General features: G+C 35.8%; 98 protein-coding genes and 1 pseudogene (2 of these 99 running past the window's edge). 87 read left to right on the forward strand and 12 right to left on the reverse strand.

The features are described 5' to 3' along the window. From DW721_RS06160 to DW721_RS06255, 20 genes are all read left to right on the forward strand, one after another. Window positions 1–1,023: the 3' portion of a DNA gyrase subunit B gene (locus DW721_RS06160; RefSeq protein ID WP_118745181.1), read on the forward strand. It extends 909 nt beyond the left edge of the window; 1,023 of the gene's 1,932 nt are visible here — the last part of the coding sequence; the start codon falls outside the window, past its left edge; its stop codon occupies window positions 1,021–1,023. A gap of 225 nt (window positions 1,024–1,248) precedes the next feature. Continuing rightward, window positions 1,249–3,501: a DNA topoisomerase (ATP-hydrolyzing) gene (locus tag DW721_RS06165; RefSeq protein WP_118745182.1), complete on the forward strand. Its 2,253-nt coding sequence runs from the start codon at window positions 1,249–1,251 to the stop codon at window positions 3,499–3,501. Window positions 3,502–3,608: 107 nt separating this feature from the next. Beyond that, window positions 3,609–4,877 (forward strand): diaminopimelate decarboxylase, encoded by a 1,269-nt coding sequence (locus DW721_RS06170; RefSeq protein ID WP_118499411.1) that lies wholly within the window; start codon window positions 3,609–3,611, stop codon window positions 4,875–4,877. Between the two features lie 275 nt (window positions 4,878–5,152). Further along, entirely contained in the window at window positions 5,153–5,431 is a 279-nt protein-coding gene (flgM, locus tag DW721_RS06175; protein WP_022015194.1) for a flagellar biosynthesis anti-sigma factor FlgM, read from the forward strand. A gap of 50 nt (window positions 5,432–5,481) precedes the next feature. Then, entirely contained in the window at window positions 5,482–5,994 is a 513-nt protein-coding gene (locus DW721_RS06180) for a flagellar protein FlgN (RefSeq protein ID WP_172794185.1), read from the forward strand. Window positions 5,995–6,192: 198 nt separating this feature from the next. Continuing rightward, a complete protein-coding gene (gene flgK / locus DW721_RS06185; protein WP_118745183.1) occupies window positions 6,193–8,178 on the forward strand; it encodes a flagellar hook-associated protein FlgK in 1,986 nt (661 codons plus the stop codon). A 103-nt stretch (window positions 8,179–8,281) separates the two neighbouring features. Further along, window positions 8,282–10,456: a flagellar hook-associated protein FlgK gene (gene flgK, locus DW721_RS06190; protein ID WP_055945837.1), complete on the forward strand. Its 2,175-nt coding sequence runs from the start codon at window positions 8,282–8,284 to the stop codon at window positions 10,454–10,456. Window positions 10,457–10,571: 115 nt separating this feature from the next. Further along, entirely contained in the window at window positions 10,572–12,128 is a 1,557-nt protein-coding gene (locus tag DW721_RS06195) for a flagellin (protein WP_022015198.1), read from the forward strand. A gap of 419 nt (window positions 12,129–12,547) precedes the next feature. After that, window positions 12,548–12,994 (forward strand): flagellar assembly protein FliW, encoded by a 447-nt coding sequence (locus DW721_RS06200; protein ID WP_055945840.1) that lies wholly within the window; start codon window positions 12,548–12,550, stop codon window positions 12,992–12,994. Window positions 12,995–13,008: 14 nt separating this feature from the next. After that, a complete protein-coding gene (csrA, locus tag DW721_RS06205) occupies window positions 13,009–13,239 on the forward strand; it encodes a carbon storage regulator CsrA (protein WP_022015200.1) in 231 nt (76 codons plus the stop codon). A 341-nt stretch (window positions 13,240–13,580) separates the two neighbouring features. Beyond that, window positions 13,581–14,009: a flagellar protein FlaG gene (locus DW721_RS06210; RefSeq protein ID WP_055945843.1), complete on the forward strand. Its 429-nt coding sequence runs from the start codon at window positions 13,581–13,583 to the stop codon at window positions 14,007–14,009. Between the two features lie 55 nt (window positions 14,010–14,064). After that, complete coding sequence (gene fliD / locus DW721_RS06215; RefSeq protein WP_055945846.1) at window positions 14,065–16,167, forward strand: flagellar filament capping protein FliD; 2,103 nt, start codon at window positions 14,065–14,067, stop codon at window positions 16,165–16,167. Window positions 16,168–16,361: 194 nt separating this feature from the next. Continuing rightward, entirely contained in the window at window positions 16,362–16,757 is a 396-nt protein-coding gene (gene fliS / locus DW721_RS06220) for a flagellar export chaperone FliS (protein WP_022015203.1), read from the forward strand. 137 nt (window positions 16,758–16,894) lie between these two features. After that, window positions 16,895–17,389 (forward strand): flagellar export chaperone FlgN, encoded by a 495-nt coding sequence (flgN, locus tag DW721_RS06225; RefSeq protein WP_022015204.1) that lies wholly within the window; start codon window positions 16,895–16,897, stop codon window positions 17,387–17,389. 221 nt (window positions 17,390–17,610) lie between these two features. After that, a complete protein-coding gene (locus DW721_RS06230) occupies window positions 17,611–18,435 on the forward strand; it encodes a flagellin (RefSeq protein ID WP_022015205.1) in 825 nt (274 codons plus the stop codon). Between the two features lie 155 nt (window positions 18,436–18,590). After that, window positions 18,591–18,905, forward strand: a complete 315-nt coding sequence (locus DW721_RS06235) for a hypothetical protein (protein WP_022015206.1) — start codon at window positions 18,591–18,593, stop codon at window positions 18,903–18,905. A gap of 29 nt (window positions 18,906–18,934) precedes the next feature. Then, the gene (locus DW721_RS06240) at window positions 18,935–20,776 is read left to right on the forward strand and encodes a 6-hydroxymethylpterin diphosphokinase MptE-like protein (protein WP_118745184.1); all 1,842 of its coding nucleotides are present in this window, start codon (window positions 18,935–18,937) and stop codon (window positions 20,774–20,776) included. A gap of 20 nt (window positions 20,777–20,796) precedes the next feature. Then, window positions 20,797–23,127 carry a 6-hydroxymethylpterin diphosphokinase MptE-like protein gene (locus DW721_RS06245; RefSeq protein ID WP_118745185.1) on the forward strand — a complete coding sequence of 777 codons (2,331 nt, stop codon included), beginning with the start codon at window positions 20,797–20,799 and terminating at the stop codon, window positions 23,125–23,127. Between the two features lie 2 nt (window positions 23,128–23,129). Beyond that, a complete protein-coding gene (locus DW721_RS06250) occupies window positions 23,130–24,965 on the forward strand; it encodes a 6-hydroxymethylpterin diphosphokinase MptE-like protein (RefSeq protein ID WP_022015209.1) in 1,836 nt (611 codons plus the stop codon). Between the two features lie 20 nt (window positions 24,966–24,985). Then, entirely contained in the window at window positions 24,986–26,479 is a 1,494-nt protein-coding gene (locus DW721_RS06255; RefSeq protein WP_172794186.1) for an N-acetylneuraminate synthase family protein, read from the forward strand. A 194-nt stretch (window positions 26,480–26,673) separates the two neighbouring features. On the opposite strand, the gene DW721_RS06260 is transcribed toward DW721_RS06255, so the two are convergent. After that, window positions 26,674–27,585, reverse strand: coding sequence for a class I SAM-dependent methyltransferase (locus tag DW721_RS06260; RefSeq protein WP_022015211.1), 912 nt, complete (start codon window positions 27,583–27,585; stop codon window positions 26,674–26,676). Between the two features lie 268 nt (window positions 27,586–27,853). Here DW721_RS06260 and DW721_RS06265 point away from each other — a divergent pair, with 268 nt between their 5' ends. From DW721_RS06265 to DW721_RS06315, 11 genes are read left to right on the forward strand one after another with little or no spacing between them, the layout of a single operon-like run. After that, window positions 27,854–29,104: a CDP-glycerol glycerophosphotransferase family protein gene (locus tag DW721_RS06265; RefSeq protein ID WP_055945858.1), complete on the forward strand. Its 1,251-nt coding sequence runs from the start codon at window positions 27,854–27,856 to the stop codon at window positions 29,102–29,104. 18 nt (window positions 29,105–29,122) lie between these two features. Next, window positions 29,123–30,190 (forward strand): histidinol-phosphate transaminase, encoded by a 1,068-nt coding sequence (locus DW721_RS06270; RefSeq protein ID WP_055945861.1) that lies wholly within the window; start codon window positions 29,123–29,125, stop codon window positions 30,188–30,190. Between the two features lie 21 nt (window positions 30,191–30,211). After that, window positions 30,212–32,014, forward strand: a complete 1,803-nt coding sequence (locus DW721_RS06275; protein WP_055945864.1) for a hypothetical protein — start codon at window positions 30,212–30,214, stop codon at window positions 32,012–32,014. A gap of 52 nt (window positions 32,015–32,066) precedes the next feature. Then, window positions 32,067–33,413 (forward strand): adenylyltransferase/cytidyltransferase family protein, encoded by a 1,347-nt coding sequence (locus tag DW721_RS06280; RefSeq protein ID WP_055945868.1) that lies wholly within the window; start codon window positions 32,067–32,069, stop codon window positions 33,411–33,413. Window position 33,414: 1 nt separating this feature from the next. Continuing rightward, on the forward strand, window positions 33,415–34,455 hold the full coding sequence (locus tag DW721_RS06285; protein WP_055945871.1) for a GNAT family N-acetyltransferase: 1,041 nt from the start codon (window positions 33,415–33,417) through the stop codon (window positions 34,453–34,455). 13 nt (window positions 34,456–34,468) lie between these two features. Then, complete coding sequence (locus DW721_RS06290; RefSeq protein ID WP_055945874.1) at window positions 34,469–35,647, forward strand: LicD family protein; 1,179 nt, start codon at window positions 34,469–34,471, stop codon at window positions 35,645–35,647. A gap of 15 nt (window positions 35,648–35,662) precedes the next feature. After that, window positions 35,663–38,074, forward strand: a complete 2,412-nt coding sequence (locus DW721_RS06295) for an NTP transferase domain-containing protein (protein ID WP_055945877.1) — start codon at window positions 35,663–35,665, stop codon at window positions 38,072–38,074. 3 nt (window positions 38,075–38,077) lie between these two features. Continuing rightward, a complete protein-coding gene (locus DW721_RS16345; RefSeq protein ID WP_243035963.1) occupies window positions 38,078–40,351 on the forward strand; it encodes an adenylyl-sulfate kinase in 2,274 nt (757 codons plus the stop codon). A gap of 35 nt (window positions 40,352–40,386) precedes the next feature. Next, entirely contained in the window at window positions 40,387–41,988 is a 1,602-nt protein-coding gene (locus DW721_RS06305; protein WP_055945881.1) for an NTP transferase domain-containing protein, read from the forward strand. 1 nt (window position 41,989) lies between these two features. Next, window positions 41,990–42,694 (forward strand): IspD/TarI family cytidylyltransferase, encoded by a 705-nt coding sequence (locus DW721_RS06310; protein WP_055945885.1) that lies wholly within the window; start codon window positions 41,990–41,992, stop codon window positions 42,692–42,694. 6 nt (window positions 42,695–42,700) lie between these two features. Continuing rightward, window positions 42,701–43,354: a hypothetical protein gene (locus DW721_RS06315; RefSeq protein ID WP_055945888.1), complete on the forward strand. Its 654-nt coding sequence runs from the start codon at window positions 42,701–42,703 to the stop codon at window positions 43,352–43,354. A 120-nt stretch (window positions 43,355–43,474) separates the two neighbouring features. On the opposite strand, the pseudogene DW721_RS06320 reads toward DW721_RS06315, so the two are convergent. Further along, window positions 43,475–43,832, reverse strand: a pseudogene (locus tag DW721_RS06320) (hypothetical protein); the annotation flags it as partial. Between the two features lie 275 nt (window positions 43,833–44,107). Here DW721_RS06320 and DW721_RS06325 point away from each other — a divergent pair. Next, window positions 44,108–45,292: a DUF3880 domain-containing protein gene (locus DW721_RS06325; RefSeq protein ID WP_118745186.1), complete on the forward strand. Its 1,185-nt coding sequence runs from the start codon at window positions 44,108–44,110 to the stop codon at window positions 45,290–45,292. Between the two features lie 151 nt (window positions 45,293–45,443). Here DW721_RS06325 and DW721_RS06330 read toward each other — a convergent pair whose 3' ends face one another. Continuing rightward, entirely contained in the window at window positions 45,444–45,920 is a 477-nt protein-coding gene (locus DW721_RS06330; RefSeq protein WP_147355385.1) for a transposase, read from the reverse strand. A gap of 272 nt (window positions 45,921–46,192) precedes the next feature. Here DW721_RS06330 and DW721_RS06340 point away from each other — a divergent pair, with 272 nt between their 5' ends. After that, complete coding sequence (locus tag DW721_RS06340) at window positions 46,193–47,185, forward strand: hypothetical protein (RefSeq protein WP_118745189.1); 993 nt, start codon at window positions 46,193–46,195, stop codon at window positions 47,183–47,185. Between the two features lie 82 nt (window positions 47,186–47,267). Here the strand turns inward: DW721_RS06340 and DW721_RS06345 are convergent, their stop codons facing one another. Next, complete coding sequence (locus DW721_RS06345) at window positions 47,268–47,990, reverse strand: LytTR family DNA-binding domain-containing protein (RefSeq protein WP_182436235.1); 723 nt, start codon at window positions 47,988–47,990, stop codon at window positions 47,268–47,270. A 980-nt stretch (window positions 47,991–48,970) separates the two neighbouring features. Here DW721_RS06345 and DW721_RS06350 point away from each other — a divergent pair. The 4 genes from DW721_RS06350 to DW721_RS06365 all read left to right on the forward strand — a co-directional run bounded on the left by DW721_RS06350 (window position 48,971) and on the right by DW721_RS06365 (window position 53,338). Then, window positions 48,971–49,936, forward strand: a complete 966-nt coding sequence (locus DW721_RS06350) for a phytochelatin synthase family protein (RefSeq protein ID WP_118745191.1) — start codon at window positions 48,971–48,973, stop codon at window positions 49,934–49,936. Between the two features lie 176 nt (window positions 49,937–50,112). After that, window positions 50,113–51,006, forward strand: coding sequence for an AraC family transcriptional regulator (locus DW721_RS06355; RefSeq protein WP_022015250.1), 894 nt, complete (start codon window positions 50,113–50,115; stop codon window positions 51,004–51,006). A gap of 117 nt (window positions 51,007–51,123) precedes the next feature. Beyond that, window positions 51,124–51,789: an HAD family phosphatase gene (locus DW721_RS06360; RefSeq protein ID WP_147353211.1), complete on the forward strand. Its 666-nt coding sequence runs from the start codon at window positions 51,124–51,126 to the stop codon at window positions 51,787–51,789. Between the two features lie 88 nt (window positions 51,790–51,877). Beyond that, window positions 51,878–53,338: a glycosyltransferase gene (locus tag DW721_RS06365; RefSeq protein ID WP_118745192.1), complete on the forward strand. Its 1,461-nt coding sequence runs from the start codon at window positions 51,878–51,880 to the stop codon at window positions 53,336–53,338. Window positions 53,339–53,412: 74 nt separating this feature from the next. On the opposite strand, the gene DW721_RS06370 is transcribed toward DW721_RS06365, so the two are convergent. Beyond that, the gene (locus DW721_RS06370) at window positions 53,413–53,670 is read right to left on the reverse strand and encodes a hypothetical protein (RefSeq protein ID WP_118745193.1); all 258 of its coding nucleotides are present in this window, start codon (window positions 53,668–53,670) and stop codon (window positions 53,413–53,415) included. Next, the gene (locus DW721_RS06375; RefSeq protein WP_055945914.1) at window positions 53,663–54,148 is read right to left on the reverse strand and encodes a hypothetical protein; all 486 of its coding nucleotides are present in this window, start codon (window positions 54,146–54,148) and stop codon (window positions 53,663–53,665) included. Before DW721_RS06375 ends, DW721_RS06370 begins: the two co-directional genes overlap by 8 nt. Window positions 54,149–54,357: 209 nt before the next feature. Here DW721_RS06375 and DW721_RS06380 point away from each other — a divergent pair, with 209 nt between their 5' ends. The 6 genes from DW721_RS06380 to DW721_RS06400 all read left to right on the forward strand — a co-directional run bounded on the left by DW721_RS06380 (window position 54,358) and on the right by DW721_RS06400 (window position 59,970). Further along, window positions 54,358–55,428 carry an ABC transporter ATP-binding protein gene (locus tag DW721_RS06380; protein ID WP_055945916.1) on the forward strand — a complete coding sequence of 357 codons (1,071 nt, stop codon included), beginning with the start codon at window positions 54,358–54,360 and terminating at the stop codon, window positions 55,426–55,428. A 15-nt stretch (window positions 55,429–55,443) separates the two neighbouring features. Next, window positions 55,444–56,280, forward strand: a complete 837-nt coding sequence (locus DW721_RS06385) for an ABC transporter permease (RefSeq protein ID WP_022015255.1) — start codon at window positions 55,444–55,446, stop codon at window positions 56,278–56,280. Further along, window positions 56,274–57,071, forward strand: coding sequence for an ABC transporter permease (locus DW721_RS16350; protein ID WP_055945919.1), 798 nt, complete (start codon window positions 56,274–56,276; stop codon window positions 57,069–57,071). Before DW721_RS06385 ends, DW721_RS16350 begins: the two co-directional genes overlap by 7 nt. Next, window positions 57,068–58,150, forward strand: coding sequence for an ABC transporter substrate-binding protein (locus DW721_RS16355; protein WP_243035964.1), 1,083 nt, complete (start codon window positions 57,068–57,070; stop codon window positions 58,148–58,150). The genes DW721_RS16350 and DW721_RS16355 overlap by 4 nt, the downstream gene beginning before the upstream one ends. Window positions 58,151–58,458: 308 nt before the next feature. Then, on the forward strand, window positions 58,459–59,565 hold the full coding sequence (gene aroC, locus DW721_RS06395; RefSeq protein ID WP_118745194.1) for a chorismate synthase: 1,107 nt from the start codon (window positions 58,459–58,461) through the stop codon (window positions 59,563–59,565). Between the two features lie 195 nt (window positions 59,566–59,760). Next, on the forward strand, window positions 59,761–59,970 hold the full coding sequence (locus DW721_RS06400) for a hypothetical protein (RefSeq protein ID WP_118745195.1): 210 nt from the start codon (window positions 59,761–59,763) through the stop codon (window positions 59,968–59,970). Window positions 59,971–60,162: 192 nt separating this feature from the next. On the opposite strand, the gene DW721_RS06405 is transcribed toward DW721_RS06400, so the two are convergent. After that, complete coding sequence (locus tag DW721_RS06405) at window positions 60,163–60,375, reverse strand: hypothetical protein (protein ID WP_022014038.1); 213 nt, start codon at window positions 60,373–60,375, stop codon at window positions 60,163–60,165. A gap of 386 nt (window positions 60,376–60,761) precedes the next feature. On the opposite strand from DW721_RS06405, the gene DW721_RS06410 reads away from it, so the two are divergent. The 6 genes from DW721_RS06410 to DW721_RS06435 all read left to right on the forward strand — a co-directional run bounded on the left by DW721_RS06410 (window position 60,762) and on the right by DW721_RS06435 (window position 70,616). Then, entirely contained in the window at window positions 60,762–62,060 is a 1,299-nt protein-coding gene (locus DW721_RS06410; RefSeq protein WP_118745196.1) for a glycoside hydrolase family 3 protein, read from the forward strand. A gap of 149 nt (window positions 62,061–62,209) precedes the next feature. Next, window positions 62,210–63,703, forward strand: a complete 1,494-nt coding sequence (purF, locus tag DW721_RS06415) for an amidophosphoribosyltransferase (RefSeq protein ID WP_022014040.1) — start codon at window positions 62,210–62,212, stop codon at window positions 63,701–63,703. Window positions 63,704–63,820: 117 nt separating this feature from the next. Next, window positions 63,821–65,275, forward strand: coding sequence for an adenylosuccinate lyase (gene purB, locus DW721_RS06420; RefSeq protein ID WP_118745197.1), 1,455 nt, complete (start codon window positions 63,821–63,823; stop codon window positions 65,273–65,275). A gap of 69 nt (window positions 65,276–65,344) precedes the next feature. Further along, the gene (locus tag DW721_RS06425; RefSeq protein WP_022014042.1) at window positions 65,345–66,514 is read left to right on the forward strand and encodes an HD-GYP domain-containing protein; all 1,170 of its coding nucleotides are present in this window, start codon (window positions 65,345–65,347) and stop codon (window positions 66,512–66,514) included. Between the two features lie 183 nt (window positions 66,515–66,697). After that, on the forward strand, window positions 66,698–67,981 hold the full coding sequence (locus tag DW721_RS06430; RefSeq protein WP_022014043.1) for an adenylosuccinate synthase: 1,284 nt from the start codon (window positions 66,698–66,700) through the stop codon (window positions 67,979–67,981). A gap of 103 nt (window positions 67,982–68,084) precedes the next feature. Beyond that, window positions 68,085–70,616, forward strand: coding sequence for a PBP1A family penicillin-binding protein (locus DW721_RS06435; RefSeq protein WP_118745198.1), 2,532 nt, complete (start codon window positions 68,085–68,087; stop codon window positions 70,614–70,616). Here the strand turns inward: DW721_RS06435 and DW721_RS06440 are convergent. Continuing rightward, window positions 70,594–71,484 (reverse strand): DUF3881 family protein, encoded by an 891-nt coding sequence (locus DW721_RS06440; protein WP_118745199.1) that lies wholly within the window; start codon window positions 71,482–71,484, stop codon window positions 70,594–70,596. The genes DW721_RS06435 and DW721_RS06440 overlap by 23 nt on opposite strands. A 227-nt stretch (window positions 71,485–71,711) precedes the next feature. On the opposite strand from DW721_RS06440, the gene DW721_RS06445 reads away from it, so the two are divergent. The 22 genes from DW721_RS06445 to DW721_RS06545 all read left to right on the forward strand — a co-directional run bounded on the left by DW721_RS06445 (window position 71,712) and on the right by DW721_RS06545 (window position 93,754). Next, complete coding sequence (locus tag DW721_RS06445) at window positions 71,712–72,578, forward strand: DegV family protein (protein ID WP_022014046.1); 867 nt, start codon at window positions 71,712–71,714, stop codon at window positions 72,576–72,578. A 164-nt stretch (window positions 72,579–72,742) separates the two neighbouring features. Continuing rightward, the gene (locus DW721_RS06450) at window positions 72,743–73,993 is read left to right on the forward strand and encodes a glutamate-5-semialdehyde dehydrogenase (protein ID WP_022014047.1); all 1,251 of its coding nucleotides are present in this window, start codon (window positions 72,743–72,745) and stop codon (window positions 73,991–73,993) included. Window positions 73,994–74,009: 16 nt separating this feature from the next. Further along, entirely contained in the window at window positions 74,010–74,885 is an 876-nt protein-coding gene (locus tag DW721_RS06455) for an ABC transporter ATP-binding protein (protein ID WP_118745200.1), read from the forward strand. A 130-nt stretch (window positions 74,886–75,015) separates the two neighbouring features. After that, entirely contained in the window at window positions 75,016–76,716 is a 1,701-nt protein-coding gene (locus DW721_RS06460; RefSeq protein WP_118745201.1) for a hypothetical protein, read from the forward strand. Window positions 76,717–76,868: 152 nt separating this feature from the next. Beyond that, the gene (locus DW721_RS06465) at window positions 76,869–77,909 is read left to right on the forward strand and encodes a lysylphosphatidylglycerol synthase transmembrane domain-containing protein (protein ID WP_055945957.1); all 1,041 of its coding nucleotides are present in this window, start codon (window positions 76,869–76,871) and stop codon (window positions 77,907–77,909) included. Continuing rightward, entirely contained in the window at window positions 77,891–78,538 is a 648-nt protein-coding gene (locus tag DW721_RS06470) for a YigZ family protein (RefSeq protein ID WP_118745202.1), read from the forward strand. Before DW721_RS06465 ends, DW721_RS06470 begins: the two co-directional genes overlap by 19 nt. A gap of 14 nt (window positions 78,539–78,552) precedes the next feature. Beyond that, window positions 78,553–79,887 (forward strand): AAA family ATPase, encoded by a 1,335-nt coding sequence (locus DW721_RS06475; protein ID WP_118745203.1) that lies wholly within the window; start codon window positions 78,553–78,555, stop codon window positions 79,885–79,887. Between the two features lie 139 nt (window positions 79,888–80,026). Then, complete coding sequence (locus tag DW721_RS06480) at window positions 80,027–80,365, forward strand: hypothetical protein (protein WP_118745204.1); 339 nt, start codon at window positions 80,027–80,029, stop codon at window positions 80,363–80,365. Further along, the gene (locus DW721_RS06485) at window positions 80,283–81,098 is read left to right on the forward strand and encodes a phosphatase PAP2 family protein (protein ID WP_243035965.1); all 816 of its coding nucleotides are present in this window, start codon (window positions 80,283–80,285) and stop codon (window positions 81,096–81,098) included. The genes DW721_RS06480 and DW721_RS06485 overlap by 83 nt, the downstream gene beginning before the upstream one ends. Next, window positions 81,099–82,160 carry a lysylphosphatidylglycerol synthase transmembrane domain-containing protein gene (locus DW721_RS06490; RefSeq protein ID WP_118745205.1) on the forward strand — a complete coding sequence of 354 codons (1,062 nt, stop codon included), beginning with the start codon at window positions 81,099–81,101 and terminating at the stop codon, window positions 82,158–82,160. It abuts the gene before it with no gap. An 8-nt stretch (window positions 82,161–82,168) separates the two neighbouring features. After that, window positions 82,169–82,888 carry a CDP-alcohol phosphatidyltransferase family protein gene (locus DW721_RS06495; RefSeq protein ID WP_118745206.1) on the forward strand — a complete coding sequence of 240 codons (720 nt, stop codon included), beginning with the start codon at window positions 82,169–82,171 and terminating at the stop codon, window positions 82,886–82,888. Between the two features lie 112 nt (window positions 82,889–83,000). Further along, window positions 83,001–83,159 carry a hypothetical protein gene (locus tag DW721_RS16045; RefSeq protein ID WP_182436236.1) on the forward strand — a complete coding sequence of 53 codons (159 nt, stop codon included), beginning with the start codon at window positions 83,001–83,003 and terminating at the stop codon, window positions 83,157–83,159. Between the two features lie 158 nt (window positions 83,160–83,317). After that, window positions 83,318–84,178: a phosphatidylserine decarboxylase gene (locus DW721_RS06500; RefSeq protein ID WP_118745207.1), complete on the forward strand. Its 861-nt coding sequence runs from the start codon at window positions 83,318–83,320 to the stop codon at window positions 84,176–84,178. Window positions 84,179–84,279: 101 nt separating this feature from the next. Next, complete coding sequence (locus DW721_RS16050) at window positions 84,280–85,908, forward strand: hypothetical protein (RefSeq protein ID WP_182436237.1); 1,629 nt, start codon at window positions 84,280–84,282, stop codon at window positions 85,906–85,908. A 28-nt stretch (window positions 85,909–85,936) separates the two neighbouring features. Beyond that, window positions 85,937–87,133 (forward strand): DUF3880 domain-containing protein, encoded by a 1,197-nt coding sequence (locus tag DW721_RS06510; protein WP_118745208.1) that lies wholly within the window; start codon window positions 85,937–85,939, stop codon window positions 87,131–87,133. 217 nt (window positions 87,134–87,350) lie between these two features. Continuing rightward, complete coding sequence (locus DW721_RS06515) at window positions 87,351–87,929, forward strand: accessory gene regulator B family protein (RefSeq protein ID WP_055945982.1); 579 nt, start codon at window positions 87,351–87,353, stop codon at window positions 87,927–87,929. Between the two features lie 232 nt (window positions 87,930–88,161). Further along, the gene (locus DW721_RS06520) at window positions 88,162–89,280 is read left to right on the forward strand and encodes a hypothetical protein (RefSeq protein WP_118745209.1); all 1,119 of its coding nucleotides are present in this window, start codon (window positions 88,162–88,164) and stop codon (window positions 89,278–89,280) included. 10 nt (window positions 89,281–89,290) lie between these two features. Further along, window positions 89,291–90,088 carry a hypothetical protein gene (locus tag DW721_RS06525; protein ID WP_118745210.1) on the forward strand — a complete coding sequence of 266 codons (798 nt, stop codon included), beginning with the start codon at window positions 89,291–89,293 and terminating at the stop codon, window positions 90,086–90,088. Then, window positions 90,078–90,917: a hypothetical protein gene (locus tag DW721_RS06530; RefSeq protein WP_118745211.1), complete on the forward strand. Its 840-nt coding sequence runs from the start codon at window positions 90,078–90,080 to the stop codon at window positions 90,915–90,917. The genes DW721_RS06525 and DW721_RS06530 overlap by 11 nt, the downstream gene beginning before the upstream one ends. Window positions 90,918–90,959: 42 nt before the next feature. Next, window positions 90,960–91,607, forward strand: coding sequence for an ABC transporter ATP-binding protein (locus DW721_RS06535; protein WP_118745212.1), 648 nt, complete (start codon window positions 90,960–90,962; stop codon window positions 91,605–91,607). Window positions 91,608–91,712: 105 nt separating this feature from the next. Beyond that, on the forward strand, window positions 91,713–92,456 hold the full coding sequence (locus DW721_RS06540; RefSeq protein ID WP_118745213.1) for a LytTR family DNA-binding domain-containing protein: 744 nt from the start codon (window positions 91,713–91,715) through the stop codon (window positions 92,454–92,456). Continuing rightward, complete coding sequence (locus DW721_RS06545) at window positions 92,456–93,754, forward strand: sensor histidine kinase (RefSeq protein ID WP_118745214.1); 1,299 nt, start codon at window positions 92,456–92,458, stop codon at window positions 93,752–93,754. The genes DW721_RS06540 and DW721_RS06545 overlap by 1 nt, the downstream gene beginning before the upstream one ends. Window positions 93,755–93,796: 42 nt before the next feature. On the opposite strand, the gene DW721_RS06550 is transcribed toward DW721_RS06545, so the two are convergent. From DW721_RS06550 to DW721_RS06560, 3 genes are read right to left on the reverse strand one after another with little or no spacing between them, the layout of a single operon-like run. Further along, window positions 93,797–94,318 (reverse strand): DUF4364 family protein, encoded by a 522-nt coding sequence (locus tag DW721_RS06550; protein ID WP_022014069.1) that lies wholly within the window; start codon window positions 94,316–94,318, stop codon window positions 93,797–93,799. After that, window positions 94,318–95,280, reverse strand: a complete 963-nt coding sequence (locus DW721_RS06555) for a TIGR01212 family radical SAM protein (RefSeq protein ID WP_243035966.1) — start codon at window positions 95,278–95,280, stop codon at window positions 94,318–94,320. The genes DW721_RS06550 and DW721_RS06555 overlap by 1 nt, the downstream gene beginning before the upstream one ends. 8 nt (window positions 95,281–95,288) lie before the next feature. Further along, the gene (locus DW721_RS06560; RefSeq protein ID WP_118745215.1) at window positions 95,289–96,440 is read right to left on the reverse strand and encodes an NADP-dependent malic enzyme; all 1,152 of its coding nucleotides are present in this window, start codon (window positions 96,438–96,440) and stop codon (window positions 95,289–95,291) included. Between the two features lie 432 nt (window positions 96,441–96,872). On the opposite strand from DW721_RS06560, the gene rho reads away from it, so the two are divergent. From rho to nadA, 14 genes are all read left to right on the forward strand, one after another. Further along, the gene (rho, locus tag DW721_RS06565) at window positions 96,873–98,879 is read left to right on the forward strand and encodes a transcription termination factor Rho (protein WP_118745216.1); all 2,007 of its coding nucleotides are present in this window, start codon (window positions 96,873–96,875) and stop codon (window positions 98,877–98,879) included. Between the two features lie 344 nt (window positions 98,880–99,223). Continuing rightward, window positions 99,224–99,430 carry a 50S ribosomal protein L31 gene (gene rpmE / locus DW721_RS06570; RefSeq protein ID WP_022014073.1) on the forward strand — a complete coding sequence of 69 codons (207 nt, stop codon included), beginning with the start codon at window positions 99,224–99,226 and terminating at the stop codon, window positions 99,428–99,430. Between the two features lie 180 nt (window positions 99,431–99,610). Next, window positions 99,611–100,546 carry a DUF1385 domain-containing protein gene (locus DW721_RS06575; RefSeq protein WP_118745217.1) on the forward strand — a complete coding sequence of 312 codons (936 nt, stop codon included), beginning with the start codon at window positions 99,611–99,613 and terminating at the stop codon, window positions 100,544–100,546. 115 nt (window positions 100,547–100,661) lie between these two features. Then, on the forward strand, window positions 100,662–101,489 hold the full coding sequence (gene prmC, locus DW721_RS06580) for a peptide chain release factor N(5)-glutamine methyltransferase (RefSeq protein WP_118745218.1): 828 nt from the start codon (window positions 100,662–100,664) through the stop codon (window positions 101,487–101,489). Between the two features lie 111 nt (window positions 101,490–101,600). Next, window positions 101,601–102,674: a peptide chain release factor 1 gene (gene prfA, locus DW721_RS06585; protein ID WP_022014076.1), complete on the forward strand. Its 1,074-nt coding sequence runs from the start codon at window positions 101,601–101,603 to the stop codon at window positions 102,672–102,674. Window positions 102,675–102,991: 317 nt separating this feature from the next. Beyond that, the gene (locus DW721_RS06590; protein WP_022014077.1) at window positions 102,992–103,795 is read left to right on the forward strand and encodes an RNA methyltransferase; all 804 of its coding nucleotides are present in this window, start codon (window positions 102,992–102,994) and stop codon (window positions 103,793–103,795) included. A gap of 205 nt (window positions 103,796–104,000) precedes the next feature. Further along, on the forward strand, window positions 104,001–104,435 hold the full coding sequence (locus tag DW721_RS06595; RefSeq protein WP_118745219.1) for an NfeD family protein: 435 nt from the start codon (window positions 104,001–104,003) through the stop codon (window positions 104,433–104,435). Between the two features lie 15 nt (window positions 104,436–104,450). Then, window positions 104,451–105,368, forward strand: a complete 918-nt coding sequence (locus DW721_RS06600) for an SPFH domain-containing protein (protein WP_022014079.1) — start codon at window positions 104,451–104,453, stop codon at window positions 105,366–105,368. 138 nt (window positions 105,369–105,506) lie between these two features. Next, on the forward strand, window positions 105,507–106,508 hold the full coding sequence (argF, locus tag DW721_RS06605) for an ornithine carbamoyltransferase (RefSeq protein ID WP_022014080.1): 1,002 nt from the start codon (window positions 105,507–105,509) through the stop codon (window positions 106,506–106,508). Window positions 106,509–106,625: 117 nt separating this feature from the next. Beyond that, entirely contained in the window at window positions 106,626–107,627 is a 1,002-nt protein-coding gene (locus DW721_RS06610; RefSeq protein ID WP_118745220.1) for a biotin--[acetyl-CoA-carboxylase] ligase, read from the forward strand. Next, window positions 107,614–107,988: a DUF6145 family protein gene (locus tag DW721_RS06615; protein ID WP_243020541.1), complete on the forward strand. Its 375-nt coding sequence runs from the start codon at window positions 107,614–107,616 to the stop codon at window positions 107,986–107,988. The genes DW721_RS06610 and DW721_RS06615 overlap by 14 nt, the downstream gene beginning before the upstream one ends. Before the next feature lie 55 nt (window positions 107,989–108,043). Then, on the forward strand, window positions 108,044–108,814 hold the full coding sequence (locus tag DW721_RS06620; protein ID WP_022014083.1) for a type III pantothenate kinase: 771 nt from the start codon (window positions 108,044–108,046) through the stop codon (window positions 108,812–108,814). A 6-nt stretch (window positions 108,815–108,820) separates the two neighbouring features. Then, window positions 108,821–109,789, forward strand: coding sequence for a tRNA dihydrouridine synthase DusB (dusB, locus tag DW721_RS06625; RefSeq protein WP_118745221.1), 969 nt, complete (start codon window positions 108,821–108,823; stop codon window positions 109,787–109,789). A gap of 131 nt (window positions 109,790–109,920) precedes the next feature. Next, a complete protein-coding gene (nadA, locus tag DW721_RS06630; RefSeq protein ID WP_118745222.1) occupies window positions 109,921–110,829 on the forward strand; it encodes a quinolinate synthase NadA in 909 nt (302 codons plus the stop codon). A 482-nt stretch (window positions 110,830–111,311) separates the two neighbouring features. Here nadA and DW721_RS06635 read toward each other — a convergent pair whose 3' ends face one another. Continuing rightward, on the reverse strand, window positions 111,312–113,159 hold the full coding sequence (locus DW721_RS06635) for an O-antigen ligase family protein (RefSeq protein WP_182436239.1): 1,848 nt from the start codon (window positions 113,157–113,159) through the stop codon (window positions 111,312–111,314). Between the two features lie 375 nt (window positions 113,160–113,534). Here DW721_RS06635 and DW721_RS06640 point away from each other — a divergent pair, with 375 nt between their 5' ends. Continuing rightward, complete coding sequence (locus tag DW721_RS06640) at window positions 113,535–114,956, forward strand: sugar transferase (RefSeq protein WP_118745224.1); 1,422 nt, start codon at window positions 113,535–113,537, stop codon at window positions 114,954–114,956. Between the two features lie 239 nt (window positions 114,957–115,195). Beyond that, window positions 115,196–115,343, forward strand: the beginning of a protein-coding gene (locus DW721_RS06645; protein WP_118745225.1) for a glycosyltransferase. The gene runs 1,091 nt beyond the window's last position; 148 of the gene's 1,239 nt are visible here — the first part of the coding sequence; its start codon is at window positions 115,196–115,198; its stop codon lies off the right edge, out of view.

Raw genomic sequence — 115,343 nt, forward strand, 5'->3', positions numbered from 1 at the left:
GAGCTTGGAGTGCTCAAGGATAAAGATGAAAATTTCGATGGAAAAGACATAAGAAACGGACTTGTGGCAATCATTTCAATAAAGCATCCTGACCCGCAGTTTGAGGGGCAGACAAAGACAAAACTTGGAAATACTGACGCAAAAACGGCGGTGGACGAGGTCGTGACGACAGAGATACAGCGTTATCTCGATAAAAACATAAATGTACTTCAGGCGATACTCGACAACTCCGTAAAAAGTTACAATGCGAGAAAAGCGAGCGACAAGGCAAGAAATACCGTATTAAAGCAGTTAAACGATGTGGACACAAAGAGTAAACTTGCTGCGTGTACTTCCAAAAATCCGGAGGAATGTGAGGTTTACATAGTCGAGGGAGATTCAGCCGGCGGTACGGTGAAAACGGCGAGAAATAGAAAAACACAGGCGGTTCTTCCGCTCAGAGGAAAAATATTAAATGTAGAAAAAGCATCACTTGAAAAAATATTGTTAAATAATGAGATAAAATCAATGATAGCAGCATTCGGTTGTGGTATAGGTGATGAATTTGATATAAATAAACTCAGATATGACAAGATAATAATACTCACTGATGCCGATGTTGACGGAGCACATATAAGCACATTGCTGCTCACATTTTTCTACCGTTTTATGCCTGAACTTATCTATTCAGGAAAAATATACAGAGGTCTTCCACCACTTTACAAGGTTGATTATGAGGCACTTGACAAAAAGACAAAGAAGAAAAATTCTGAATATGTATTTAATGACTTTGAACTTGAAAAGTTTAGAAAAAATAAAAATAATAAGATAGTAAGCATACAGCGTTACAAAGGACTTGGTGAGATGGACGCGTCACAGCTCTGGGAAACGACACTTGATCCTGAGAGCAGACTGCTCGCACAGATAACGATAAGTGACAGCGTGGATGCGGACGATGCGACGACGACGCTTATGAGCAGTAATGTGCCGCCGAGACGGCAGTTTATAATGGAAGAAGCACAGTATGCAAATCTGGATATATAGGTATTTGCAAAATTATATGCAGATTGTGCGATGATAACAAATAATAACGCCGGCACGCTTTCGCTATGATGTCGCTCGCAGCAGTACATAACTCAGCATAAAACGCTGACTAAGTACTGGCGGCGACAAAATGCCGGCTAACATTATTTGTTATATCTGCACAATTTATTTACAAATTCTGATAGTTTTGCAAAGGTATATAAATTTAAAAGGACGGAGAATAAAATGAAAACAAAGGAACAACCAATTATTCAGCTTGATTTCTCTGAGGAGATGAGAAATTCATATAGAGATTATGCGATGAGTGTTATCATAGCGAGAGCACTTCCTGATGTCAGGGACGGTTTGAAACCTGTTCAGAGAAGGATTCTTTATGCTATGGATGAGCTAGGCCTTGCACCTGACAAGCCCCACAGAAAGAGTGCACGTATTGTCGGTGATACGATGGGTAAGTATCATCCTCACGGTGACAGCTCCATCTATGATGCACTTGTGCATATGACGGAGGAGTATTCGCTTTCACTGCCGCTTGTTGACGGACACGGAAATTTCGGTTCGATAGACGGTGACGGTGCGGCAGCTATGCGATACACTGAGGCAAGACTGTCAAAGACTGCGATGACGATGCTTGAAAATCTCGATAAAGGTCTTGTGCCGTTTGGACCAAACTTTGATGAGAGTGAAAAAGAGCCTCTCGTTCTTCCGGCAACCCTGCCAAATCTCCTCATAAACGGAACAACGGGAATTGCAGTCGGAATGGCAACCAATATGCCGCCGCACAATCCGGGCGAAGTTATAGACGGAGTTATCGCATATATGGATAATCCGGAGATTTCAACAAAAGGACTTATGAAATACATAAAAGGACCTGATTTTCCGACAGGTGCGGCGATAACAAACACGGATGATTTGTTTGATATATATGACACGGGCGAGGGAAAGATAAAACTTCGTGCAAAAGCCGAGATAGAAAACGGTACAAATGGAAGAAAAAATATAGTTGTAACCGAGATACCGTACACCGTCGCAGGAAACAAGACAAAACTTCTTGAAAATCTTGTGTCACTTTCAAAAGATAAGGTGTTTGATGAGATATACGATGTGCGTGACGAGTCATCAAAAGAGGGAATAAGGATAGTAGTAGAAGTTAAAAAAGACAGAAATGCAGAAAACCTCTTAAACGGACTTTACCAGAAAACAGCACTTGAAGACACATACGGCGTAAATATGCTTGCCGTAAAAGATAAGCAGCCTATAACATTTACATTAAAAGGACTTGTACAGGAATTTGTGGAATTTCAGGAAGAACTTTACACAAAAGAGTACGAGCATCTTTTAGAAAAAGCAAAAGCAAGACTTGAGATAGTGGCAGGTCTTATAAAAGCAACAGATGTGATAGACCTTATCATAGAGATACTTCGTGGAAGCAATTCCGTAAAACAGGCGAAAAACTGTCTTATAAACGGAGTTACGACCGATATAAAATTCAAGTCTCAGAAATCAGAAAAGGCAGCAGCAAAACTTGATTTTACAAAAAATCAGGCAGATGCGATACTTGCGATGCCTTTAAGTAAACTTATCGGACTTGAACTTTTAAAGCTTCATCAGGAAAACGATCAGCTTCTTTCAAATATAGAAGAATACAACAACATACTTGGAAATATAGCTGAATTGCACAAAGTAATAAAGAAAAGGCTTAAAAATTATAAAAAGCAGTTTGGCAGAGGAAGACGCACAATACTCACAAATATGGACGCAGGAAAATATGTTGAGGAAGTAAAAGAAGAAGACCTCTATGTACTTATCGACAGATTTGGTTATTGCAAATCGGTGGACGAGTCAAGTTATTCGAGAATATCGGCTGAATCATTAAACGAATATACGCACAAGCTACAGATAAGAAACACTGACAAACTCTGTGTATTCACGAAAAACGGATTTATGCACCAGATAAAAATGTCAGCGGTACCAAAAGGAAGAAACAGGGATAAGGGTGTGCTTATCCAGTCTTTATGCAAACTTGGAAATGATGAAGTGCTTATATATATAGCATTTGAAGACCTGTTTAACTCACAGCTTTTATTTGCTACAAAAAACGGACTTGTAAAACTTGTATCTGGAATAGAGTTTGAAACGATACGCTCAACTATAAATGCAACAAAGCTCGATGATGGAGACGAACTTATAGCAGTCAGACCGCTAAGTGATGAAGAATCCATCTCAGAAGACAGCAGTGTAGTCATAATAACCCACAAAGAAGCATCGCTGAGATTTCCGCTCTCACAGGTAAATGAACTGAAGAAAGCCAGCAAGGGAGTAAAGGGAATAACGATGGCAGCAGATGATTATGCGTGGTATGCGGAGGTTATCTCAAAAGAAACTGAGACGATTGAGCATGACGGAAAGAAATTTTCGGCAAAGAAGATAAAAGTACGAAAAAGGAATGACAAGGCATTGAGGTCGAAGATAAGGGAATAAAATTTCTCCGGTTAGGGTATTGAAACCTAAATTGATTTTTGATACCATAAGAAGTGGTATATTTACTAACAAAGCAAAAGACCGGCTTTAAGAAAGGACGACACAACATGAAAAAGACACCATTTGTAACAAAAGAACAGATTGAAGAAATAGCAAAAACATACCCTACACCTTTTCACATCTACGATGAAAAGGGCATCAGAGAAAATGCACGCAGACTTAAAAAGGCATTCTCATGGAACAAAGGTTATCGTGAGTATTTTGCGGTAAAGGCAACTCCAAACCCATTTATCTTAAAACTTCTCCAGGAAGAGGGATGCGGTGTTGATTGTTCATCACTCACGGAGCTTATGATGTCAGAGGCTTGCGGCTTTAAGAATGACGATATAATGTTTTCATCAAATGTTACACCGGCAGCTGAGTACAAAAAAGCAAAAGAACTCGGTGCATATATAAACCTTGATGATATTACACATATAGATTTTCTTGACGAAGTTGCAGGAATCCCTGAGACTATCTGCTGTCGTTACAATCCAGGCGGAGTGTTTAAGATGGGAACAGACATAATGGACAACCCTGGAGATGCCAAGTATGGCATGACAAAAGAGCAGATGATAGAAGCTTTCAAGAGACTTAAATCAATGGGAGCAAAATATTTCGGAATACATTCATTCCTTGCCAGCAACACAGTAAGCAATGATTACTATCCTACACTTGCAGGAATCCTCTTTGAACTCGCTGTAGAGCTTAAAGAAAAGACAGGAGTTGAGATTAAGTTCATCAACCTCTCAGGTGGTGTTGGAATCCCTTATACAGAGGATAAAGAGCCAAACGATATAGCAATTATCGGTGAGGGTGTACACAAGAAATTTGATGAGATAATGGTACCGGCAGGCATGGGAGATGTGGCAATATTTACAGAGCTTGGGCGTTTCATGCTCGCACCATATGGCGGACTCGTAACAAAAGCAATTCATGAAAAACATATATACAAAGAGTATATTGGAGTTGATGCCTGTGCGGTAAACCTTATGCGTCCTGCAATGTACGGTGCATATCACCACATCACGGTACTCGGCAAAGAAAATGAGCCATGCGACCACAAATACGATGTAACAGGTTCACTCTGTGAAAACAATGATAAATTTGCCATTGACCGTATGCTTCCAAAGATTGACATGGGAGATTATCTCTTTATACATGATGCAGGAGCACACGGATTTGCGATGGGCTACAACTACAACGGTAAATTAAAATCAGCAGAACTTCTCCTTAAAGAGGACGGAAGTGTTCAGATGATAAGACGTGCTGAGACACCAAAGGATTACTTTGCGACATTTGATTTCTGCGACATACTCAAAGATGTTAAATATTAAAAAATAAGAAAATGTTATGCGATACAATATGCGGACTTAAGTATTGACAATTATTAAACTGTTGCGGATTTGTTCAAATTGCATAAAAAGAAAAAAAGACACCGGTAAAATTTGGCGGTGTCTTTTTGAATTATATCTGAATACAGGTAAAGTTTTTTTTACTTAAGGTCGATAAATAGTATGAAAATGAAATTTACGCATATTATCTGTGTTGAAAATACAGATAATATGTTGTGGAATCTTAAAATCACAAGTTTTGATTAGGTGGTGATAATATGAGGATAGATGCATTAAATCAGGTAAGTCAGTTATACCAGACGAGCAAACCTAAAAAAGTATTAAAGAACAAAGAAAACGATACATCAGACAAATTTGAAATATCGCAGTCAGCAAAGGATTACCAGACAGCAAAGGCAGCAGTAAAAACTTCTTCCGATATCAGGGAGGACAAAGTTGCTGAACTTAAAGAAGCTGTTACGAGTGGTGTTTACAATGTATCAGCGGCAGAAATTGCAGACAAGATGATAGGTAAATACTTCGATTCGATTTTTTAGAGTAAGCCGTTGGCAATGGATGCCCCGGTATGAAAAAAGAGGAAAAAGATTTGGCTAGTTTAATGGATGAACTCCTTGAGGTTTTATCAGAGGAGAGAGATATTTATGAAGAGCTTGCACCAATATCGGAGAAAAAAACGCAGGTGCTTATAAAAGAGGATTTAAAAGAGCTCAAAAAGATTACTGACAAAGAACAGTTACTTGTTGACAAAGTAAGTATTGTTGACAGGAAAAGGGAAAAAGTCATTCAGAATATAAGCGTTGTTTTAAATAAGGATTCAAAGGAATTGGATCTTGCCACACTTGGCAATATATTATGTAAGCAGCCGGATGAGCGTAAAAAGCTCAATATGCTTCATGACTCGCTGAGACAGGTTATGAACAGGCTGGTGATTGCCAATCAGAAAAATAAAGAACTTATAGAAAATTCCCTAGAAATGATAGAGTTCAATATGAACTATATTAAAAGCACAAGGATGTCGCCGGGAAATAACAATTATAATCGCAATGCCGCTACAAGCTACACAGATTCAAGCAGAGGCGGATTTGATGCAAAACAGTAGTTCTTACGGAGTATATTTTTAAAGATGCATGGTTTTAAAAACTATGCATTAGGAGTGTACAGCGTATAGCTATAAGCATCTGATAAGATTATGATTATACGGTGTACATTCTTTTTTTAATTTAAACTATAAAAGGTGCTCTCAAAATTCTTCGTTCAGAAGATACCGGGAGTGGATTAAAGAGTATGGAGGAAAAAGATGAGCTTATTCGCAAGTTTACAAAACGGGGTTTCCGGATTAAATGCTGCATCATCGGGTCTTAACACGACAGCACACAATCTTGCCAATACAAAGACAGCAGGATATACGAGGCAGCAGACAATCCAGAAGGATATGTATTATCAGACTTTCAAAGTATCAAATAATGGTGCTATGAAGATAGGAATGGGAACATATGTCGCAGATGTGCGTCAGATAAGAGATATGTTTCTTGATAAAGAGTACAGATTGCAGGTCAGCAGACAGACATTCTATGAAAAACAGGTTGAATGTGAGCAGGAAGTAGAGGACATCTTCGGTGAAAATGAGGGTGTAGAGTTTAGAAACTCTATGGAAAGTATGTGGGAAGCTATTCAGAACCTGTCAACAAAACCTGAAAGTGTAGTAAACAGACAGCTTTTTATAGCACAGTGCGAATCATTTATAGAAACAGCAAAAAATGCTTATACAGCCATTACAAAGTATCAAAGCGGATTGAATACGGAAGTGGCGAAACAGGTAAAAGAAGTAAATGATATAGCAGACAAGATAGCAGCATTAAATAAGACGATAGCTGAAAAGGAGGCATCCGGTGTTGAAAATGCCAATGATTACCGTGATCAGCGAAATCTTCTCATGGATGAACTTGCAAAATATACATACTATACCTACAACGAAGATATAGATGGCAAAGTTCAGATATATATAAACAATGCACCACTGGTTATAGAGACAAAGGCATTTCATATGAAAACGGAAAGTGCCACACAGACAGGTCTTTATAATGTTGTATGGGAAAGTAATGGTTTCGGAGATGTCTACAAGCAGGATGAAGCGTATTCGACAGCTAAAAAGACAGATACAGGTACACTTTACGGAATACTTACGGCAAGAGGAAATAAAAATGCAGTTTACAGTGATGTTCCACAGCAGCCCAATCCAAATGATAAAAAGTATCTGAATGCGGATGGTTCGTTCAATCAGACATTATATGATACAGATTATGGCAAATATAAAGACAAGGTTGAGCTTTACAACAACACTATAGGAAATTCAATACTTACACAGGCAGAAGCACAGTTTGACCTTCTTATAAATGGAGTTGTAACAATGTTAAATGATGTGTTCTGCCCAAATCTAAAGGATAAAAATGATGATGACAGGATTACGATAAAAAGTGCAGTTGAGGGTACAACAAAAGATGCAAACGGCAATGATATAACATTTAAGCTCGATACATCCAAAAAATATAAGCTGCTTGATGTCACGAACAGTCCGGTAGGAGCAGATGATGATGAAACTATCGGAACAGAGCTGTTTGTCAGAACAGGTATGTCAAGATATACAAAGATAACTCTTGACCATCAGGTTTATTCCGACAGCTGTGTAGATTCAGACGGAAATCCGCTGGGACTTGCAAAAGACAATGGCGATGGAACATATACATTATATGTTTACAATGAAGAAAATGTATCAATAGAACAAGACAAGACAGACGGCAAATATACATATAATTATCATGATGATAAAGACGGTTACACTGACAAGACAACAATGTACACTATCACAAATCTTCAGATAAATCCTGACATACTTGCTGATTATTCGCTTTTGCCGGTAAAGGAAAATTCAACAGGAGGAGATTCAGGTGCATATGCACAGGATATATATCAGAAAATTCTCACGGCATGGAAGTCAGATTTTGCAGTGCTTGACCCCAATACCAAAACTTCATATACATTTGATGAATATTACAATGAAATGATAGGAAACTTTGGTACAAGAGGAAGTGTATGGCAGACGATAGTAGATAATCAGGAAAAAGAAGTACAACAGGATGAGGAAAAGCGTCAGCAGATAGCCGGTGTATCAACGGACGAAGAACTTGCAAGCCTTTTGACATACCAGCACGCATACAACGCAGCGTCGAGATATATAAATGTAGTAAATCAGATGCTTGAACATCTGCTTGAAAGACTCGGATAAAACATATAAATGTACTGTCAGTATCTTCTAAGAACGAATCCATCTCAGGATTTTTCCTTTAGAAGTTGCCGGGAGTACATATAAATTCAGGGGAGGAAAATATATGGCATCAACATTTTTTGGATTAAACATAGCTGTATCCGGAATGAACACATACAATGCCGTGTTAAATACAACAGCACACAACATATCCAATACTAAGACAAAAGGATATTCAAAGCAGGTGGTAAACCAGCAGGCAAAAAATGCATTGTCGCTCAGAACATCATTTGGAATGCAGGGTACCGGTGTTGAGGTTACTGAGATAGCAAATACAAGAGATTCTTATTATGACTATAAGTACAGAAAAAGTACAACAACATTTGGATATTATGATGCGGCAAAATATTATATGAGCAGCATAGAAGATTATTTATATGTAAAGGATGACAAGAGTGGGGGACTTTCAACATCGCTTGATTCATTCTTTAAATCACTTATAAATATGACGACTGATTCCACGGATACAACAAAGAGGGCAGAGGCAGCAGGTTATGCCGATTCACTTGGAGAGTATGCAAGGAAAATGTCAATGAATCTTCAGACACTTCAGAATGACATAAATACTGAGATAAGTTCTACGGTTAAGCAGATAAACGCATATGCAGAGCAGTTAGCTTCACTTACAAAGCAGATAAATTCGCTTGAAGTGTACGGAGGACAGGCAAACGATCTGCGCGACCAGAGAGCGAGGATACTTGATGAACTTTCGGCACTTGCCGATGTAGAAGTCACGGAAAAAGTTCCTGAGACAGGAAGCGGACTTCATCAGTACATAGTAGCACTCGGAGGTAATATCCTTGTAGACACATATTCATATAAAACAATATCTGTTGAAACATCTGCGACAAAAGACAATCAGTGTGATATTCAGGGACTCTACGGACTTAAATGGAGTGACGGTCAGACATTTAATATAAGAAGTACGATACTTGGAGGAAAACTTCAGGCATTATTTGAGATAAGAGATGGAAACAATGGTGAAAACTTTAATGCAAAGCTTACTGACAATGGCAACGGAACTTGCGTAGGCAAGGATGCAAAAGGAAAATCGACCATCACATTATCAGCAGAGTCGATAACGGGAGCTAACAACTGCGATCTTGCAAAACTCAGCATACCGGAGTCCAATGCCTGCCTTACGATAGGAGGCATAGATTATAAATATGATTCATTTGAAGTATCAGTGGCATTGGATGGAACATACACATACACATTTACATTGTCAGAAAATCTTGATGCAACATCAACTACTAACATAGAAAAAGCTTATAAAAAAGGTGATTCGGCATCAATAGGCGATTCGGTAGATTTCAGAGGAATACCTTATTATATGTCACAGCTCAATGAGTTTATAAGAACATTTTCGGCGAATGTAAATCAGCTTCAAAATGCAGGATATGATATGAACAATGACCATGGTGTAGATTTGTTTGTAGGACTTGACAGCAAGACAAACAAGCAGATGGATATGATTGAACTTATCAGAAACACAAAAGATGGTTATTACTATCTCAATGGAAGCAAAGTATTTTCGTTCTCAGGAAATATAGATGACTCTGCAGACCCGACGAAAATAACAGCAGGGGCAGATAAAAATGATGCAACACTTATAGATTACCTTAAAAATAATGAATATACGATAAAAAAGGATTCAGAAGAAGTTGTAAGCAAAAACGGCATAAAAGGAAAAATATACACACTTGTCAATAAAGACGGTGATGATACAGAGACAATATTTATACCGGATGATGCAAAAAACATATTCTCATTCAGCTCGTCTTCAACAGAGGATGCAAACGGAGATGTTCATTCATCATATTATGGAATTACGGCGGCACGCTTTCAGGCAAACAAGAATGTTGTAAAAGACGGAAGACTTATGGCAGCAGCTAAATATCCGCAGGAAAAAACCGGTTTATCAGAATCAGGAAACCTTGACAGACTTGTTGCATTGCAAAACGATCAGAATATATTTAAGCAGGGAACACCGACGGCATTCCTTCAGATAATGACTGCAACGATAGGTGTAGATTCTAGTAAAGTTGTCGCAGCAGCAACGAACTCAGAAAATATACAGAAATCCATTGAAAACAGAAGACTTTCTGTGATGGGTGTAGACGAAGATGAAGAAGCACAAAACCTTGTTATCACGCAGAACCTGTTAAATGCACAGTACAGGGTTATTTCAGTTATGAATGAGGTGCTCGACAAGCTGATAAATCAGACTGGAGTATAAAACACCAAACCTGACGGTTTGGTGTCAAATCGAGAAATGTTTAAAAGTATAAATTTAGCAGTTCAGTGTAAAAATGTCAGCCGATATTATAGGTGATAAAACAAGGGGGAATAACATGAGAGTTACAAATTCTATGATTTCAAATAGTGCTTCGGCACATATTACAAATGCGAAGAATAGTCTTTTAAAATATTCAGATCAGTACACAACACAGAAAAAGATACAGAGACCTTCTGATGATCCGACAGTTGCCGTTCGTTCTCTGAAACTTCGTACAACATATTCACAGCTTACACAGTATGCTGAGAAGAATGTTCAGGATTCCATGAGCTGGATGGACACAACAGAGACTGCGCTGGAAAATATATCAAAGAAGTTTGACAGTATGAAATCATATTTCAACCAGGGTGCAAATGATTATCTCAAGGCAGATGACAGAAAATCAGTATTGAAAACTTTACAGCAGTATGTAAAGTCAATCTTTGAGGATGAAGCAAACACGGACTATTCAGGAAGATATGTATTTACCGGGTACCGTACTGACACATCACTTTTATTTGAGGAAAATACTGACAAGCTTTCATATCAGATAAAAGAAGATTTTTCATATGCTTCATTTGACAGCATCACGGTAGTAACAGGTGGTGCAAATTACAGTGATACAGTAACGGACGGTCAGACATATACAGATGCGACAGCAAAGACAAATAATGTATATCAGTTAAGACTTTCTTACGATAATTGCTCAAAAGATGCATTTAATCAAACAGGTTCAAACGGTACAGGCATAGCAATTTCATTTACATATAAAGATGCGGCGGGAAAGACACAGACAGAGGTTTATGCAGCAGCAGGATATAAAGGAACACCGGCAGCATCCGGAAATATTATAACTCGTGCATCAACAGATACAAACGCATATGATGTAGGCGATGATGAGATGGTTTATCTCTACGATACAGGAGAGGTGCTCGTAGGCAAGACAAAATATGCGGATATACAGACAAAGCAGGCTGATTTCAGTGTAACATATGTAAAAAATGATTTTGAAAAAGGTGACATCAGACCGGAAATGTATTTTGAATGTACAGCATATGATTCAGTCAACAATAAGACAACAAAATATGCAGATCCAAGTAATCAGGAAATCCAGTATGAGATAAACTATAGTCAGAACATAACAGTAAATACGCAGGCAAAGGATGCGATAAGCACGGATATTTACAGAATGGTAGACTATATAGCCAAGACGGTAAAATATGTCGATGAAGTAGAAACAAAACTTGATGAAGTGGAAAAGATGATATCAAACACTACAGACAAAGACAAACTTGCAACATTAGAAAGTCTTAAGACATCACTCGAAACAGAAAAAGACCTCCGTGGAAAAGTAATGACGGAAGCTTTTGGTATGGGTCTTACGATGGTAGATGAAGCAGGTCAGAAAGTAAGTGTTGCAACATCTGAACTCGGTGCAAAATACAATAGAGCACAGCTCACATACAATAAGCTTCTCGATGAACAGACAGATGCAGAAGATAAGCTTTCAGAAAATGAAGATGTAAGTCTTACGGATGTGTATATAAATCTTACACAGGCGGACAATCTTTATCAGGCATCACTCTCAGCAACGGCTAAGATACTTGGAAATTCACTTCTTAATTATATTTAGAATTTTAGGATGATATGTAAATGGCAATGTTAATTATATTTAAAATTTTATGATGCCATATAGATATACCTGATGATTATATTTAAAAATTCAGAATAATCTGGATTGAAAATAAATAATAAATAAACGAAAATTATTTTATTAGAACAGATGGAAAGGATGCCGGAGGTGATGAATAGAGGTTCATTACTTCCGGTATTCTAAATAGGTATTCTAAATATGTGCTTTTGGCATCTTCTCAAAACGAGTCATTTCGGCTGGATTTCCGATATACTGTTTCCATTTTCTCGTCGTACACACCGTGTACGCATACATACTTTGTATGTATTGCGAAAATGTTATTGTACATCAAAAATCCATCTCGAAATTCTTCGTTCGGGAGATTCCGAGAGCACATTAAATTCAGAACGGAGGTTTGTATGAAAATAGATACAAAATATTTCGGTGAGATAGAAATAGATAATGATAAGATAATTCACTTTGAAAATGGAATTATGGGATTTGAGGAATATAAGGACTTCACTCTTTTATACGACAGTGAAGCAGAGAAAAAGCCGTTTTTCTCATGGCTTCAGTGTGTGACGGAAAAGTCGCTCGCTTTTCCGGTTGTAAATCCGCTAAATGTCATAAAAGACTATAATCCTGTAGTTGAAGATGCACTTCTTGAACCACTGGGTGAACTTAAAGATGAAGATATAGTTCTTCTTGTGTTTGCCACTATACCAAAGAATGTAAAAGATGCATCAGTAAACATGAAAGCACCGGTCATAGTAAATGCAGCAAATGGAAAAGCTATCCAGGTAATACTTGAAAAAGGTGGCTATAAGATAAAGCATAAGATTATAGAAGATATTAGTAAAGAATAGGAATGGAGGGTAGTATGTTAGCATTAGCAAGAAAAATAAACCAGTCGATAATGATAGGCAGCGACATAGAGATAACATTGCTTGAAATAAAAGGCGACCAGGTGAAGATAGGAATAAATGCACCAAAATCCGTACCTATATATAGGAAAGAAATTTATATGCAGATACAGGATGAAAATAAAAAAGCATCAGAGGGTGAAATAGATGTAGAAGTATTAAATAAGTTATTTTCCGGCAAAGCCTAAAATAAGGCGTGGAATTGCCGATATAAAGGATAAAGAAGTTTATGACATTTTTGATTTGGGTTTAATAAGCAGAGCAAAAAACTCATATTTGCTGTAAGTTTTTTTGCATTTATGGCAAATCAGATTAGATCAGATTGAAAAGACAAAAAGAAACAAAAAATGTTACAGTATATGTCAATGGTATCGGTACAAAAAAATTAGTAATCAGTAATTATATTAAAGATTTAATTTTTATTGTACGGGGATAATCATAAAAATTCGGGAATGTAATATAAATGGATTTTTTGCAATTTCGGATAAGCAGCACACAAACATGAAAATCACACGGAGGTGACAATATTATGGAAATAGAATCAATAAAGTCAGTAGGAGCAGCAAACTCAGGAGCAGCATCATCTTATGTACCGCCTGTATCAGATACTTCAGGAAATTCTGTTAAAGTTGTCAATGATACACAGAAAGCAGCAGCGACACCAAGTGAAAGCAATAGCGATTCAAACAATCAGAGCGAAGTGCAAAATCAGGCAAATGAAAATCGAAAGGTAGCTAAGAGTACAATAGACAGCACTATATCTGAGACTAACTCAAAGATAAAAATGTCTAATACTCAGTTGAAATATCATATAGATGAAGAAACTCAGCGTATATCTATCAAGATCATTGACAAGGATACAGACAAAGTTATCCGTGAAGTTCCACCTGAGGAAACACTTGAAGCAATCAAAAAGATATGGGAGATTGCAGGTATCATAGTAGATGAAAAGAGATAACAGGTACATTATCAGGTAATTGTTTGGTGTACCTGCTTAGAATAGGAGGGTTATTATGCCAATAAGAATGACAGGACTTACATCAGGACTTGATACAGAGTCTATAGTAAATCAGCTAATGTCAGCACAGCGTACAAAACAGACAAAAGTTGAAAATAAAAAGCAGAAGCTTGAGTGGAAGCAGGAGATTTGGAAAGGTCTTAATACCAAAATCTATGGATTTTATAAAGACTCGCTTTCAAAGATGAAATATAGCTCAAATTATTCAACAAAAAAAGCGTCAGTGAGTGACTCTACAAAGCTTACGGCAACGGCATCAACAAAAGCGGCAGCAGGGTCATATAAGGTCGCAATAAATAAAATAGCATCTGCACAGTATGTGACAAGTGGAAAACTGGATTATAAAGATACAGATGGAAAAACAGCCAAAACAGCAACATCATCTACAAAGTTAAGTGAACTTGGAATGTCATCAGGTACTGTACTTAAATTAGAAGTGGGAGACAAATCATCAGCTTTAGAAGTAAATGACAGCACAACTATAAAAGATTTTGTAGATTTTTGCAGCAACGCAGGATTAAATGCTACATTTGATGAGAAACAGCAGAGATTTTTCCTTAGTTCAAAAGACAGTGGAGAAGAAAATTCATTTAAGTTGTCTGCAAATGGTTATTCAAGTGATGGACAGACGATTGTAAATAATCTTAACGATGCTGTAGGTTTAACAAATCTTACATCAGATCAGAAAAAGACATATAATTCTATTGTGTATGGAGCGATAGCATCAAATAAAGAAATATCAAGTGATGATATAACTACATTGCAGACATTAGCAAAAAGTTCAGCAGATGCGGAAGCAAACAGTAAGGCAACAGCTTTTTACAGATCGAAGCTCGAAAAGAATTATACATTGTCCGATGAAGATGCAAAGGCAATAGAAGATAAGTATAATGCTAATGGTACACTTACAGATGAGGATAAAGCAACTGCCATTCAAAAAGAAAAAGATGAAAAGAAAAAAGCAGACATTGATAAACAGATGGCAACAGATGAGAGCAAAGCCGCAATAACAACGCTTGTAGAAAGTGGAATCACAGCTCAGAATGTGTCAGATGCTGGCTTAGATGATGCATCACAGTACACATTTGAGTCAAAAACAGAAAGAGATAATGTTGCAAAAGAGGCAGTAAACAATGCGGTGACAGCATACAATAAGGTTGCATCTAAGGGAATCACATCAACAAATAGCGCATTAGCAGCTTTAGGACTTCAAAATGTTGATGGCTCGGCTGTATCTGAATCATCAAATTCTCTTGGAATGGTTGTAACCGAAGCATCCGATACAGAGATCGTTTACAATGGAGCAACACTTAAAAGCAATAATACAAGCATTGAAGTAGCAGGAGTAACACTCGATCTTCTTGGAACGACAGCAGCAGGTGAAACAGTCAATGTAACCGTGAGCAATGATACATCAGCCGTTTATGATACTATCAAAGAGTTCATTACAGAATACAACAGTATTCTTAAGACAATGAATACATATTATGGTGCAGCATCAGCAAGCAGTTATGAGGTACTTACTGATGACCAGAAAAAAGCTATGTCTGACGACGAAGTAGATAAGTGGAATACAAAGATTAAAGATTCACTTCTCCGCAGAGATAGTACCCTTAATAGCCTTATTTCGACATTGAAGACAGATATGATGGGGACAGTGACTGCATCAAACGGTAAGACATATTCGCTTGCTAACCTTGGTATTACGACTTCTTCAAAGAATTATAATGAGGGCGGACTTCTTCATATAAAAGGCGATGAGGATGATGATGAGTTTGCAGATTCAACAAATACACTTATGCAGATGCTTGAGGAAGATCCGGATACAGTAAAAGAAGTATTATCAGGGCTTGCATCAAATCTTTATGACAGCTTAAATAAAAAGATGGGAACGACGACATTAAGTAGTGCACTTACATTTTATAATGATAAGGAAATGGCTTCACAGCTTTCTGACTATAAAAAAGAAATTTCAGATTGGGAGTCCAAACTTAGTGATATGGAAGAAAAATATTATTCACAGTTTAGTGCAATGGAAACTGCACTTGCAAAGATACAAAGCCAGCAGAATACATTGTCAAGTTATCTGGGAAGCTAAAAATTTTAGTGACTGTATTTAATGCATATATTATATAAAACAATTTTATAGTAATTTGTTGTGAAACTTATATTAGATTATAGCGACGGATATTTTTTATTCGTCGCTATAGTTAGAATTGTAAACATAATAAAAATATGATATTATAAATTAAATAATAAGTGAAAATATTATAAAAGAAATGGAGAAGAAAAATGACACCAAATAAGAGAAATGCAGCACAGGCATATAAGCTTAATGCAATAAAGACAGCGTCGCCGGCAAAACTAACAAGTATGCTTTATGATGCGGCAGTGAGATTTACGGATACGAGTATAGAACTTATGGAAAATGATCCAAACAATTTTGAAGAGATAAATAAAAATCTAAAAAAAGCACAGGATTGCATAATGGAACTTAGAATGGGACTTGACTTTAAATATCCGGTAGCAGGTGAGTTTGAAAAGGTATATGATTATATTTACAGACGACTTGTAGAAGGAAATATGACGAAAGATGTAGAGATTATTAAAGATACACTTACACATATACATACTATGCGTGATACATGGAAAGAAGTGGTTCGTCTTAATAATGAAGGTAAAGCGTAGTATAAGTGATTTTATTATACATTTTGTATGATTATTTTGTGCCACAGATGTTTAAGATTATGATTTATCACAGAGCTTAATCTGAAATGTGGCTTATAGATTTTTAAATCTAAAACATTTGCGGAATGGTGACTAATATGGAAAATAAAAGAGTGTATATAACGATACTGTCTGACTCATTAGAAAAGAAGCTTGATGTACTGAAAAAGCTTCTTTTAGTGACAAAAGAGCAGAATATGATATTAAGCGAGAAAGACATTGACAAATTTGATGTATATGGTTTCGATACAGCAGTAGAAAAAAAAGAGAAGCTTATCGGGCAGATGCAGGAGCTTGACAAAGGCTTTGACACTGTTTATGCAAAAGTGGGCAGGTTCCTTTCAGAAAACAAAGAAGAATATAAATCGGAAATTCTTAAGATGCAGAATCTTATAAGAAGTATCACAGATATAGGAGTACAGCTTGAAAGTCTTGAACAGCAGAACAAGACAAAGTTCAATACATTTATAAGAAATAAACGGCATGCAATAAATGATTTCAAACAGTCAAACAGAGTAGCAACATCATATTATCAGAATATGTCAAATCAGCATAGAGAATGGCAGTCGCATTTTCTTGACCAGAAGAAATGATTTTTTGGGGAAAAACTAAAAAAATTTCAAAAAGTACTAAAGTCATGTATCAATCAACCGATATATATATTGAGTAAGTTAATACTTATAGGTTTATCAGAATTTTAGTTCCGGTAAACATAGGCTTTTAACTATATGTGTACGGACAGATAGAAAAAGCAAACTATTAATTATTATCTCAATGGCATGGAAGCCATTGCAAATTCAAGGAGGAAAACATTATGATAGTACAGCATAATATGACAGCGTTAAATGCTAACAGACAGTTAGGTATCACAAACACAAACCTTGCAAGAAGCACAGAGAAGCTTTCTTCAGGTTATAGAATCAACCGTGCATCAGATGATGCAGCAGGACTTTCTATTTCAGAAAAAATGCGTGGACAGATCAGAGGTCTTAAGCAGGCATCTACAAACGCTCAGGATGGACAGTCACTTATCCAGACAGCAGAAGGTGCTATGAACGAGATTCACTCAGTTCTTCAGAGAATGAGAGAACTTACAGTTCAGGCAAAGAACGATACATATTTATCAGAAGATCGTGCAAAGATTCAGACAGAGATGAAACAGCTTCAGTCAGAAATCACAAGAATTGCTACTCAGACACAGTTCAACAAGATGAACCTTCTTAACGGATCATTCCAGAGCAAACAGCTTCAGGTTGGTGCAAATGATGGACAGGTTATCTCATTCAGCATCAATACAATGTCAGCTAAGGCTCTTGGCGTTTCAGGAATTGCATCTGCTATTAGAAAAGCTAAGGGAGCAGATATCGGTACTCAGCTCACAACAATTGATGATGCTATCACGAAGGTATCAACAGCAAGATCTGATCTTGGTGCTATTTCAAACAGACTTGATCATACAATCGCAAATGCTGATAACATGGCTGAGAATCTCCAGTCTTCAGAGAGCAAGATCCGTGATGTAAACATCGCATCAGAGATGGTATCTTACTCAAGCATGAGTATTCTTCAGCAGGCTGGTCAGTCAATGCTTTCTCATGCAAACCAGGCTACACAGGGTGTTCTTTCATTACTCCAGTAATTAAAGGATGTTTTGTTAAGCATACTTATATGCGTAAGAGAGCAGACAGGGTGTTGTGTTTTCATATTATGATTATAACAGTTACTCTGAAAGGAGCTGGCGTAAAGCCGGCTTCTTTTTTTGAAAAGAAATATTAAATAGAAAAGAGGTTAATTATGAGTAGTGAAAAAGAGCAGATTAAAAATACTATTAATGAAGTACAGAAAGTTGTAGATTTATTTTATCAGCAAAACGATAAAGATGCCTTTGATAAATTTTTGATTGTATTAGAAGATATGACAAATGCTATTGACAATCTTGCAACATATAAAAATACTAATCCGGGATTTGCAATGGATGATAAAAAAATATTTAGTATATTAAGCAATGCTATGGAAGCCCTTGAATCGGATGACAAGGTGCTTTTGGCAGATATATTACAGTATGATTTTATAGAATATATTGAAAGTCTTGTAGAAAAAATGGAATAAAATAAAAGAGCAAAGGAATCGAAATAATTATGAAATTGCTTGATTATAATCTGGAAAAATTAAAAAGTAAAAATGAGTATCTGTATGATTGCATAAACACAATTTTAGCTGATCAAAGAATATATGACGAAATATCAAACAAATTTTTTGTGATTGAAACAAAAAATGGCAGTAAAACAATAGAATGTTTAAGTGGTCATAATAAAATAAGACTGAACAGTATGTATAATCCTGAGAGAGAAGCACAAAAATGGGTAATAAATTTTAATAATATATCAAATTATACATCCGTGGCTATGTTTGGTATCGGAAACGGAGTATTTTATAATGCGTTGAAAGAAAAGTTAAATTTACACGCAGATATATTTTTATATGAACCGGATGTTAAGTTATTTATTTTTTGTTTAGCCAATTTTGATTTGTCGGATATATTATGTAATGACAAAGTTTTTTTGTATATAGATGGTATAAATGGTGACAGATTTTTAGAAGATATGTCAGAAAAAATAAATTGGGCAATGTTGTCAACGCAGCTTGAGTGTTTTCATCCGGCATATGATAAGCTTTACAAAGAGAAGTATTTTAAATTTGAGTATGAACTTGAAGAATTTAGAAACATTATTATTGCCAGAAAAAACACATCACTGCTATATGCAAAAAAATTTACTGTAAATGCATTAAAAAATCTAAGGTTTATAAAAGAAAGCAATTATATTAGTGAATTAAAGGGAAAAATAGATAAAGATGTCCCTGTGATAATTGTGTCAGCAGGACCGTCACTTGATAAAAATATAAACATTTTAAGAAAGGCAGAGGGAAAAGCCTTTATATTGACGGTTGATACAGCAGTTAAATACCTGCTTGCAAATGACATCAAATTTGACGCTATAGTAACTGTAGACGGCAGAAAGAGTCTTAAACACTTTAATGATGACAGATGTAGCCGATATCCGTTATTTACTGTACCGGATGCAAAAAGTGATGTACTTGAAAAAAATCATTCAAGAAAAATATGGATAAATGGAACAGGATATTTACAGGTTTTGTATGAAAAATACAATATGAAATTTCCAAAATATATTTCCGGAGGTTCTGTTGCAACAGCGGCATTTTGGATAGCAGAAATTTTGGAAGTAGAAAAGATAATACTTGTTGGGCAGGATCTTTCATATGACGGTGAAATGACTCATGCAGGAAAAATAAAACAAAATGTAGGGTGGAAAGATTCACAGGAAATATATGTTGAGGGTATAAACGGAGATAAAGTAAAGACAAGAGCTGATTGGTTAAATTTTATCAAATGGTTCGAGAATGCTGTTGAGAGAGTAAAGGGAAAAACAGATGTTATAGATGCTACCGAAGGTGGAGCTAAAATTGCAGGAACATTAATTATGCCGTTGCGTGATGCTATAGAAAGATATTGTAACAAAGAATTTAAATTCTCGAAGATTTTAAAAGAACTGCCTGTTACATTTGATGAAAGAGTATATACAAAATTATGCAATGATATATACAGTATAAAAAATGGACTTGTGGAAATATCTAAGGCAGCAAAAAAAGGAAGTATGTCAGCGATAGATAATATAGATATGCTTAAGAATAAAAAATATTTATCAGATAAGTTAAACCGGAATCAGGAAATAATGGTTCAATCGCAGAAACAGATTCAAAATCAGGATATATATATTCTTCTTGATGAATATATATCAGCAGATATAGAAGAAAGATTAAGTACGGTTGGTGAGCATTATGATAATGTCAGGGATGAATTATTGGAAAAAAGTATGAATTCTAAAGTTTTGTTTGCTGCTTTAGAAAAAGCAGCAAATGAATTGTTACCTGTTTTAGAAGATACAATAAAGCATCTTTAGGCAGCAGAGGAATATAGAATATGAAAAAAAGCATACAATATTTGGACAACATAATAAGAGCAGTATCTGAAAATATATATTATAAAAAAAATAAATTGTATGATAAAACAGACAGAATTTGCGAATATGTTTCTGAAGAATTACAAAAGCTGGTTGTTTTTTTAAAAGAAATAAATGACGAAAAATTACAACAACAGTTTATGGAACTTATGGAAAAAAACGATGTATATGGCGGTGAATTTTTAAAGATTGTATGTAAGATAAAAGAATATATATTGAGTAAGTATAAAACAGATGCATCTTTGTATTGCGGTAAAAATCTGGATTTATTATTAAAAAAAGATAAAAAATTGTATGAATATGTTATTGATAGCAGATTATCATGCGGCAGTGAAGAAAGAAAATACCAAATAGACTGGAATAGAATATTTGATATTTCGATGATAATTGAGAAAGAAAAAAGAGAAAAGATTAATATTTGTTCTTTTGGAAATCCGTGGCAAGAGGCATTGCTTTATGCACATAGTATAAATGATAATGCGGATGTGTGTATAATATTTGGCTTTGGGCTGGGGTATCATATCCAGGAAATGGCGGCAATGTATCCCAATATGGAGATATATGTGCTAGAGAATGATATTGAGCAGATAAGAACAGCAATAAATTATAGAAATATGACAGATATATTGGCAAATAGAAGAATCCATATTATATATTGCAATGAAATATTGGAGTATGCCGGAAATTTGGAAAGTATTATTCAAAAATATGACAGAGATATAATTGATTGTAAAATGTGGATGCCATCAGTTAAGGCAATAGAAAATAATGAATTAAAAGAACTGTTAGAACAGTATAAGATTTCTTTTTTTTCGATGGAGTATTTTGAAAATGATCTTATACGGAATTTTGATAACAATATATCATTAAATGATGATAATATAGATGACATAAGAAAAAATGTTATCGGAAAAAATGTAATATTGATTGCTGCGGGACCATCTCTTGAAAATGAACTTGTGTCTCTAAAGGCTGTTTTAGAGTCAAACGAAAGACAAAACATATGCGTTATCTGTGTTGGAAAGATTAGCAGGAAGTTGTTGGAAAATAAAATTAAGCCTGATTACATAGCTGTTACTGATGCAAAAGATAGTACAAGATGGCAGATATCTGGCATTGAAGATTGCGGAATTCCATTGTTGTATCTTTCCACAGCAGCATCAAATGTTGTAAGTTCATATACAGGAAAGAGATATATTGCTTACCAAAACGGTTTTGAAAAGGCTGAAAAAATGGCAGAAATAAAAAAAAATACATTATTTGATACCGGCGGTTCAGTAGCAACATTTGTCATAGATGTTGCAATAAGGTTTAAGTGTAAAAGTCTTATATGTGTAGGTCTTGATTTGGGGTACGCAGGCGAAAGTTCCCACGCATTAGGTGTCGGAAAGAAAATTGTTGATAAAAACAGGCTGAAGAAAGTTGAGGCTGTTGGGGGAGAGGTTATTTATACAAACAAGAACTTGGATTTATATAGAAAATGGATAGAAAAAAGGGTTTCAAATGAGAAAAATATAAACATGATAAATGCATCACATGGTGCGAGGATAAATGGAATGGAAGAAAAAAGTATAAAAGATATATTTAGAAAAAAATATGAAGTTTTGGCGGTAATACCAGCAAGAAGCGGTTCTAAGAGTGTTAAAGACAAAAATATAAGACTGATTGCCGGAAAACCTATGATAGCCTATTCGATAGAACACGCATTAAAAAGTCCTAGTATAAACAGAGTTATAGTAAGTACGGATAGTGAAGTATATGCAAATATATCAAAAGAATATGGAGCGGAAGTTCCGTTTTTGCGTCCAGATGAATATGCTACGGATACTGCACTTGATATAGATGTATTTAAACATGCATTGTCATACCTTAAAGAAGAAGAAAATTATGTGCCGGATATAGTAGTTCAGCTTAGACCAACTTATCCTATAAGAGATATACAGGATATTGAAAATATGATAAAATATCTAATAGAACATCCGGATGTTGATTCAGTCAGATGTGTGGCACCGGCAAAAGAAATACCGTATAAGATGTGGTTTATGGATCAGGATGGATTATTAGAACCAATTATGAAAGACATTCCTGAGTGTTACAATATGCCGAGACAACAGTTGCCAAAAGTATATTATCAAAATGCCTGTATAGATGTATTTAGAACCACTGTCGTTACGGAGAAAGATTCTATGACGGGAGATGTTATAGCTGGTTATCAGATGAATGAGAACTATGATATAGATACTGAAGAAGATTTCATTAGGGCAAGTGAAAGTATCAAAAGGGGACTTTAATAATGGAATATTTAGAAAAAAATCTTGAAAAATTAAGAAAATACCGTAAATATTTTTATGAAAAACTTATTGATATTATGCAAAAAGGAGATTTGAAGTATGATAGGTTTAATATTCTCACAACAAGAGATGGAGATAAAACAATAGAAATTGCAGTAGGAAATGAAAGGCATAGATTGAATAGCCTCTATAGTCCTAAAAAAGAAGCGGAAAGGTGGGCTGATAAATATAAATTTAACAACATAAATACATCAGTAGTGATGTTCGGCATCGCAAATGGTGTTTTTGCAAGAGCAATACTTGACAAATTGAAAAAGGATGCTGTCTTTTTTCTTGTGGAACCGGATTTATCGTTATTTGTCTATTGTCTTAAAAATTTTGATATGCGTGATATAATATCAGATGCAAGGGTACATTTTTTTGTTGATACCATAAATTATGAAGATATTTATTTTTCTTTTTTAAATACGATTACAGAAGTTATGCTTCCTAATCAATTTGTCTGTACATATCCGGAAATGGATAGGATTTATGGTGATAAAGCTCAGAATTTCATGGAGATTATTAAGAATTGCTATGGTGTGCAGTTATCACTTGGAATAGATTTTTATAATGTCTATGAGAAAACAGTATATAATACTTTCAAAAATCTGCATTTTATTAAAGGAAGTAATTATTTGACGGAATTTATAGGAAAGATACCTGATGAGGTTCCTGTTATTATAGTATCAGCAGGACCATCACTTGATAAAAATGTAGATGATTTAAAAAAAGCAGAGAAAAAAGCTTTTATTGTTGCTACGGATACAGCTGTTAAAACACTGATAGCACATGATGTTCCTTATGATGTTATAATAACAAAAGATGTAAAGAAAAGTGCTATACATCTAAAGGATGAAAGATGTCATGATCATCCTATGATAGCAGATATATGTTCTAAAAATAGTATATTGGAAGAAAACAAAGGGCATAAGATATGGAACAACACATCTAATTTTATGTGCAGGCTGTATGCCAAATATGGATTAAAATACACATCGTGTATGCTTGGAATGTCAGTAGCAACAGATGCATTTACGATGGCTGAGCTCATAAGTGCTAAGAGAATAATTTTGATAGGGCAGGATCTTGCATATGCTGGAGAGTATTCACACGCAGGAAGTGTAGCAAATCATAGTTATGATAATATAAACGGAATTTATGAGATAGAAGGAATTTATGGGGATAAAGTAAAGGCGAGAGGCGATTGGGTAGATATGATTCATTGGTTTGAAGCAGAAATTGCAAAAGTCAGGGATGATATAGATGTTATTGATGCAACGGAAGGTGGTGCTAAGATACAGGGAACGAGAATAATGAAGCTTTCAGAAGCTATAGAACTGTATTGCAAGAAGAAATTTGACTTTCAGGAAGTATTAAATCAGATGCAGCCCACATTTTCGGAAGATATGTATGAAAAATTAAGAGAGGACCTGTACAATATGAAAAAGGAGCTGAGTGATATATATAGTTGTTCAGAGGAGGGTATTAAAGCTGCGGATGATATGCTTTTATTACTTGACGGACAAGAAACTCAGCAGGCAGACATAAAGCTTGGAGAAAAAGCGGAGATTGTCAAGAAAAACATGAAATTTATTGAAGAACAACTGGTATATGAAATAATAAATGATTATATGGAAACAAAAATTAAAAGTGCATTAAAAATAAATATGCTCGGTGATGATAGAGCAGAAAATGCAAAGTTTTCATGTGAGTTATCAAAGGAAGCATTTAATGCAGCAATAGAGACGGTAGATTACGCAATGCCAATCTTACAGGAGGCATTGGAGAGTATATGAGAGAAGTGGAGGATAATAAAATGAGCAGATTATTTAATGATTTATTTATTTTTGAGATGGCAAACAGTCATCAGGGAGATGTGGAACATGGAAAAGACATCATCCATGAAATGGGAAAGATTGCAAGAAAGTACAATATAAATGCAGCAGTAAAACTACAATATAGAAATCTTGATAATTTTATACATCCTGATTATGTAAACAGAACCGATGTACCACATGTGCCAAGATTTATGAGCACAAGACTTACATATGATCAATTTACTGAACTTGTTGATGCTATCAAGGAAGAGGGAATGATAGCCATTAGTACACCATTTGATGAGGGTAGTGTAGATTGGTGTATGGAACAGGGAATAGATATCATAAAGATTGCAAGCTGCAGTTCACTTGACTGGCCACTACTCGAAAAGGCAGCAGCAACGGGTAAACCGCTTATTATATCTACAGGTGGAAAAACATTATCAGACATAGATAAGCTTTATAATTTCTTTTCACACAGAAAATGTGATTTTGCATTTTTGCATTGTATTGCTGAATATCCGGCACCTGCCGACCATCTGCAACTTGATTTTATTGACCGCATGAATAAAAGATATAGAGATGTTACAATAGGATATTCCGGTCATGAAGATCCTGATGATAATACGGTTGCAATGCTTGCTGTTGCAAAGGGGGCAAAGATACTTGAAAGACATGTTGCACTGCCGACAGAAAAATATTCAATAAATGCGTATTCAATGACACCTGCTCAGGCAGATAAATGGGTTGAAGCAGTAATAAAAGCAAGAACTATATGTGCCACAAAGAAAGAAAATGACAAATATGTAAGCCAGGCAGAGATTGATTCTCTTAATTCTCTTATGCGTGGAGTATATCTTAAACATGATGTAAAAGCAGGAGATACAATAGGCATTGATGATGTATTTTTTGCCATGCCATGTCAGGAAAAACAGATGAATAGTGGAGAGTTTAACGATGGTATAGAAGTATCCAGAAATTATGCAGCTAATGAGGCACTTTTTGAGACAAGACATATTACATCGACAAAGCTTGCAAGAAGTGTTATACATGATGCTAAAGGTATGTTGTATGAGGCTGGAATTGTACTTGGAGATGACATAGAGATAGAACTGTCACATCATTATGGGATGAAGAATTTCAGACAGACAGGTGCTATCATAGTAAGTGTTATAAACAGAGAATATTGTAAAAAAATACTTATAGTGCTTCCGGGGCAGAAACATCCTATGCATATGCATAAGATAAAAGAGGAAACATTCCAGCTTTTATATGGAGACCTTGAAATTGTGCTCGATGGAGAAGAAAAGGAGCTTAAGGCTGGTGATGTTCAGACGGTTCTTCGAGGACAGAAACATGCATTTACATCAAGAAATGGTGCAATATTTGAAGAGATTTCAACAACACATATACGCAATGATTCATATTATGATGATCCTAAAATAAGTAAACTTGACCCTATGGATAGAAAGACAATATTGCGTAAGTGGTAATAAAAAGGTGGAGTGAATTGGATTGGATATAAGGAAATTTAAAAGTGAAAATTATAGTAAAATATAGAGGAAAGGGATTATAGATAAATTTTTGAGTGTATTGTCAAGTGACGATGAGATAATAAATGTAATAATATAAAAACGGTAAGCTATATAAAATTTTTTGTATAGCCTACCGTTTTTAATATAGTAAATTATTTTTCTACAACAGCGAATAAAGTATCAGCTTGCTTATTTTTTATTAAAGAATCTATATATTCTTTATTTAAATCATCTGTTATCAAAGCTTTATATACAGAACTTAGGCGACCGCTTGGTCTGCCGTCAGATAACCAGTATAAGTTATTAGAAAGATTGTACCGCTGTATCTGGCTAATCTCGTAATTTGAAAATTTGCAATTATCAAAAATGTATTTAAGCCCTTTTTCATTATAATTAAAAAGATGTGCTTTTTTATAATAATGTTCTATAAATGGACGGCATCGAAAAGTTTTTAACATTACATCGTCAACATTAGGAACCTCTATATAAATCTTTCCGTTTTCATTTAATAATTGTTTTAAATTCTTGAGAAAATCAATTGGTTTTTCAATATGCTCTAATACATGAAACATAAAAATTTTATCAAATTTGGTTTCAAAGTCTTCAGGATTTTTGGCTACATGAATATTATATTTGGTAAGTCTGTCTTTAATATATGCCCTGGCTTTACTATCCCATTCGGTAGCATACACATCTTTTACATAAGCAGATATAGCAGCAGTGAAATATCCAACAGAAGAACCTATTTCAAGAATTTTGTCATTGGCTGATAAGTCATTTTTGACTCGTTCGGTTCTGAGTTTTGCCTCGCCTAAAAAATTATTAAATACTTTATCGAGTTCGGTGTAGTCGTAATAATCTGCAGTATGCACCTCTTCTCTAAAAGTGCCGTCGTAATATTCTGATAAATCTTGAGAGGGAAGTGGATACATAAAATGTGTTTCGCAGTTTTTGCATTTATACATTTTACATGAATCATCAGTAATATTTCGTATTTTATAATCTTGTAGTTCGACTTCAGTACATCCGCAGAGTTTACATTTAATATTTAAATTGTTAAGCATTTCAACCTCCATGTCGAGTATAACACAATAATTTGGTTATATATGTGTATATATACCATTATCTATATCGGCATAAATAAAAAAAGATGTAGGAGAGAGAATAAGAATATTATAAAGTTAAATAGGAAAAGTGTATCTAGAAAAAAATGGAAAACATTTAGTTTGAATATGGGATTAAACAAAATAAAAAAAATGTCGATATATATATCAAGTAAAGCAGCAGGGAAGCTGTGAACAGACAAATGAACATTTCATGGAGGAAATAGTAATGATTATCAAGATAACTGATAGACTACATTATTGGGGGCAGTTATTACTGTTGCCGGTCTATTGGTTATCTTTTTTAGTACCACGAGATAAAAAAATTTGGCTTTTTGGCAGCACTTTTGGAAGAAGATTTGCAGATAATCCCAGATATTTATATCTTTATGTAAGCCAGCATAGAGATGAATTGGGAATCAGACCTATTTGGATATCACATAACGAAGATGTAGTTAAAATGTTGAATGCTGAAGGTTATGAAGCATATATGTATCACAGTTTGAAAGGAATTTGGTTTGCTTTACGCGGAAAGCTTTATTTGTATGATAATTATTCAAAGGATATAAATTTTTGGCAGAGTGGTGGTGCACTTAAGATAAACCTATGGCATGGGATACCTTTAAAGAAAATTCAGCATGATAATGTTTTTGATAAATTCAGACATCCGAAAAATTTTTGGGGAAAAATAAAGAATTTCCCAAGAAATATCTCAGATGAAAAACCGAGTCACTATGTACTCACTACATCCGAAAATTTAAGATATATTTTTTCTTCGGCGTTTAAGACAGAAAATATTTTGATTGCAGGATATCCAAGAAATCAGGTTCTTATATCCGATGATATAAAGAATATATATTTAGATGAAGAGAATAGAGACAGAAAAAAGATTATCAGTTTTTTGAAAAAAAAAATAAATGGTGGAAATAAAAAAATGATTTTTTATATGCCAACATTTAGAGAAAGTGAAACTCTTTTTTTTCAAAATTTTGATAGAGATGATTTTCAAAAATTTTTAGAAGAAAATAATCTTTTGTTTTGCATAAAACTTCATCCAAAGTCAAAGCTTAATGAAGAATTTAGAAATATTCAAAGTGAAAATATTATGGTAATAAATAAGGATGCAGATCCATATGTTTTTTTGAAAATGGCAGATGTGCTTATTACAGATTATTCGTCAATATATTTTGATTATCTGTTGCTTGACAGACCAATAATATTCTTCGCCTATGATTTAGAAGAATATTTGAATGATTCGAGAGAAATGTATTTTGATTATGATGAGTTTACACCAGGGGAGAAGGTAAACGATTATCATGAATTAAAAAAAAGCATATTAAGATGTGTAAATTTGGACAATGAAAATCGAGACGAATATTCTGATTTTAGAAAAAAGATCAGAGAGAAAGTTTTTGAGTATGATAATTTGAAAACTTGCTTGGCGAGTATAGAAATGATAAGTTATGCAAAGAAAAATTAATACAGGGGAGGTGCAGAGGTGTATTATACAGATGAAAATATAAAGAATTTAAAACGAATTTATGATCAAAATAGTAGAAAGCAGTATGTGAGATTGGATTTAAATGAAAACCCAGGTGGATTAGATGAAAATTTTATAGAACAAACTTTAAAAGAGATTACGCCGAGGCTTATATCTGAATATCCGGAAACATTAGAGTTTTCACAAAGTCTGGCAGATTATTTGAAAGTGGATTTGGAAAATATTTGTCTTGTAAATGGATCATCAGAGGGAATAAGATATATTATAGAAATTTTTACTTCTGTTGGTGGAAAGATATTAGGGGTGGTGCCTACATATGCTATGTTTGAAGTGTATTCTAAAATGTATGGTCGTGAATTTGTAACTGTATCTTATACAGATGAGTTAGAAATGCCGATTGAAAATATATTGTCTGCAATGACTCCGGATATACAATTATTGATATTGGTTAATCCAAACAATCCTATGGGAAATGCTTATTCGGAAAAAAACATTAAGAAAATAATAAAGAAAGCAAAAGAAAATGAAATAACAATATTAATAGATGAGGCATATCACTATTTTTATCCAAATACTTTTTTGAAATATGCTTTAAATGAAGAAAATATTTTTGTTACGAGAACATTTTCAAAGTTGTTTTCTCTGGCAGGACTTAGACTTGGATATGTCGTTGGAAAGAAAGATGGAATAAAGCTGGTGCAGAAATTGTGCACACCACATAATGTAAATGCAGTAGCAATGTTATTTGCACAAAGGATTATTGAAAAACCAGAGATTATTGATGAACTTATCGAAAAGCATAAATTTGGCAGAGCGTATTTGATAAGTGAATTAGAGAAGAACTCTTATCAATATAAAGGTGAAAACGGTAATTTTATTTTTATCAGACCCAAAACAGATGCAGATGAAATCGTAGATATAATGAGAAAAAAATATGGAATCTTGATAAAAAGTTATGATGGAATAGGCAGATTTGGAAAATGCTTGAGAGTAACTACGGCAGAAAAGAAGTATATGGAGAAGTTTGTTACGGCATTGCTAGAGATAGAAAAAAGCATTAACTGAATTAAAGGAAAGGCATAAAATATGGGATACTATGATAAAAAGTGCAATGAATTGATTGAGGAATATGGTCTTATTAGAAATGACTTTATAGACAGTGTCCAGATACACAATATTATACTTGGATTATTGCAGCAGAAATGTTTGAAAGGAAGAATTGCTTTATGGGGGGCGGGATATAATAACTCCCTTACAAGTCATGCAGCTGTCCTTCTAACAAAGTATGCAAGTTGTCTTCAGGGAGTCGTATGTTTGATTGATTCATGTAAGGAGATACAGGGAAAAGAATACTTTGGACATCCTATCATAGCTCCAGAGGATATTGAAAAATACAATTTAGATTTAGTAATTATTTCATCACGTTCAAGTGGTGAATCCATAAAGAAGAGCTTGGAAAAATTCGGACTCGGAATAGAAAGTCTGGATATATATCAGGAACTAAGAGATAGAGGAATAGATATACATTATAATTTCTTTGAAGAAAGAAGTTTTTATTCGGAGTTATATGATGTAAGAATTGAATATGAACAGGCGGAGGATGATAAAAAAGCAGATGTTTTGCGGAAACTCATTGCTTCGTATATGCATATAAAAGATTTTTATTATGGAATAAAGTATATAGATGAGTATATAGAAAATGGTTATAAGGAAAGCAGTTTATTAGCGGAGTTTAAAGAAAAACTTTTAAATATAATTGCTGATGTAGCAAGGAAAAATTCGGAAAGAAAAGATGACATTACAATACACTATATTGATGCATTAAGAGCTATTGATGTATTTGATAATGAAAATCCTGGGAGATATAAGGTACTTAAAGATTATTTAAAAGATTCTGCAGTTTTTAAAAATATATATTCCACTGCACCTACAACATATGAGAGTATGTATAGTGTAACCACAGGAAAGATGCCGTTTACTGAGAATGTTTATGAAGATCGTTTTATATTTGCTCCCGAAGAGTTTCCGGTTATGATGGAAGCTATAGACAGAAATTATAAAATAAACCTTTATTCATCAGGAGAGTGGAGAATTATAAGAGAAGATAGCAGGGTGAATTATGTAGATCAGATACATTTTACAGATAAATTATGGAAGATGGCATGTGATACGGCTGAGAGTAGTGAAAAAACATTTAATTATCTTTACTATCCATGGGAACTTCACTTTCCATTGTTATGCGGATTTCATAGAAAAAAACCGGTGCCGATGGGATTTAAAGATGTTGGAATAGTAGATATGTCAGAATTTATAGAGGGACAATTAGCTGATTGTCTTGACTATGTAAATCTTCAACTTGACTATTTTAAAAACATAGTAGCTGATAATGGCTATACAGTTATATTTAGTGACCATTCTCAGATTGTATATGATGAGGAGAAATGTGTACCGTTTTTTGATTATTATAATTATCCAGATCGTTCGACTCATTGTGTAATGGCTATAAAAGGGCCAGGCATAGAACATAAAGAATATGATGAAGTTGCATCACTAGTGGACTTTAATAGGATATTTAAAGATTTTATATGGGAGAGAAATTATAAATTACCAGAGAGAAAAATTGCACAGTTCCAGTATTATAGTACGCATAACAAGGCTTTCAGAGATGTAGCCGAAGAAAAAGGACTTACTGATTACATTGATGGAATAGCAGGTTTTATATCAAAAGATTATTTATATGCAGTTACTAATACAGGAGTTAAAGAAGTGTATCGCATGGGAAATCATCGTGATAATATTATTGATACTCCAGAGGGTATGGCATATGCCGAAGAGATAAATAATAATTATAAAATTGAGTTTCCTAAATTTTTGAAATTAACATATTGATTTGTATTAAATTAATATGAATTGTAATATCAGTGATTGTGAGGTGATGAACTTGAAAAAAGTAATTACATATGGAACATTTGATTTGTTTCATTATGGTCATCAAAATTTGTTAAAAAGAGCAAAAGAACTTGGAGATTACCTTATAGTAGGGGTAACATCAGAAGATTTTGATGTCAACAGGGGAAAGTTGAATGTTCAGCAATCATTGATGGAAAGAATTAAAAATGTAAAAGAATCCGGCTATGCTGATGAAATAATAGTTGAAGAGTATGAGGGGCAGAAGATAGATGATATACAGAAATATGATATAGATATATTTGCTATAGGTTCAGACTGGAAAGGTGATTTTGATTATCTTAAAGAATATTGCGATGTTGTTTATATTGATAGGACAAAAGGAATTTCAAGTTCAGAAATAAGAGAAAAACAGCAGTCTGTAATTATGGGAATTATAGGAAAAGGCACAATGATAGATAAATTTGTGTCTGAGTCTAAATTTGTAAGCGGAGTTACCATAGGTGATATATGTGAACCTGTATTATATGAGGATAGTGCAGATATAAAGTTTGCAAAAGAAAAAGATATAGAAGATATGCTTAAAAAATCTGATGTGGTTTATATATTGACAGGACCGGCAGCAAGAGGGGATTATGTAAAAAAAGCATTAGATAATGCTTGCCATGTTATGTGCGAATCTCCAATATCGTTGAAAAAAGAACAGACAAAAAAATTGTATGATTATGCAAAGAAAAAAGGGATTGTATTGTTTGAAGCACTTAAAACAGCTTATATGAAAGCTTTTAACAGATTGGTTGTTCTTGTGAAAGGTGGGATTATAGGTGATATAAAAGCAATCGATGCTACTTGTACATCAATGCAGCCATCAAATAAATGGTTTTATAATAAGGAAAATGCGGGGGGGAGTTTTACGGACTGGGGACCGTTTGTATTATTACCTGTTTTAAAAATTTTTGGTTTAGATTATAAAAAATGCAGTTTTGTAACAGATATTGATGAAAAAAAGGGAATAGATATTTTTACACAAATAAGTTTATTGTATAAAAACGGTATTGCAAACTTAAAGGTAGGATATGGAGTCAAATCAGAAGGTGATTTGGTTATTTCTGGTACGAAAGGATATATATATGTACCGTCACCGTGGTGGAAAACCGAGTATTTTGAAGTCCGTTTTGAAAATTTTAATGATAATAAAAGATACTTTTATAAGATTGATGGTACAGGAGAACGATATGAGATTGCAGAGTTTATGCGAGAGATAAGAACAAAGGATAGAAATGTATTATTATCATCTGAAGTGTCATGTTTTATAGGATATGTTATGGAAAGATTTGAAAGTAAAGATGAAGACACTGCTATTTTGAAAAAAGGAGAGTAACATGAAAACGAAAATTTTACAATATAGCGAGGTTGATTCGGAAGAATGGGACGATTTTGTATATAAAAATAAGGGTGGATATGCATATCATCTTTATGATGTTATAGCATTGGATCGCTGGGAAAATGATAAAAATAAATCTTTTGCGATTTTTGATGAAGATCGGAAAGAGATAGTTATGATAATGCAATTACATTTGGAGTATAAAAAAATCACAGATAATGGGAATAGCGAGTTAAGGGCTAGACTTCATTCAAGGTGGGGGTTCGTATATAAAGACGGATTACATAGAAAAGAATTTAATAAATTGGTAAAAGGATTTAAAGAATATATAGATGAATTATATAAAAAATATAATGTTTATAATGCTATGGAAATCGCTATTCCACCATTGTGTGAATTGATGCAGCCACAAAAAGGAAATTTGATAAATCAGACAATGTTTTTTGGGTACAGACCATCTGTTAGGTATACTGCAGTGGTTGATTTAAAAAAGAATATAGAAACTATGCTGGCAGATTGTGAGCAGACAACAAGACAGGCAATTCGTAAGATTTCAAATGAAAAGAGATATATAGTGAGAATGGCAGATTCTACAAGAGAAGATTTTGATATATATGTAAAGTTACATAAAATGACCTATACAAGGACAAATTGTGAACATGCTATTATAAGAGATGAGTATAATGAAAATATATTTTTTAATTTAATGCCAAAGGATTTGTGTAAAGTATATTTTTTGGTTGATGAGCATGAAAATAAAGTTGTTGCAGCAACAGTAATTTTGTTATTCAAAAATACAGCATATTATTGGTGGGGGGCATCTGAAAATGACAAAGAAGATGGAGTAAATAAATATTTATTATGGAAAGTAATGTTAGAGGTTAAGAAATTATATAGCGATGAATATGAATATTTTTGGTTTGAAACAGGTGGGATATATTTATGGGCAAGAAATGGGAAAACTAAAGGATTATCTGATTTCAAAAAATGTTTTGGAGTAAAAATTCATCCTATATGGACTGGAACATATTGTTGTTAATTGGAGGAAATATATGGAATTTAAAACATGTGCTGAGTTTGCATTTAGTAATTTGGAAAAAAAAATAAAAGAGTTTAATTTATTTAAGAAAAAAATATATATATATCAGTATAGCTCACCTGCTAAATTGTTTATTACATATTTATTGGAAAAACAGATAAACATAATTGCTATTGTTGATATAAGAAATGATAAATTGGATAAAAAATTTTTAGGAATTCCTGTAATTGATATTAAAGAATTTGAAACAAAGATTGATGATGATAGTGTATTGTTATGCGAAAGAGGACAATATGAAAAATGCATTTTAGATATTAAATATTCCAGCAAAAACAGAATTATTAAGAAAATAATAAGTATAGATGTATATAATTATAAGGCTAAAGAGGATTGTCTGGAATGGAAAGATAGCTATCACAATATTGAATTAAAAGAAGTACATGATGAAATGTTAGATATACTAAAATGGTTTCATGAATTTTGTGAAGATAATAATTTATATTATGTTTTATATAGTGGGAGTTTAATTGGTGCAATAAGACATGGGGGTATTATTCCATGGGATGATGATATTGATGTAATTATGCCGGCGGGAGATTATCTTAAATGTTGTAAAATGTTGAGTGGAATAAAAAAATATGAATTTAAAAGTATATTTAGTGAAAATAATCATCCATTTATAAGTACGATATCAAAGTTGACATCTAAACATTATAGATATGAAGAAAGAAATTTTCCTTTACGTGTAGATATGGGAATAGGAATGGATATATGGCCGTTGGGAGGAGTACCAGAAAATGAGGATAAACAGTTAGAATTTTCACAAGAATTAGAAAATATAGGAAATGAATGGAAACAGAAAGTAGTTATTCCGTATGGAACAATGGAATATAAAAAAGAATTGTACGAATATATGGTAAATAAGATAAAAGATGCTATTAAAAGGTATGATATAAAAAATAGTAGATATGTTTCATGTGTATATTGTGGAACATTTGGATTTAATGGTAATAAATCGAGAGTGATGTTAAAAGAAGATTATTTAGAACGAAAACTAGCGAAATTTGAGCAATATAATTTTTGGATTCCTAAGGGATATGACAAAATTTTAAGAACGGATTATGGTGATTATATGGAGATACCTTCTATTGAGAAAAAATTAGATAAAAAGATTAAAGTTTATTATAGATAAAAGGGGGAATTTTAATTGTTAAGCAAAATAGAATTTGACATAATAAATATGTTATATGAAAATGATAAATTGACTGAAAAAGAATTGGCAATTAAATTATACAAGGATGTAGAGAAAATTAAAGTTGCAAAAAAAAAATTATCAGATAAAGGCTACTTAATTGATAGTAGAGTTTCTATAACAGGGGAAAAAATATTAAAAGAACATGAGATAGAAAATGCAATAATATTGGCAGCAGGTATGTCAACAAGATTTGTGCCTTTAAGTTTTGAAAAACCCAAAGGGTTGTTAAAAGTTAAGGGACAGGTTTTGATTGAAAGACAGATACTTCAACTTAGAGAAAAAGGAATAGATGAAATTATAATAGTAGTTGGATATATGAAAGAACAATTTAAATATTTAATCGATAAATTTGGTGTTATATTAATAGAAACAAAGGAATATGAGAAAAAAAATAATCATTCAAGTATTTATGCAGCTAGAAAGTATTTGAAAAATTCAATAATTACATCTTCAGATTTATATTTTAAAGAAAATATTTTTCAAAAATATGCTTATGATGCATATTATACTGCTGTTTATAAAAGAGGAAAAACCGCGGAGAGAGGTATTATATTAGATGAGGATGATAGAATATTAAATACCATGTATGGTGATAGATGTTATGATATTTGGGTAACATTAGGTTACGCTTTTTTTAATCAGAGATTTTCGAATAATTTGATTAAAATTTTGGATGCAATATATGATTTACCAGAAACATATAATAAATTTTGGGCTGATATACAAGATGAAAATTTGAAAGAGTTGTATATGTATGCGAAATTATGTGATGAAAATGTGATATATGAATTTGATTCATTAGAGGAATTGAGAAAATTCGACAAGAAATATTTAGTGAATTCTGAATCTAATATAATGCGCCAAGTATGCTATATGTTGGGGGCAAGAGAGGATGAAATTATAGATATTGAGTCATTAAGAAAAATAAAGAAAACTTTATTTAGATTTAAATTTAGAGATTGTTTCTATATCTGTGATGTGGCTGAAAATGACAATTATAAAATTTCTTATGAAGGTTATGTATATTATTTATGTAGAGATATTAAAAAGAAGTTCGTAAGATTATACAAAATAGACAAAAGTATTAAAGTAATGGGGAAAAATGACTATAATATAAAAAAAGATTTGAAACAAGTATATGAGTATTCAAAGGAATTCATAGATTATCATAAAAGAGCCTTACCTTTATGTGCAGCAGAAAATGTGATATCGAAATTTGTAAATTTGCCTTTGACATATGGATTTCAAGAACGATATATCATGAATAATACATATTCTTTTAATATGGAAGATAATTTTATCGGTTGTGAAAAATTGTTTCCATTTTATCAAAAGATATCAGAAATATGCAGCATAATGTTTGGGGCAAGATATACAGATGCCAGACCGTTTAGTGGAATGAACTGTATTGATATGATTGTAAAAACAGTATGCAAACCAGGTGATAAAATTATGATATTGGGAAAAGAGCATGGCGGGCATGCATCAGTAAAACCAGTTGTAGAAAGATTAGGATTAAAGACTTTTATTGCACCATTTTCTGTTAAGAATTTAGATTTAAAATATGAAGAATTAAATGATATGGTAAAAAGAGAAAAGATTCAGTATATATTATTAGCACCGTCAGATATAATTAAAGCTTTTGATTTGGAAAAAATAGATACCTCATCATGTGTATTAATGTGGGACTGTAGTCAATTACTAGGATTGATTGCTGCAAAATTATGCAAAAATCCTTTAGACAATATGGATAATGTAATTATGTTTGCAGGAACACATAAGACTTTTCCCGGACCAGCATCAGGACTAATAATGACAAATGAAAAATATTTACATGATAGAATGGAAACACAAATTAATCCTAAATATTTAAGACATTCTCAGATGCATCAAAAGATCTCTTTATTATTTGCTTTGATAGAATTTGAAATGTATGGTGTTGATTATATGGCACATATGGTACATTGTTCTAATTATTTAGGTGAAAAGCTGCAAGAGGCTGGTTATGATATTGCAAGAGTAAATGGGCAAATATCATATACACATCAAATTTTTATAAGATGTGATGAAAATTTGATGAATACTATATATGATAATGCATATAGATGTGAAGTTACATTAAATAAAAAAGTGAAAGAATTATTTAACGGCTATGGAATCCGTATAGGAACGCAGGAAATAGCCAGGTATAATTGGGATGATAATGCATTAGATATTGTTGCAAAAATAGTTAAACTATTATCTCAAAAAAATATAGATATAGATAGAGTTTTAAAACTTAAGAATAAATTACCTGAAAAAAAATTATCATATACATTTTTAGATAAGGAAATAAATGATTTTTGGGAATTAGAAAGGTATTAAAATATGAACATAGAAAATGAATTTAATAAAATAGTTAGTGGTTTAAAAGAGTTTCGAAATCATGATTTTTTAGAAAATGAGATTAAAAAAAGTTTTTTAGAAATGATTTATAAATTAGAAGGAAAAAGAGTGATTATACGAGGTGCTGGCATACATACTGAACATTTTCTGGATAATATAAAAAGAGAAGGGTATTTAAGCAAAATTAATATTTTGGCAATTGTTGATGATATATTGTGTGGAGAAGAAATTGAAGGCATTAAAATAATTAATAAAAATATGCAAGAAAAAATAAAGTATGATTCAGTGGTAATATCATCATTTTCATATAGAAAAGAAATGAAAAAAGATTACGATGGGAATAAAATAAATTTAGTTGATTTATATGATGAATTAGAAAAGAAAAATATAATATTAACGGCGCCTTATTACTTTTATAGGAAAGGGTTCTATGAGACTTCTCTTTATTTGAAAAGCAAATATGAAGCTAATAAGTCAGAAGAAAATTTAGTATTGTTGATAAATAGTCTATTAGTATTAAAAGATTTTGTTTCTGCTTTTAAGTATATTGATATATATATAAATAATAAATATAGTAATTATATGGTATATTCAGACGTTAAAAATAACTTAAAACAATTAATTAATAGTATAAAGCATTATATTAATAATCAAAATTTAAATCATATAATAATGTATTGGATAGATGCAGTTCCATTTGAAAAATTAAAATATATACCATATCTACATAATAAAAAAGATGAGTCTCTTTTTTTTGAAAGAGTTTATTCAAGTTGTCCTAATACTCATCCGACAATGCATACTATATTTCAAGAAACACAAAGAATTGATGATTATTTGTTTTCCAAGAAAAAAATATCAGAAGAAAACAGTAAGCTTTTAAGAGAAATTAGAGATGCAGGATATGAGTTTAAATATATAGGTCATGTTGCGGATAATCATATTGAAAAAGAATATATATATTTAGAAGATGAATCAGTTTTTGATGATGATAAATTTTCTTTTTCGATGTGTGATACATATTGGAAAATGTTACAAAAAATTATAGACACAAAAGTTCCACTCTTTGTAATCGTACATACAATATGTGAGACACATAGACCATTTATATCATTTGGAGTAGGAGAAAATTATTCATACAAATTTAAGGAGGCAATTAATTCTAATCAGATTGAATGTAATTATAAATATATTAATGAGGAACTTAAATTTTATAATGAAATAATACCAAATAATATTGTAAAAATATATATGTCAGATCATGGTATTAATTTTATGCGCAATGAATGGAATTTTTTGGAAAGAAAGATAAGAACTTTTTGCATCATTGATGGTGGAAATATAAAACCTGCGAAAATAGAAGAAATATTGTCTTATAAAAATATGATATATGTAATAAAATTTATATTAACAAATGAAAAAGGATATATTCAAAAGGCTGTTGATAAGTATGCATTATTACAGGATGTTGATTTATATAATAAATCAAGAGTAAATAAAACTATTAAAGAGAATAATCATATTTATGGTATGGCATATAGATGTGTGGTGACTAAATTTGATAAATTTATTAAGATAGCTAATGGAAAAGAAATTTATTATAAATTGGAAAATGAAAATATAAATTTAATTGATTGTGCTGAGTATAAAGATAGAATTGAGCAATTAAGAAGACTAGCTGGTAATTATTTTTTGAATATTAAAGAAATACCGGAATTCGCTAATGCATTAAAATTATACAAAAAAGAAAAAGGCAATGTATATTGGATTACAGGGCTTTCTGGTGCTGGAAAGACAACAATTGGAAAGTTGTTGTACAATAGAATTAAAGACAAAAAAGACAATGTTATTTTTTTGGATGGAGATGTACTCCGTGAAGTATACCAGACAAAAGATTATAGTAATGAAGGGCGGTTAAATCTTGCCTTACAGCATGGACGTTTATGCAAGATGCTTTCAGAACAAGGGATAGATGTTGTAATTTGTGTTATTGCAATGTATGATGAGTGTAGACAGTGGAATCATGATAATATTGAAAATTATCATGAGATTTATTTAAGAGTCTCAATTGATGAATTGATTCGAAGGGATCAGAAACAATTATATTCGAGAGTGTTAAAAAAAGAAATTAGTAATGTTATGGGAATGGACATACCGTTTGAAGAGCCTAAGAATCCAGAGGTTATAATAGATAATAATGGAAATGAGTCTCCAGAACAAATTATTAATAAAATTTCAGAAAAGTTTGATATATAAGATAAAGAGAGTATAGATTATTTGAGGAAAATAGTATGGAAAAAAATGCGATTATTTTGGCAGCTGGAAAATCAAGCAGATTTGCACCATTTACTTATGAAAAGCCAAAAGGCTTGTTTGTCGTAAGGGGAGAAAGATTGATTGAGCGTCAGATAAAACAATTGAAAGAAGCTGGTGTAAATGAAATTTATATTGTTGTAGGTTTTATGAAAGAAAGATATTTTTATCTTGAAGATAAGTATGATGTTTGCCTTATTTCTAACAACAAATTTGAAAATAAGGGAAACTTATATTCACTTTTTGTAGCCCGGAAGCATATGAAGAATACATATATATGTTGTGCGGATCATTATTTTGTAGAAAATCCATTTTTAGCAGAAAAGGATTATTCATATAGGGCATGTGTATGGAAAAAAGGATGTTTTAATGAATTTGCAATTAAAAAGAGCGATTGTGAGGTTATAACTGAAGTATCAATAGGTGGAAAAAACAGCTTTGCAATGGTAGGACATGCTTATTTTACTGAAAAATTTTCTAAAATGTTTTGTGAATTTCTTGAGAATGAAATAAATGAATTTAGGGTTGCGGATTTGTTTTGGGAAGAGTTTTATGCCAAGCACATTAGTGAACTAACACTGTATGCATGTGAATTCAGTGATGAAGATATATTGGAATTTGAGTCATTAGATGATTTGAGAAGGTTTGATTCAGAATTTTTAAATAATATTGATTCTTCTATTGTTAATAATATTTGCAAATACTTAGGTGGCAAGGCAAATGAAATTGATAATATTGAAGTTATTCAGAAAGGGTTGACTAATGTTTCATTCAAGTTTGAGATGAATGATAAAACATATGTATATAGACATCCCGGAAATACTTCGGGAAATTTAGTGGATCGTGAAGCGGAGTGCTATGCTCAAAATAAAGCTAAGGAGATTGGAATAGATAAATCAATTATTTATATAGATAAATCGGGATGGAAAATATCAAAGTTTATAGATAAAACAATAGATTTTGATTTTAAAAGGGACAAAGCAATTTTACAGAATGCTATTGATTATATTAGAAAACTACATTCGGTGGAATGTGATGCTAACATAAAAATGTTTGACACATTTGTTGAGGCGGAGAAACTTATGGGGATAGCTTCTAAGTCTAAAGGTGACTTGTTTGATGAGTTCTCCGATTTATATGAAAAGGTTAAAATAATTAATGGGTATTTGAAAACAGATAATATAGGAAATATGGTTTTATCTCACAATGATACATATGAACCCAATTATTTATTTACAGAAGACAATAAATTATATTTGATTGACTGGGAATATGCTGGAATAAATGATGAAGCAGCAGATATTGCATGTATTTGTTGTAGAGATGATTATACGGAAGAAGAAATAAAAAGTGTGGTAGCAATGTATTTACAGAGGAAACCTGATTTTAAAGAATATTGTCATTATTTAGCTTATGTGGTATTGACAGGCTGGTACTGGTTTTGTTGGGGACTGTATAAAGGTTCTGTAAATGATGATGATGGATTTTTCTTTCTGCCAGCATACAGAAGTTGTAAAAAGTATTCGCCAATAGTGCTTAAGTATATTAAAGAATTGAACGAGGAAAAGAGGAAAAAATAAGATGAATATTGCTATTATATTAGCGGGTGGAATAGGTTCAAGGGTAGGAGCAGAGACACCTAAACAATTTATAGAGGTATTAGGAAAACCAATAATTGCATACACAATAGAAAAATTTCAAAATCATCGAGAAATTGATGCAATAGAGGTAGTATGTTTAGATGCATACAAAGAAAAATGTATAGAATTATGCAGTAAATATACAAAAGTAAAATGGATAGTTAGTGGGGGAAAAGATTTTCAACACTCAGTTTTAAATGGAATCAATGAATTAAACGGGAAATTAGAGGAAGATGATAATGTATTGATTCATTATGCTGCATCACCATTTGTGGAAAATGAAATAATAAGTGATGCAATAAAAGTGTGTGATGAAAAAGGAAATGCAACATCGGCAACACCGTTTTTTTTATTAGCGGGTTCAAACGATGATGGTATAAAGTCAACAAAATGGATTGATAGGGATAAAGTTATGGGACTGAATGTTCCACATGTATATAAATTTGCCTATATAACAGGGTTATATAGGAGAGCAGTAGAGCAGAAATTACTTGATAAAGTTGAGCCGCATACGACTTCATTGATGTATGCGCTAGGAGAGACAATTTATTTTTCAAAAGGAAATCAGACGAATATAAAGATAACAACAAAGGAAGATGTTAAATTATTTGAGGGGTATGTGTTAAGAGAGAGGATGGAGAGATAGAGTAACATGGAAGAATTTTTTACAGTTTTTACAGGTATTTTAAGTGCACTTATTTGTGTAATAAAATTTTATTTTGACTTAAAGAAGAATAGTACCAAGATTAGCTTGAAAGAAAAATATTATAGAAAGATATTAATACCATTTTATGTTAAATATAAAAAAAAGAAAAATAGTGGTGATTTTTGTAAAGAATTTATTAACAAAAAAAGGAAAAAATACATAGAATGTATTCCAACATATGTGATAAAAATATTAGAAAAAGAGCCAGAGAAGTTATATATGATATTAGTATTTGATTATATACATATGAGAGAAAATGATGCAAAATTTAGAAATAAAATAGATAATAATATTTGGAAGTTATTTAATATATTGCTATATTATTCAGCAATGATTGTTGGCTCTTGTGGATTGGTAGAGTTATTATTATATATATTAGAATGGCTATTTGGGTTACAGATGAATAATACAGAGTTTATTCAATATATAATTAGTATTTTGTTGAGTTTATTGATAGGTTTTATATATCCGATTATTTTGAAGTTTATTATGGATAGTAAGGACTTATACAATTTGAATAACAAATATATAGATAAGCAAATAGATACTAGAATGAAGTGGTATGAAAAAAATATGAACAAACAAAGATTTTTTATTTAGATGTTGTGGTCAAGCTTTTTTTGTAACACTATGACCTAATATTTTGCCACAGAGGTTATACAAGCTCGTAGCGAGCCTCGTAAGGCGTTTTGTAATTATTATAAGAATGCGTATGTACATGGTTATATTTTTATCCGTTATGCTTGCGATAACACTTCGAACATGAAGATTAATAATAGTGCAATTATAACGCTTACTGTCATTTGTTAAAAATAGATAAGTAAAAGCCGTATACCATTCTTGATTTATTGCATTTGCAAGAAAACTCTAGTCAGCTTGTTATCATAAACTTTGTGAGCAATAACATATTCATATGCAGGTTTCTTTTTTCTGAATATTGAAAACAGTTGCATTTCGGCATTCATATATTTGTGAACTGTTTTGTCTAGCTCTATATGATTGCTTTTGATATATCATATTCAGTTGCAAGCCTTTTGAGGGAACATCCCTCAACAAGATGAAGTCGGACAATCTTTATCTTGAATTATGGTTCATAATGTTTGTTCATGTGTAACATATCTTGTTTATTACTAATATTATATCTTATTAGGTCGGTGTGTTGCAACTAATGTTTGGCATAACAGAGTTTTTTACACTTATGTTATTTTGGAATTTATGCTTGAGCATTTTATACTTATGAGCAGGCGACAAAGTAAAATTAATGAAAATGAAGATGTTGTTGTGAAAAGGCAGAGATTTACATAAATTTGTAATGAAATTTTAATGCTTGAACAACTATGAAGGAAAGTACATATGAACATATTAATATATCGTTATAACAGTATATGTGAGGATGCAGTTATCCGTGGATTGAAAGAACTTGGACATACTGTATATGAAGTTGTACTGGAAGTAGAAAATAAGTCGCCATCAGGTCAGGAAATTTTAGATGCTGTTGTTATGGGAATGGAGAAGTCAAATGCGGATATTATATTCAGTATAAATTATTATCCGGCACTTTCTGAAATTGCCAGAGTATATAAATTATTGTATTACAGTTGGATAGTAGATGCTCCGGTTCTTGAATTATATTCAAAGACCATTAAAAACAGGTGCAACAGGTTATTTATATTTGACTCGGAGTTATACAGAGAAATATCAGTTTACAATCCATACAATATCTTTTATCTTCCTTTAGCTGCTGATTGTGACTTCTATCAGAATGCAATAAGAAATGCTTCATTATCTGATGTAGAAAAGTACACACACAATATCAGTTTTGTAGGCTCGTTATATACTGAGAAATGTCCGTATGACAAGGTCAAAAACTTATCACCGAAAATATCAGGTTACCTTCATGGGATTATGAAAGCACAGGAGAAGATTTATGGATATTACTTTGTAGAAGAACTTTTGAGTGATGAACTGGTAGATGAATTTGTAAAAAATTATGATGGATATTATCTGGCGGGAGAAGAGGATTTACTTACAAAGAAAAGAACACTCGCACAGTTTTACATTGGCAATAAGATTACAGCTATGGAGCGTGTGGATACATTTAAATATTTATCTGAAAAATTTGAAGTTGACATTTATACAGCGAGTGATACAAAGGAAATACCTAAGCTTAAAAATCACGGAACTATAATGACACACACTCAGATGCCGATAGTCTTTAATAAGAGTACGATAAACTTAAACCCGACATCAAAACCTATACGAAGTGGAATACCGTTAAGAATATTTGACTTGCTTGCATGTGAGGGATTTGTGCTATGCAATTATCAGTCTGATTTATTGAATGAGTTTTTGCAAGGGGAAGAACTGGATATCTATTCCAGCATTGAAGAATTGGAAGAAAAGATAAGATATTATTTATCTCATATGGATGTATGTAGGGAAATTGCTCATAATGGGTATGAGAAGGTTAGTAAGTATCATACATATCCGCTGAGACTTGAGCAGATGTTTAGACTTGGGGAACATAGGAGGAGATAAAGGAGTGAGAGGGTGTGAAAAGAGATTAATATGCATTATTATTTGGAAAATGCTCATACAGAGTAAGTGCAAAAAACTCAGGCGTACATTCTAAAATAACTTAGCATAAATATTATTTTACTCTTTATGCTAAGTTATTTTTTGTCTTTATCTATCTTTCGATTTTACACATTTCAAAAACTTTATCATTCCATGGTAACAGCTTTTCTAATTCACTGTCTGCCATTTCTTCAGTAGGTCGTTTCTCTAATACATATGTTATATATTTATATACATTTAATCCATTCGCTAATGCTGTTTCGGCTATGCTGTATGATATGGCACTTGCCTCTGCACCTTCAGGACTGTCACTGAAAAGCCATCCCTTTCTACCTATAACATATGATTTTGCCGTTGCTTCATGTCCTTCCTCTTTCAAGACTTGTATAGGGCTTTCATATGCCATAGTAAACCCTCTGCTTAACAGCAGTCTGTGGTAAAATTCGTACAATACACGCAGATACTTATTGGTACATTCTATAACCCAGTTCGCCATTGTTGCACGGCTAAGTTCAAAACCATACTGCAGCCAGTCTTTTTCCTGACGGTACAAGGGCATCCCATTAACATATTTGACCTGAACAGTCAACTCCTGAACCTGTAAGTCGTTTATATAATAAAACTATGCCATCTTTTTCACGATATATTGCTTTTATGCGATCTTTTTTTCTACCACAAAATATCACAGTTTTATCATGTTTCCAGCAGCTTTTTGTAAATACTTCATGCGGAAAAGTATGTTGACAAACATTCGTTCGTGTGTTATGATGAAAATACAAAAAACAAACAAATGTTTGCAAAAGTAGGAGAAAACATTGCATTTTTATTATATGGTATGTATAATATAGGAAAGGAGACATTATGGGGAAAGAAAATGATATACAGTGGCATTTGGGATTTTGTGCAGCGATGGAACTGGAGCTTAGAGAGTACGCAGACAGACTGGAATTTCACAGGGAATATCCGCTAAGTAGAAAGCCGCTGCTTATAGATTTGCTTGTAGTGGAAAAAACAGGCGACTTTGAAATAGCGAACGATATAGGTCAGATATTTCAGAAACATAACATAATGGAGTATAAGTCTGAAAATGATACATTAAATGAAGACACATATTTCAAAGTAATGGCATACGCATATTTGTACAAAAGCAGTGAAAAATATGTAGGTGATATAGACATAAACAGCATCACGATTACGCTTGTAAGAGAAAGAAAACCTGAAAAGCTTTTGAGATGGTTTAAAGAAAACAGCTACAAAGTATATGAAAAAACGAGTGGCATATACTACATAGAAAAAGACGGATTTATAAAAACACAGGTAGTAGTCACGGCAGAAGTCGGAGAAAAAGAACATATATTCCTAAAGACACTGAAACGAGGACTGAAGAGAAGTACTGTAGATGATTTTTTAGATAAAGCATTTGAAATGCATGAGCCGTTTGAAAAAGATTGTATAAATTCATTGTTAGGGATAATGGTATCGTCAAACCAAGAATTATTTGACAGTATAAAGAATGGAGGGACAGGTATTATGAATGATGTATTAAGAGAGTTTTTTAAGGAAGAGATAAAAGCTAATGAAGAGCAGGCGATGAACAGAGGCTGGAAAAAAGGAATGGAAAAAGGAATGGTAGAAGGGATGGAAAAAGGGATGGAAAAAGGGATGGAAAAAGGGATGGAAAAAGGGATGGCGAAAGGAATTGAGAAAGGAATTGAGAAAGGCAGAGAAGAAGGCAGGATAGAAACTTTATACACGGATTGCAATATGTCAGTATCTGACATAGCAAAGAAAGTGTCAAAATCAGAGGATTATGTAAAAGAGATTATAAAGAAAATATCAGCAGCGTGTCTCTAAAGTTGCATATACAACAGAGTATCATATGAGAAAACAGACCTATCCCCCGATGGATTCCATCGGGGGATTTGAATAAAAAATTTTAAATCAAATGAAGTCGTTTTTCTATGTCCTTTTTGTGTTTTCTTCCAAGTGGAATGGAGTGTTTTCCAACCTGTATTATGAATGTTGATTTATCATATGAATAAAAATGATGTAGGTTTACGATATATTTTCTGTGGCACTGTATGAAATTGTCGGGAAATATATCAAGCAGTTCATTTATTGTCATATTTGTGAGTTTAATATTTGCGTCATGTGTGTAAACGACAGTTTCTTTGCTGGTTGATTCAATGTAGTCTATGTCATCAAGCAGTAAATGGAGATATACACCATTACTGTCTTTTAAAGTTATCTTTTCTTTTTTGTTTTCTCTATGTTGACCTATTATATAGTCAAGCGTTTCTATGAGTTTATATGAGGTGAATGGTTTTACCAGATATGAGCTGCAATGTATCTCCTGAAGGGCAAAGAATATCCTATCAGGGAGTGCTGTCATATAAACTATCGGTGTGTAAAGGTAATGCTCGATGCTTCGTATATATTTTCCAAAATCAAGTCCGTCACAGTCCAGATCATTTTCGTTTTCATGCTTTAACTCAATATCAAGTAAAAAAAGATCAAAACATTTTGTTGATGTAAGGTTGCAGGCTTCTTTATATGTACCGGCTATAAAAATCTGCCAGTCTTTGTAGTGTTCATTTATTATTTTGCTGACAGCTTTCTGCTGTTCATAGTCATCTTCTAAAATAAGTACCGTAAACATAATCATCCTCATTCCTGAGCAACTTTTTTGGGGGATAGATACCGTAAAAGCAATTTGTTTTTTGCTCTGAAACTAATTGCTGTATTTCTCAAATCAATATCGTAGTCAAAATTTTACTTTATTTAATACAAGTATATCTAAACATTATTATATCACAGATTCATTCATTTTACAAAATTGCAATTCAGACCAGAATATATGTATTTCAGACCAAATTATGCGAAAAGTGTTGAGTTTTAGGCGAAAATGAGTAAAATAAAAAATGTAAAAAGTCATTGAGAAAGTCTAGTTGCCGGTGACAGTGAAAGTGTGAGCAGCAACTAAGTTAATCATGATTAAGAGAGACAAGATTGAAAGATTAATGGGTAGAAGCCGTTGATGATACTTATAGTGTGAACGGCAGCTAAATCTTTCAAGGATAAAAAGGGTATTGGAAAGGGTTATGGTGTTTTATCACGGTTGTATAAATGTCTGCTGCATCGGGTAATGTAGCTGGTAAGTCTCTCATACATATAAGTGTAGGACATCACATAAAAGGTATGATTGAAAATAGGGAGTCGGGAAAATTTAAAGGGTAGAAAAAAGGGTAGAGAAATGATGAAATTATTTTTGAATGATTTCATCATTTTTTTTATGTATAGTAAAATGCTCGTAATGTAGTGGGGGTGTCAAGGCAAAACGCTGGTTTTGCACTTTTTTTAGAGCGTAATAAAATGCTCGAAAAGTAGTGTGACACCAGGAGCAAAACGCTGGTTTTGCTCTTTTTTTTTGTTTTTTATTAAATTTTAATGGAAAGAATTGAGATTATGTTTTATACTATGATGTTAGGGTCAAAAGTAGATAGCAATGAAGCAATCCGGAGCATCAGTTAGGGTCAAAATACCTTTTGACTCTAACATCGAATTATATGGATATAATGAAAGGGAAGTAGAACTGTATAAGAGGAAAATACAAAAACAAAGAACAGAAAAGGAAAAAACATGGCAAATAAGAAAAGAAAAAAGCCTTATATTGTAAGGCTGATGAGAAAAATTAAAAAAACTTTCAGAATGTGGAAGAGAAAAAATCCGTTAAAGGCATATAGATTGCATATTATCACAACGGTGTGTATTATTGCAATTGTTGCATTTGCAACTTTTAAAACCGGTCTGGCACATGATTTTGTGAGACATTTTTCAGAAAGCGAAGAAGCAAGTGTTACGGAAGCACCGGCTGATACCATGACCCCGCAGCCTACGGAGGAGGTTGTTCAGACTGCTGCACCTGCTCCGGTGCAGACAAAAGTTCCGGCAAAGAAAAACACTGTTGACACAAGATATCTTTATTCATATTTTCAGGGACCAAAGGCATGGAAAAAGAAGCTTGCGTGGTCGGGTTACTGGGGAGATGCGTATATTGGCGGAAGAAAGTTTGGTGCGTATGGATGTGGTCTTTGCTGCATGGCAAATGTTTATTCATCTATCACTTCGGAAACATATAAGGCATCACCGGTAGATATGCGAAATTTCGCAAAGAAGAAAACAGGCTACTGGGGGGGAGGTGCAATCGACTGGAAATATATGGTGGTTGGTATGCGAAAGGCAGGTATTTATTGCGGACCTAAGAGAAAGCCGAAGAGATATTCTTCGTTTAGGCGGGATATTGCGAAGTCAAAATGTGCTGTTGTGCTTGTCAGCAGTTATGATTCGACTTGTTTTTGGAAAGGCACGCCCGGACATTATGTTACTATTTTTGCATATGATAAGAAGCGTGACAGGGTATTTCTAGCTGATTCAGGTGATCCGAAGCACAACCGCAGATGGATAAGTCTTAAAAAGGTTTATCGTTCACTTAAAAAGGCGAGCAGATACCAGTATGTATGTGTGACAGGGTACAATAATAAGAAAGATGCTTTTAAGAACAGAAAAGCTAGAGGAAAGTGGATAAAGCCGGCATATATGCGGTAAAGCACAACAAACACGAATGAGAAAGACATATGTGCAAAGTGAAAAAGTGGATAAAAAGATATATGCGGTAAATGAAATAAAGATGCTTTATTGTGGAAGTCTGATAATGCCTGTCATGGTATGATTACATATTTAATAATGAATTTTATAAAAACATTTGGAGATGAGGAGGAAGGATGAGCAGAAAAAAGGAATACGAAGAAAAAGAAAAACATGGTACGGCTCAGTTTCCGGTTGGACTTCACAAACTTGAATATCCGGCGGATACGGATGTAATGTTTTATGTTCACTGGCATCAGGAATTTGAGTTTCTTGTTCTGACTGAGGGGAAAGTGCTGTTTACGATTGAGGACAGGAAATATGTTATGAATCCTGGAGATATTGTATTTATAAATTCAAATTATCTTCATATGGCAAAAAATATTTGTGGCGGAGTATGTTCATTTTATGCCATTGATTTTTCATATCATGTGCTTAATGAGGATATACATAGCATTTTTTCTAAGAAATTTATAAGACCAATATTAAATGATAAGTATGTATTTCCGGAATTTATGCCCGTAAGTGAGGATGAAGATAAATGCTGGCAGAAAGATATAAGGAATTATCTGCATGAAATAGGAGAGTGTCCGGAGCATGAGCTAGAACCGTTTGAGCTTATGATAAGAAGCCGTATTTTGGCTATATGGGATATTCTTGATAAAAATTGTGTTCGTGCACAGAAAGACAACGATATAGAGAGCCGTTATTCTGAGAGACTTGAACCTGTTATTTCCTATATTAAAGAAAATTATGCGTATGAGATAACACTAGGAGAGCTAGCGGCGATACTTCCTATGAGTGAGGGGCAGTTCAGCAGGGTTTTTAAGCAGACGATGAAACTGTCTCCGATACAGTATCTTATGAGATACAGGATATTGCAAAGCTGCAAATTGTTGCAGGATACGGAGAAAAAGATAGGTGAGATAGCAAATCTGTCAGGATTTAATAATATAAGTTATTTTAACAGGGTATTCTTGAATACGATAGGATGTACACCAAAAGAATACAGGGAAAACAGCAGTTATTAAATTTTAATAGTGAATTGCGAAAACGGATATAGGCTGTGTTAGCTGCACAATTTAATTATGTATTATAGGAGTTTCGCAAATGTTTATTAAACTGGGAATAGGAAGGGAAGTATAAGAGTGGTTAGAGAATATAACGATATTTTGGAGGCTGTTCGTAGTGTGAAGTCAAAGCAGGCGGTTATTTTTGATATGGATGGTCTTATTTTTGATACTGAGCGTGTTTTTATGGAACAGCTTGCGGTTGCGATGAAAGAACATGGCTATGTACTGACGAGGGAAATTTACACAGAGACACTTGGTCTTGGTGGAAAAAAGCTTGTTGATTTTATGCAGTCAAAATTTGGTTATGATTATCCTTTTGAGGAGTGCAGCAGAAAGGCACAGGAGAGAATGGCAATGATTTCAGAAACTATTGGTCTTTCGGTTAAACCTCAGATAAGAGAGCTTTTACAGGAGTTAAAAGCAGGGAATATTAAATGTGGGGTTGCTTCATCGACAAAGACTGAACTTGTTGAGAAATATTTGAAACAGGCAGAACTTGACGGCTTTTTTGATGTTGTGATTGGTGGGGATAAAGTTAAGGTATCAAAACCGGAGCCGGATATTTTTATCTATGCTTGCGAGAGACTTAATGTATCTCCGATGAAAGCACTTGTGCTTGAGGACAGTGAAAATGGAATAAGGGCGGCAAGAGCTGCAGGAATCCCGGTTATATGTATTCCTGACCTTAAAGAACCATCAAGAGAGGTTGAGAAACTTGTGACGGCTATTGTAAGGCGGTGAATAAACGGTAAAAAGCTATACAAAAGATTTTTTTGCCATAAACATTTTAAATTGGAGTTTATTATTAAAAATGTGGGGATGAGGTAATATGAAAAAACACATTATAATACTAAAAAAAGGAAATGTCTGTTACGGTTCGACATCATACTTTGCGGAGCGTATCAACGAGGAGTTTAAAAAGACCGGAATAAGTTCGGAGATAGTAGATATAAATTCTAAGGAAGATGCCGAAAGATTTGTGCAAAAGTATGAAAGATTAAAAGAAGTTACAGATATAATAGATTTTAACACGGATGTTTTTTCATATATATTTTCTGAAAATTATTATGATAATTATAATGCAGAGGATGATGTTGCTGGGACAGAATGTGCGGGCGGCAGCGTGAAGTATGACAGAGAAAATTACATATTTGACATTAAAAATGACAGCAGCGGTGGCGACTATGTAAAGTTGTGGCATATTATTCTTGACCATCCTCTTTACCACAACAGTGTCTTGAGGCAGCCTCTTAAGAATATGAGAGTAGTTTGTCTTGATGAGATTCATGCAGAGTATATCAGAAAGTATTACAGTCATATTAAGGAGGTTATCGTGATGCCTTTGCCGGCTGATACGGCGAAAAGTCTTGTCCCATACAATGAGAGGAGCAGGGATGTTCTTTTTACCGGAACTTATACATCATCGGAGGATATTGTCGCACTTGCCATGCGAGGTGGCGGAGATAGTGTGGAAATTAAAAATTTTCAAACTATGCACAAAGAACCGGCACAGGAATTTATAAATAGTATGCAGATATTTAACAAGATGGCTGGTTATCTGTTGGAAAACCCGTGTGAAACAATAGAAAAGGCTTACACTTTTGCATTGGGAGATATAACGGAGGAAAAAGGTATATCTTTTGAAGGCAGGGAAGCAACAAAAGAAACAGATGAAGATTTCAAAGATGGGACAGCAGCAGGCGAAACAGATGAAGATTTTCAGGATGAAACGGCATTAAAAGAAACAGCTGCAGCTTTTGCAGATGGTCTTGAACTTAATTTTTTGGCGGATATGTTTATAAGAGCGGTTATCAGGGAAGAATTGTTAATGGAGATGTTAAGAAACGGCATTGATGTTGATATATTCGGACATGGATGGGAAAAGTTTGTAGAAAAGTGTGGAAATGTGGAAAAAAGCGAGGGTATATTTAAGGGAAAGATAAATATATGTGGTGAGGTTGATTATAGACAACTTCCTGAATTATACGCTGATACTAAGATTGCATTGAATGTTCTGCCGTGGTTTAAGGCTGGGCAGCATGACCGCATAGCACTTGCTATGTGTAACGGTTGTGTCTGCGTGACAGATGAGAGTACTTATCTTGAAAAGAAATTTGTTGACGGTGAAAACATTTTTATGTATTCGCTTGAGGATATGACAGGGGCGGCTATGCTTGTCAGGGATTTACTGGCACATCCTTTAGAGGCTGCAAGAGCAGCCGCAAAAGGTTATGTCTGTGCCGTAAGTAGTCTCAGCTTTAAAAAATATATTGAGATTTTTATAAATTGATGCAAGGGTCAACAGAAAATGGCTTAGTGTATTATTAGCATAATAAAACTGAGCTGATATGGTATATATTATTTTTACAAAAAAGACCGTAGAAATTCATACTGGCTTTTCTGTTTTGGAGGGAGCATTTCAATGAAGATGTCAGTGAGAAGTTTATCTTCCTCAGCAGTGAAACTTATATGTTCTGTTCTTAGTTTGTCTTTCCAGTTTGCGAGGATTGGCAGTGCCTCGTTTAGGTCTTTGCCGTGGAGCGAGTTTACGAGAAGCTCCACCATATGCTGTTTGCTTGGCTCCATCTGCATAAAAGATTTGTTATTTTTCCAGTTATTCATATACTTTGTCTTCTCCTTTTTTATTGTTCATGACTTTGGATACCTGTTCAAATGTTGTACGCTGCTGTGGTGAAAGCTGTGACATTAGAAACTCCATCATAAAATTTTGTGTACTGTTTTCGCTGTATTCCTCACTTTTGACGGCAGAATGTGTTTTTGCAAAATCTCTGTAATTTTTAAACAGTTCGCCGGCGTGCAGGAAATTTAACAGCATACGGACTACCTCTGACTCGGCAGGTGTGCAATAGTCTTTTATGTTTAGAAGCAGTTTTTCATAAACTGCCGGAGTGGCAGCGGCTTCTGCCTGGGCTGCACGCAGTGTCATCTCGTCGTCATTTTGTGAGACTTCTGTTGCCAGCGAAATGAGATTATCAGCCTGGAGTATTATTTCCATGGCTTTTTTGTTATGTGGAGGAACATATGGCAGTGCCGCTTTGAGCATCGCAAGACGGCGTTGATGTTCGTTTGAAAATTCCAATATAATTCTCCTTTAAAGTATTTTCTAAATTGATTTTATGATATATAATTGATTTTATGCAGATATATTGATAACATTTTGAAAGTAATCATTATTTTGAGCAGCTTGCTGCAAAGTGATGCCGCCATTGTTTTGCGGCAAAATATTGTATCAGCAATATTTTTACATTATCTGCACAAGACATTAGAAGAAAGACTGGAGTGAAATAAATGGCGAAGAAACTTATTGATTTGGTAGGAATTACAAAATCTTATGGGGATAAGGTCATTCTTGATGATATGAACCTTTTTATGAATGAAAACAGATTTTTGACACTGCTTGGACCGAGTGGATGTGGCAAGACAACGACACTCAGGATAATAGGTGGTTTTGAGACTCCTGACAGGGGCAAGGTCATATTCGACGGAAAAGATATTACAAATATGCCGCCTAATGAGCGTAACTTAAATACGGTTTTCCAGAAATATGCGTTATTTACGCATATGAATATAGAAGAAAATATCGCTTTTGGACTTAAGATTAAAAATAAATCAAAGTCTTATATAAAGGACAAGATAAAATACGCGTTGAAACTTGTAAATCTTGACGGGTTTGAGAAGCGTATGCCGGACTCTCTTTCAGGAGGCCAGCAGCAGAGGATTGCGATAGCGAGAGCCATCGTAAATGAACCTAGGGTGCTTCTTCTTGATGAGCCGCTTGGGGCACTCGACCTTAAGATGCGTCAGGATATGCAATACGAGCTTATCAGGCTTAAAAATGAGCTTGGCATTACTTTTATTTATGTAACGCATGACCAGGAGGAAGCTCTTACAATGTCTGATACTATAGTTGTAATGAATCAGGGCTATATCCAGCAGATAGGCACTCCAGAAGATATTTACAATGAGCCGCAGAATGCATTTGTTGCCGATTTTATCGGTGAGAGTAATATTATAGCTTCGACGATGGTTCAGGACAGGGTCGTAAATATTCTCGGTACTAAGTTTGAGTGTGTCGATGAGGGCTTCGGTACAAACAAGCCGGTTGATGTTGTCATAAGACCTGAGGATCTTGTTATCACTGAAAAGGACAAAGGTATAATAAACGGCAGGGTTATTTCAGCAATATTTAAGGGCGTTCACTATGAGATGGAGATAGATGCCTGTGGATTTACATTTCTTGTGCACAGTACAGTCATGGCGGAGCCGGGAAAAGAAGTCGGACTCTGGGTAGATCCTTTCAATATCCAGATTATGAACAAGCCTGAGTCAGAAGACGAAAAGGTACTTGTTGAGGAGTAGGAGAGGAGTGATTTTATGGGTAAGTTAAAAAATCTCGGTTCCAAACTTCTGGCAGGACCGTATGTTATCTGGATGCTGCTGTTTACGGTGATTCCTCTCGGACTTATCATCTACAACGGATTTACAAATTCAGACGGAAGATTTACTTTTAAATATGTTGCAGCCATCGCAGACCCGGTTAATGCAAAACCGCTTCTGTTAAGTTTTGAAATGTCTCTTATCGTGACGGTTGTCTGCCTTTTGCTTGCATTTCCGCTTGCAGTAATATTGAGTAAATATTCGACGGACAAAAACAGCTTTATCGTTATGATATTTATCCTGCCTATGTGGATGAATTTCATGTTGAGGACACTTGCGTGGAGACTTATTTTACTAAATAATGGATTTTTAAACCAATTTCTTACAATGCTTGGTCTTTCAAAGGTGTATCTAATGAACACGAAAGCCGCCATTATCTTTGGAACGGCATACGATTATTTTCCATTTATGGTTCTGCCGATATACAATGCTGTCGTAAAGATAGACAAGGATGTTATAAATGCGGCGAAAGACCTCGGAGCCACCAATTCGGTCGTGCTTAGAAAGATAATTCTCCCGCTGAGTGTTCCGGGGATAGTAAGCGGCATAACGATGGTGCTTGTTCCGTCAATGAGCGAGTTTGTCATAGCGGATATGCTCGGCGGCGGTAAGATATATCTTATCGGTAATGCCATTGAGCAGGCTTTTAATTCAGGATATGCCGATGTTCATGCGGGTTCGGGACTGTCCATGTCACTTATGGTGCTTATTCTTATAAGTATCGTTATATACAGGATATTTGATAATGGAAAGGAGTCAGAGAGTATATGGTAAAGAAAAAGAACATTTTTCAGAAAATATATCTTGCCGTTATCCTCATAATGCTCTATCTTCCAATAGGTGTTTTGATAATTTCTTCCGTCAACGCCTCAGAAAAGAATAAAGCCGTATGGGGAGGATTTTCTCTTGCTGCATACAAAAAGCTGTTCCATGACGGTACGATAATGAATGCACTTTATACGACCGTTATCCTTGCGGCAGCGGCAGGTTTTATAGCAACGATTTTAGGAACGCTCGTCTGTATTGGAATGATAGGCATGAGCAAAAAAGTACGCTCTGCGATAATGGGAGTTACAAATATACCGATGTTAAATGCTGATGTTGTAACAGGTATAGCACTTATGCTTCTGTTTACGAGGTTTACAGAGCTTAGTTTTTCGACTATGATGGTAGCACATATCACACTGATAATACCGTATGTGGTCTTGTCGGTCTGGCCGAAAGTTTTGCAGCTTAACATAAGCACATACGAGGCTGCACTAGACCTTGGTGCGTCAAGGCTGTATGCAATGTGGAAAGTCGTTATCCCTGATATAATGCCGGGCATAATGTCAGGATTTTTACTCGCATTTACAATGTCTCTCGATGATTTCTCAGTGACATATTTCACTAAAGCACCGGGAATACACACAATGTCTACAATGATAAATGCGGAGTACAGAAAGGGTATTCAGACGGAGATATATGCTCTGTCAACGATAATATTCATAATAGTGCTTATTGTGCTGTTTGTGATAAACAGAAAAAGCGTTATGTCTTTGAAAAAGAAGGGGGCAGCGGCATGATGAGAAAAAGCATAAAGAGACTTACGGCGGCAGTTTTGTTTATGAGCATAACGGTCTCATCAACTTTTTTTCTTACTGCGTGTAAAAATAATGATGTTTCTTCAAAAAATAAGATAGTAGTTTTTAATTATGGCGATTATATTGATTCCACACTTCTTGATAAATTTGAGAAAGAAACAGGGATAAAGGTGGTATATGAGGAGTTTCTGACACCTGAAGCGATGTACACAAAGTTTAAAAATGGTGCGGTGGATTATGACCTTATCTGCTGTTCTGATTATATGCTCGACAAGATGATAAAGGAAAAAGATGTAAGAAAAATTGACTACGATAAGATGAAATATATCAAAAATATCGGTAAAAAATACTGGGATATGTCGAAAAGTTTTGACAAGACACTTAGTTATACAGTTCCTTATTACTGGGGAACAGTCGGCATACTGTATAATACTGAAATGGTGGATAAAGTACCTGACAGCTGGGATGTCCTATGGGATAAAAAGTATAAAAACAACATAATCATGCAGAACAGTGTCAGGGATAGCTTCATACCGGCACTTGTAAGACATGGTTATTCTATAAATACGACAGATAAAAATGAGCTGAGGACTGCACTTAATGACCTTAAGCAGCAAAAGGAGATAGTACAATCCTACCTTGTGGATGAGATTAGGGATGATATGGCGAACAACCAGGCTGCTATGGGACTTATATATTCAGGTGAGGCTAGTATCGCACAGGACTACAATGATAAACTTGAATATGTTGTTCCTAAAGAGGGTTCTGACATATGGATGGATAGCTGGGTTATACCAAAGAAAGGTAAAAATTATGATGGAGCCGTCAAATTCCTTGACTTTTTGTGCAGGGAAGATGTGGCAATGACAAATTTTGAATATGTATATTATTCAACACCTAATGAAGCGGTATTAGACCAGATAGATGACGAGGAAAAGGCAGAGAGAAATGCGATTTTTCCGTCAGATGATGTTATAGACAGGTGCAAGGTCTTTAAGTATCTTGGAAAGGATGCGGAGGAGTATTATAACAGGCTTTGGAAGGAGCTTAAAGTTTACTGATTGATTTTAAAATATAGGCTGTGAGGATTGTGCGGATATAGCAATAATACCGCAGGCACGCTCTCGCTATACTGTCACCGTAGCAGTACATAAATCAGTAAAAGACACTGATTAAGTACTGACGGTGACACAATGCCTGCTTATATTATTTGTTATATCCGCACAATCCAGTGTTACTTTTTCGGAAATCAGATAAGTAAAATTATGTTTTGATAAAAAATAAGCAATTAATTCTGAAAAGATTTGATGATATTAAAAAACATATGTTTATGTTTTGGAAAATTTGAAGGAAGAGAGGAGAAATTGATATGGCAGCAGGTTCATCGTTTGGAAATTTGTTTCGTGTGACTACATGGGGGGAGTCCCATGGTAAGGGGATTGGCGTTGTTGTTGATGGTTGTCCGGCAGGGCTTGAGATTAGCGAGGAGGTTATCCAGAAGTATCTCAACAGAAGGAAGCCGGGTCAGACGCGTTATTCGACTCCGAGAAAGGAGGACGATCTTGTCGAGATACAGTCAGGTGTTTTTGAGGGTAAGACGACGGGGACACCTATCTCTATGGTTGTTTACAATAAGACACAGCGTTCAAAGGATTATTCGGAGATTGCTAAGTATTACAGACCTGGACACGCTGATTATACTTTTGATGAAAAATTCGGTTTCAGAGATTACAGGGGCGGCGGTCGTTCTTCAGGCCGTGAGACTATAGGCAGGGTCGCGGCAGGTGCCATTGCGTGCGAGGCATTGAAACAGCTCGGTGTTAATGTTATGGCATACAGTAAGGCAATAGGCGGCATTGAAGCAGATACGACAGATGTTTCATTTGATAAGATTATGGAAAGTCCTCTTTATATGCCTGACATTGCGGCATCACATAAAGCCGAAAAGCTTCTTGAGGAGAAGATGAATGAACAGGACTCAGTGGGCGGAATTATTGAATGTGTCATCTCAGGAATACCTACAGGTGTAGGAGAGCCGGTTTTTGAGAAGCTCGACGCAAATCTTGCAAAGGCTGTTATGTCGATAGGTGCAGTTAAAGGTGTGGAGATAGGTGCAGGTTTTGAAGCGGCTTCAATGTATGGCTCAGACAACAACGACGCATTTAAGATGGACGGAGAAAATGTCTCTAAAAAGACAAACAATGCCGGAGGGATACTGGGCGGCATAAGTGATGGAAGTGATATAGTTTTAAGAGCGGCAGTTAAGCCGACACCATCTATTGCAAGGAGTCAGGAGACCGTAAACCGTGATGGTGAGGATATTGAAGTTCAGATAAGGGGAAGACACGACCCGATAATCGTGCCGAGAGCGGTTGTAGTTGTCGAGTCTATGGCGGCGATATGTGCGTTTGATATGCTATTAGAGTCGATGACATCAAAGATGTATAATATTAAAAAGTATTTTGAACGCATATAAGCATTCTCGGTTTTTGGGCATCTATAATAAAAACTTCCATTGACAGGTCACAAAGCGACTGCGTTCATGAGCAAGCTGCGAAGCAGATTGCAAATGTTTGTTTAAATAATAAAAAATTACAACGGTTAAGGTTTTCACTTCGATATAAAAGCTACATAAAATAATAGTGTATATCCTGATATACGGAGAAAAAATATGGGAAGATGCTATTATTATGGAAATGAGTCCGCAGAACTTAAAGCAGTTGAAAATAAAGAGAAAACTCCGGTTGAAAAAGAAAGTGATAATGTGATAAAAAGAATCATAATAGATGACGATACGGAGCTTGTTATAGAGAAAGATACGGTCTATGAGATAGACAGGAAATGTGTAGAGTGTAAGAAAAACAAGGGAAGATGCAGATAAAACTGAGTTTGTGATAAAAACTGCATATGAGTTGTAAAACTTAGTTTAAATCAAAAACAGTATTTCAAACGAAATTTTATTTTGTTTTGGATAGTTGTTTTACTAAAAAACGGGGAGCCTTTTTAAGGCTCCCCAAATATTGTTAAATATTGTCGTTAAGTAATGTAAATGTTTTGCTGTTTTTGCGGATATTTAGAAGCCACCGCCGCCACAGCAGCAAAGAATAAGTAAAATCCAGATGATTGAATTGCATCCGTTGTCAGAACCGCATCCGCAGCCGTTACCGAAACCAAAGCCATTTCCGTTGCCACAGCATGAGCAGAGTAAAAGAAGAATGATAATCCAACTGCATCCGCTATCTCCGTTGCTGCATCCGCCACATGTTGTTGCTGCTAAATCACTCATAAATCCTCCATTTGTCGATTTCATCGACTTAATAATTATCTACAATCTCATAATATGCGGTGTGGGTTGTCTTATTTACAAAAAATTGAAATAAATTTGAAAAAAGGTTGAAATGACTTTTGGAGTGGCGAAAAATGGAGGATGAATTGATTTTATTTAGAAAAAATTAATTAAAAATCATAGGGCTATATGATATAATATCCGCGAAGGCAAAAATGAACATAGAAATTAACAGATATGGGTGTTTACACACAGTATCTGCTAATTTCTATGTGAATGCACCCGCGAGTTCGTAAAAGCAAAGCTTTTGCGAACTTTTTGCCGGAGCATAAATAAGATTTTGAGTTTTCAAGAGCGTTGTAATTAAAAACAGGAAAGAGGTAATTATGTTTAGAAAGAAAATAAACAGCACATATGGAATTATAAAGGCAGCGGTGAGTTTATTGCTTGTCATTTCGCTTACAGGATGTTCGTTATCCGGCGGTGATAAAAAAGCTGAAAATACAAAGGCACCTGCGTCTACCGTAAAACAGGCAGAGGTAAAAACTTTGTCAAAGGAAGATGCATTTGCAAAGGCAGCACAGTATCTTAAGAATATGAGTGTTGAACAAAAAGTCGGACAGTTATTTGTGGTAAATCTTGAACAGCTCGATTCATCTAAAGGAAGTTATTATGAGTGGAAAAAATGCTCAAAGAAGATGAAAGAAGCTATTAAGAAAAACAGCATAGGCGGAGTTATAATGTTTTCGAGAAATATCGGAAAAAGAAAGCAGACGAAAAAACTTATAAGAGAAATTCAGAAGGCTGCTGACATTCCGGCATTTGTAACGGTTGATGAAGAGGGCGGAGAGGTTGCAAGAATCGCAGGCAATCCTGATATGAAAACAACAAAGTATCCTTCAATGGAGGATGTTGGCAAAAAGAAAGATGCTGATTATGTAAACAATATGGGAAAAACCATAGGAAATGATATAAAAAAGCTGGGCTTTAATGTTGATTTTGCACCGGTTGCAGATGTAAAGACGAGTAACCTAAATCTCGAGATAGGTTCAAGGTCATTTGGAAAGGACCCGGACAAGGTGGCAGAGCTTGTGGAGGCATTTGTAAAAGGTATCCAGTCAACAAATGTTTCGGCAACACTCAAACATTTTCCGGGACAAGGTTCGTCAAAGGGGGATACTCATATTGAAAATGTAAATATTGACAGCAGTATAGCTGCACTTAGAAAAGTCGATTTTGTACCTTTTGAAAAAGGAATAAAGGCAGGCACCGATTTTGTAATGGTATCGCATATATCGGTAAGCAGGGTTACGGAGACTGCACAGCCGGCAAGTATGTCAGAACTTATCATGAAGACCATACTCAGAGAGGAACTTGGTTTTGAGGGCGTTATAATAACAGATGCTATGGATATGGCATCAATAACAGACAAATACTCGTCAGAAGAAGCTGCACTAGGTGCATTCGAGGCAGGTGCCGATATAATCCTTATGCCTATGGATTTTGAAGAAGCATATAAAAATATACTTTCAGCGGTAGACTCAGGTGAGATAGGTATGGACAGACTCGATGAGTCAGTTCAGAGAATACTCACTGTTAAATTCATGAGGGGAATAATCCCTGAGAATGTGGATAGTCCGGTACAGGCTGCAACGGCACAGGCGGTAACAACAACACCGCAATAGATTTTTTTGTGTTTATATTTATGAAGAGTGAAAAGTAACCGTTTTTTGTTATATTTATACGAAAAATCAATATTAACTTGCGATTTTGTAAAAAATTGATATAATTATATTTGTGGTAATTGCGTTAAAATACAAATCCGGAGGAAACAATGAATAACGAAACAAATTATTGCGGGGAAAGAAAATCCTGTCAGAAAGGTGATTGCAAAGGTTGTCTTCTGAGAGGTATAGAGGAACCTAAACTCGGAGAAGAATGTGGAGTTTTTGGTATGTATGACCTTGATGGAAATGATGTTGCATCTTCAATCTATTATGGATTGTTTGCATTACAGCATCGTGGACAGGAAAGCTGTGGTATCGCAGTCAGCAGGACAGATGGTCCGCCGAGAAATTCAAATGTATGCAAAGGTATGGGACTTGTAAATGAAGTCTTTAATGCAGAAAATCTTGAAAAGATGGCAGGTGATATCGGAGTAGGTCATGTGCGTTATTCGACAGCGGGGGCAAGTGTTGCTGAGAATACACAGCCACTTGTTTTGAACTATATAAAAGGTACTCTCTCAATGGCACACAACGGAAACCTTGTAAATGCATTAGAACTTAGAAATGAGCTTGAGATGAACGGAGCTATTTTTCAGACAAGTATCGACTCAGAGGTTATTGCTTATCTTATTGCAAGGGAAAGACTAAAGACCGGAAAAGTTGAAGAAGCCGTTAAAAATGCGATGGTTAAGCTTAAGGGAGCATACTCACTTGTTGTGGCAAGTCCGAGAAAACTTATAGGAGCAAGAGATCCATTTGGATTCAGACCACTATGTATAGGAAAGAGGGACAATGCATATGTACTTTCATCAGAGTCATGTGCACTCGATACGGTGGGGGCAGAGTTTATAAGAGATGTAGAACCGGGTGAGATTGTAACCATCACACAGGATGGCATAAAATCTGACAAGAGTCTGACACAGGCAAAAGCGGCAAAATGTATATTTGAGTATATTTATTTTGCAAGACCTGACAGTTACATAGACGGCATATCAGTAAATTCGTCGAGGATAACAGCCGGAAGGATTCTGGCACAGACGCATCCGGTAGATGCAGACATCGTAGTAGGTGTACCTGAATCAGGAAATGCGGCAGCTATGGGATATGCAATGGAGTCCGGAATACCTTATGGCATTGCATTCGTCAAGAACAGTTATGTGGGAAGAACATTTATCAAACCTAAGCAGTCGGCGAGAGAGTCGAGCGTAAGAGTAAAATTAAATGCGTTAAGGGAAGTTGTAAGGGGCAAGAGAGTTGTAATGATAGATGATTCCATTGTAAGAGGAACGACAAGTGCAAGGATAGTAAAGATGATAAAAGATGCAGGAGCATCTGAGGTGCATGTACGCATCAGTTCACCACCGTTTCTGTATCCGTGTTATTTTGGAACGGATGTACCGTCAAGTGACCAGCTTATAGCATACAATCATTCAGTAGAACAGATATGTGAGATGATAGGTGCAGATTCTCTCGGTTATCTTGACATAGAAAGATTAAGTGAACTTATAGACGGAGACAAAGGTTATTGTAATGCCTGCTTCTCCGGAAATTATCCTGTAGAGCCTCCTAAGGAGGATATAAGAGGAGATTTTGAGAAGTAATCCTCAGACACAGGATACGATATGATACGAAAAGTTAAAAAGTCAGACCTGATATTATAAACTATGGCACAAAGCTGATGATGTTTTATCATCACGGAAGGGAAAGGAATAGAAGATATGAGTTATGATAGATATACAAGCCCGCTTTCAGAGCGTTATGCAAGTAAAGAAATGCAATACATTTTTTCGCCTGATAAGAAGTTTAAAACCTGGAGAAGACTCTGGATTGCACTTGCAGAAGCGGAAAATGAACTCGGACTTAAAAATGAGCATGGAGAGCCGGCAGTAACTAAAGAGCAGATAGACGAGCTTAAGGCAAATGCCGATAACATAAACTATGATGTGGCAAAACAGAGAGAAAAAGAAGTTCGTCATGATGTTATGTCGCATGTATATGCATACGGTGTACAGTGTCCTAAGGCAGCAGGAATCATCCATCTTGGAGCAACATCCTGCTATGTAGGAGACAATACAGATGTTATTGTTATGACAGAGGGGCTTAAGCTTGTAAGAAAAAAACTTATCAATGTTATTGACGAACTTTCAAAATTTGCAGACAAATATAAAAGCCAGCCGACACTTGCATTTACACATTTTCAGCCGGCACAGCCTACAACGGTAGGTAAGAGGGCTACATTATGGCTTCAGGAATTTGTTATGGATCTTGAAGATGTTGAATATGTTCTTTCTACTATGAAGCTTTTAGGTTCAAAGGGAACCACAGGAACGCAGGCAAGTTTCATGGAACTTTTTGACGGTGATGAGGAAAAGGTTAAAAAGTTAGATGATATTATTGCAAAGAAGATGGGATTTGAAAAATGTTTCCCTGTTTCAGGACAGACATATTCGCGTAAACTTGATACACGTGTATTGAATGTTCTTGCCGGTGTTGCTGCAAGTGCACATAAATTTTCAAATGATATAAGACTTTTACAGCATCTTAAAGAGATAGAGGAGCCATTTGAGAAAAACCAGATAGGTTCATCGGCTATGGCATACAAGAGAAATCCTATGAGAAGTGAGCGTATCGCATCGCTTTCAAGATATGTCATGTCAGATGTGACAAACACAATGTTCACATCTGCGTGTCAGTGGTTTGAGAGAACACTTGATGATTCGGCAAATAAGAGAATCAGTATTCCGGAGGGATTCCTTGCAACAGACGGAATCTTGGACCTCGTGCTCAATGTTGTTGATGGACTTGTAGTTTATGATAAAGTTATAGAGAAACGCCTTATGTCAGAACTTCCGTTTATGGCAACTGAAAATATCATGATGGATTCAGTAAAGGCTGGCGGAAACAGACAGGAACTTCATGAGGAAATTCGTAAACTTTCAATGAAAGCCGGAGAAAATGTAAAGAAATATGGAAAAGATAACAATCTTCTTGAACTCATTGCAGACGATGATAAGTTCCCGGTAGGAATTGAAGAATTAAATGCAACGATGGATCCGGCAAAATATGTTGGACGTTCAGCTTCACAGGTTACGGAATTTCTTGAAAATATCGTAAATCCTATCTTGGATGCAAATAAAGATATATTAGGAGTTAAGGCAGAAATAAATGTCTGATAAAAATAATTAAATTAGGGCTTGCAAAAGGGTATGAATTGAAAATTTGGCAAGCAGAATGGAGGCTATATGGCAGCTAAGCGTATTTTGACTTCCAGGGCAACACAAAATATGATAGTGGCAGATGATGTTTATACATCAGATGATAAGCTGGTAATTCCTGAAGGTACGGTACTTACGGAAGATATTATTGATTCACTAAAAGAATATGGTGTCTTCGCAATTAGAATTAAAGTTGATGAGGATGGAAACAATGCAGCAGCGGAGAATGAAAAAGTCATGCCTGCCGGGGACGAAGTCTTGAACGAACAGAGGCAGGAAATTAAAAACTCAGCAGAACAGGAACAAGAAAGCTTTCTGAAACAAGTTAAAGAGAGCAAAGAGTTTGAAGTGTTTCACAGTGCATTTGTTGACAGCGTTGACAATCTTAAAAATGTATTCAGCAAGGTTGTAATGCACAATGAGCAGATAGATGGTGAGTCGATACTCAGCGATGTTGAAAATGTTGTATCGAAAGGAAGAAATAGTATTCATATTCTTGATATGCTTCAGTGTATGAGAGGGTATGATGATGTAACATATGTTCACAGTGTCAATGTTGCATTGCTCAGTAATATGATAGGGCGTATTGTATATCCGGACATTAGTGACGAGGAACTTAAGGTACTTACATTGGCAGGACTTCTTCATGATATAGGAAAAATGATGGTACCTGACAATATAATACAGAAAAAAGGCAGACTTACACTTCCGGAGTATAATCTTGTCAAGACGCATGTACTGTTTGGAAATAATATTCTTAAAGGCATTGACAATCTTGACCCAAGGATAGCAGAAGTTGCGATGCGTCATCATGAGAGATGTGATGGAACCGGTTATCCGGGGGGATACAAAAGAGAACAGATAGAGCCATTTGCGAGAATTGTCGCAATAGCGGATACATATGATGCCATGACATCAGACAGAGCATATAGGGCAGCAATATGTCCGTTTGATGTTATAGAGATGTTTGAACGCGAGGGAATCGTCAAGTATGATGTTGAGTTTTTGCTTCCGTTTCTCGAAAAAGCAGTACAGGCATATATGAATACTAATGTAAGGCTTTCCACAAATCAGATTGGAAAAGTAATAATGATAAACAAAAATGAATTTTCAAAGCCTGTTGTCCAGGTGGGAGATGAATTTTATGACTTATCAAAAGAAACAAATGATATTGTTATAGATAAGGTCTTGATATAATTCTTCAAATTAGGTATAATCCATTGTGGTCTTATAAATAAAGACATGAGAATGTTGTCTTACTGCCGGCGGTCATATCATAAGCACGAACAGTGGTATATTGTCAAAGGGGTCAGCAGACTCATCTATACATATCGTAAAATATATGGTGTCATACATATTATGACAGATTGGAGGATTTTTATGGTTACAGCTATCGTAGGTGCTAACTGGGGAGATGAAGGTAAAGGTAAGATTACTGATATGCTTGGAGAAGAGTCGGACATCATCGTTCGTTTCCAGGGAGGAAGTAATGCAGGTCATACAATTATAAACAACTATGGTAAATTTGCATTGCATTTACTTCCATCAGGTGTATTTTATGATCATACTACAAGTATTATCGGTAATGGTGTTGCACTCAATATCCCATATTTATTCAATGAAATAAATGAACTTGTTAAAAGAGGAGTACCACAGCCAAAAATCCTCGTATCTGACAGGGCTCAGATTCTTATGCCTTATCATGTCGCATTTGATGAGTATGAAGAAGAAAGACTTGGCAAGAAGTCATTTGGTTCTACAAAGTCAGGAATTGCACCATTTTATTCAGATAAATATGCAAAGATTGGAATCCAGGTTTCAGAGCTTTTCCAGGATGATGATGCATTAAAAGAGAAGATTGAAAGAATTTGTGTCCAGAAAAATGTTATATTAAAACATTTATACAATAAACCTGAACTTGACCAGGCAGAGATACTTGATACACTTCATAAGTACAGAGATATGGTTGCACCATATGTATGTGATGTATCTGCATATCTTAGGAAGGCTATTAAAGAAGGAAAGAATATTCTTTTAGAGGGACAGCTTGGTTCACTCAAAGATCCGGACCACGGAATTTATCCTATGGTTACATCATCATCAACACTTGCCGCATACGGAGCAATCGGTGCAGGCATACCACCATATGAGATAAAAAGAATCGTTACTGTAGTCAAGGCTTATTCAAGTGCTGTTGGAGCAGGTGAATTTGTAAGTGAGATTCTTGATGAGGAAGAAGCAGACAAACTTCGTAAACATGGTGGTGACGGCGGAGAGTATGGAGCAACAACAGGTCGTCCTCGTCGTATGGGATGGTTTGATGCGGTTGCAACGCGTTACGGATGTGAGATTCAGGGTGCAACTGAGGTTGTACTTACAGTGCTTGATTGTCTCGGTTATCTCAAGGAAATTCCGGTATGTGTAGGTTATGAGATTGATGGAGAAGTCGTAAAAGACTTCCCTGTTACGGCAAAGCTTGCAAAAGCAAAGCCTGTTTACAAAGTTCTTCCGGGATGGAATTGTGACATAAGCGGAATCAAAGAATATGATAAACTTCCAAAAGAATGTAGGGACTACATTGAGTTTATTGAAAAAGAAATCGGAGTTCCTATTAAGATGGTATCAAATGGACCAAAGAGACATGATATTATTCATAGAGCTTAAAAATATATAAATCAAGAAAATATACGGGTTAGTTGGTTTTCAGATACGGCATAATGCTTTTGAAAAACGATTAGCCCGTATAGTGTTAAGTGGAAAGGAAATTATGAATTACGGCAAAAAAGAGATAGACAGCAAAATAGACAAAATTAATTCATCTAATAAAAAAATATTCAACAAAATAAAGCTTAATGTAAAGATTTTTGCTGTTATCATTGTGTTTACCTTGATTTTGTGTGCGGTATTTTCGGGAGTCGGGATAGTAAGAGGACTTACGGACAGTGCACCTGATATAAATGAAGAAAATATAATGCCTGATGGATATCCTTCCATTATATATGATGCTAACGGTAAAAAGGTTCAAAAACTGATGGGCATAAACGCTAACAGAGAGTATAAAAAGATAACTGACATTCCTGAGTGTGTTCAGAATGCATTTGTTGCAATCGAGGATGCAAGATTTTACAAACACAGTGGTGTAGATCTTCAGGGTATTTTGCGTGCGGTGTTTTCAGCATTATCTGATGAAAAAATGACGCAGGGAGCGAGTACCATTACCCAGCAGCTTTTGAAAAATCAGGTGTTTGGCGGTGGAAATGAAAAGTCATTTTTTGGAAAAGTTTCAAGAAAGATACAGGAACAGTCACTTGCCATTAAGCTTGAAAGTACCATAGACAAGAAAAAAATACTTGAATATTATCTGAACACGATAAATCTTGGACAAAATACAATGGGGGTTGAGACGGCAAGCAAAAGATATTTTGGAAAATCAGTTTCAAAACTGACGGTATCTGAGGCAGCAGTGCTTGCGGGAATTACCCAAAATCCGACAGAATATAATCCTATCACAGAGCAGCAGAACAATGAAGCAAAAAGAAAGATTATATTGAAAAATATGCTTGATCAGGAATATATAACTGAAGATGAGTATGAGGAAGCATTGGGGGATGATGTTTACAGCCGGATACAAGATATAAATAAAGAAAAAAGGACATCTTCTTATGGTGATATAAACTCATATTATGTTGATGCGGTTATTGAAAATGTTGTAAGTGATCTTAAACAGAAACTTGGATATACGGAAACACAGGCATATAATGCAATCTACAGGGAGGGGTTGAAAATATATACTTGTCAGGATCAGTCACTTCAAAAGATATGTGATGATGTTATAAACAATGATAAATATTATCAGAAAAATACAAAGTCGTATCTTTCATATCAGCTTAAGGTAAAAAAATCAGATGGTAAAACTGAATTATATACTGAGGGCGATGTAATAGCATTTATAAATGATGCACACAAAAAGAGAATAAGTTTTTATTTTAAAAACCGTAAAAAAGCTGAGAAGTATATAAAATTGTTTAAAAAGAAAAATTTGGATAAGCATGATAAGATACTGAGTGAGAGCATCAATCTGATAAAGCAGCCGCAGGCATCTTTTGTTTTGATGGAACAGTCTACAGGAAAAGTTAGGGCTATAGTGGGAGGAAGAGGTGAAAAGACAGCAAACAGAACATTGAACAGGGCATCTTCCTCAAAGAGACAGCCGGGTTCTACATTTAAAGTTTTATCGACATATCTGCCTGCACTTGATACAAGTGGTTTTACACTTGCAAATGTTATGGATGATGCACCATATAAATATCCCGGAACAAATAAGCGTGTAAAAGACTGGGATTCATCAGGATACAAAGGACTTACATCACTGCGACAGGGTATTGTCGATTCGGTAAATATTGTTACGGTAAAAACTTTTCAGAAAGTTACACCCCAGACCGGATTTGATTATCTGTTAAATCTTGGATTTACGACATTAGTTGACCGGCGGGAAACTTCAGATGGGCAGATATATTCAGATATTCAGCTTCCGACAGCACTCGGTGGACTTACGGATGGTGTAACCAATGTTGAGCTTACGGCGGCATATGCTGCGATAGCAAATGGCGGAACATATATAAAGCCTGTATATTATACAAAAATAGTTGACTCTAAGGGAAATGTTCTGCTGCAAAACAGTAAGTCCGGTAAAAAAGTGATGAAGAATACGACGGCATGGCTTCTTACTGATGCAATGAAAGATGTGATAAAAAGAGGAACAGGAAAGAAAGCTGCATTTAAGAAAATCAAGATGCCACAGGCTGGAAAAACAGGAACAACATCTGACAATACGGACTTCTGGTTTGAGGGATATACACCGTATTATACTGCAGGAATATGGCTTGGCTATGATTCGATGTTTACGCAGATGTCAGGAAGTGCAAGCAAGATAATGTGGCGTGATATTATGGAGAAAGTTCATAAAGTCAAAAAATTGAAGAATAAAAACTTTAAGAAACCGGAAGACATAATAACTAGAAAAATATGTAAGAAGTGCGGCAAGCTTGCGGTTTACGGTCTTTGTGACAGAGCACTTGATGGAAATGATATAAAAACCGAATATTTTGCAAGAGGAACACAGCCAAAGGAAAGTTGTGACTGTCATGTGAAATATACTTTTTCAAATTCAACCGGTCATATGGCAGAAACAGGTGCATCTGCTTCGACTAATGATAAAGTGTATCTCAATAAAGACGAATCAACTTATAAGGCACAGACAAAAGATACACCGTATCTTATACCAGGCTGGTTGAAATAAAGTCAGCGTGTCCCTGCATCCAGATAACGCCCTTGAAGCGACGACCTATCATAGGTTCTCCTTCAAGGTCTTTTCTGTTTATGGAGATGTTCATAACAACATCATTACAGTTTATAAGAAGCTGGAAAACATCTTCATTTGTGTAAGGATTGGTCGTAAGTGACCAGTTAAGTATAGTACCTATTATCATATAGTTGTCTGATTCCGAGCCATATGGAATAAATGTGGAATCGACTATAGAGTACAAATCTTCTGTCATAATTCTTTTCATGAGTTGGCCGGAGAGGTCTATCTCATCGAGAGTTAGATTGTCGATGGCATCCTGGTCTCCGTTTTTTGCCTGAATGATAAGCTGTCTTTTCATGCGTGTTTCATGTCTTAATCTCTCGATGCTGTCATCAGTTTTTTCTATGCCAAGTAAGATGCGTCCCGCAAGTGAAAGACCTGAGAGTGCAAGATTTGCCCTGTGCGGAGTATTATCAGTAAAATTAAGTTTAATATAATCTACGGAATTTTGAAGATAAAAAATAACAGAAACAGCCATGCGTATATCATCACACATACCTGTAAAAGCACTTGTATCGACACGCCGGTTTATTGTGACTTCAGTTCTCATAGTGATAAGTGAACTGTAGCAATATGGAAAATAATGGTCAACATGAAAAAAGCCGAGCTTGTCGTATTCACCACGCACCGTAAGTCCTGTATTATGTGCAAATTCACGGCTCAGTTCCGTAATCTTTCTGCCATCCTTAGACAAAATCTGTTTGCTGACGGACGGTTTATCCATAGTGATACCAAGAAGTTTATCCATATCCTGTTTTGTTGTGATGTTGCTGAAACCGACAGCTCTTAAAAATCTATGCATATGATATTACTCCATTATTTATAAAAAATTTTATTTAATACTATTTAATACTATTTAATACTATCTTGCATCATATGATACTACATGACTGCCACAGCTACAAGTATAATATTCGGCTATTTTCTTGTAAAAAAGCGACTTTTAGGGTATAATCTAATGAGTTTCAGTGTAAACTGGTCGGCTTAAAATCAGTTTGCACAAAAAACAGCACAAGAATGGAGATTAATATGAGCAGGATTGCGGTTATTACGGATAGTAACAGTGGTATAAATTTTGAAGATGCAAAAGAACTTGGGATTAAAGTTCTGCCTATGCCTTTTCTTATTGATGGAAAGACTTATTTTGAGGAGATAAGTCTTTCGCAGGAAGAATTTTTTGAGAAACTTGAAAATGATGTTGACATATCGACATCCCAGCCGTCACCGGAGAGCGTCATGAAGATATGGGATGAGGCACTTGAGGAGGCTGACGAGGTGGTTTATATACCTATGTCGAGCGGCCTTTCAAGTTCATGCCATACGGCATTGATGCTGGCAGATGATTATGATGGAAAAGTTCAGGTTGTTGATAACCAGAGAATATCTGTCACACAGCGTCAGTCAGTGCTTGATGCTATGGAACTTGCAAAAAGAGGACTTACGGCAGTTCAGATAAAAGAAAAGCTTGAGAAAGTTAAGTTTGAATCGAGTATATATATAATGCTCGATACGCTTAAATATCTCAAAAAGGGCGGCAGGATAACACCGGCGGCAGCAGCATTTGGCTCTGCACTAAGGTTAAAACCTGTTCTTACGATTCAGGGAGAAAAACTTGACGCATATACGATAGCCAAGACAAAAAAGCAGGGTGTCAAGAAGATGCTCGCAGCAATAGAAGATGACATAAACAAGAGATTTGGCGGTACTGACCATATGGAAAACATACACATGGAGATAGCACATACCAAAAATCCTGAGGCGGCAGAGGATTTAAAACAGCAGATAATCGAAAAATTCGGAGTGACTGAGGTTGATCTTTATCCGTTGTCACTAAGCATTGCGTGTCATATAGGACCTGGTTCTATAGCAGTTGCGTGCTCAAAAGTTATTGACTGAAAAAATTTATATAATTATTAAAATATTGAAGATTTTTATTGAAACAAATCGTTATATAGGTGTATGCGGAACTGTCGTAAAGATATGATTAGATTGTGCACTCAGCACAACACATTGGTTTTGCAATCACCTGAAATCGTTTATAGAATGAGGGGGAAAGACGGATGAATTATATCGAACAGCTTGGTAAAGCAGCTAAGGCATCAAAAAAGAGTATAGCAACGGCAGGAACGGCTAAGAAAAATGAGCTTCTTGAAAAGATAGCAGAAAATCTCAGAAAAAATATTGATGTGATACTTAAAGAAAATGAAAAAGATACGGCTATGGCAAAGGAAAATGGTATAACTGATGCAATGGTAGACAGACTCAGGCTTACACCTGAAAGGATAAATGACATCGCTGATGCGTGCATATATCTGACAGGGTTAAATGACCCGGTCGGCGAGGTTATCGAGGGTTACACCAGACCGAACGGTATGCGTATCACAAAGACAAGAGTTCCGATGGGAGTTATCGGTATTATCTTTGAGTCAAGACCAAATGTCACGGTCGATGCGGCAACGCTTTGTATAAAGAGCGGAAATGCAGCGATACTCAGAGGAGGAAAAGAAGCGATAAACTCAAATAAAATTCTTATGGACATAATGAGGGAGTCAGTAGAGGAATGTGGTCTGCCGAAAGATATAATCCAGCTTGTCGAAGACACATCGAGAGAGAGTTCAAATCAGATGATGAGAGCGAACGGTTACATAGATGTGCTTATTCCAAGAGGAGGAAAAGGACTTATAAAAGCGGTGGTTGAAAATGCCACGGTGCCGGTTATTGAAACGGGAAGCGGTAACTGCCATATTTATATAGATGAGAGTGCCGATATTGACATGGCGGTATCAGTCACAAACAATGGAAAGACACAGCGTCCGAGCGTGTGCAATGCACTTGAGACTTGTCTTGTGCATAAGTCGGTTGCAAAGGAGTTTCTTCCAAAACTTATGGAGGAGTTTAAAAAGTTTAATGTTGATGTAAGAGGATGTGAGAGAACCGTTGAGATACTCGGAGAAGGCATAAAGCCTGCTACAGAGGAAGATTATGCCACGGAGTTTGATGATTATATCATGGCTGTAAAAGTTGTTGATGATATAGACGAGGCGATAGAGCATATATCAGAATATTCTACGGGACATTCTGAGTGTATCATTACAAATGACCTTAAAAATGCTGAGAAATTCCAGAGGGAGATAGACAGTGCGTGCGTATATGTAAACTGTTCAACGAGATTTACCGATGGCGGTGAATTTGGATTTGGAGCTGAGATAGGAATATCAACACAGAGGCTTCATGCAAGAGGACCTATGGGACTTAGGGAACTTACAACGATGAAATACCTCATAAACGGAGATGGACAGATAAGAAAATAGGGAAAGGGAAAAGGTAATGGAATTAAAAGTAGAAAATCTGATAAAGAGTTTCGAAGAAAAAAGAGTTATAAAAGGTGCGGACTACTCGTTCGAGAAAGGAAAAATATATGGGCTGCTGGGAAGAAACGGTGCAGGAAAGACAACGCTTTTTAACTGTATAAGCGGTGAGATGGATTTTGACAGCGGAAAGATTTATATGACAGATGAAGAAAACAGTGAGAGCATGAATTATGAAAAGATAGGTTATGTCTATTCAACACCGATACTTCCGGAGTTTCTTACAGGTTATGAGTTTATCAGATTTTTTACTGATATAAACAAAAAGAAAATAAAAAATATTAAAACACCAGAGGAATATGCAGATATGGTGTGCTTTGACAGAAGTGACCTTGACAAACTTATAAAAGGCTATTCGCATGGAATGAAAAACAAGATGCAGATGCTTGCGACAGTTATTGCAAGTCCTGAGGTTATGCTTCTCGATGAGCCGCTCACATCACTTGATGTTGTCGCCGCACATGAGATGAAAGAAATGCTTATGAATATGAAAAAGGATCATATAATCATTTTTTCTACACATATACTTCAGCTCGCAAAAGATCTTTGTGATGAGATAGTGCTTCTTCACGGAGGAAAGCTTGCAGGAGTGGCAGATGAGGTTTATCACAGTGCAGACTTTGAAGAAAAGCTTATACAGATGCTTAGTGCCGAAAGTGATGAAGATACAGAAAATATTGATATGTGGAGTGCAGATGCAGGTTTGTATGAACAAAATCTTTCGGATGATAAAAATAAAAACGAGAAAGATAATTTAATGACCGATGGCAATACCGAAAATCATACACAATCAGACAGCAGGACTGACGACTACGATCCATATGATTTTGATTGATAAATGTGAGAAATAAGTTCGAGAGTTTATTTTTTGCACGAATATTTGCTTATGAGAGATGACAAATAGATTTGACACCTGAATCTTTATAGCAAATTGCTCAGAAATTTCGTAGTCAGGAGGAAGAAGAATGTTTGAATTGATGTATCAGCAGATGCAGATTGCGTTTGCCGAGAGAATAAACAAATTTATATATACGGTTAGGAGAATACCGGTTATCGGAAAATGCATACCTGAGGAACTTTATGCGAGAGTATCTTTAAAAAGAGTGCTTGCGGTGTTGGCGGCAATACGGTCAGTGCTTGGAGATATGATAAATAAACTTTTATATTTTTTAGCCGCCATATGTTTAGGAGCTGCTGTTGTTTATATTTTTTTGGACGATGGGAAAAATGCTTTCACGGGACAAAGTATCATGTTGTTCTGGATATTTTTCTTTATGAATTTTTTGCTGGGTTCATTTGTAAACAGTAATATATGTGCCTGTGATGAAAAAGATTATCTGCTTGTAGGTCTGCTGAGGATTGATGCAAAAAAGTATTTTTTATTAAAAATATTTAAATCGCAGATTACACAGATAATATATTACACGGTATTTATGAGCGTGGCACAGCATATCATATTTGATGAAAGTTTAATGACGGTGTTTCTTTATATGCTTGGATTTGCAGCGTTCAGGTTTATAGGAGAGGCGGTAAGACTTTTCTTAAACGACAGATTTGGTATGCCGTTTACGGATAAAAAGCTGCCGGGCATATTTTATAATATTTATACGGTAGTTATGTTTTTTGTGGCATATGGAACTTTTTATCTGTTGATATTTCTCAAATATGTACTTGACATTGACGGGATAGTTTACCCTGATATACGCATTGTAGCGACAAATCCGGTGTTTCTTATATTGTCAGTTGTACTGGCGGTACTATCAATAAGATATATTGTAAATTATCAAAATTATCCGCTTGTTGCCAAAAGACTTGCCGGTTTTAATACGGTTATGGAGCAGAAGGCTGCCGTAGATGCGCTTGTAAAGGTAAATCAGAATGTTGAGGCGGATGACCTTAGCAAAAAAGAAACAGGACAGAAGATTTTTGAAGAAAAAGAGGGATATGAATATCTCAATGCGATATTTTTTGAGCGGCACAAAAAGATTTTTTCAAGACCGAGAAAATTAAAAACGGTTATTTCATTTATCATAATGGCTGCGAGCATAGTGGGGCTTATCGTATTTAAGGCAGGCTCAACGGCAAAGGAGTTTAATTCATTTGCAAATGATATGTGGAATGCAATGGACAGGGTTATGACTATCTTTGTATTTCTTATGTATTGCATTACATCAGGAAGAAGCATAACGAGAGCGTTATTTTATAATTGCGACCATAGTCTTATGAAATACGGTTATTACAGAAGACCTGATGCCATACTTAAAAATTTCAGGATAAGACTGAGATTTATGTTAAAAAGCGAACTTCCTATGGTAGTTGTATTATGTGTCGGTTTTGTGATAGATACGATAATCATCGGAAAGGCAGACCAGTGGGTAAAGCTTCTTTCGATAATAGCCTGCATAGTATTGCTGAGTATCTTTTATTCAGTGGTATATCTTTGTATGTATTATATTTTCCAGCCGTACACAGAGGGCGGAAAAGAGACGGGAGTCGGATATTCAGTATGTAAGGGTGTTATATATGTGGCATCATATTCATGCCTGCAGATAGATACGCTTCCACAGTATTTTGCTGCAATAATAATGGTGATAACTGTTGTAGGGCTTGTCGCAGGTTATGCACTTGCATATCTTATGGCACCGAAAAGATTTGTTTTGAAATAAATGCATATGTTTGTTAAGCGGATGCATACGGTGTTGATTTTGCAAAAATAGAAGCTGATAGAGTTATGGCAGGGAGCAGAGTGGATTGCGAATAATTAAAGGTGATGATGATTTTACCGGTGTATTACTGAAATGACAGGATGGGAGGAAGAATGGGCAAAAATAAAAAATACTACTTAAATGTAATATTTATGGCGGTTCTTTTAGCGGCAGTGTTTTATGTGCTTTTAAAAGACCAGGACTTAAATGACATATTAAATGCGATGAGAGGTGCTAAGAAATTTGATATGATTCTCTCGATGTTTGCGGCACTTGTTTATGTTATCATGGAGGGAGTTTCCATGCAGATAATATTACACTCGCTCGATTTCAAGAAACAGGGACTAAAATGTGTAAAATATTCGTTTATAGGATTTTTCTTTAATGCGATAACACCGTCGGCATCCGGTGGGCAGCCCATGCAGGTATATTATATGCATGAGGAGGGGATAAATGCGGGAGCATCTTCAGTGACACTTCTTTTCTGGACGATAATATACAAAGTCGTACTTGTCGTATTTGAGTTGTATGTATTTTTGTTCCATTTTGATTTTGCCGTAAAATATATCGGCGGATATATGTGGCTGTTTATTATAGGGATGGCGGTAAATGTTGTTTCGATAGTTTTATATACCATCATAGTTTTTTCAGAAACGGGTGCAAAAAAGCTTGCTTATATGGGAACATGGTTTTTACATAAATTAAAGATAGTAAGACATAAAGAAAAGGCAGAAAAAAAACTTGACGCTCTGCTTGATTCATACAAAGAGGGTGCAGTCTATATGCGTACCCATGTAAAGGTTGCAATAATCGTATTCTTAACGACCTGTGTTCAGAGGATTTCGTACTTTGCAGTAACATGGTTTGTCTATAGGGCACTTGGAGGCAGTGGATTTTCGGCATTGGAGATAATAATGCTTCAAAGTTTCGTGTCGGTATGTATAGACATCCTTCCGTTTCCGGGAGGTGTCGGAGCAAACGAGGGATTTTTCGTAGCGCTGTTTGCACCGGTCATGGGACACAGCATCGCGGTATCAGCAATGCTTCTCAGCAGGGGTTCAAGCTTCTATGTTTTAGTTATAGTCAGTGCAGCAGTATCAATGTTTGCACAGTTTCAGAATGTACGGAGGAGTAAATGTCAGAATACAAGATAGTTTATAAAGGCGGAACAGGGGAGATAGTTGAAAAAAAATCAAGATTTATAGCAAATGTGTTTAAGGTAGAGAGCGAAGATGAGGCTCTTGAGATTATTGAGCAGACAAGAAAAAAATACTGGGATGCAAGACACAACTGTTTTGCTTATATTATAGGAGAAAACGGGCAGACAAAAAGATGCAGTGATGACAAAGAACCGCAGGGAACGGCGGGAAAGCCTATACTTGAAGTTATCGAGGGGGCGGGCATCATAAATATCCTTGTTGTTGTGACAAGATATTTCGGTGGAACGCTTCTTGGCACGGGAGGACTTGTAAGAGCATACTCCGGTGCGGCAAAAGAGGGAATAGCAAACAGCAGTATAATTACCAAAGAAGCCGGAAAGAAATTTGTGATAGACACTGATTACAACGGTGTAGGCAAATTACAGTATATTGCAGCAAATATGGACATAACGATAACAGATACACAGTACACTGATAAGGTTGTAATGACATTTATAGTACCGCTTGATAAATGTGAGGAATTAAAGAAAAAGATAGTAGAAGCGACGGCAGGCAAGGCTGGGATAGATGACAGAGAGGAAATATATTTTGCAATGCTTGATGGCAGTCCGGTAATCTTTTAGAAAGGTAGTACATCATGGATTTATTTGATTATATGCGTGAACAGAGCAAAGAAGATGAATCTCCGCTTGCATCAAGACTCAGACCGAGAACGCTCGATGAAGTGGTGGGGCAGCAGCATATTGTCGGAAAAGGCAAACTTTTATATCGTGCAATAAAAGCTGACAAACTGGGTTCTATAATATTTTACGGACCTCCGGGAACAGGAAAGACAACACTTGCTAAGGTTATCGCAAACACGACAAGTGCAGAGTTTTTACAGATAAATGCGACAAGTGCAGGAAAAAAGGATATGGAGGAAGTCATAGAGAAAGCCAAAAACAACGCAGGAATGTATGGCAAAAAAACTATCCTTTTTGTAGACGAGATTCATAGATTTAATAAAGGACAGCAGGATTATCTGCTGCCGTTTGTCGAGGACGGAACAGTCATTCTTATTGGTGCGACAACTGAAAACCCATATTTTGAGGTAAATGGTGCGCTTATATCAAGGTCAAGGATATTTGAATTAAAAGCACTAGATACAGAGGATATAAAAGAACTGATACTTCGTGCCGTAAATGATAAAGAGAGGGGAATGGGTTCGTACAATGCTAAGATAGACGATGAGGCACTTGAATTTCTTGCAGACATGGCAAATGGAGATGCAAGGGCAGCTTTAAATGCCATTGAACTTGGAATACTCACGACCGACAGAGGAGCTGACGGTATTATTCATATAACGCTTGAAGCAGCGGGGGAGTGTATCCAGAAAAGACCTGTAAGATATGATAAGACAGGTGACAATCATTATGACACAATATCTGCATTTATAAAGAGTATGCGTGGTTCAGATCCGGATGCGGCGGTCTATTACCTTGCAAGGATGCTCTATGCGGGTGAAGATGTAAAATTTATCGCAAGGAGAATAATGATATGTGCAGCCGAGGATGTATCAAATGCAGACCCACAGGCACTTGTAGTAGCGGTAAGTGCGGCACAGGCAGTGGAAAGACTTGGTATGCCGGAGGGACGGATAGTGCTTGCACAGGCGGCTGCATATGTGGCATCAGCACCAAAGAGTAATTCGGCAATAATGGCGATAGACGATGCAATGCAGTCAGTTCAGAATGAGAAGATAAGCGGAGTACCAAATCATTTAAAAGATGCACATTACAAAAGTGCCGGAAAACTCGGTCATGGCACGGGATATAAGTATGCACATGACTATCCGAATCATTATGTAAGACAGCAGTATCTTCCGGATGAACTTGTGGGACGAAAGTTTTATGTGCCGTCAGACAATGGGTATGAGAGGAATATTTCTGAATACTTTGATAAAATAACGAATGCAATTTCCAAAGAAAACTAATGTCTGTTTACAGACAATTAGTTTTTGTGGAAATTATATGAGTGCAACGAACAGCGAGAAAACTTTGTTTTCGAGCTGAGCATTCGTTTTTGTTTAAAGGATGAGAGCGAAACTCTTGAGTAGTTGTGAGGTGATTTGATTGAAAAAAATAAAACAGGTTGTGGCTATTGTTATGTGTGTTCTTTTAGTTGGGATGTATGTTGCTTCGTTTGTGGCGGCGATTTTTGCCAAGCCGCAGGCTCACGGTCTTTTTATGGCGAGTGTGGGTATGACGATTATGATTCCGTTACTTCTTTATGCGTACACGATTATTTACAGGGTTATTCATCCTGAAGTGCATGAGGAGGATGGAATGTATAAGGATATGGAAAAATATGATGATGGCGGCGGGCTAAATGGTGAGAATAATGGCGGCGAACCGGATAGCGAGAATAATGGCGGCGGGAATAATGATGATAATAGGGATAAGGGAAATTAGAGATATGAGAGATAAAAAAAAGAGTAAGACAGGAAGTACAAAGTTTGGAATATGGTATGAAAAATCTGTGGGAAAACTTATTCCTAAGCAGACGGTTGTCTCACTTATTTCATGCTTTGTGCTTAATTCGGCAATATATACAGGAACTCAGCTTCTTATGAAAAATGCTAAGCATTATGACTTATCGACTAAGTTTGATAAGAGTCTGCCGTTTGTTAAGGAATGGATATACATATATCTTATATGCTTTGCTTTCTGGGCGGTCAACTACATAATGATATCAAGGACTGAGAGAGAACACTGGTATAAGTTTGCAACAGGTGATTATCTGTCAAGACTTATCTGTGGCGTGTTTTTTATATTGCTTCCTACTACCAATGTAAGACCTGAGATTACGGGAAACGGTCTTTCAAGTATTCTTATGAGGTTCGTATATACGGCTGACCCTGCATCAAATCTGTTTCCGTCGATACATTGTCTTGTAAGCTGGATGTGTTTCATCGGGATAAGAAAACAGAAACATATACCGGTTTGGTACAAAGTTTTTTCGGCAGTGTTTGCGGTACTCGTGTTTGCATCAACGCAGTTTACGAAGCAGCATTATATAATTGATGTGTTTGCAGGGGCCGCGATTGCTGAACTGTCATATTTTATAGGGACACATACTAACTTTTATAAAAAGATATGGAGATTTTTTGATAAAGTTAATAATGTTGTATTTGGGAGAGATTAAATGTCAGGAGTAAAGAAAAATATTTTTAATGGTGCTTTTTTGTTGTTGGTGCTTCTTATCACGCTCTATTCGGTATTTCATGGAGAAAATCTTTCAGAGCTTCTAATTTATTTAAAGCAGGGAGATTTCAGATATTGGTTGCTCGGTGCGGTATTTGTTGTAGGATTTATCGAGTCAGAGTCGGTGATAATCTATTATATGATGAAAGTATTAGGCGAAAATGTAAAACTGACACATTGTTTTTTATATTCATTTGTCGGATTTTTCTTCTCGCTCATCACACCATCGGCTACGGGTGGCCAGCCGGCACAGCTTTACTTTATGAAAAAAGATAAACTGTCATTGCCTACATCGACAATGGTACTTCTTATAGTAACGATTACATATAAACTTGTACTTGTCGTGCTTGGTCTTGTTGTAATGATATTAAGACCTGAGCCTGTATGGAGACTTTTAAAACCGATATACGGCTGGTGTTATCTTGGAATTTTCTTGAATGTTGTGTGTGTTTTTGGTATGCTTATACTTGTATTTCATCCTACGCTCGCAAGTAATATTGTATTATTTTGCCTAAGATTGTTTGACAGGATATTTAAGAAAGATATGGAAAAAAAATATGGCGGACGCCTGGAGAGAGCAATGGAAAAATACAGGTATGCGGCAGAATTTTTCTATAAAAATATAAAAGTTATAGTAAATGTATTTCTGATAACCTGCGTGCAGAGATTTCTGCTGTTTGCAGTTACATATCTTGTATATAGGTCATTTTCGCTCAACCTTGCCGGGGCAGGTGTGGTTATAACGCTTCAGGGAATGATTTCTGTTGCAGTTGATATGCTTCCGTTACCGGGAGGACTTGGGATAAGCGAAAAATTATTTAAAGATATATTCTTGCAGATATGCACAAAAAAATATACGCTTCCTGTTATGATAGTCAGCAGGGGATTAAGTTTTTATGTTCAGCTTGGAATAAGTGCTGTAATGACGGTTGTTGCGTATCTTAGGATTGGGTCAGCAGATAAGATACTAAGCCTGAAACGGTTGTATTTTAGAAAGAAATGAGGATTAATATGAAAGAGAATGTTGAAAAGAAAAAATTCACTGATAAGCTTATAGGAGTATATGATTATACAGTTATACTTACATATATAAGTCTTTTTATATCAGTTATAGGCATGACGCAGGCGATGAACGGAAGATTTAGGACGGCAGTTACCTGTCTTGCACTTTCGGGACTTTGTGATATGTTTGACGGAAAGATAGCCAGAAGCAAAAAGAACAGGACAGACGATGAAAAGCTTTACGGTGTACAGATAGACTCTCTCTGTGATGTAGTCTGCTTCGGTGTGTTTCCGGCACTTATATGTTTCCTTATAGGCGTGAGAGGACCGATAGGAATGTTTATTGTAGGATATTATTGTGTATGCTCAGTTATAAGACTTGCATTTTTCAATGTACTTGAGACCAGGAGACAGCAGGTGGAGGAAGGAGCAAACAAGTATTATCACGGACTTCCGATAACATCAATGGCTATCGTACTTCCGCTCGTATTTATGCTCCAGGTATTTGTTAGTGACAGGGCATTTGTGCTTGTGTTATATTTTGCCCTTGCGATAGTTGGAACATTATTTATTGTTGATTTCAAACTAAAAAAACCGGATAATAAGACACTTGTATTTCTTGTTATAGTGGTAGCGGCAGCAGTTATAATAGTCGTTTTATTTTCTAAATACAGAGTGCCAAGGCCGCATTTCTTTGAGAAACCTTTGTGGAAGATTTTCAGAGGATGATATAGATTAAGATATAACAGTTCAGCCTTGCATTTAATAAATTCATAAACCTGCCAGCAAGCTAACAGCAGGGGCATTTTTATAGTGTCCCTGTTTTTTGTAGGAGGAAACATTGAGAGGACTAAAGTTATATGAAATCAATCCAAGATATATAAAGTATCTGTCGCAGTATCAGGAACATATATTTATTTCGGATGGCGAGTATCGTTTGGTTGATATAAATGGCACAAAAGACCAGCAGTATAAACATTTGATGCAGGTTGAAAATTGAGAGATTAAGAGGCAAAAAATCGAATTCTAAAAAATGCAGATATTGTGTATAAGCATAAGCTGCATAATGGAACATCGACACCGCTTGCAAAAAGGACAAATGATTTTATTAAATTGGAAAAATGTTATAAACAATATAACGGATGAATGGAGTAAAAAATGGAATTTGAAAGAATAAATTGCAAATTACAGCAAAACAGTCAGGACAAATTACTTGAAAAAATGTATAAAAGTGATATAGGAAAGCAGTTATTAAAGGTACTTACAGGCAAAGCCGTGTCTGAACTTGGCGGAAGGTTTATGGACAGCCCGCTTTCAGTACCGATAATAAAACCTTTTATCGAGAAAAACAATATTGATATGTCACAGTATGAAGAAAAAGAATATAAAAGCTACAATGATTTTTTTACAAGAAAGATTAAAGATGGCGAGAGAGTCTTTGACTTTACACCGGAGCTTTTGTGTTCTCCATGTGACAGTAAACTTACGGTTTATAATATAGATGAAAATTCAGAGTATGAGATTAAGGGTACAAAGTATTCATTTGAAAGTCTTACAAGGAGCAAAAAGCTCGCTGATTATTACAACGGCGGTCATATGCTTGTTTTCAGGCTTTGCGTCGATGATTATCACAGATATTCATATGTAGATAATGGTTATCTCGGACCGGTAAGAAGAATAAACGGTGTTTATCATACAGTAAACCCTGTTGCTATAGAAGCCGGAAACGATATATACAAGGAAAACACAAGGGAGTTAAGTGTTTTGCACAGCGAAAATTTTGGCAAGATACTCCAGATAGAAGTAGGTGCGTTGATGGTTGGACGGATTGTCAACAATGATGAGAAATGTCATGTATCAAGAGGACAGGAGAAAGGTCGTTTTGAATTTGGCGGCTCTACGGTTATACTTGCATTTGCAAAAGACATGGTAAAGATTAAGGATGAGATAATCAAAAATTCAGCAGACGATTTTGAAACCATTGTAAAGATGGGGGATGTTATCGGAGAGAAATTTTAACACTATCAGGTAAGTACACAATAGTGTTATGTGCAAGCAGCAAAGCGGATTGCTAATATACGCCTGACAAGAGATAGAGAGATTAAAAAGGAGCAAGATAGATGGAGACACCAATCTGTGATTTTGTGAAAGGATACGCCGACAATGGCTTTTCAAGATTTCATATGCCGGGGCATAAGGGAAGAAAATTTATTGGTTGTGAGAAATACGACATAACGGAGATAGATGGTGCAGATGTATTAAGCCATGCAGATGGAATAATAAAGAAAAGTCAGGAAAATGCGGCAAAACTATTTGGAAGTGGTGCTTCTTTTTATTCAACAGAAGGCTCCTCACAGTGCATAAAAACGATGCTTGCCGTTGTTTTTGCCGATTACAGAAGAAAGCTTTTACATGAAAAAACAGACAAGCCGGCAAATCTTTGTGAGGCCCAAAAAACAGATAGGCAGGAAAAACTTTGTGAAAACCAAGATACAGATGCGAGATCTATTTGTGAAAATGAGATAATTGAAAAGCCAGAAGCAATACCAGAGCGTGCATATGTACTTGCAGCAAGAAATGTCCACAAGTCTATGATAGATGCACTTGCACTTCTTGACCTTGATGTGGAATTTATTTATCCCCAAGATGCGGACAGTATATGCGTGAGTATGGTGACACCTGCAGACATTATGGAATATCTTGAAAAAGTATCAGACAATACAGAAATAAAGACAGAAGAAATAAAAAAAATACTAGACAATGCACAAAGAGATGATATAAAGTTATCAGATACAGAGCAAAAGAACATATGTGGGAAAGAAAATAAAAGAAATACGCTGCCGATGGCAGTATATATAACTTCTCCTGATTATCTCGGAAATACCGCCGACATAGAGGGAATATCAAAAGTATGTGAAAAATATGACATTCCATTAATTGTCGACAATGCACACGGGGCATATCATGCATTTCTTGATGAGGAAAAATACGGAAAAATTCATCCGATAAAATGCGGAGCAGCTATATGTTGTGACTCGGCACACAAAACACTTCCGGTTTTGACAGGCGGAGCGTATATCCATGTTTCAAGGAAATATAAGGAAAGATTTGCACCATATGTCGCATCTTATATGACAATGTTTGGTTCGACAAGTCCTTCATATCTGATAATGCAGTCACTTGATATGTGTAACAGATATATTGATGAAAAAATCAGACATGAATTAAGTGAATGTATCGGACGGATAGAAAAGACAAAAAAAGTTCTTGTTGAAAATAATGTAAAAATTGTGGAAACAGAGCCGCTTAAGATAGTGATAGATACTGCGGCAGCAGGTATGGAGGGTGATAAACTCGCCGAAGAATTTAGAAAACATAAGATAGAATGTGAATATGCAGACAAATATTTTGTTGTATTGATGATAACACCGCAGAATGATGAGAAAGATTTTGAACGGCTTGAAAAGTGGGCAGTTGAAACTAAGTATAAAAGAGTGGCGAAAAAGAAAATAGAACCTAAAAAACTTATACTGCACAGGGCAGAAAGAGTGATGAGCATAAGAAAAGCGGCATTTTCGCCGTACAGGAAAATAAAAGTTTCTGATGCCAGTGGCAGTATATGTGCATCACAGACAATAGCGTGTCCTCCGGCAATCCCTATAGCCGTGTGCGGCGAGAGGATAGACCAAAATATGATAAGTATATTTGAGGAGTACGGAATAGATTATGTAAATGTTGTAAGTTATTGATTAGGTAATTGCGAAAGGCGGATTAAAGATGAACATTTTATTTCCAACATGGAAAAGTTTTGGAGTTGAAGATATAAAAGAGACATTTGAAGAATTGGGATATAAGGTATCATTATATGAAAGAGAACCGAAAAATTACCGCATTGACCCAAGATACAAATCAGAAATTAAAAAATATATTAAAGAAAATGATATAGATGCTGTGTTTACATCAAATTATTATCCGGTTATATCAGATGGCTGCAATGACCTTAAGATACCGTATCTTTCATGGTGTTATGACAGCCCGCTTATACTTACATATTCAAAATCAGTCTTTAACGAGGTAAACAGGATTTTTATATTTGATTCGCTGATGGTTCAGGAACTTAGAAATCTGGGTGTGAAAAATGTCTGGTATATGCCTATGGCAGTGAATGAAAAAAGGCTTGCAGATTTAAGTATTTCACCGCAGGACAGAAAGATTGTTGAGAGTGATGTTTCATTTGTCGGCAGGCTTTATACGGAGGAACACAATCTTTATGACAGAATGGAACCAAAACTTGATGATTATACAAAAGGCTATCTTGAGGGGATAATGGAGTCACAGAGAATGATATACGGCTACACATTTATTGAAGAACTCCTAACACCTGACATAGTGGAAAAAATGATGGCTGCAATGCCTGTAAAAGTGCAGGAAAACGGGATGGAGAGTATAGAATATATCTATGCAAATTATTTTTTATGCCGTAAGATGACACAGCTTGACAGAACGGAGATATTCAGTTATTTAGGTGAGAAACTTCATGAAATAAAGCTTGAAAACGGAAGAAATATAGCTCCAATGAAACTTTACACATCAGAGCCGACACCACAGTTAAAGGGAATAAAAAACATGGGCGAAGTCCACTATATGTATGAAATGCCGCTTGTATTTAAGTACAGTAAGATAAATCTCAACATCACGCTAAGAAGCATAAGAAACGGAATACCGCTTCGTGCAATGGATATAATGGGGGCAGGAGGATTTTTGCTCACAAATTATCAGAATGATTTTGCAATGCACTTTGTGGATGGGGAAGATTATGTTAGTTACAGTGACAGAGAGGATATGCTTAACAAGATAAAATATTATCTTGAACATGAAGACGAGAGAAAGATGATAGCAGAAAACGGATGCAGAAAGGTGAGAGAGGAGCATACATATACACAGAGGCTGTCGGAGATAATTGGGAGCATTTAACACTATGATGCAGAACTTGTCAAACGAGGGGTGAGAGCAGAAAACATACATCACTATGGTTTTGCGTTTAGAGGTAAAGAGGTGCTAATAGACGGACGGTAGATGTTTTCGGAACAGTTCCCAAATCTGCAATAAAATTCCCAAATCTGCAATATCTATTGAAAAGATAAATGATAAATGGTATCTTCTGGTAAATCAAACAGGAGGTATTTGAGGGATGATTGACAGATATATAAATCTTTTGATAGACAGAGGAATAATATGGCAGGGAGAAGAAGAAATATATAAGTATAAACTGACTTGTTTTCTTGAAAAAACATTTACGATAAGTATAATGATATTGATAAGTCTGATTTTCAGACAGACCATCAGTATTGTTATGTTTATCGTATCTTTTTTTTGGCTGAGAAGCAGAATGGGTGGCTTTCATCTTGATTCTTTTAAGGGGTGCTTTGTAGGCACCATAGGCACAGAGATAGTGCTTATACTTCTGATAAAATATCGTGTCGTACCGCTCATTATATCGGAAATATTGTCTGCAATCGCGGCAGTTATCATCTTTATTTTAGGGGCATCAAACCATCCCAATATGAATTATGACAAAGACGAATACCGTTTCAATAAAAAATATGCAAGACTTATAGTAATCGTAGAATTTTCGGCAATTCTCTTTTTTATCGGGTTAGATGTATCAGAAATATATATCCAGGCAGTGGAATATTCGATTATACTTTCAGCGGTACTTCTTGTGATGGCATTTACAATGGGTCAGCATAAAAAAGTTTATTATTCATAAAAAAATTGTAATTTCGACAAAAAATTCCCAAATATGCAATAAAATTTCCAAATCTGCAATATCTATTGAAAAGTGAAAAATTAAGTGATATTTTTCTATTGCAGCGAAGATGAAGAAATTAAAGAGAAATTAATTTTAGTATGTAATCGCTGCACTGTGGGTCATAAAAAATGATGTGCCGGCAGAGATTTTTGTAGAGAATATAAATAATAAACAGGGGGCGAGGCTTGTTATGAAAAAAAGATTGTATATGATAATTGCCTTATTGTGCTGTGGCAGTGTGATAAGCGGATGCAGTATGAGTCAGGAAAGTATGTCCGGAGATGACAAAGAAAATAATAATGTTAAAGTAGAGAAAACGGTAGATGATAATAAAAAGCAGGAAGAAAAGAATGAACAGGAACAGCAGGTTTACGATATATATACAGCTAAAATAAAAGACTGTACTGAGCAGACAAATCCATCAGACTTTTTTCCGGAAAATTCAGATTATAAAGAAATAAAAAAAGAAGAGGTAAAAACAGGGGAAGATAAAGATGGGGTATGGGAGGATTCTGAAAAAAATTATCTGCTTTGTGAGTATGGAAGAATATGTTATACATCAAAGGATTATGATTTTATATATTCAAACTTACTTTATGATGGTTATGGTGTATTTAGGGACAATTTTAACGAGCTTCTCGCTGATGGTAAAGTAAATGGCATTTCAAAAGAAAAGGCAATAAAAAAAATGAGAGATATAGCAAAAAGTAATGGAATAATGGCTGATAATGTGGTTGCATATCCTTTTACTATTAAAAACATGACTAAGTTAAGCAAGATGTTTATGTCTGATAAGGAGTATGAAGAATATAAAAATAATGAGAAGAACAAGGATGATCCAATAAAAAGAAAATTTTATAAAAAAGACGAGGCATATCTTGTGGTCATGAATGTTATGGCAGATGATAAAATTCTATACAATAAAGAATATGACTATGGAAATAGAGGATACTCAGGAAGCTATTGTTATGGTATAGTCAGTGCCAAGGGAGTGGAAGCTTTTGATGCAGACGGCATTTACGAAAAACTGTCAAAAGATAAGGATAGTATTTCAATTTTATCAGAGAAACAGGCAATAGATAAACTAGATAAGAGGTTTGAGGATGTCATTTCAGGAAAAATAAAATGTAATCGTTTAAGCATAACATATATAGCGATCAAAGCAAAAAAGAATGACAACAGTTATGCGGTTATTCCGGTGTATTTGTTTGATATTACACAGGAGATTATTGATAAAAAAACAAACGAAACATATAAAGATAAATATAATCTGTTTCTCGATGCGGAGACAGGTGAGTGGATAGAGTAGGAGAAAAGAGATGCATTTTTTTGATATGTGTAGGACGGAGCGTAGACGGCTGTTTAATATCAGTATATGTGGCAAGACCATATTGATAGCTGTTTGTGTACTGGCAATGGGAGTATTGACATTTATAAATGAAAATCCAAATATAGAAATGACGGACAAATATTTTTATGAGCTGTTTCGCTTATATTTTTCAAGGGGAACATTTTTTCAGCTTTTGTTTGTACCTGTGGGTTATTATATAATGTACGGGATATGCACTGATTTAAAAGAAAAGATGTCATATTTTTTTGTGACAAGGTCAAATATCAATGCTTATATAGCTGCTAAATTTGTTGTTGGGATTTTATATGCTTTTGTTATGTTTGAGTTGATATTTAATATATTTTGCATATGTGGAACAAATATTTTTAAAATAGTTGATTATTCCGATTATTCATGTGGCTCAGATGTGTATGAGGATGTGTTAAAGATAAATCCGTATTTATATTTTGAGTTAAGGATATTTATCGCATCGCTGATAATGAGTCTTTTTGTTGGAGTGGGAATGTTTGTTACAGTGTTTTTTTGCAACAGGTATATTGGAGCTTTGTCCGCTTTTTTGGCATATATTATTATTGTTAAAGTTGAGGTGACATTAAATAGTGTTAATAAATTGTTTTGTTATGAAATTATTGTAGCAGGTGGGACAAGACCGTGCTCATCGGCGATTGCCTCTGTGGGGGTGATAGCCGGAGTTACTATTGCGAGTCTGTTTGTTGTGTATATATTGTATTATAAGTTATTTAGGAGGAAGTTAAGTGGGGAATAAGATTAAAAAAATAATAAAATGTGATATGATCGGGATGACATCAAACCATAAAGTTTATCTGAGCCTGATAATTTTAATGTTTTTTTTGCATGACAATTTTGAGCCGCTTTTCAAATTTGCAAAGGAAGTTGGCTACAGGGTGACGCCGTATTTACTTCCGTTTAGCTTTAAGCAGCCGTTTATGAAGCTTGTGATTTTTTGCAGTGTGCTGCTGATATTTTCTGATGCACCGTTTCTTACAGATTTTCAGGTGTTTATGTTGTCGCGTTCAGGGAAAAAATGCTGGTATATCGCACAGATGATATATCTTGCACTAGGCAGTATAATGCTCACGGTTTTTATGGCTGTTTTTCCTGTTGTAATAAATTTATCTGTGATAGTGTTTAAAAGCGGCTGGGGAAAAGTTATAAAGACATTAGCGTCGAAGCAGGATTTTATACAACCAATATCTTATGGAGTAGTAGAACATTATCAGGTGGACACGGTTATGGTATATACAGTTGCAATGTGTGTGCTATTGTTCTTTTTTATGGGTATGGTGCTGTTTTTATGTAATACGGCATTAAAAAACAAGGGAATAGGAGTGTTTATTATAACTGCATTGATCCTTATAGATTGGCTTAACAATATAATAAATGCTAATGTTGGATTGTTATGGCTCTCACCCTTTTCATGGGTAGATATTTCAGTGATGGCATATTCAAGAGAAAAATGGTATCCATCGGCTGGGTATGCGGTAATATTTTTAACTGTTGTCAATGTAGTTTTAATAGCTGTTACATATATTGCTGCAAAGAAAAAAGATATAAATACATATGCAGAAGGCTGATGCTGTCTTGAAAAAAAGAAAGATGATAGAGGGATAAATATAATGAACAATGAAATAATTATTGAAGTTAATGAGGTATTTAAAAAATATGATGATGCCACTGTTCTCGATAATGTATCTCTGGAAATAGAGAAAGGAAAAATCTATGGACTTGTCGGCAGAAACGGTTCAGGAAAGACCGTACTTATGAAATGTATATGTGGTCTGATAAAGCCGACAAGCGGGGAGGTAAAAGTTGCCGGGAAAACGGTAGGAAAAGATGTTGATATTCCGGAGGATATAGGTGTCATTATTGAGACACCGGGCTTTATACCGAATTATTCCGGCTTTAAAAATCTGAAGCTGCTCGCATCTGTAAGAAATAAAATATCAAATGAAGAAATCAGAAAAAGCATGGAGATAGTCGGGCTTGACCCAAAGAGCCGTAAGCACGTTGGCAAATATTCGCTCGGTATGCGCCAAAAGCTTGGCATAGCACAGGCTATTATGGAGAAACCTAAGATATTGATACTTGATGAGCCGATGAATGGACTTGATAATGAATCAGTGGCAGTAGTAAGAAAGATTTTAAAAGAACAGGCTGAGAATGGTGCAACGATAATCCTGGCAAGCCATAACAGGGAAGATATAGATGTGCTGTGCGATAAAGTTTATACAATGGATCATGGTGTTATAGAATGTGAGAGATGAAAATTTGCATTTCAGACCATTATTTTGCCCTCTCAGTCAGGATTTTGTTCACAATCTCTATTTTGTGTTATAGTTATTGTATAAAACACAAAGGAGGAAACATATTTGGGGACTGATATTATTAAAATAGCTATATGTGACGATGAAAAGGTTATTATAGACAGATTGAGGGGGTATATCGAGAAGTATATTAAAAAAGCAGGACTTCCATATAAGATAGACATTTATCAGTCGGGTGAGGAGTTTGCAGCTTTAGAAAAAGCCATGAGCGGGTATGATATTGTTTTTATGGATGTGAATATGAAAGAGATGGACGGGATAAAAACGGCTGAAGATCTCAGAAAATACAGTGACGGGACATTTCTTGTATTTGTGACTGGTTTTATTGAGTATTCACTGGCAGGATATAAGGTTGATGCCATAAGATATATAATAAAAGATGAGACAACTATAGAATCTGACATTGTCGAGGCTTTGAATGTTATTTTAGAAAAAATGGGAAGAAGCGTTCATGAGTTTGTATATGATTTTGTTGAACAGAGAGAAAAAAAGGTAAATATTGACAACATAGTCTATATTGAAAATTCTTTACATAGGGCGTGTTTTCATTTAGTTGAGAATGACAGCGAAAAAGAATATACAGTTTATAAAAAGCTGGATGATATAGAACAGGAGATTAAAGAGGAGAAGTTTGTAAGGATTCACCAGAGTTTTATCGTTAATATGGATTATGTGTGTGATGTAAAGAGATATTATGCCAAGCTTGTAAATGGAAGGGAACTTCCGGTATCAAAACAGAGGTATAAATCCGTTGCCTGTGAATATATAAAGCAGAGAGGAAAATTATAATGAATGTTTTACAGAGTTATCTGATTATACTTATTGAAATGTCATGCTTTTTGATATTCAGTTCGTCATTTTATAAACCTGAGTTTAGATTTAAAAAATGGACGAGAGTTGTCTATGTATTTGTTATGGCAACGCTGGTTCTTATTGTAAGTGATGTTTTTGGACAAAGTCCTATACTAAAACAGATATTAAATATAGTCATTCTTGTAACCGTGAGTATGATTATGGAAAAGAAAAAGTTTGAAAGGGCAGTTATAGTATCAGTTTTATTTATATTCTTGCTGCTTGCTGCTGATATAATAACAATATTGATAGATAGCAATGTATTTAAAATTGATACAAATGGCTCATATAGTATAAATGTGTTTGTAATACTGTTGAGCAAGTCGGTATTGTTATTGCTTATACTTATCTTCAAAAAATGTATGAGCAGAAGATGGCTTGAAAGTGTCGAGACAACAGATGTATTCTTTTTGATGATATTTCCCATCATATCAATAGCCTGTATTTTATTTACACTTAAAATAGAAATCGCAGTAAAGTTTCAAAATGAAATGCAATTTGTCTGGATAGTTATGGTAAGCCTTATAGCAATGAACATACTTGTGATATTTTTTATGGATGATCTTGCTGAAAAAGCAAAGTTAAAGCGGGAAAAGCTTATGTTTGAGATGGATGTAAAGAAACAGCAGGAAATGTATGAGTCGCTCGAAGAGAATGTAAAGCAGCAGAGAAGTATATCACATGAATATAGAAATAACCTTTTATATATTGGGGGACTGCTTCAGAAAAAAGAGTATGATGAACTTTCGGATTATCTGAAAAAGTTGAGCGATGGAAATATGGCAGGGGAAGATGTCATAGATACAAATAATCCGGTGGTAAATATTATATTGAACACAAAATATTACGAGGCAAAGAGGGCAGGAGCTTCATTCATATGTAAAATAAACGACCTGGCAGGAATTACGATGATGGAGGGGGAGCTTATTTTAGTTTTGTCAAATCTTTTAAATAATGCCATCGAGGCAGTTGAAAAATGCAAGGGCAGAAAGATGATAAAGTTAAAGACCGTTATTGAAGATGAAAAATTTATTGTATCCGTGAAAAATACTTTTGACGGAAATCTTAGAAAAGACGGGGAGAGATTTCTTTCGACAAAAAGAGAAAATAATGAGCTTCATGGTATAGGTATAAAAAATGTTATAAAAGTAGTTGAAAAATATGACGGATTTTATCTGTTTGAGCCGGAGGGTGATGAGTTTAGTGCGATTGTTATAATTCCGATGGATTTTTAGGGAGAATGATGAGAGAAATTATGAATAAGAAAAGCCGGCAGATTACTCTACCGACAATTCGCTGAATAAAAGACTGTAAATCTTTTCATTTTTCTTTTTAAAGTTTTTGCATACCTGTATCGCTTCTTCCTCGGTCGGTACATTGAGGGAGACTTCAAGGAGTACACTGCCTCGTTCTACTATTGAACAGCGGGCGATGTACTCTTTGTTTTTGACATGGGTGTAATCAGTATGTATCGAGGTATTCTCTACAATGCTTACCCTATTTTCAGAGAGATATTTTCGTATCTGTGCCTTTGTGCTGTCAGGGAGCTGTTTGCCAAAGAAAGTAAGTATTTCCTGACCGGCAGGCTTTATCTTATAATATGAAGTTGCGTGCGTCTGCTCACTCTCTATCATATCATCTTCAAGCAGGTTGGTGAGCGTTTCCTGTATTGAAAAATAATCCGTATAATTGTTTGTAAGGATAAAATCAGAGATGATAGCGTTTGACATTGGCTGTTTTGTCAGACTTAAAAAATAAAGTATTATCAGTTTATACAGCTTTCGTGATTCAGGTGTCATTAAAATCCCCCATTTCTTTTAAGTTTTTGTCCCTGATATATGCCACGCACCTTTAATTCATGGCTCAGGGTATTTAAAACCTGTCGTTTGTTTTTGCTCCATTCAGGTGCTATAAGTAAATCTTTCGGTCCGTCTCCGGTAAGCCGGTGTATAACTATGTCAGGCGAGAGTTTTGCTATACATTCACATAGTATGTCTATATATTCGTCCGGTGTCAATATATGAAAACTTCCCATAAGGTCAGCTAAAGCAGTATCTTTTAGGATATGAAGAAGCTGCAGCTTTATGCCCTGAATGTCCATTTGATTAAGATAATCGATAGTTTCATATAGATTATCGGCATTTTCGCCCGGAAGTCCGATTATGACATGGACGATAACGGTTATGTTTCGCTTTCTAAGTTCATGAACAGCTTTTTCAAATACCTCCAGTGTATAACCACGGTTTATAAACTCAGCAGTTTTTTCATGCTTTGTCTGTAGACCAAGTTCTACCCAGACTGGTTTTATATGGTTCAGCCTTTCAATAAGGTCATATATTTCAGATGAGAAACAGTCGGGTCTTGTGCCGAGGGAAAGAGCTGATATAAGAGGGTGGTCTATTGCCTGCAAGAAAATATCTTCAAGATATGAAACGGGAGCATATGTATTTGAAAATGACTGAAAGTATGCTATAAATTTTTCTCCAACAAATTTTTCATTTGCCTTTAGTGAATTTATTCCGGTTTCAATTTGTCTTGTTATGTCATTGTCTTTATCATGTTTTATGGCAAAATCCCCCGAACCTCCGTTGCTGCAGAATATACAGCCGTCCGTGGAGACAGTGCCGTCACGGTTTGGACAGCTCATGCCTCCGTCAAGGGCAACTTTATATATTTTTTCACCGAAAGTTTTTTTCAAATAATAATCGAGAGAGTAGTAAGGTTTTTCGCCCCACCGTTTTATATGTTCATTTTTTTTCATATATTAAGTTACTTTATGTTTGCCTTTACTGCCTGAGATACCACATCTGCTACACGAGGGTCAAAGGCTTTGGGCATGATATTGTCCTCATTTAAATCCTTTTCGTCTACAAGTCCTGCGATAGCAAGTGCAGCAGCAAGTTTCATTTCTTCAGTTATCTGTTTTGCGTGGCCTTCAAGTGCACCCTTGAATATACCAGGGAAAGCAACGACATTGTTTACCTGATTTGGAAAATCTGAACGGCCTGTGCCGACAACTTTTGCTCCGGCTTTCTTTGCCGCATCAGGCATTATCTCAGGAACAGGATTTGCCATTGCAAAGAGGATGGCATCTTTGTTCATGCTCTTAACCATATCTTCTGATACAATGCCCGGAGCTGACACACCTACAAAAATGTCCGCACCTTTGAGTGCGTCTGCGAGAGTACCTGTTTTTCCTGTAAGGTTTGTAACTTCCATCATTTCTTTCTGCATCCAGTTAAGGTCGTTGCTTGCTTTTGAGAGAATACCTGATTTGTCGCACATAACAACATCCTTAAAGCCGTATCTGAGAAGAAGTTTAGTGATGGCAACTCCGGCAGAACCGGCACCGTTTACAACGACATGACATTCTTCTTTTGTCTTTCCGACAACCTTAAGACCGTTTATTATTCCGGCGAGGACAACGATAGCCGTACCGTGCTGGTCGTCATGGAAAACAGGAATGTCAAGTGCTTCTTTTAATCTTGTTTCTATCTCAAAACATCTTGGAGCTGATATATCTTCAAGGTTGATGCCACCAAAAGCAGGTGCTATATTTATAACGGTCTTTATTATCTCCTCGGTATCCTGCGTATCAAGGCAGATAGGAAATGCGTTTACATTGCCAAATTCCTTAAACAAAACAGCTTTTCCCTCCATAACAGGCATGGCAGCCTCAGGACCGATATTGCCTAAACCGAGAACGGCACTGCCGTCAGAGACAACGGCAACAGTATTTGCTTTGATGGTATAGTTGTATGCTTCTTTTTTATCTTTTGCGATTATCTTGCAAGGCTCAGCGACACCGGGTGTGTATGCGATAGCAAGGTCTTCTCTTGACTTTACATGACATTTTGGTGTTGTGTCGATTTTTCCGTTCCATTCTTTGTGAAGTGCAATAGCTTTTTCGCTGTTTGTCATTTTTATTTCCTCCGTTTGTTTTACTGATATATGATTTGAAATTTTTATATAAGTTTGCGATACCGTATATAAAAATGAATGTTACATAGATAAGAATACCATATATGAAAAGTTTGGTCAAAAATATAAATGAGTGTGTACCTTTTAAACAAAAAGCTTAATGTTGATTGAGGAAAGGCTGTTCCGCCATAAAAAGAGAATTTAGTATTTAATTTATTGCATTGTCAATTATTTTTTTGGCTGAGCTGATGTAACAGGTCAGCCTTGCTTTTTTTATCCTTTACAAATGCTAAAAGATTGTGTATAGTAAATTGAAAGTATTATAAAATTATTCAGACACTATCGTGAAATTAAAATCCCGGAATCGTCAATATAATTTAAAAATTAAACAATCAAAGAAAAATCAAAATGTATTTGTAAAGGAGCAAAATAATGTCAGATTTAGAAAAAATGTCTCTTGTTGAACTTAGGGTTGCAGGCAGAAAGATGGGCGTGAAGAATGTAACAACTTATAAGAAAAGAGAGCTTTTAGAGTTACTTTTGGAAGTTGAAAAGAAGCAGTCGTCAAATGCGGCAGAAAGTGCAGTGGACAATGCTGAAAATGCATCAGCAGATGTTAAGATAAAAAAGACAGAAAACAGAAAAAAAGAAGAAAAGAAAGATGATATTCCGGCTGCAGAACATGATAATGTGGCTGAACAGGCAGGAACAGCAGAGTCAGATTTAAAGAACGGTGATAAAATTGAGAACGCAGATGAAAAAAGACCACAGTTTCAGAATTCGTATGTGAGAAATGATTATAATGAAGAACATAAAAATACATACAGAAACAGGAGAGAGGGTGGCATCCAGTCATCATACGGAAGAACAGGCAATGTGCGTGGACAGCAGAGAAACAATGGCAGAATGAATCAAAGACAGGGCAATAATCCTTATTCAAATCAAAATCCGGGTTATTCACAGAACGGCTACCAGTCAAATTCTAATCATGGCGGTTATCAGAATAATTATAACCAGAATAACGGTCAGTCAAACGGCGGATATTCGCAGAATGGTTATAACAACGGCTATCAAAATGGCAGTTACAGTCAAAGCGGTGGTTACGGTCAGAATGGCGGTTACGGACAGAACAATTACAGCCAGAGTAATAATTATCAGAACGGCGGCTATAATCAAAACAACAATTATCAGAACCAGTCAGGTTCATATTCAAACAACTGTTATCAGAATGGCAGTTATGGAAATCAGGGTTACCAGAATAATGCTGCACAGAACACGGCGGATATTGACAAGCAGCCTGATTTAAGTCAGCTTGACAGCGGTGAGTCAAGAGAGGGAATCCTTGAGATAATGACAGAGGGTTACGGATTTATCAGATGCGACAATTTCCTGCCGGGTGATAATGATGTTTATGTATCTCATGCACTCATAAAGAAATACAGACTCCGCACGGGAGATATTCTTAAGGGAAATTTGAAAGTCAGAAGCCAGAGTGAGAAATTTGCGGCATTGCTGTATGTTGTTACTGTAAATGGTTATCCGGTAGAAGATCTTTTGGCAAGACCAAAGTTTGAACAGCTCACACCTATCTTTCCAAATGAAAAGATAAGACTTGAGACGGACGGTGCGACTATCTCAACAAGAATGATGGATATAATTGCTCCTATCGGCAAGGGACAGCGTGGAATGATAGTTTCTCAGCCAAAGACAGGAAAGACAACACTTCTTAAGCAGGTTGCAAAGGCTATAAAGACAAATTATCCTAAAATGAACCTTATTGTTCTTCTTATAGATGAAAGACCTGAGGAAGTTACTGATATAAAAGAGTCTATCATGGGACACAATGTTGATGTTATCTACTCCACATTTGACGAACTTCCTGAAAATCACAAGAGAGTTTCAGAGATGGTAATCGAGAGAGCAAAGAGACTTGTTGAGCATGGCGAGGATGTTACGATACTTCTTGACAGTATCACAAGACTTGCAAGAGCATACAATCTCACGGTGTCACCGAGTGGAAGAACACTTTCCGGAGGTCTTGACCCGGCTGCACTTCATATGCCGAAGAAATTCTTTGGTGCAGCGAGAAATATGAGAGAAGGCGGAAGCCTTACCGTACTTGCAACGGCACTTGTCGATACGGGAAGCAAGATGGACGATGTTGTATTTGAGGAGTTTAAGGGAACAGGTAACATGGAAATGGTTCTCGACAGAGGACTCTCGGAAAAGAGAGTATTCCCGGCTATAGATCTTCCAAAATCAAGCACCAGAAGAGACGACCTTTTACTCACACAGGATGAGAAAGATGCGGCTTACCGCATACGCAAGGCTTTCAGCTCAATGAGAAATGATGAAGCTGTGGAAAAAATCATAGATTTGTTCAGAAAGACAAGAAACAACAGGGAATTTGTTGAAATGATAAGAAAGATACATTTCTAAAATCAGTTCAGCCTCTCATTTATTACATTCGTAAACCTGCCAGCGAGCTGTCAGTCGCTGCTATGCAGCTTGTGTTTACTTCATTTCATAAATGAAAGGCTATTCCGCCCCAAAAAACAAGCCAATAATACATCGAGCAAGCTCGTGTATTATTGACTTATCTTTTTTGGGCTGAACTGTTACAAAAAATAAAAATGTGCTTGCACTTTTATACTAAGTGTGTTATAATAATGAAGTTGTGTTGAAAATTGAAATCGAAAAGATACAGTCCTACATTCTGGGTGTGATCTTTTTCGTGATATGTATTTGCTGTCGTGATGGCAGCGGAATGGAGGTCATAAGACATGAGAGAGGGAATTCATCCTAATTATTATCAGGCTAAAGTTGTTTGCAACTGTGGTAATGAGTTTGTAACTGGTTCTACAAAGGAAGAAATTCATGTAGAAATCTGTTCAAAATGTCATTCTTTCTACACAGGTCAGCAGAAAGCTGTTAAGGCTCGTGGTGCGATTGACAAGTTCAACCGTAAATATGGAATGCAGGCAAACTAAATTAGTGTACTGTATCAATGACTTTAGTATAAGAATAATGTAAGATTCGGTCTTATAGATGGTCACAGCAACCAAAAGGGGGCTGTGACCATTTTTCATTGTATAGGTAAATGCTCGTGAAGTAGTGTGACACCAGGAGCAAAACGCTGGTTTTGCTCTTTTTCATTTGGAGGGTATTATATGAACAAAAAATCGGTAGTAAAACCATCAGGCATAGGAGGGCAGGCGGTTCTTGAGGGTGTCATGATGAAAAATAAAGACAGATATGCCGTTGCCGTCAGAAAACCTGACGGAGAGATTGAGGTAGAAGAAGGAACTTGCAAAAGCCTCAGAGATAAATACTTTATCTGCGACCTGCCTATAATAAGAGGTGTTGTGACTTTTGTAGAGTCGCTGGTACTCGGAATGAAAAGCCTTACGGACTCATCAAAATATTTTGAGGACGAGGAAGATGATGCAGAGGAGATTGACGAGGACAAAAAGGAAAAGCGTGAAAAGGTGGAAACGACTTTTACGGTCATTTTGTCGATAATACTTGCGGTTGGGATTTTTATGATTTTACCGTTTTTCATATCAGAACTTTTGAAAAAAGTTGTCGCATCAGAAAAACTTCTTGCAGTGATAGAGGGAGTTATAAGGATTTTACTGTTTATCGGTTATGTATTTGCGATTTCCTTTGTTGGAGATATAAAGCGTGTCTTTATGTATCACGGAGCAGAGCACAAGACAATAAACTGTGTTGAACATATGCTTCCACTGACTGTCGAAAATGTAAAAAAACAGTCGAGAGAACATAAAAGATGTGGAACAAGTTTCATTTTTATAGTATTATTTATAAGTATTATATTTTTTATATTTATAAGAGTTGATAATATGTGGCTTAAGATTTTGTGTAGGATTTTGCTGGTGCCTGTTATAGCCGGAGTTTCCTATGAGTTTATACGGCTTGCGGGAAAATCAGAAAACAGCATTGTAAATGCACTGAGTAAGCCGGGTATGCTTATACAGAAACTAACGACAAAAGAACCAGATGACTCTATGATAGAAGTTGCGATAGCTTCGGTAGAGGCTGTCTTTGACTGGAAAGAGTTTCAGAAAAATAAGGATGCAGAGTGACTATAAAAGATATATATGCAGTTTTTGTATCGTGTTCAGACAAAAGGTACGGAAGTGAGGATTACGATGATAACATATCAGTAATTCAAAAGTATGTGCAGGAATGAGGATTAACATGATAACATATCAGGAATTGTTAAAAAGCGGAGAAAATGAACTCGTGTCATCAAATATTTCAGATGCAGAGCTTGACGCATGGTATCTGCTTGAGTATATTACGGGGATGAGCAGGGCAAAATTTTTTCTTGATAGAGATATGGAAGTGTCTGATGAAATAAAAGACAGATACCTCTCACTTATCCATATGAGAAAAGAACATATACCATTGCAGCATATAACGGGAACTCAGGAATTTATGGGATTTGACTTTTTTGTAAATGAAAATGTCCTGGTTCCAAGACAGGATACGGAGTGCCTTGTCGAAAATGTCCTTCCCTTTGCACATGGAAAGAAGATACTTGATATGTGTACGGGTTCAGGCTGTATTATAATATCACTGAAAAAACTTGAGGAAACAGCAGAATGTACCGGTGCTGATATTTCTAAAAAGGCCCTGGAGGTTGCACAGAAAAATGCGGCTTCAAATGAAGCTGAGGTTTATTTTATGGAAAGCGATATGTTTGAGAAAATAAACGGAAAATATGATATTATAGTATCAAATCCGCCTTATATCAGACCTGATGTGATAAAAACTCTTGAACCGGAGGTGAGGGAGCATGACCCGATGCTTGCACTTGATGGCGGAGATGATGGTCTTATGTTTTACCGCATACTTGCAAAAGAGGGAAAAAAACATCTTGCCGGTCCGGGGATGATGTTTATGGAGATAGGGCATGACCAGGGAAGAGCCGTAAAAGAGATTTTTGAAAACGAGGGCTTTAAAGAGGTTGTCGTAAAGAAAGATTTGTGTGAAAATGACAGGGTTGTTATGGCTGTAAAATAAAAGTTGAAATTTTGTTATGCAAAAAAGAATACACAGGCTTTGCTTTAAAGATTTTTAGGATTTATACACTGAATATAAATATAAACAATATTTTTATATGGAGGAAAAACGATGTTTGATAAATTAGAAGAACTTGTAGGACGCTTGGAAGAGATAAACATGATGCTCACTGAGCCGGAGGTTATCAATGACCAGAAAAAATACAGGGAGCTTATGCGTGAGCAGAACGAACTTACTCCTATCGTTGAAAAGTACAAGGAATACAAGGCTGCAAAAGATGGAATAGAGGACAGTCTTGCGATACTTGACGAGGAGAGTGACGAGGATATGCGTGAACTCGCAAAAGAGGAACTTAATGAGTGCAAGGAAACTGTTGAGAAGTGTGAGCAGGAGCTTAAAATTCTCATGCTTCCAAAAGACCCTAACGATGAGAAGAATGTTATTGTCGAAATCCGTGGAGGTGCAGGCGGAGATGAAGCAGCACTTTTTGCGGCAGACCTTTTCAGGATGTATTCAAAATTTGCCGAGGCAAACCGCTGGAAAGTAGAAGTTATGAGTGCGAGCGAGAATGGAATCGGTGGCTTCAAAGAAATCGTATTTATGGTAATAGGTGCAGGTGCGTACTCAAAACTTAAATATGAGAGTGGTGTTCATCGTGTGCAGAGAATACCTTCTACGGAGTCGGGCGGAAGAATTCATACATCAACGGCAACGGTGGCAATTATGCCGGAAGTTGAGGAAGTTGATGTTCATGTAGACCCTAATGACTGTAAGATTGATGTGTATAGAGCATCAGGAAACGGCGGTCAGTGTGTAAATACAACGGACTCGGCAGTGCGAATCACACATATCCCTACGGGAATAGTCGTAACATGTCAGGATGAGAAATCACAGCTTAAAAATAAAGATAAAGCCATGAAAGTTCTCCGTTCAAGAATTTATGACATGGAGCAGGAAAAGGCAAACAGCGAGCAGGCAGCAGAGAGAAGAAGTCAGGTAGGAACAGGTGACCGTTCAGAGAAGATAAGAACATACAACTTCCCACAGGGCAGGGTTACAGACCACAGAATAAAGTACACAAGCCACAGACTTGGAGAGATACTTGACGGTGATATAAATGAGCTTCTTGAAAATATCATTGCGGCAGACCAGACGGCAAGACTTGCGAAGATGAGCGAGGAGTAAGTTTTATGTAGGTTGTGTTGATTGTGCAGCTATAACAGAATAATACCGCCGGCACGCTTTCGCTATGTTGTCACTCGTAGCAGTACATAAAGTCAGCAAAAGACGCTGACTGAGTACTGACGGTGACAAAAATGCCGGCTAACATTATTTGTTATAGCTGCACAATCCAAGCAAATATTACGACAGAATAATAATGTCGGTATGCTAATGTTAAAATAAATTTTGCTACAAAAATAATTGTATGCAACCACGCATTATATATGTTTGGGATTTGCATACATTTATGTATATATATTGTTTTAAAGAGGAGATTTGGTTTGAAATCAAAGGATTTAATAATCACAAGCGAGTCTAACGGACAGATTAAAGAACTTATAAAACTTCAGAAGCAGGCGAGGGAGCGAAGAAAGACTAAGAAATTTGTTGCAGAGGGGATTAAGATGGTTCTTGAGGCAATCAATTTTGATAAGCTCGATAAATTATATGTTTCGGAGTCTGCTTTTGACAGGACGGCACAGAGACTTGGTGATAAGCTTGAAAGAATACCGTATGAGGTTGTTGCCGATAATGTTTTTAAACAGATTTCCGATACGGTTACACCTCAGGGAGTTCTTGCTACAGTCAATATGCCTGAGTACGATGTTAAAGAAATTCTGTCGGATGAGAGAAAAGCGTGGGTGCTTTTGGATGATTTAAGAGACCCCGGCAATCTAGGTACTATAATAAGAACATCGGAGGGGGCTGGAATGTCCGGTGTTATTATGAGTAAGGAGAGCGTTGACCTTTTTAATCCTAAAGTGGTGCGTTCAACGATGGGAGCAATATTCAGGGTTAAGTTCTGTTATGTTGAGTCGCTTATAGACATTATAGAAGAGATTAAAAAATCCGGATATGATGTGTATGCAACGGCAATGGAGGGCAGTGAGGTATATGACTGTGTTGATTACACAAAGGGTTCCGCCTTTATAATAGGCAATGAAGCAAACGGTGTATCTGATGCAGTGTTTGAAAAAGCATCAAAGCGTATCAGGATTCCTATGGAGGGAAAATTGGAGTCGCTTAACGCAGCAGTATCAGCCGCCATAATAATGTATGAGATGGCGAGACAGAAACGAAAATAGACTGTTATTTAGTTTATTTGAGGTTGTGAATAATAGTTGAATAGAGAAACGAAAGTATCATTTAGTTGACAAATACAGTTGTTTGAGCTATATTCAGTGAATAAATGCGATAAAATCGTACAAATCATATACTCTCGGAAATCCAGCCAAAATAATTCGTTTTGAAAAGATACTGAGAGATTATGGTATAGGAGAGGAGGAAAATATGGAACCGATGTATTGGCTTATTGCCATGGCGATACTGCTTGTCATTGAGATAATCACTATGGGGCTTACGACCATATGGTTTGCGGCAGGAGCATTAGCAGCGGTTGTTGCAGCACTTTTTCATGCTCCGCTCATCGTGCAGTTTGCATTGTTTTTGACCGTATCGGTGGTATTGTTCTGTTTTACAAGACCTATTGCAGAAAAATACCTAAATAACAGCAGGACAAAGACAAATATAAACAGTATTATCGGTGAAGAAGCAAAGGTTACAGAGGAGATTGACAACTTTAACCAGAAAGGTGCGGTTGTTGTAAGAGGGCTTGAGTGGACAGCGAGGAGTGTTAATGACAATGAAATCATTCCTGAGGGTTCAAAAGTCAAAGTAAAAGAGGTAAATGGAGTTAAATTGCTTGTAGAAAAGCAGAATTGGTAGAAGGGAGATATGAAAATGCCATTTTTAGCAGCTTTAGTAATATTGATTGTAATTATACTTTTGTCATGTATAAATGTAGTACCACAGGCAAGGGCGTATGTTATTGAGAGACTTGGAGGATATCAGGGGACATGGGGAGTTGGAATCCACTTTAAAATCCCTTTTATAGACAGAGTTGCAAGAAAAGTAGATTTAAAAGAGCAGGTTGCAGATTTTCCACCACAGCCGGTTATTACAAAAGACAATGTAACAATGAGAATAGACACTGTTATCTTTTATCAGATAACTGATCCTAAACTTTATACATACGGTGTTGAAAATCCGATAATGGCTATCGAAAATCTCACAGCTACAACGCTTAGAAATGTTATCGGTGAGCTTGAACTTGATGAAACACTTACATCAAGAGAGATTATAAATGCAAAAATGCGTTCATCACTTGACACGGCGACAGATCCATGGGGAATAAAGGTAAACAGAGTCGAGCTTAAGAATATCATTCCGCCGGCAGCAATCCAGGATGCGATGGAAAAACAGATGAAGGCAGAGCGTGAAAAGCGTGAAGCAATCCTTCGCTCACAGGGAGAAAAAGAGTCGGCAATCCTTGTTGCGGAGGGAAAGAAACAGTCAGCAATCCTTGATGCGGAGGCTGAGAAGCAGGCTGCGATACTTAGAGCCGAAGCCAAAAAAGAGGCAACTATCCGTGAGGCTGAAGGTCAGGCTCAGGCTATACTTGCGGTTCAGCAGGCAAACGCAGATGGTATAAAGATGCTTAACGATGCGGCTGCATCCGACAATGTTATCAAATTAAAGAGCCTTGATGCATTTGCAAAGGCAGCAGATGGAAAAGCAACAAAGATAATCATTCCGTCAGAGATACAAGGGCTTGCGGGACTTGCAAAATCAGTAACCGAGATTGCAAAAGAGAATTAGGTTGTTGCGAAAATGATTATATGTTGCGAGAATTTCGCAAGTACCTGTTTTAATATTAAAAAGTAGGAGTCTGTCACTGGCAGACTCTATATGTGTATTATTACATCATAGTATAAAAAAGAAATGGAGGACATATCAATGGCTATCAATTTAAAAGGACGCAATTTTCTTACTTTAAAGGACTTTACACCGGAAGAGATACAGTATATGCTTGATCTGTCGGCTGATTTAAAGGCGAAAAAGAAAAACGGAGTATCAATTAAAAACTACACAGATAAAAATATCGCACTTATATTTGAAAAGACAAGCACACGCACACGATGTTCTTTTGAAGTTGCAGCAAATGATATGGGTATGGGAGTTACATATCTTGACCCGTCCGGTTCACAGATAGGCAAAAAGGAGAGTATACCTGATACTGCAAGGGTTCTCGGAAGAATGTTTGACGGTATCGAGTACCGTGGATATGGACAGGATATTGTAGAAGAACTTGCAAAATATGCAGGAGTTCCGGTATGGAATGGTCTTACAAATGAATATCATCCTACACAGATGCTTGCTGACTTACTTACCATCAAAGAGCATTTAGGAAAGATTAAAGGTGTAAAACTCGTATATATGGGGGATGCCCGTTATAATATGGGAAATTCGCTTATGATAGCGTGTGCAAAGATGGGGATGCATTTTACGGCTTGTACTGCAAAGGAATATTTCCCAAATCAGGAACTTGTTGAACAGTGTCAGGAATATGCAAAGGCATCAGGCGGTTCTATTACACTTACTGAGGATGTTGAGAGTGGAACAAAAGGTGCAGATGTTCTCTATACTGATGTATGGGTATCAATGGGTGAGCCTGACGAAGTATGGGCAGAGAGAATAAAAGCTTTATCACCATATCAGATAAATAAAAAAGTAATGGAAAATGCAGGCAGGGATGCGATATTTATGCACTGTCTTCCGGCATTCCATGACCTTAAGACCAAAATCGGTAAAGAAGTTTATGAGAAATTCGGAATGAGCGAACTTGAGGTTACTGACGAGGTATTTGAGTCAGAGCAGTCGGTTGTGTTTGATGAAGCCGAAAACCGTATGCACACTATAAAGGCAGTTATGGTTGCCACACTTGGAGAAAGGGAATAGTGTGAAAATTAACAGCAGGAAAACCTGTAAAATATAGTAAACAGCAATTTTCACACTCAAGATTTGTGCTTTGCACAAACTTGTTAATGTACAAAAAGGCACAGAAAAGAGGATGACATGAAAAGTGAGGTACTACGCATTTTACGCGAAGCGGGAGATGAGTGTGTTTCGGGGCAGAGTTTGTGTGAGCGTTTCGGCGTGTCAAGACAGGCTGTCTGGAAGAATATTACGCAGCTTAAGGAAAAAGGATTCGAGATAGAGTCAGTTTCTAATAAGGGATATAAACTTAAGAGTGAGCCTGACATATTAAATGCATCAGCGATAGAAAGTTATCTGCCAAAGGACTGCATTTGCAAGAAAGCCGTGACATATGACACGATAGATTCAACGAATACAAAGGCAAAGCAGCTTGCCGAGGCAGGTGAGCCGGAGGGAATTTTGCTGGTGGCTGACGAGCAGACATGCGGCAAGGGCAGGCGTGGCAGAAAATGGTGCTCTAAAAAAGGTGCAAATATTTTTATGACACTTCTCATAAGACCCAAGACTGAGCCTAAACATCTTTCGGGTATCACGCTTCTTGCGGCAATGTCTGTTGCAGGAGCAATAAAAGATGTGTGTGGTGCGGACACAAAGATAAAGTGGCCTAATGATATTGTACTTGAAAAAAAGAAAATATGTGGTATTCTTACTGAGATGAGTTCAGAGATGAACTATGTAAATTATGCCGTTATAGGAATAGGCATAAATGTAAACGATGATGATATACCTGACGAACTTAGAAAAAATGCTTCTTCAATATATCTGGAGACAGGCAAAATGACAAACAGGAATAAACTTACAGCAAAGGTTGTAGAGAAATTTGATGAATATTACAAAAAATTTCTTGAGACAAATGATTTGTCGCAGGTTGTCGATAAGTATAATTCTATGCTCATAAGCATGGACAGTGAAGTAAAAGTGCTTTATGGCATGGCGGAGACAGCAGATCCTAAGGAAGAAGAAACAGGTATCGCAAGAGGAATAGACAAGGACGGTGCACTGCTTGTCGAGACAAAAGACGGCATTAAGAGCATTGTGTCCGGAGAAGTATCAGTAAGGGGGTTGTATGGCTATGTATGATGAGGCTGATATAAACAGTGAAGCGGTGATATTGTGTGCGGCAAATGCCTATGAACAGAAATATTATCTCAATGAAAATTTCAGTTCACTTCCACAGACCATTAAGGATGAATTACAGATAATGTGTGTACTCTATACGGCAGAGATAGGTGGGATTTTTTCATTACAGTATGATGAAGAGGGCAACCTTTATATGAATGTCGTAGCAGAGGAAGACGATTTTTCATTTGACGAGATAGGAAGTGCATTAAAGATAAAAGCATTGCAAAATGAGAAAAGGGATCTTCTTGAATCACTTGAAAAATATTATAAAGCAGTGATATTACACGAAGATTTAGATGCTATACAGACGCAGGAATAATAAATTATATATGGCTTTGTGTGATAACATATATAGAAATGTGAGGAAAAAAATCATGTTATTAGCAGTAGATGTTGGAAATACGGATGTGACATTTGGAGTATTTGATGGAGAGAGACTTGCAGCAAGGTTCAGATTTACTGTTCAGGTTCCGAGAACATCAGATGAATACGGAGAATTATTGTGCAATATTTTAGAGCAGAAAGGGTACAAGCCTGACGATATAACAGAGGTTATAATAGCATCGGTAGTGCCTAAGATGATGTACTCCTTTACGAGTGGTATAATCAAGTACCTCAACTGCCATCCTATAGTTGTCGGAGCCGGTACAAAGACAGGCATAAGAATAGATACGATGAACCCAAAAGAAATAGGACCTGACAGGATAGTGGATGCAGTAAGTGCGTTTGAACTTTATGGTGGACCTATAATCGTCGTGGATTATGGAACAGCGACAACTTATGATCTTGTGACAGCAGATGGTGCATTTAAGGGCGGAGTTATCAGCCCGGGAATAAGAATATCGGCAAATGCACTCTGGAACAACACGGCTAATCTTCCTGAGATAGAGATAAAATGTCCCGGAAATATTATTGCTAAAGATACTATTTCTGCAATGCAGGCGGGACTTTTTTATGGAACGATAGGTCAGACAGAGTATATCATAAGAAAGATTAAGGAAGAATCCGGACTTATGGATGCTAAAGTCATCGCAACAGGCGGGCTTGGAAAAGTTGTATATGAAAATACCAAGTCTATAGAGATATATGACGGTGACCTCACATTAAAAGGGTTGCAGCTTATACACAGCAAACAGAAAAAATAGAGAGTTATGAGTGAATTTTATATAGGAAATGTAAAAATAGACGGTAATCTTGCTTTAGGACCTATGGCAGGAGTGACGGATATGCCATTTCGCATGATTTGTAAAGAGTTTGGTGCAGATCTGCTTTACACTGAGATGATAAGTGCAAAAGGCATCTATTATAAAAATAAAAATACCGAACCTCTGTGGCAGATAGACGATACGGAGCATCCGGTAGCATTGCAGCTTTTTGGTTCAGAACCGGAACTTATGGCGGATATGGCGGAGCAGATAGAATACAGAAACTTTGACATACTCGATATAAATATGGGCTGTCCCGTGCCAAAAGTAGTAAACAACGGTGAGGGTTCGGCACTTATGAAAAATCCGGAACTTGCCGCAAAAATAGTGAGAGCCATATCAGACAGGATAAAAAAGCCTGTCACGGTCAAATTCAGGAAAGGTTTTAATGACGAAAACATAAATGCCGTTGAATTTGCAAAAATGATGGAACAAAGCGGTGCAAGTGCCGTTGCGGTACACGGCAGGACAAGGGAAGAATATTACTCCGGAACGGCGGACTGGGATATAATAAGAAAAGTAAAGGAAGCAGTAAAAATCCCGGTCATAGCGAGTGGAGACATATTTACCCCTGAAGATGCGGTAAGATGCAAGAACGAAACAGGCTGCGACGGTCTTATGATAGCGAGAGGTGCGAGAGGAAATCCGTGGATATTCAGGCAGATAAAGGAATTTGAAAAAAGCGGTCAATATCAGGACAAGCCATCATTTGATGAGGTGGCAGCTATGATACTCAGACATACAAAAATGCAGATAGAATATAAAGGTGAATATCTTGGCATACGCGAGATGAGAAAACATGTCGGCTGGTACACGGCAGGCTATAAGAATTCATCATCAATACGCAGACAAGTAAATGAAGTAGAAAATTATGAGCAGTTAGAAAGACTTATAAATGATTGCAGGAATTTATAAAAAACGATAGTTATAATTTATACTGGCTGTATTACAAATATTGAAAATTGTAAAATATTTATAACAAACTGCCATGATTTGAGAAAGATGCATTTAATTTAGCACATAATTAAAACGAAATGGAGATAAAGATGGAAGAACTTATTCAAAAGATTGAGAGATTAAAGAAAGAAAACGATTTTGTCATACTTGCACATTATTATGTGGACGGTGCTGTTCAGGATATAGCAGACTATGTTGGAGACTCATTTTATTTAAGCAAGGTTGCGACAAAAGTTGAGGCAAAAAACATATTATTTGCAGGCGTGTCATTTATGGGTGAGAGTGCAAAACTCTTAAATCCTGAAAAGCATGTATATATGGCAGATGTGACTGCCGACTGTCCTATGGCTCATATGGTAACGGTTGACCGTATAAAAGAAGTAAAAGAGCAGTATGACGATGTTGCCGTAGTCTGTTATGTAAACTCAACAGCCGAGATAAAGGCAGTATCAGATGTGTGTGTGACTTCATCAAATGCCATCAAGGTAGTAAAAAACATAGAGAATAAGAGGATATTCTTTGTGCCTGACAATAACCTTGGAAGATATGTTGCAAAGCAGTTGCCTGAAAAAGAGTTTATATTCAATGACGGATTTTGTCATGTCCATAAGAGTATTGATCCGGAGCTTGTCAAAGAAGCAAAAGAGCATCATCCTGACGCACTCGTGCTCGCACATCCTGAATGTACTGAGGATGTACTCGAACTTGCCGATTATATAGGAAGTACGGCAGGAATACTTGATTATGCAACAGAGAGTGACTGCAAGAAATTTATCATCTGTACAGAGATGGGCATATTCTTTAAACTCAGCAAGCAGAATCCTGACAAGAAGTTCTATTCAGTAGGACACAGACAGTTCTGCCCGAATATGAAGAAAGTAAGCCTTGAAAAAGTGGCAGATGTAATGGAAAATCCGATTGAGGAAGTAATTCTTCCTGATGATATAATGGATGAAGCCTGTAAACCGCTTCAGAAAATGCTTGAACTTGCAAAATAGACAAACATTCAGCATTTGGATTATTATAAAATGAATGGCTGTTACATTAAATAAATAGCATTGACGATACAATGAGCAGGTTCAGATATTGACATAGATAGTTTGTTCACCTGTTGTGCATAATTTGTGAAATAATCGTGAAATTGTACAATAATCATTAAAAAAATGATAAAATAATCCGATATTATTTATGGATGGCAAAAAGGTAAAATACTTACTCACGAGGTAAAACATATCAACATAGTCCGAAGTTCAAAGGATTGGCCGTACACTCTCCAGAGAGTTTCAGATTGTGAGAATATGATTTACTATATCAGTGTATATCGTATAATGGGCCGTACACCAATGATATATGATATACACAAAAAAACAACACCAATCGTTTAAAAGCAATTGGTGTTATTTTTTTATAAAACAATATATTTTGTTTTTTACTGTGTCACAGCAATAGTGCAAGCTGTAATTACTTTAATTTTATTGATTTATTTTGCGACCTCTTTAATCTGAGCTGTCCCAGTTTCTTTTTGGTCTTTCTTCAACTTGTAATTGATACCAAGTCCCATACCCGTAACTGCATAGAATACAGGAGCAACAGCTATACAGGAGTCGTTTGTGAGTGAGATTATCAGGTAGCCTATAACACCGACAAATATACTCACTCCGATTTTTGGAAGATAACCGCTAAAATCGTGTTTCCAGTAGAGTTTTAAGCTGCTGACAAGGTACCATATAAAGAATACCAGCCATGCGATAAGCGAGATAACACCAGTCTGTACACCAATCTGCATCAGCGTACAGTGGGGTTTTGTAATAATCTCATTTATGTGTCCTGAATTGTAAAGACCGACAAGGTCATTGTTAGGAAACGCAATGATAAATGTATCAGGACCTGAACCGAGTAAGAAATACTTCTTGAGAAGCGGAAGTGTTCTTGCCCAGATATATCCACGCATATTTGCAAAATGGAAATGGTTTTCAAGGAAAGAAAGTGATTTGGTCTGTTTTGTAAGTTTCATAATGGCACCACCCGGCCCATAAGTATAAAATGTTGAATCATTTTCTTTCATCATATTTGTAAAGTACCATGTTTTATCATCTATCGTAATCTGATAACCATTGAAACTGTCAGAGCGGATAGAAGAGAATGAGAATGGAAATCTCTCATCATTTATAACATAGCTTGAAGAGTCCTCATTAAGTGCAAAAGCCACTTCTTTACCTGACTTGTCAGTAAGCGAAAACTGGTCAGTACCGTTAGCATCCTGAGTACACTTGATGATAAGAGTTTCATTATTATAAACAATGGAAACATTGTCATCATTTGTGGTAATCTCGCTGAGCGGATGATATTCAGCTTCAGTACTGAACATGGATTTCATTCTGTCAAGCAATATACCCTGGTTTGCCACATTTATTCCAATAAATGCAACTATAAAAACAGCGATTGCGGCAATAACGATTTTGATATTTTTAATAAACACTTTCCTCATACAGAGAAGCATAACTATAAGAGAAAAGATAACCGCAAGAATACCGGCACGCGACTGTGATGCAAAAAGAATAAGCATAAGAGATACTATCAAAACAGCACAGCCTATTTTTGCCCACACTTTTTTGAATGCAAATATAAGACCTACAAGAATAGGAACTATAAGGCAGACATAAAATCCTACATAGTTAGGATTGTAGAGGGAAAGATAAGTACGTCCCTCCTCAAAATTAAACTTAAGAGGACCTCCCTTGTATGTAGAAGGTGTCATAAGTTTCTGACCGAGTGAAGTCCTGAAAAAATCGTGCTTTAATGCCTGGCTGAGTCCAAGCAGAACCATAACCGTAATACCGGCAACAAACCACGGCATTATACGCTTTACTGCTGCTTCTGTACGCATTATAAAGAAACAATAGTATGCGGTAAGGCAATATCCCATAAGAGCCCAGACAGGTTCAAACTGCTCATAGATACCTGAAAAACAGAAATCTCTGTTTGAGGATGCAAGAGCCGAAATAAAGGAAATGCCACAATAAATTGCAAGTGGTATAAGTATTTTGCACCATGCAGCCTTCTGTTCATCTGCAAATATCATATAGACAAGACAGAATATCATGCATGCACAGGCAACGAGAAACCATATGAGTTTTGTGTGAAGGAAAAAGTCGACTGCGGAAGTCTGGCTTGTGTACCATTCAAACTTGCCAAGTTTGGTTTCATAAGAATACATATAAGTGATAAGTGGTATCACGCTGAGTACGGCGATTATCGGGAGCAAAAGACCTAATGGGTACTTTGGCTCAGCCGCTGTGCCTTTTTTCTTAGCATTTTGAGATGCCATAGGTAAACCTCCTAAAAATTTTTTATGATTGCAAAAATAGCTGTATGCTGTGAAGATTGAACATATATAGGCTATTTTGCAAATTGAAATATATGTATGTAAACATAGATTATGTTCAGATACACACATCTAATTATACATATATTTTAAAAAGAAACAACAGTAAAGTTGACATTAAATAAGGAAATTAGTAGAATAAGAAGTATTGTACCGTATATTTTTAATGATAATGCAGTTTTCTGCCTTATGGTAAGTTTATGAACATAACCATTTTTATTGCGTAGAGCAATAAACGGCAGAGAAAATTGCGAATATCTGTTTGAATATACAATGAGCTTTGGAGGTTTTATAAAGAAACGAGGTTTAAGGATAAAGATGAGAAATTACGACCCATACAAAAAAACGATACTTTTTTTTGCATCGCTTGTTAATATAGTGCTTATGTCACTTGTATTTATGTATGTATGGTTTCATTACTATGCAGCTACGATGTTTGTGGCAACTTTTTACAGAAAAGGACATTATGCTATGATTGGTTTATACGCACTTATTCTTTTCTTTTTTTCAACGATGTATGGAAGCATGAAAATAGGGCAGTACAGGCGGCTTGAGGTTATGCTGTCGCAGTATCTCAGCCTGTTTTTGTCTAATATGGTGATGTATTTTGTAATATGCCTTTTGGCATTCGGAATAGTAAATCCCATGTATATGATTGCTGCAATGGCAGTTGAGATGACTCTTTCCACGATATGGAACTTTGTGATAATCCATTTCTACAACAGAATTTTCCAGCCGTGGAAGATTTTGCTTATATATGGTGAAAGACCGGCGGCAGACCTTGTATATAAGGTTGAGGCAAGGCGTGATAAGTATGCAATCTATGATGCGGTAAATATAGATGAGGGGATAGATAAGATAGCTGAGAAAATGAAAGATTTTCAGGCTGTCATAATCGGTGATATATCTGCCGAAAAGAGAAACGATATGCTCAAATACTGTTATGCACATAAAATGAGGGCATATGTTATACCGAAACTCTCAGACATAATACTTATGGGAGCAGACAGGATTCATGTGTTTGATACACCGTTTTTGCTTTCAAAAGGCTATACATTGAGCTTTGACCAGAGATTGTTTAAAAGAGCACTAGACCTTATCATTGCAATTCCAATGACAGTCATAGCTTCACCGTTTATGCTTATCACGGCAATAGCGATAAAATTGTATGATGGAGGTCAGGTATTTTACAAACAGGTAAGATGCACAAAATATGAGCGTGAATTTGAGATATACAAATTCAGGAGCATGATAGTAAATGCTGAGAGTGACGGTGTTGCAAAGCTTGCAAAGGAAAATGACGACAGGATAACACCGATAGGAAAATTTATTAGGGCGACCCGTATCGATGAATTGCCACAATTATTTAATATAATAAAGGGAGATATGTCATTTGTAGGTCCAAGACCGGAAAGACCTGAGATAATGAAGCAGTATTGCGAGGAAATGCCGGAATTTCCGTTTAGGACAAGAGTAAAAGCGGGACTTACGGGATATGCACAGGTATATGGTAAGTACAATACAACGCCTTATGACAAATTAAAACTTGACTTGTTTTATATAGAAAATTATTCACTATGGACTGACATAAAACTTATACTTATGACAGTAAAAACGGTTCTTAAGAAGGATGCAACGGAAGGTGTTTCAGACAATCAGGTTACAGCCGAGAAAGCAGATGATGCGGCACAGGAGCCGGTGGAGAAGATAGTTAAGGAAATAGTTAAGAATAACCAATGATGTGATTGCGAAACGCAGTTTTATGTTGTGAATATTTGTACAACATATACAATATCAACACAAGGCACGCTTTCGCTGCCCGACACTCGTAGCTGTACATAAAGGTGCAAAGAACGCACCTTAAGTACAGACGGTGTCAGAAGCACCTTGTTAATGATATGTATATGTTGCACAAATAAAATGCAATTTATTGAGAGTTTCGCAAAAGCTTAATCAATAGCATAAATTGGAGGAAGATTTTGAAAGAGAATTTAGATGTGGAAAAAACGGAAGGGGCGGGAATGGTTAAAAAAGCACTTCTTGTTACAAGAGTGAGCGGATTTATACCGCAGTTTGAGATGAATAATGTGAAAATACTTCAGGAGATGGGGTATGAGGTGCATTATG

The organism is Clostridium sp. AM27-31LB (assembly GCF_003480745.1).
GTDB classification, from domain to species: Bacteria; Bacillota; Clostridia; order Lachnospirales; family Lachnospiraceae; genus Butyribacter; species Butyribacter intestini.

What these genes read in the sequence shown, in the direction of transcription:
- DW721_RS06230 (WP_022015205.1), top strand. Translation starts at nt 17,611, where the DNA reads ATGATAGTACAGCATAATATGACAGCGTTAAATGCTAACAGACAGTTA.
- DW721_RS06440 (WP_118745199.1), bottom strand. Translation starts at nt 71,484, where the DNA reads ATGCATAGATTTTTAAGAGCTGTCGGTTTCAGCAACATCACAACAAAA.
- DW721_RS06290 (WP_055945874.1), top strand. Translation starts at nt 34,469, where the DNA reads ATGGAATTTAAAACATGTGCTGAGTTTGCATTTAGTAATTTGGAAAAA.
- DW721_RS06465 (WP_055945957.1), top strand. Translation starts at nt 76,869, where the DNA reads ATGGGCAAAAATAAAAAATACTACTTAAATGTAATATTTATGGCGGTT.
- DW721_RS06285 (WP_055945871.1), top strand. Translation starts at nt 33,415, where the DNA reads ATGAAAACGAAAATTTTACAATATAGCGAGGTTGATTCGGAAGAATGG.
- DW721_RS06235 (WP_022015206.1), top strand. Translation starts at nt 18,591, where the DNA reads ATGAGTAGTGAAAAAGAGCAGATTAAAAATACTATTAATGAAGTACAG.
- DW721_RS06635 (WP_182436239.1), bottom strand. Translation starts at nt 113,159, where the DNA reads ATGGCATCTCAAAATGCTAAGAAAAAAGGCACAGCGGCTGAGCCAAAG.
- DW721_RS06210 (WP_055945843.1), top strand. Translation starts at nt 13,581, where the DNA reads ATGGAAATAGAATCAATAAAGTCAGTAGGAGCAGCAAACTCAGGAGCA.
- DW721_RS06305 (WP_055945881.1), top strand. Translation starts at nt 40,387, where the DNA reads ATGGAAAAAAATGCGATTATTTTGGCAGCTGGAAAATCAAGCAGATTT.
- DW721_RS06450 (WP_022014047.1), top strand. Translation starts at nt 72,743, where the DNA reads ATGAATTATATCGAACAGCTTGGTAAAGCAGCTAAGGCATCAAAAAAG.
- DW721_RS06400 (WP_118745195.1), top strand. Translation starts at nt 59,761, where the DNA reads ATGGGAAGATGCTATTATTATGGAAATGAGTCCGCAGAACTTAAAGCA.
- DW721_RS06475 (WP_118745203.1), top strand. Translation starts at nt 78,553, where the DNA reads ATGGATTTATTTGATTATATGCGTGAACAGAGCAAAGAAGATGAATCT.
- DW721_RS16350 (WP_055945919.1), top strand. Translation starts at nt 56,274, where the DNA reads ATGGTAAAGAAAAAGAACATTTTTCAGAAAATATATCTTGCCGTTATC.
- DW721_RS06170 (WP_118499411.1), top strand. Translation starts at nt 3,609, where the DNA reads ATGAAAAAGACACCATTTGTAACAAAAGAACAGATTGAAGAAATAGCA.
- purB (WP_118745197.1), top strand. Translation starts at nt 63,821, where the DNA reads ATGAGTTATGATAGATATACAAGCCCGCTTTCAGAGCGTTATGCAAGT.
- DW721_RS06525 (WP_118745210.1), top strand. Translation starts at nt 89,291, where the DNA reads ATGCATTTTTTTGATATGTGTAGGACGGAGCGTAGACGGCTGTTTAAT.
- DW721_RS06275 (WP_055945864.1), top strand. Translation starts at nt 30,212, where the DNA reads ATGGGATACTATGATAAAAAGTGCAATGAATTGATTGAGGAATATGGT.
- DW721_RS06560 (WP_118745215.1), bottom strand. Translation starts at nt 96,440, where the DNA reads ATGACAAACAGCGAAAAAGCTATTGCACTTCACAAAGAATGGAACGGA.
- DW721_RS06640 (WP_118745224.1), top strand. Translation starts at nt 113,535, where the DNA reads ATGAGAAATTACGACCCATACAAAAAAACGATACTTTTTTTTGCATCG.
- DW721_RS06425 (WP_022014042.1), top strand. Translation starts at nt 65,345, where the DNA reads ATGGCAGCTAAGCGTATTTTGACTTCCAGGGCAACACAAAATATGATA.
- argF (WP_022014080.1), top strand. Translation starts at nt 105,507, where the DNA reads ATGGCTATCAATTTAAAAGGACGCAATTTTCTTACTTTAAAGGACTTT.
- purF (WP_022014040.1), top strand. Translation starts at nt 62,210, where the DNA reads ATGAATAACGAAACAAATTATTGCGGGGAAAGAAAATCCTGTCAGAAA.
- DW721_RS06345 (WP_182436235.1), bottom strand. Translation starts at nt 47,990, where the DNA reads ATGTTTACGGTACTTATTTTAGAAGATGACTATGAACAGCAGAAAGCT.
- DW721_RS06365 (WP_118745192.1), top strand. Translation starts at nt 51,878, where the DNA reads ATGAAAAAACACATTATAATACTAAAAAAAGGAAATGTCTGTTACGGT.
- flgK (WP_118745183.1), top strand. Translation starts at nt 6,193, where the DNA reads ATGAGCTTATTCGCAAGTTTACAAAACGGGGTTTCCGGATTAAATGCT.
- fliS (WP_022015203.1), top strand. Translation starts at nt 16,362, where the DNA reads ATGACACCAAATAAGAGAAATGCAGCACAGGCATATAAGCTTAATGCA.
- flgK (WP_055945837.1), top strand. Translation starts at nt 8,282, where the DNA reads ATGGCATCAACATTTTTTGGATTAAACATAGCTGTATCCGGAATGAAC.
- dusB (WP_118745221.1), top strand. Translation starts at nt 108,821, where the DNA reads ATGAGTGAATTTTATATAGGAAATGTAAAAATAGACGGTAATCTTGCT.
- DW721_RS06510 (WP_118745208.1), top strand. Translation starts at nt 85,937, where the DNA reads ATGAACATTTTATTTCCAACATGGAAAAGTTTTGGAGTTGAAGATATA.
- DW721_RS06430 (WP_022014043.1), top strand. Translation starts at nt 66,698, where the DNA reads ATGGTTACAGCTATCGTAGGTGCTAACTGGGGAGATGAAGGTAAAGGT.
- DW721_RS06315 (WP_055945888.1), top strand. Translation starts at nt 42,701, where the DNA reads ATGGAAGAATTTTTTACAGTTTTTACAGGTATTTTAAGTGCACTTATT.
- DW721_RS06245 (WP_118745185.1), top strand. Translation starts at nt 20,797, where the DNA reads ATGAAAAAAAGCATACAATATTTGGACAACATAATAAGAGCAGTATCT.
- nadA (WP_118745222.1), top strand. Translation starts at nt 109,921, where the DNA reads ATGGAAGAACTTATTCAAAAGATTGAGAGATTAAAGAAAGAAAACGAT.
- DW721_RS06405 (WP_022014038.1), bottom strand. Translation starts at nt 60,375, where the DNA reads ATGAGTGATTTAGCAGCAACAACATGTGGCGGATGCAGCAACGGAGAT.
- flgN (WP_022015204.1), top strand. Translation starts at nt 16,895, where the DNA reads ATGGAAAATAAAAGAGTGTATATAACGATACTGTCTGACTCATTAGAA.
- DW721_RS06350 (WP_118745191.1), top strand. Translation starts at nt 48,971, where the DNA reads ATGGCAAATAAGAAAAGAAAAAAGCCTTATATTGTAAGGCTGATGAGA.
- prmC (WP_118745218.1), top strand. Translation starts at nt 100,662, where the DNA reads ATGATAACATATCAGGAATTGTTAAAAAGCGGAGAAAATGAACTCGTG.
- DW721_RS06310 (WP_055945885.1), top strand. Translation starts at nt 41,990, where the DNA reads ATGAATATTGCTATTATATTAGCGGGTGGAATAGGTTCAAGGGTAGGA.
- DW721_RS06340 (WP_118745189.1), top strand. Translation starts at nt 46,193, where the DNA reads ATGGGGAAAGAAAATGATATACAGTGGCATTTGGGATTTTGTGCAGCG.
- DW721_RS06250 (WP_022015209.1), top strand. Translation starts at nt 23,130, where the DNA reads ATGGAATATTTAGAAAAAAATCTTGAAAAATTAAGAAAATACCGTAAA.
- DW721_RS06490 (WP_118745205.1), top strand. Translation starts at nt 81,099, where the DNA reads ATGTCAGGAGTAAAGAAAAATATTTTTAATGGTGCTTTTTTGTTGTTG.
- DW721_RS06380 (WP_055945916.1), top strand. Translation starts at nt 54,358, where the DNA reads ATGGCGAAGAAACTTATTGATTTGGTAGGAATTACAAAATCTTATGGG.
- DW721_RS06460 (WP_118745201.1), top strand. Translation starts at nt 75,016, where the DNA reads ATGTTTGAATTGATGTATCAGCAGATGCAGATTGCGTTTGCCGAGAGA.
- csrA (WP_022015200.1), top strand. Translation starts at nt 13,009, where the DNA reads ATGTTAGCATTAGCAAGAAAAATAAACCAGTCGATAATGATAGGCAGC.
- DW721_RS06445 (WP_022014046.1), top strand. Translation starts at nt 71,712, where the DNA reads ATGAGCAGGATTGCGGTTATTACGGATAGTAACAGTGGTATAAATTTT.
- DW721_RS06535 (WP_118745212.1), top strand. Translation starts at nt 90,960, where the DNA reads ATGAACAATGAAATAATTATTGAAGTTAATGAGGTATTTAAAAAATAT.
- DW721_RS06455 (WP_118745200.1), top strand. Translation starts at nt 74,010, where the DNA reads ATGGAATTAAAAGTAGAAAATCTGATAAAGAGTTTCGAAGAAAAAAGA.
- DW721_RS06195 (WP_022015198.1), top strand. Translation starts at nt 10,572, where the DNA reads ATGAGAGTTACAAATTCTATGATTTCAAATAGTGCTTCGGCACATATT.
- DW721_RS06255 (WP_172794186.1), top strand. Translation starts at nt 24,986, where the DNA reads ATGAGCAGATTATTTAATGATTTATTTATTTTTGAGATGGCAAACAGT.
- DW721_RS06200 (WP_055945840.1), top strand. Translation starts at nt 12,548, where the DNA reads ATGAAAATAGATACAAAATATTTCGGTGAGATAGAAATAGATAATGAT.
- DW721_RS06435 (WP_118745198.1), top strand. Translation starts at nt 68,085, where the DNA reads ATGAATTACGGCAAAAAAGAGATAGACAGCAAAATAGACAAAATTAAT.
- DW721_RS06575 (WP_118745217.1), top strand. Translation starts at nt 99,611, where the DNA reads ATGAACAAAAAATCGGTAGTAAAACCATCAGGCATAGGAGGGCAGGCG.
- DW721_RS06595 (WP_118745219.1), top strand. Translation starts at nt 104,001, where the DNA reads ATGGAACCGATGTATTGGCTTATTGCCATGGCGATACTGCTTGTCATT.
- DW721_RS06355 (WP_022015250.1), top strand. Translation starts at nt 50,113, where the DNA reads ATGAGCAGAAAAAAGGAATACGAAGAAAAAGAAAAACATGGTACGGCT.
- rho (WP_118745216.1), top strand. Translation starts at nt 96,873, where the DNA reads ATGTCAGATTTAGAAAAAATGTCTCTTGTTGAACTTAGGGTTGCAGGC.
- DW721_RS06485 (WP_243035965.1), top strand. Translation starts at nt 80,283, where the DNA reads ATGGTGAGAATAATGGCGGCGAACCGGATAGCGAGAATAATGGCGGCG.
- DW721_RS06325 (WP_118745186.1), top strand. Translation starts at nt 44,108, where the DNA reads ATGAACATATTAATATATCGTTATAACAGTATATGTGAGGATGCAGTT.
- prfA (WP_022014076.1), top strand. Translation starts at nt 101,601, where the DNA reads ATGTTTGATAAATTAGAAGAACTTGTAGGACGCTTGGAAGAGATAAAC.
- DW721_RS06550 (WP_022014069.1), bottom strand. Translation starts at nt 94,318, where the DNA reads ATGACACCTGAATCACGAAAGCTGTATAAACTGATAATACTTTATTTT.
- DW721_RS06240 (WP_118745184.1), top strand. Translation starts at nt 18,935, where the DNA reads ATGAAATTGCTTGATTATAATCTGGAAAAATTAAAAAGTAAAAATGAG.
- DW721_RS06265 (WP_055945858.1), top strand. Translation starts at nt 27,854, where the DNA reads ATGATTATCAAGATAACTGATAGACTACATTATTGGGGGCAGTTATTA.
- DW721_RS06165 (WP_118745182.1), top strand. Translation starts at nt 1,249, where the DNA reads ATGAAAACAAAGGAACAACCAATTATTCAGCTTGATTTCTCTGAGGAG.
- DW721_RS06410 (WP_118745196.1), top strand. Translation starts at nt 60,762, where the DNA reads ATGTTTAGAAAGAAAATAAACAGCACATATGGAATTATAAAGGCAGCG.
- DW721_RS06500 (WP_118745207.1), top strand. Translation starts at nt 83,318, where the DNA reads ATGGAATTTGAAAGAATAAATTGCAAATTACAGCAAAACAGTCAGGAC.
- DW721_RS06520 (WP_118745209.1), top strand. Translation starts at nt 88,162, where the DNA reads ATGAAAAAAAGATTGTATATGATAATTGCCTTATTGTGCTGTGGCAGT.
- DW721_RS16345 (WP_243035963.1), top strand. Translation starts at nt 38,078, where the DNA reads ATGAACATAGAAAATGAATTTAATAAAATAGTTAGTGGTTTAAAAGAG.
- DW721_RS06620 (WP_022014083.1), top strand. Translation starts at nt 108,044, where the DNA reads ATGTTATTAGCAGTAGATGTTGGAAATACGGATGTGACATTTGGAGTA.
- DW721_RS16355 (WP_243035964.1), top strand. Translation starts at nt 57,068, where the DNA reads ATGATGAGAAAAAGCATAAAGAGACTTACGGCGGCAGTTTTGTTTATG.
- DW721_RS16050 (WP_182436237.1), top strand. Translation starts at nt 84,280, where the DNA reads ATGGAGACACCAATCTGTGATTTTGTGAAAGGATACGCCGACAATGGC.
- flgM (WP_022015194.1), top strand. Translation starts at nt 5,153, where the DNA reads ATGAGGATAGATGCATTAAATCAGGTAAGTCAGTTATACCAGACGAGC.
- DW721_RS06385 (WP_022015255.1), top strand. Translation starts at nt 55,444, where the DNA reads ATGGGTAAGTTAAAAAATCTCGGTTCCAAACTTCTGGCAGGACCGTAT.
- DW721_RS06610 (WP_118745220.1), top strand. Translation starts at nt 106,626, where the DNA reads ATGAAAAGTGAGGTACTACGCATTTTACGCGAAGCGGGAGATGAGTGT.
- DW721_RS06615 (WP_243020541.1), top strand. Translation starts at nt 107,614, where the DNA reads ATGGCTATGTATGATGAGGCTGATATAAACAGTGAAGCGGTGATATTG.
- rpmE (WP_022014073.1), top strand. Translation starts at nt 99,224, where the DNA reads ATGAGAGAGGGAATTCATCCTAATTATTATCAGGCTAAAGTTGTTTGC.
- DW721_RS06470 (WP_118745202.1), top strand. Translation starts at nt 77,891, where the DNA reads ATGTCAGAATACAAGATAGTTTATAAAGGCGGAACAGGGGAGATAGTT.
- aroC (WP_118745194.1), top strand. Translation starts at nt 58,459, where the DNA reads ATGGCAGCAGGTTCATCGTTTGGAAATTTGTTTCGTGTGACTACATGG.
- DW721_RS06370 (WP_118745193.1), bottom strand. Translation starts at nt 53,670, where the DNA reads ATGAATAACTGGAAAAATAACAAATCTTTTATGCAGATGGAGCCAAGC.
- DW721_RS06495 (WP_118745206.1), top strand. Translation starts at nt 82,169, where the DNA reads ATGAAAGAGAATGTTGAAAAGAAAAAATTCACTGATAAGCTTATAGGA.
- DW721_RS06260 (WP_022015211.1), bottom strand. Translation starts at nt 27,585, where the DNA reads ATGCTTAACAATTTAAATATTAAATGTAAACTCTGCGGATGTACTGAA.
- DW721_RS06600 (WP_022014079.1), top strand. Translation starts at nt 104,451, where the DNA reads ATGCCATTTTTAGCAGCTTTAGTAATATTGATTGTAATTATACTTTTG.
- DW721_RS06545 (WP_118745214.1), top strand. Translation starts at nt 92,456, where the DNA reads ATGAATGTTTTACAGAGTTATCTGATTATACTTATTGAAATGTCATGC.
- DW721_RS06555 (WP_243035966.1), bottom strand. Translation starts at nt 95,280, where the DNA reads ATGAAAAAAAATGAACATATAAAACGGTGGGGCGAAAAACCTTACTAC.
- fliD (WP_055945846.1), top strand. Translation starts at nt 14,065, where the DNA reads ATGCCAATAAGAATGACAGGACTTACATCAGGACTTGATACAGAGTCT.
- DW721_RS06515 (WP_055945982.1), top strand. Translation starts at nt 87,351, where the DNA reads ATGATTGACAGATATATAAATCTTTTGATAGACAGAGGAATAATATGG.